The following is a 111,931-nucleotide window of genomic DNA, read 5'->3' as shown; positions in this document are numbered from 1 at the left end:
ACCGTGGGACAGGTGTGCTTCGAGGTCGGCGAGGCCAAGAACACCTACGGCACCGGCAACTTCCTGCTCCTCAACACCGGCCACGAGCTGGTGCGCTCGAAGAACGGCCTGCTCACCACCGTCTGCTACCAGTTCGGCGCCGACCGGCCGGTCTACGCGCTCGAAGGCTCGATCGCCGTGACCGGCTCGGCCGTGCAGTGGCTGCGCGACCAGCTCGGCATCATCTCCGGGGCGGCGGAGAGCGAGGCGCTGGCCCGGCAGGTCGACGACAACGGCGGTGTGTACTTCGTGCCCGCCTTCTCCGGCCTGTTCGCCCCGTACTGGCGCTCCGACGCCCGGGGCGCGATCGTCGGCCTGTCGCGCTTCAACACCAACGCCCACATCGCCCGGGCGACCCTGGAGGCGATCTGCTACCAGAGCCGCGACGTCGTCGAGGCGATGTGGCGGGACTCGGGCGTCGTTCTCGACGTGCTCCGGGTCGACGGCGGCGTCACGGCCAACGACCTGTGCATGCAGATCCAGGCGGACATCCTCGGCGTCCCCGTCTCCAAGCCGGTCGTGGCCGAGACCACGGCACTGGGCGCCGCCTACGCCGCGGGCCTGGCCGTCGGCTTCTGGAAGTCGACCGACGAGCTCAAGCAGAACTGGCAGGAGGACCGGCGCTGGCAGCCGGAGTGGTCCGACGAGCGGCGGACCGGCGGCTACGCCGGATGGAAGAAGGCGGTCGACCGTACGCTCGACTGGGTCGACCTGTCCTGAGGCCGGATCCGCCCGCCCCAAGGGCGGGCGGATCCGTGGTCATGTCTTCAAGGCCGCGCGTACGGGGCGCGGTTCCGTGGTCACGTCCTCAGGGCCGCGCGCGCACGGGCGGCCCGCACCGCGGCCGAGAGGGTGGCGACGTCGTAGGCGCCGTGGTGCCTGCGCCCGTTGACGAAGAACGTCGGCGTGCCCGACACGCCGCTCAGGTCGGCGGAGTCGATGTCCTCGGCGACCCGGGCGGCGCCGGCGTGGCCGCGGAGGCTGTCGCGGAACCGCTCGACGTCGAGGCCGAGCTCCCCGGCGTAGCCGATCAGATCGCGGACCCGGAGCTCGTCCTGGTGGTCGAGCAGCAGGTCGTGCATCTCCCAGAACGCCTCCTGCTCGGCGGCGGCCTCCGCGGCCTCCGCGGCGAGCTGGGCATGGGGATGCACGTCGTGCAGCGGCAGATGCCTCCAGACGTAGCGGACGTCGCCGAGGTCGGCGAGCAGCTCGCGGACGACCGGCTCCGCCTGGCCGCAGTAGGGGCACTCGAAGTCGCCGTACTCGACCACGGTCACCGGCGCGTCCCGGGGGCCGCGCACGTGGTCGCGGTCCGGGTCGACGGGCGCGGCGAGGTCGACGATGCTCTCGGCGGTGCCCAGCAGCGCCCGGATCCGCAGCCGCTTGGGGAGCAGCGCGGTCACGCGGTAGACGGCCCAGGTCATGAGGGGCGCGCAGAGCGCCGCGGTGAGGATGCCGAGCTTCGCCTCCTCCAACTGCGGGCCGTCGAAGGCGAGGGTGGCGATCAGCAGGGACACGGTGAAGCCGATGCCGGCGATCGTGCCGCCGGCCGCGACGGAGGCCCAGCCGACGGGCGGGCGGACGCGGCCGCGGCTCAGCCGGGTGACGAGCCACGAGGACCCGATGACGCCGACGGGCTTGCCCACGACGTAGGCCAGCAGGATGCCCAGCGTGATCGGGGAGGTGAGCGCCCGCGCCAGGAACTCGCCGCTGATCGTCACCCCCGCGTTCGAGAGAGCGAAGAGAGGCACGACCAGGTAGCTCACCCACGGGTGGTAGAGCTGCTGCAGCCGCTCGTTCGGCGAGATCGTCGAGGCGAGCCCCACGCTGGCCGAGCGGGCCAGCTCCGGTGTCGGCTGCTCGCGGAAGAGCCGGAAGAGGTCCGTCGCGCGGGCGAGATCGCCGCGCGCGGCCGGGGAGGCGTAGGTCAGCAGCCCCATGGCCAGGCCGATGACGATGGGCTCCACGCCGGACTTGAGGAGCGCCACCCACGCCGCCGCTCCGAGCAGCGCGTAGGGCAGGCCGCGGTGCACGCCGGCGGCGCGGACGAGCAGGATCACCGCGAAGATCCCGGCCGCGGCCAGCAGCGCCGGCGGCACGACCCGCTCGCTGTAGAAGATCGTGATGACCCCGAGCGCGACGAGGTCGTCGACGACGGTGACGGTGAGCAGGTAGGTGCGCAGCCGCGCCGGGAAGCGGGACCCGAAGAGCGCGAGCATGCCGAGCGCGAACGCGGTGTCCGTCGACATCGCCGCGCCCCATCCGTGCGCGGAGGGGCTGCCCGCGTTGACGGTGAGATAGATCGCGACGGGCACGGCCATCCCGCCGACGCCGGCGACGAGCGGCAGCACGAGCCGTCGCCGGTCGCGCAGCTCGCCCATGTCGAACTCGCGGCGCGCCTCAAGGCCGACGACGAAGAAGAAGAACGTCATCAGCCCGTTGTTGACCCACTGGCGCAGGTCCTGCGACACGCCCAGCCCGTCGAGGCGGATGGACAGCACCGCCCGCCAGACGGCCTCGTATGACGACGGGCCGACGTTCGCCCAGGTGAGAGCGGCCAGCGTCGCGGCGAGCAGGATCATGGCGCTGCCGGTCTCGGTCCGGAGGAACTCGCGCAGCGGCGTGCTGAGACCCTGCGCCCATGCGGTCCGCCCGGAGAACGGCGTGCCGGCCTCCCGTGGTTCGGTCATTCCTGACGGTATCTCCTGTCCGCCCGTCCCACCTGGATGCGGGCGCCGTGCCGTCCGCCCGTCCCGCCCGGATGCGGGCGCCGCGCCGTCCGCCCGTCCCGCCCGGATGCGGGCGCCGCGCCGTCCGCGCGCCCCGGTGCGGCTTCGGTGCGGCTTCCGTCCCCACCCGTCGCCGGGTCAGCGTCAGGCGCCGGAGCGGGCGTTCGGGATCCTTCGGGCCGAGGCGCTCAGCCGCACCATGCTCGTCGGGCTCGTCGAGCACGGACGGGATGGGTGAGTCCCGCCGAGAGTAATGACTTCTTTTCTCTTTACTAGTTTCAACCGCAACGCGTCCGGGGCTTTGCTGGAAACAACCGACCGTCACGAGTCTTTGTTGAATAAAAGTCCTCCGTGTGCCTTCCCTCACCACCTCCGGCACACCTCCGTCATCCGTAGATCTATGACGGCAGCCGCCTGAGACGCCTGCCGGGCTCCCCCTGAACAGCATTCAGGAGGTCGTTATGGCTCGCTCACGTATCGTCTTCTCCCTTTCGCTCGTCGCCGCCATCGCACTGGTGGCGCTGGTGCTGGGAGTGGTGGGAGGCCGGGCGACGAGCTCGGCCAGCCGGTCGACGGGGGGAGGAATGGCCGGGGCGGCGAGCGGCAAGAAGATCGACGTGATCATCAAGGCGAGTGACTCCTCGTTCTGGCAGACGATGATCGCCGGCGCGAAGCAGTCGGGCGGGGATTTCGGCCTCAAGGTGAGCACCTTCGGTCCCACGTCGGAGACGAACATCGACCAGCAGGTGCAGCTCGTTGAGAACTCCATCTCCCGGGGCGTCGACGGTCTCGTCATCGCGCCCAACTCCTCCAGCGCCCTGAACTCGGCGATCGAACGGGCGCGCAAGGCGGGCCTGAAGGTCATCACGGTGGACAGCCGCGTGACCACCGCTTCGGAGGGGTTCATCGGCACCGACAACCTCAAGGCCGGGATGCAGGCCGGCAAGCGCATGTGCGAGCTGCTCAAGGCCCAGAACAAGACGAGCGGCAGTGTCATGATCGAGTCCTCCGTGGCGGGCATCCAGTCACTGGTCGACCGGGACAGCGGCTTCAAGCAGGGCCTCGCGAACAACTGCCCGCAGGTCAAGGTGTCGCTGCAGCGCTACAACAACAACGACATCAACACCGCGGCGTCGCAGGTCAACGACGCGCTGACCGCCAACCGCGAGCTGGCGGGGGTCTTCGCCGACAACAACACCTCAGGGGTGGGCGCCGCCCGCGCGATCCAGGACAACAACGTGACCGCCACCGTCCCCGTCGTGGCGTTCGACTCCGACCCGCAGGAGAACGCCGCGCTCGCCGCCGGCACCATCGACGCGCTGGTGGTGCAGAACCCCTACTTCTTCGGATACCAGGGCGTCCTGGCGGCCGGGATGGCCGCGGCCGGCCGCGTCCCACCGCGTGACATCGACCCCGGGGCCGTCGTGGCGGACAAGCGGAACATGAACGACCCCGATGTGAAGCTGCTGCTCAACCCGCCGACGATGAAGGCGGAATGATGAAGGCGAAAGAACCCGTCGTCGAACTGCGCGACGTCTCCAAGGCATTCGGTCCCGTGCAGGCGCTCACCGACGTCTCGCTCCGCCTGATCCCCGGCCAGGTGAACTGCCTGGCCGGGGAGAACGGCGCGGGGAAGTCGACCCTGATCCGGGTGCTGACGGGTGCGCTGCGCCGTGACAGCGGCTCCTACGAGATCGACGGCCGGTCGGTCACCTCGCCGACCCCCGCGTCGGTGCGCGCGGCCGGTGTCCAGGCCGTCTACCAGGAGCTCAGCCTGCTCCCGCACCTGTCGGTCGCGGAGAACCTGTTCATGGGCCGCCTCCCCGCGCGCACCGGGGTCATCGCCACGGGCCGGCTGCGGGACCGCGCCAGGGAGGCGCTCGACGAGGTCGGCCTGACGGACCTCAGCCCGGACGCGATCGTGGAACGGCTCCCGGCGGCCACCCGCCAGCTCGTGGAGATCGCCAAGGTGCTGACCGCCGACTCCGTCAAGGTGGTCGTGTTCGACGAGCCGACCACGGCGCTCACCGAGGCGGAGTCGGCGCGGCTCCTCGAATACATCCTGCGGCTGCGCGAGCGCGGCATAGCGATGCTCTACGTGACCCACCGGCTGGAGGAGATGTTCGAGATCGGCGACTGGGTGACCGTCCTGCGGGACGGGAGCCTGTCCGAGGCGGGGCCGATCAGCGACTACGACGAGGACCGCCTGATCACCGCGATGGTCGGGCGGGAGATCAGCTCGCTCTATCCGGAGACCCACCGGCACGCCGGCACGCCCGCGCTGCGGGTCCGGGGACTGCGCCGCTTCCATGACTCGCCCAGCATCGACCTGGAGGTCGGAACCGGGGAGATCCTCGGCATCGGGGGCCTGCTGGGATCGGGGCGGAGCGAGCTGCTGCTGTCCATCTTCGGGGCCGACCCCATCGTGGCCGGTGAGCTGGAGGTCGCGGGCAGGCCGGTGAAACCGTCCGGGCCGCGCGCGATGATGAACGCCGGGGTGGGGCTGCTCACCGAGGACCGCAAGGTGCTGGGGCTGCTGCCCGAGCTGTCGATCCGGGAGAACGTCACCATCGCCAGCCTGCGCAGCGGCTCCCGGCACGGCCTGCTGCCCCCCCGGGAACAGGCCGAGGAGGCGGACCGGCTGCTCGACAGCCTGCGACTGCGGGCCGGTTCCTACGACCAGCCGGTCTCGACGCTGTCCGGCGGCAACCAGCAGAAGGTCCTGCTCGCCCGCTGGCTGCTCACCAAGCCGAAAGTGCTTATCTTCGACGAGCCGACCAAGGGCATCGATGTCGGCGCCAAGGGCGAGCTCTACACGGTCATCGGCGACCTGGCCGCCAAGGGGCTGGGGGTCATCGTGGTCTCGTCGTATCTCCCGGAGCTGCTCGGCCTCGCCGACCGCATCCTCGTGCTGCGCGACGGGCGGGTCGCGGGCGAGCTTCCCGGAACCGCCACCGAGGAGGACGTGCTCCGCCTGGCGAGCGGCGGCGGCAGAGCCGCCGAGCCGGTGCTCCAGGAGGAGATCCCAGCACCCAGAGAAGGGGGCCCGGCGTCCTCCGAAGGCGCGGGAGCCGCCATTCCGCCGACCCCAGACGACCCAGGAGAGGTGAGCCGAGATGCCTAAGCTGATCTGGCGCGAACCGATCGCCACCACCACGATCACCAGCCGGCAGCCGACCGGAGAGGAACTGGGGCCGGACGCCGTACCCAGGGCCAGGGAGCCGGAGCCCGAGCCGAAGGCCGAGGCCCCGCGCCGGGTCGTCACGCTGGGAGACATCGCGGGACGCGAGAGCGGCGGGCTCGTGGTGCTGCTCGTGGCGGTCGGCATCCTCACACTCGCCAGCGACGAGTTCCTCACCGGCAACAATCTGGCCAACCTCGCCCGGCAGGTCGCGATCTTCGGAATCATCGCGGTCGGCCAGCTCGTGGTCATCCTGACCGCCGGGATCGACCTGTCCGTCGGGTCGGTCCTCGGCCTGTCCGGCGCCTCCACCGCGCAGTTCCTGGTCGCCGGCATGCCGATCTGGCCGGCGTTCCTGCTCGGGGTCGCGATCGGCACCGTGCTCGGGATCGTCAACGGCCTGCTGGTGACCCGGGCCCTGCTGCCGCCCTTCATCGCGACCCTGGGCATGCTCGGCATCGCCCGGGGAATCGTCCTGGTCACCACCGACGCCCAGACGGTGCAGGGCCTGCCGTCCGGGTTCCAGGACATCGCCAACGGCACGATCCTCGGCATTCCCAACCTTCTCATCATCGCGGTCGTGGTCACGGGCGTGATGTGGTTCGTGCTCTCCCGGACGGTCTTCGGCCGCTACATCTACGCGGTCGGGTCGAATCCCGAGTCGGCCCGCCTCGCGGGCGTGCCCGTGCGCATGGTGACGACCTCGGTATACGCGATCTCGGGCCTGCTCGCCGGCCTCGGCGGGGTGCTGCTCGCCTCCCGGCTGGGAGCGGGCATCCCCACCGCCGGTACGGGCTTCGAGCTCAACGCGATCGCCGCCTGCGTCATCGGCGGCGCGAGCCTGTTCGGCGCGAAGGGCAGCGCGATCGGCGCCGCCACCGGGGCGCTGATCATGGGTGTCCTCAACAACGGAGGCAACCTTCTCGCGATCAACGCCTTCTACCTCCAGATCGCCATCGGCGTGCTCATCCTGGTCGCGGTCGGGTTCGACCAGCTGAACACCAGGAGGTCGGCGACGGCCGGCTGACCGCCGGGGGCGGTCAGCGGCCGAACGCCGGGAGGTCTGCCGCGACCAGTGCCCGAGCGGGGGCGTCTCCCTTACCGGGCCCGCCGGGACACGGGGGAGAGCGTCGGTCCGGAGCATCCGGATCGGCGCTCTGCTCATATGTCAGCGGGCGCCACCCGCCCAGGCTCTCCCCTCACCAGGTGACCGGGATGCGGGTGAACCCTCCGGTGAGGGAGGTCTCGCGCTCCACCAGCTCTCCGGCGGGCACGGCGAGCTCCAGGGTGGGGAAGCGCCGGAACAGGGTGCCGAACACCGACCGCAGCTCCACCCGGGCCAGGCTCGCCCCGATGCAGTAGCGGGCCGCGTAGCCGAAGGCGAGCTGCGGGTCGCCGAGAGGGCGGCCGATGTCGAACCGGTCGGGCTCGGGGAAGGTCCGCTCGTCGCGGTTGGCCGCCGTCGTGACGATGAGCACCGCCTCGCCGCGCCTGATCGTCACGCCGCCGATGCTCACGTCCTCGTGGGCGTACCGGGGCAGGCCGTGGTTGCCCGGCGCGGCCATCCGCAGGATCTCCTCCACCGCCGGGGCCGTCAGCGACGGGTCGGCGACCAGCGCGTCGCGCTGTGCCGGGTTGCCGAGCAGCAGCAGCACGCCGTAGTCGATCCGGTTGACCGTCGTCTCGTGGCCGGCGAACAGCAGTCCCGCGGCGAGCGTGGCGATCTCCTCGTCGGGCGCCTCCATGGTGGCCAGGTCGGAGAACACGTCGTCGGCCGGGTCCGCCCGCTTGTCGACCAGGATGGCGCGGGTGTAGTCGGCCAGCTCGGTCATCGCCGCCTCGGCGCGCCGCGGGTCGCTCAGATCCGTCATCGCCTCGGCCAGCTTCCTGAAGTGCCCGCGGTCGCCGTACGGCACGCCGAGCAGCTCGCAGATCACCAGCACCGGCAGCGGCACGGAGAACTCCTCCCGCAGGTCCGCCGGGCGCGGCAGCTCGGCCAGGTGGTCCAGCAGCTCGTCGACGAGCTGCTGGACGTGGGGCCCGAGGGCGCTCATCCGGCGGGCGGAGAAGGCCGGGGCGAGCATCCGGCGCATCCGCTCGTGCTCGGCCTTCTCCGTCTCGATGTCGCCGCGCGGACCACCGAGCAGCACCGAGCCGGAGATCCGGGCGGCCCGTTCCGGGTCGGGAGCCGACCGTCCGAGGCGCGGATCGGCGAAGGCCTGCCTGGCCTCCTCGTAGCCGGAGACCAGCCAGGCGAGGTCGCCCGCCTGGGTGCGGACCCGGGTCACCGGCCGGGCGGCCCGCAGTGCGCGGTACATCTCCGGAACCTGAAGCGGGTCGTCGCGGGTGAACGGCAGTCTCGGCAGGTCGTCGGCGTGACCGGTGTGGTCGGTGTTCTGGTCGTCCATGGCCGGGAAGCACCCCCAGGGCTCGACGGCAGGGCCACTGTCGAACGTGTCACCTGCGGGCGCGTTCGGCAAGACGGCCCCGGCGGTATGGCGGAAAAATCCGGCAGGCATGGGTCTGACCTGGTGGAACGCGCGGCCCGTGAGATCGCCGGGACCGGGTGGGGCGTCAACGGGCGGATCGACGTGCGGATCGACGCGCGCGACGAGACGGTGAGCGTCATCGCCCGGCCACCGGTCCGGCGACACCGTCGCCCTCCCGGCCTCCGGGCGTCATGTGAGCCTGTTGGGGCGCAAGGCTCCGGGCGCTGCGTGAGTCCGTTCGGGCGCGAGGCTACGGGCGGCCCGCGTGAGCCTGTTCGGATGCAAGGCTCCGGGCGCCGCGTGAGTCCGTTCGGGCACAATAGGGGGCATGTCCCGTCGTGTCCCCGCCGCCGGCTGCCTCTGCGGCCTGCCGGCCCCCTACCAGGACTGCTGTGCCCGCTTCCACCGGGGCGAGGGTTCGGCCTCCACCGCCGAGCTGCTCATGCGGTCCCGTTTCAGCGCGTTCGGCGTCGGCGACGAGGCATATCTGCTGCGCACCTGGCACCCCGCCGACCGCCCGGCCCGCGTCGAGCTCGACAAGAGGCTGCGCTGGGTCCGCCTGGAGATCCTGGAGACCGCCGACGGCAGCGTCTTCCACAACGAGGGGACGGTCCGGTTCCGCGCCCACTACCTTGATCGCGGACAACCCGGGCAGATGGAGGAGCACAGCCGTTTCGTCCGCCTCGACGGCCACTGGGTCTACGCGGGCGTCGTGTAGGACACGTGCCCGGCGGCGTCTGTCCGCGCCCCGCGCGCTCAGGCCCAGGCGAGCGCGCCGCGCCCCGCCCAGTAGGTCTCGGGGTCCTCGGCCAGCCCGGCGAGCCGCTCGTCGAGCTCCGTATCCCATCCCACCTCGGCCGCGCCCAGATTGCTGTGCAGCTGCTCGACCGAGACCGCGCCGCTCAGCACCACTCCGGCCCAGGGTTGTGCGAGCACGGCCGCGAGCGCGAGCGCGTCCGGTGTCACCCCCCGATCGCGCGCGGCCGCCGCCAGCGGGGCGGGCGCCGCGCGGGCGGTCAGCCGCCCGTTCGCCACCCCCTCCTTGACGATCACGCCCATCCCCGCCCCGTGCGCCCGGGAGAGGGCTCCGCCGGCCGAACGTTCGAGCAGGTTCCAGGTGGACTGCACCGTGTCGAACGTCCCGATCTCGACCGCCCGCGCGATCGTGTCCGCCTGGCGCGGGCCTGTCGTGCTGAGCCCGATCGCGACGCCCTCGGCCCGCAGCGCGCGCAGCCGGTCGAGCACGCCCTCGTCTTCGAGCACTCCGCTCTCCACCGTCGCCGAGTGGATCTGGTAGAGCGACAGGTGCTCGCCGAGCAGCTCGCGCGTCTGGTCGAGCTGGCGGCGGAGCCGCTCGGCCGACAGCTCCTTCACCTCGTGGTGCTCGGCGTCCATCCGCCAGCCGCCCACGTAGGCGTATCCCCATTTCGAGCCGGTCGTCGCCGCTCCCGGCGCGATCCCGCGCTCGCGCAGCCAGCCGGCGAGGAACTCCTCCGCGCGGCCGTACGAACGCGCCGTGTCGAAGTAGCGCACGCCCCTCGCCCACGCCGCGTCGAGCACGGCCCAGGTGCGCGCCCGCATCGCGGCGACGCCACGGTCGTCGCCGAGATCCTCCTCACGGCCGAGCGTGATGTAGGCGGGGCGGCCGAGCGCGGCCAGGCCGAGGCCGAGCCGTGTCACCGTCAGGTGGCTCCGGCCCAGCGGCCGTTGGACGAGTGCCTCCACTCCCACAACATAACCAACCGGCGAGGAGTCCCCCGTGCCGGCCGGGTCATGGCCCGGCCTTCCAGGAGAGGTACGGCCGGCGGAAGCCTTGACGGACCGTCCACCGGTTACCGTGAAAGGGGGCGGGGGCGCCCCCCGCCCGGACTCAGGGAGGTCGCGGTGTCGGAAGATCGTGAGGGCGTGCGGGCCCCCGAAGTGGTCCATGAGCCCGGCGACCAGGTCCACGAATACGTCGTCGAGCAGGTCAGAGACGTCACCCGCGGCGGAAAGATCGTGTTCGAGGCCTCAGGCGGAGGCGTGGACACCGGTCTGCGGCGGCTGATCCCGGTGACCTACGACATCGTCCTCGACCATCCGGAGGTCAGGGAGACCGGCGAGGACAAGTGAGCCGTACCACCCGGATCTCCTCTCCGGCCTGACCGCGTGCGGCGCGGTGCCGTGGTCGCGCCCTCACTCCGAGACGGCGACGTAGCGCCACTCGTCCAGCGGGGGCTGGGGTTCGGAGAGGTCGACGTCCACGCCGGGCAGGGCGCGCCGGACCCGCGCGGCCATGTCGTCGGTGAGGAAGTGGTGGTGCAGGTCGAGGTGGCGCAGGTGGGTGAGGGGCTGGCCGCTCAGCAGCGACTCGGCTCCGGTGTCCGTCAGCGCGCCCATGCTCAGGCTGAGCGCCTCCAGGCGGGCGACGACGGGCGCCGACGCCACCGCGGCGGCCACCTCGTCCTGGATCTCGCTGTCACGTAGCCCGAGCCGCCGCAGCGCGGGCAGGCCGCTGCCCGACAGGACGCCCTCCAGGTCGCCCACGGTGGCGTCGCCGCCGTACTGGGAGACGCCGAGCCACACCTCCAGATGCTCCAGGCCGGGCAGCTCCGACTCGCCGATCGCGCGGACGACGTGGCCGGGCAGTCCACCGGACTCGAAGCGCAGGACCTTGAGGGACGCATGCCGTACGGGCCGCAGCCGCAGGTCCTCGCTGCCGCGCACGTCCAGCCGCTCCAGGCGGGGGAATGCCTCCAGGATCGGGGTGACGTCGCCCTGCCGGATCCAGGAGATCTCCCAGTGCTCGGGCTCGACGAAGCCGAGGAACAGCGAGCGCAGCCGCGGCAGCCGGTGGGCGTTGGCGGCGAGCACGGCGGGGGCGTTGGGCGCGCCGCTCCCGGCGCTTCGCGACATGGCCATGGCCCGGATCCCCGGTGGCCGGCCGTCGCGACCGTGCGATGCTCCGTGGTACGGAGTACGATCACCGCCATGCCCAGGGGAACTTCAGAGGTCAGCGAGCCGATGTACTTCGTGCTCACCACCCTGCTCGACGGCCCGATGCACGGGCACGCCATCCTGAAGGGGGTCGGAGAACTGTCGGGAGGGCGGGTCCGGCCGTCCGTCGGCACCCTCTACGGCATCCTTGAGCGGCTCAGTGAGCGCGGGGTCATCGCCGTGGACAGGGAAGAGGTCGTCAACGGCCGCAGCCGGCGCTACTTCCGGATCACCGATGCCGGCCAGGCCGTCGTCCGCGCCGAGGCCAGGCGTATGCATGCGGCCGCCGCGCTGGTGATCAACAGAGCCACCTTCGCGGGATGACCCCGCTCGAACGGCGTTACCGCAGGCTGCTGCGCGCCTATCCGCACGACTATCGCAGCGCCTACGGCGACGAGCTTCTCGATGTCCTTCTGGAGAGCGCCGCGCCCCTGCGCACGGTCCCCGAGCCGCGGGAGGCGACGGGACTGGTCATCGGCGGCCTGCGCGAACGGCTGACCAGGGCGGGACGCGGATCCTCCTGGGCCAACGGCGTCCATCTCGGGGTGACGGCCCTGTGCGCGGCACAGCTCGCGGCTCTGCTGCCCTACGCGCCCGCCATCCCGCTGTGGACGTCGCTGTCCGCGCTGGCCCTGCTGGCCGTGCTACGCGGCAGAGTACGGCCGGCGCTGCCGCTGGTGCTGCTCACCGGCGCGAAAGCCGTGGCCGTCGCGAGCGGCGAGCCGCTGTTCGACCACCTGCTGCTGCCCGTCGAACCCGGCTTCCTGACGGACGCCCCGCTGTTCGCCCTGTCCGAGCCGCCGCCCGTGGCCACCGACTACGCGCTCGCGCTCGGCGGCCTGCTGGTCCTCGCCGTGTACGGCAGGCCGCTCACCCCGAGATCGTGGTGGTGGTGGGCGGTCGTGCCGCCCATGGCCTGGGCGGGGCCGGCGTGGATGGAGTCCGGGACCGTCTATCCGATCAGCTTGAGCAGGATGGCCGTCGAGCTGGCCCTGCTCGGCATGGCGCTCTGGGCGGGACGCCTGTCCCACGACCCGCGCTGGGCGCTCGGCGCGACGATCTACGTCACCGTCGCCTCGGCCCGCCTGTGGGACCACGCGGCCGACCTGACCAGGCAGCATCTGGCCTACTGGGGCCTGCTGGTCTTCCTGGCCGGTGCGACCGCGCTCGTGCCGTTCGGGCACTGGCGGCGGGCGTCGACCCCACGGCTCGATTGACGATACTTCGTTGAACGGAGTATGTTTCCGGGCATGCCAAAAAGATCGACTCTCGTGCTGTCCGCGCTCTCGCTCGCCGCACTGACGGGTTGCTCGGCCGCCGGCGGCAGTCAGTCCGCGCCGTCGAGCCCGCACGCCACCGCGTCGTACGCCGGTACGGACGTCAAACGGCAGATGGAGGCCGGGATCGCCGACTGCATGAAGAAGGGAGGGTTCACCTACGTCCCCTACCTCCCTCCGCCCGTGAAGCTCTCCGCCGCCGAGACGCAGGCGCTGAACGGCGACTACGAGGCCATGAAGGTCAGGCGGGCCAAGTACGGCTTCGAGATCTTCGCCGCCTTCGTCTATCCCAAGGAGTTCCAAGGCCCTGGAGACCCGAGGGGCAAGGTGCCCGCGGACCCCAACTGGGCGATCGCCGGAAAGCTCAACGAAGCGCAGGCCACGGCATACGTCAAGGTCAAGGAAGCGTGCTACGGCGAGGCCGTCGAAAAGACCACGGGCAAGGTCGTGACGTCCAAGCGCGACCACGGCAAGCAGATGGCCTTGAAGGTGAAACAGGTCAAGGCGGAGGAGCTCGACGGCGATCCCGGGCTCGTCCAGTCGGCCGTCGCCATGGCCGACTGCCTCAAAGCCAAGGGCTACCGTCTGACCGCCGCCAACCCGGTCGCCATGGAACGGCGCGGCCGCGACGAGTTCGACGCGAAGGTGGAGAAACTCGCCCGCCAAGACGACATACCCGACGAACAGGCAGGCGAGGGCATGTTCGTCCAGCCCGAGTTGGCGCCCGACAAGGCCAGGCCGTACCTCAACGAGGAGATCAAGGCCTCTCTCGACGACCTGGAGTGCGGCAAGGAGTTCTACCGCGCGTTCCTCCCCAGGCAGAACGAGCTCCTGAGAAGGATGCAGGAGGAGTTCGCCTGGCTCTGACGTGCCCTGGCCGCGTGCGGGGCCGTCGTGGCCCTCCTCACTCCGAAACGGCGACGTGGCGTCACCCGTCCGGCGGAGTCAGGGGCATGGCCTGGACCCTGCGGCGTGATCGCCTCGTTGTCCCTGATGACCGCGGGCGGTCTCGTCGGAAAGTCGTCCGTCACCCGACCACCGCCACATGGTGCCGGTCACCGTCGGTTCCCTCCCGGCCGGAGAGGCCGATCTCCACGGTGGACATCCTCGCCCGGGGGACTGCGTGGTCCCGTCCTGTCAGACCCGGGCGGCGGCGCCGGGACCGATCCGTCGACGGCTAGAAAAGCGCCGGGGTGGTGAGCGTGTCCGCCTGGTCGGACTCGCCGGGCCCGAAGAGCCGGATCGTCCCGTACTCGCCGTCGTACCCGGGCTCCCGGATCACCTCGCCGCGGCGCAGCCGGTCGACGGCCTCGGCGAGCGGCGGGGAGAGGGGCGCGATGTCACCGACCGGCACCTCCTCCAGGATCGCCAGTTCCGGTCCCAGGGCGGCGATGAGACCGTCGACCTCCGCGAGCACCTTCTTGCTCTGCGGCCCCACATCGAGGATCTCGCCCACGATCTCCGGGAGCGGGACGAGGTTGCGGAAACCGGCGGCGCCGTCCGGTCGTACACCCTCCTCGCGGTCGGCCAGCTCCTCGACCCGGCTCAGCACGCCCACTGTGAGCGACCTGCCGCACACCGGGCAGATCCCGCCGTGCTCGCGCGTCTGCTCCGGGGCCATCCGGACGTCGCACTTGCGGTGCCCGTCCAGGTGGTATCTCCCCTCCTCGGGGAAGAACTCGACCGTCCCCTCGTGCCCGGCGCCGGTCCGCAGCGCGCGCAGGACCGCGAAGTAGTCCAGGTCGACGTCGAACACCGTGCTCTCGCGGCCGACCCTGGGCGGCGAGTGCGCGTCGGAGTAGCTCACCATCCGGTAGCGGTCCAGGCCGGAGACCCGCCAGTTCATCGCGGGGTCGCTGGACAGCCCGGTCTCCAGCGCGAAGATGTGACCGGCCAGGTCGCCGTAGCACTCCTCGATCGTGTCGAACCCGGACTTGGAGCCGAACACGCCGAACCACGGCGTCCAGACGTGCGCCGGCACCAGGTAGGCGCCGTCGCCGCAGGCCAGGGTGATCTCCAGCAGCTCGCGGGAGTCCAGGCCGAGGACGGGCCGGCCGTCCGAGCTCAGGTCGCCGAACCGCGCCACGCCGCGGTTGAACGCCTGCGCCGCGTCGAACCCCGGCATATACACCAGGTGGTGGATCTTTCGGGTGCGCCCGCCGCGGCGGTAGACCGTGGAGACCTCCACCGACAGCATGAACCGCACCTCGGCGGCGGCCACACCGGGCGGCAGCCCGCGAGAGGCCGCTCCGTCCGGCTCCGCACGGAGCCGGAACAGCCCGGGCTCGGCCGGCACGAGGTCCTCACGGAGCCGCCCGAACCAGGCCGGATGCGTGAAATCTCCGGTGCCCATCATGGTGACGCCCTTGCGCCGCGCCCACCGGGCCAGATGCTCCAGGTCGCTGTCCTTGCTGCAGGCCCTGGAGTGTTTCGAGTGGATGTGCAGGTCGGCATGGAACCGCATCCATGTGATTGTGTCACGGACCGCCCTGGCCCCCTCGGAGCATTATCTGCATGGGCAGAGGACGAACATCCTGGCCGCCGTCGCAGAGGCACGCCACGGCCTCGTGTCCATGGCCCGGGGGCTATTTCTCACTCCTCGCCTTGGGGGCGGTGTTCCAGAGCCGTGCGAGGAACAGGGTGAGCGTGTCCGTGACGGAGTGGCCGAGCTCACTCGGATGGTCGAGTGCCCAGGTGTCGAGGGCTTCGAAGACACCGATGGTCGCCACGGTGATCAGTTCGGCGTTCGGGTACGGGTCGATCAGGTTGATGTGCAGGCCGTTCGCGACGAGCCTGTGGATCCAGGAGCTGCCGTCGCCGCCGGGATGAGGCCGCCCGGCGAGCACCGCCCGGTCATCGGGGTGGTCGCGCAGGTGCGCCATGAGCCGTGTGGTGCCTGCCGTCACCTGCTCCCACAGTTCGTCCTCGGTTTCCACGTCGATCCAGGGACCGAGCACGGTGAACATCCGGTCGGCCGCGTCGGTGACTACGGCGCCGAAGAGGTCGTCCTTGCCGTCGAAGTAATGGTAGGCGGAGGTCTTGGAGATGCCGGCTTCGGCGATGATCTGGTTGAACGACGCGGCGTTCTCGCCGTCGCGGGCGAAGTGGGCGCGAGCGACAGCGAGGATGGCGGCTCGTGTGCCGACCGGCAGTCGGTCAAAGCGGGGCAGCGGCATGGGTTTCCTAGAGGCTGTGCGTGAGTGGGGCGGCTGGGGGCCGGGTGGCAAGCGTGCGATTGACGCGGGCTGTCATGATCCAGTGTGCCGCCCACAGCAGGAGGGCGATTGCTCCGCCGACATACCCGGCCATCCCCGGGAAGAGCGACAGGATCTGGAACGCGCACCAGCCGTATCCGAGTGCCGCCCACCGCCGGATGAACCCGCTCGTCACCTGCTCGTCAGCGGCCAGCGAGGTGGAGACGGCGCGCACGATGAAGAAATCCTCGGTGAAGTTGTAGGGGATCGCGAACATCCACCAGACCGACGTGGGCGACGCGGTCCTGGCGTCGGGCCGCACGAGCGTCATCGTCCGCTGGAGGGCTCGGCAGTACAGCGCAACGAGCCCGAGGAAAACGGCAACGGCGATCAGTCCGCCGGGCATTCCCCACGCTTCGATCTCGCCCAGGATGCCGCGCCCCCACTCTGGTGCCCAGAGCGGATAGCTGAGGAGGATCGAAACCAGGATGGTGCCCGCGGTCTTGACGATGGCTCTCATGGCCGAAGTGTACTGATAGTACACACCGATGGTCCACCCGTGATCAGGAACGGTCGGGAGCAGGGGAGAGGGCCGGACCGCGGCTTTCCTGGAGCCAGTAGTAGGCGCCCTCAAGAGGGTCCGGCGGAATTGACGAAATTTTCACCGGATAGTGCGTCACGAACGCTGAAAGGGGTTGTTGGGTAGGTAAATCTCTTAGTGGGTGTTTTATCCCATGGGATAGTGAATCGCCCGATCCATTCGGTAGCCTGCGCGCCCGGCTTGTACGCTTTCGATGGATTCCGAAATGGCGGCCTTCGATGAACGGGCTGCTGAGTGCCGGTCTCATCCAGGAAAATCCTGTCTCATCCCAAGACGTGGCGCCCTGTCCTTACCTGCCGGTGAGGGATGCCATTCGGGGTCTGGGCGGCCGATGCGCCGCACGGTACGCCGGAGGCATGGCCGAGCGGCGCCCCTACCCCAGTGACTTGTCCGACGCCCGCTGGGCGCTCGTCGAGCCGGTGCTGAACGCCTGGCGCGCGACTACGAAGCCCTACCGGCCCGCTCCGAAGCCATGATCCACGTTGCCATGATCGACCTCATGACCCGCCAACTCACCCGCGAATCCACCCCAACCTGGCGAGGCGCCTGAAACACCAATCAGACAGAACCCCCGGGATCAAACACCCACTTAGAGAGGGCGAGATTGTCGGTTTTCATGGCCAGGCCCGGTTTCAGACAAAAGCTCCGCCAACCGCCACCTTAATCCTATACTCGGGGCAGCAACGCTTTCGGGTGACGGAGGCCCAGAGGTGAGCGACGGTTCTGATAAGCCGAAATTCGCTGCGGTCCTGGGGATCGCGGTGTCCGTGATCACCATCTTGGCGTTCTTCGGCGTCAAGAGTTTCGATGACATGTTGAACAACAAGGACTCTGCACGGTCCAAAGCTTGCGCCCTGGCAGTCGCTGCTCGCAATGTCCAGACGATCACTGTGACGCAAGAGGAGTGGCAAGTGAATGCCCGGGCATATGCCGATAGGCTGCTCACTGCTGCGGAGACAACCGATGATCCGGAGCTCCGCGGGAGCTTGCGCGAGTCGGTATACGCCCACCAGGACTGGGCGGCCGCGCTACAAAGAGAGCAGAACAGCCAAGCAGAGCTGGAGAGGCTGCATGAGGCTGAGCGAAAGTGGGCGGCACTCTGCAAGGTCTCCCCCCCGGAGTGACCAACACGGTCCACGCCGTCCGGAGGCGCTTCCGCTCGACCAACGATGCTCACGACCGGATGATCGTCATCACCGACGAGCAGGCCGGCGGCGGTCACTACGGCAGCGATCCGACCGAGCAGGTTCCGGCGCGGGTGCCGGTCTACGCATGGAACCTCGCGGGCCACAAGCACGGCCACGGTCCGTCCGGCATCAGCACCCGGCACACCTTCGGCGGCCTGTCCGAGGCGGTGACCCTCCCCTCGTACTGTGGAGATCTGGCCTAAGGGGAGGTCGGATCGTGGGAGAGACCAGACGTAGTTTCGATCCGGAGTTTCGTACGGGTGCGGTGGGCTGGACCGAGGATGCCGAGTGGGCCGCCCACGGGCAGGCCCGGTCCGTCACCGGGCCTGCCGTACCGCGGCTCAGCTGTTCGCGCGGATGGTCTTGTTGATCCAGTCGCTGTAGGCGGGCACGTTGGTGTAGAGGCCGGGTCCCTGCTCGCAGGAGGGGCTCTTGGCGCCGGGGCCGGAGGTGACGCCGATCAACTCCCGGCGGCCGCCGCGGCCGCGCTGGATCTGTGGGCCGCCGGAGTCGCCGTTGCAGGCCATGGCCTTGGGCTTCCGGCTGATTGTGCACAGGCGGGTGTCATCGGCGAAGCCGGGACCGCACTCGGAGACCGCGCCGCGACGGGTGTCGAGCTGGCGCAGTTTCTTGGCCATCTTCCAGTCAGCCGGGTTGGTGCTGAACTTGGTGATGCCGAAGCCGATGATCCGGGTCGGCGTGCCGGGCTTGCCCGCCTGATCGGCGATCGTGATGGGCTTGATGCTGACCGGGCGGTCCAGGCGGATCAGCGCGATGTCGTTCTTGTTCGGCGAGTGCTGGGCGTAGTCCGGGTGCAGGAACGCCTGCGCGATCTTGCGGACGGTTCCGCCGGACTTCCGTTCGTCGCTGCCGATGCGCACCGTCCCCTTCGGGATCGAGCCGATCTCCATGTCGAGGCAGTGCGCCGCGGTCACGACCCACTGCGAGCTGATCAGGGCCGCGCCGCAGTTGCCGTCCGTGAGGCCCATGAGCGGAGCCGTGGTCGGGATGGTCGCCATGAAGGGGTAGGACTCGGTGGGATCGGAGCCGTTGATGATTGCTCCGGCGCTCCCGGCGGTGACCGCGAGGCAGGCCGCGCCGGCCAATGCGACGACGGCGGAGCGGGAGACGATACGGCGGAACGAGGTGGTGCCAGACACGGGCGAAGCCCCTTCATTGGTCATTTATAACGTTATGAAGGTATATGTCCGGCTTTGTCGGGGTGATCATGCCAGCAGGTCGGCACGCGGTAGGGGTAACCCCACCCGACCAGGGCGGATGCGCCCCACGGTGCGCGATCCGCAGGGAGCCGGCCGCCCTCACAGCGTGCACCAACGGAGATGACGCCGATTGAGGGATACGGACTCGTCGGGCAGCCGGAGGCGGGGGGACTGACGACATCCCCGGAGAGACCATCGACGGCAGCGGAGCGGCCGGCCCCACCCACCTGGTCCTTCGCCGCTGCTTGAGACCCTTCTCCGGCGCTTAAGGGGCGTCGATGGCTTGGATGACCGGAATGGAGCTGTCGCTGCGGTTCATGGTAGATACCCTTGGTATGGAGTTCTTCTGCTATCACCGTGATCGTCCCGGCTCCGCGACCCTCCGCGACCAGTTGACGGAGGAGCACTGGTCCTACATGGACCGGTACGAGGCGGAGCTGATCGCCCGCGGCCCCACTTTGAGCCCCGACGGTGAGACGGCCACCGGCAGCGTGCACATCGTCGACCTGCCGGACCTCGCCACCGCGCGTGCGTTCGTCTTCGATGAGCCCAACTATCAGGCCGGTGTGTACCGGGACGTGGTGTTGCGCCGATGGCGCAACGTGCTGGGTCGCACCATGTGGGATTTCCCCGGCGGCCGAGAGGGCGGCAACCGGTATCTGGTGCTGGGCCTCGGCTCCGGGCCGGCTGCCGACCTTGTCCCGCCATCCGACCGGGACGAGCTGATCGCGTATGGGCCGTTGCTGTCCGACGACGGCACCACCTGGGTGGGTACGGCGCTGCTGGTCCGGGCGCCGGACCCGGATGCGGCACGCGCCGTCCTGACTCCGGACCGGTACGCCGACATCGAGGTCCACGACTGGGCGTTCGGCGGGCGGCGGTAACGAGCATGTGACCGGGTCGACGCCTATGGAGGGATAGGAGCGACTGCGGGCGACGGGGGCGGGGGAGGTGCAGACAGTGATCCTGTAGACCATGTACGGGAGCGCAGACGGCCGGTGCGATGCCGAACGGCACCCCGAAGCGGTTGGGTCGGACCGGTCGATGCGCGAGCGGCCGAAAGGCGTCGGCTGGTGGCTGAACACCGCAGAATCATGAGGCTGACCTGGTCCTACATGGAGATCGACAGCACTGAATGAGGACCGTCCATGAGCTTCTCCTCCAGGCGGACACCGCTTTCCACCTCGATCACGGCCAGGCATGCCGCGAGGACGTCCACCTCCGCCTCCGCCTCCTCACTGTCATAGGCACTTACGAGGAGGTCGGAGTAGGCACTCAGCGGGCCGAAGTGATCCGTCCAGTGAGTGAAGGGGATGTAGCCCGGCTCGGGATGCTCAAGGTATCCCTCGGCTTCTCCATAGCGGACGTACATGGTGGTGTTGCCCTCGATGTCGAAGGCCAGGTACCAATGCCGGAATCCGTTGCCGGCGAGCCGATCGGTCACCTGTTTGCGGTCACCGCCCGGGTTCATCCAGTCCAGAGTGACGACGCCGGAGCCGAACTGGTAGAAGGAGATGCCGCCGCTGCTGTGCGGCTCTCCGGGGCCTTGGAGCGCAGCGGGGTCGGATCCGACGCGACGCATGGCGTCCTCGACCGTGAGGACGCCGGAATCGGGGATCGTCACCGTGTACGCGAAGAAGTCGCCGAGGCGATCCAGTGTGTCGTCGTAGCGGGCGATGATCTCATCGAGCACGAGCCGATCAGCCTTTCTGGGGAGGCCGGAGTTCTCCGGATCGAGGACTGGCCTACGGGCGGCAAGGATGGTGAACAAGACCTTCTCCTCACCCGGAACTGTTTGATCTGGAGCGCCGGTCCGGGGCGCGGTGAGGATGCGGGTTATCCGGCGGCAAGGCGATCCGATCGCAGGCCGTGCTGGTCAAACGGCAGATCCGAACCGGAACGGCCGACAGGCCATGACGCCGCGCCCGCCCTTCTGGGCGGACGCGGCGGGGACGGGGCCGTCTAGGCGATGACACCGGTCCAGTAGGCAGTGGCCTGCCGTCGCGACGACGTTCCGGTATTTCGAGCGCACGGCCGTGCCGGTGCACCAGTGCGGCTGGAGGTCGCTGCCGATGAAGAACACCTTGCCCGAGGTCGTGGGCAGCTCCCCGTCCGGCGAGGCCGGCTCTTCCAGCGGCGGGATGGAAGCCGGCGGGCCGTCCGGGACGATGTCCGTGGACAGGCGTTCCCCGCCGACCGTGGTCCGCACTGCGTACGGCGTGGCGTTCTTCAGGTTGGCGGCCCCGTCGGCGAGCCAGAATCTCGCGACCTGCTGAGCCGCCGTCACAGTGGGAGCCAACGGGACCATCACCACGCTCGCGGCCTGTGCCGGCTCAGTGACGACAGTGGAACCCACCATGCTCAAACCGACACCTACCGCGATCAGTGCACGCCTCAAAGTTGATCTCCCGTCCAGTCATGGGGCGTCTTCACACCCCGTCAGCGTGGAGAACCGGCCGATCGACCCGGCCGGCGAACAGCAAGATCGTAACTTTGGCCGGGACCCTGGTCCTAGAGTTTTTAGATCACGTGTTCGATACAAGAGTGATCGATGGGCCATCCCTCCCTGGCTGCGGAGGCCGCGCACACCAGAGGGCCATGGGCGTGGGACCACCCCAGCGAGGAGCGTGGTCAAGGCCGTGACGATCGAAGGCGGCAACGAGTCGTCGCCCGATCACCGGTCACGCATGGCGCGGATCAGTATCGGCATCGCGACCAGCAAGGCGACCCCTCGCAGCACACCCGCGACGGGGTACGGCGCACGCAACCCGAACGTGTGCGCCACCAGTCCGCCGGCCAGTGCCCCGAGCGGGATCAGTCCCCAGCCGAGCATTTTGTAGACGCCGTTGACCCGGCCGAGCATCTCGGACGGCACGACCTGCTGCCGGAGGCTGACGGTCACGACGGTCCACAGCGTGATGACGAAGCCGTTGACGGCCAGCAGCGCGCCGAGCACGATCGCGTTCGGGCTCAGCCCGATCCCGACGAAGACGACGACGTTCGTGGCGAGCGCGGTGAGTAGTGCGCGAAGCGCGCCGGCCCTGTTGACGACGCGCGCACTGACCAGGCCGCCGAGCAGGCTGCCGATCGCGGCGGCGGCGAGCAGCAGGCCGTAACCGCGCGCGTCGAGGTGCAGCGTCTGGGTCGCCAGCAGGACGAGTGTGACGTTACCGAGGTGGCCGCAGAAGGTGTTGACACCGAGCAGGATCGCGAGGGTGCGCAGCAGCCGGTGCCGGACCAGTCGGCGCAGGCCGTCCGCGATCGCCGTACGCATCGGCGGGTGCTCGATCTGCCGGTGCCTGTGCCTGGGCAATGTCGCCAGCAGCGCGGCGGACAGGGCGAAGGAGCCGGCGTCCATCCCGAACGGCGACGCCACGGCGACCGCGAACAGCAGGCTGCCGATCGGTGGTCCCAGGAACTGGGAGCCGATCGTCGCGATCGTCTGCTGATGGCCGTTCGCCTTGTGCAGCAGGGGTTTGGCGACGAGATCGGGCAAGATCGCATGCGCCGCGCCGGCGAAGACGATCTCGCACGTCCCCAGCCCGAAGGCCATGACCGCGAGCACCGGGATGCCGATGTGGCCGAGTGCGGCAAGGATGGCGGTGACGCTGACGATCACTGCCTGGATCGCCTGTGAGCGCCACATCAGGCCGACGCGGTCGTGCCGGTCGACGAGCGCACCGGCGGGGAGCGACAGCAGCAGCCAGGGCAGGTACGTCGCCGCGGATACGACCGACACGAGCCGCGGGTCGCGCGTGATCGTGACGGCCAGCAGCGGGACAGCCGCGGCGAACGCCCCGTCACCGATGCTGTTGACGCCCGTCGCCCACCACAACCGCCAGTAGGCCGCAGACAAGCGGGGCTCGGCGTCGGTCCGCGTCATGTCCTGCTTCATGCCGGGATCCTCCGGCGCCGGGCGTCGCCGCGACAGCATTTAGCCCATTGCTACATGATCGATCCATGGCAGCACCTCGGGGTGCTGCGTGAGAGCGGGCTGGTCGCGCGCGAGCGATCCGGGCGCAACGTTCTGTATATGACGACCGCGCTCGGGGCGTCCCTGAGCGGGACAACTACCTAGTAGAGCTTGGTCGGTTTCGGACGCGACGGCGTCTCGGTCTCTTGAAGACGAGGCGGAAGAGATACAGAGCCCCAGATGGGACGGACGAGCCCGAATCGCCGCTCCACTCAAGGCCCTGCCGCCGGGCGACTCGCCGGATCGACCTCTACCTGACCGGGCACTACTAGGCGTTCAACCTCTGTAGCAACCGGACGAAGTCCCGGTACGGCAACCCGGCCTTGGCGCCGCTCCACATCTTCTGCGCGAGCACGCCCAGGCTGTGCTCGATGAGCTCGTACATCCTCTCCTCGGTGTAGTCCGCCCTGACCAGGTCGTTCCAGAGCGCCGGCATGGCGCCGAGCAGGCGGGGGTCGCCCGGGTCGAGGGATTGGCCGTCGGCGAAGACGTGCGGCTCCCAGTGGTCGTAGAGCCACTCGGCGTCGAGGCCGGCGCCGTGGTAGTAGTCGGCCTCGGGGACGATGTAGAGCAGGTCGTCATTGCTGTTGATCAGGGCGTAGGAGTCTTCGCGAGCCCCCTCGGGGCCGTAGAAGCCGTTGTTCCAGCTGTTGATCACTACGTCGGGATCGAATCCGGCGGTGTCCCCCGTCGGGGACAGGCGGGTGAACCCGCCCCACGCGCGGGGCTGCTTGCCGAGCGAACGCACATGCGCGGCCATGTCGTTGAAGAACTGCTTCCACAACGCCTTGCTCTGGTAGTACTCGTCGGCCCCGAAGTGCACAGCCGGTCCGCGGAACCAGGGCACGAACTCGGTGAACACGGCCTTGACCAGCTCGGTCGCGGCCGGGTTGGCCAGGTCGAGGTGGTCGGAGTTGCCGCCGTCGTGGCCCACGGAGGGGTCGAAGGAGATGAAGGCGCGCGAGTGGGCCGGGGCGTCGATCTCGGGGACGAGGGTGATCGCGTGGGCGGCGGCGAGCTCCTCGAAACCGTCCCAGTCGTCGCGGGAGTACGACTCCTCCGGCGCCAGGCCGGGGAAGGCGGGCGAGCGCAGCCGGAAGCCGTGCAGAGCCTCGCCCCAGTCGCCGTCCGGGGCTTTGATCTCATTGTCGTTGAGGTGGAGCTGCAGCTCGTTGAGCTTGTAGTGGCCCATCAGGCGGATGAGGCGGTGGATGAGCTCGGGGGTGACGTAGCGGCGGCCGACGTCGAGCATGTAGCCGCGGACCGGGTAGTCGGGCCAGTCGTGGGCCACGCCGCACGGGACCGCGCCGGTACGGAGGATCTGCACGAGGGTGCGGGTTCCGTAGAACAGGCCGCGGGCGGTGGACGCGGTGATCGTCACGCGGCCGGGCGTGGCTTCGATCCGGTAGCCCTCGGCTCTGCCGTCGGAGGGGATGATCTCCAGGACGACGTCTCCCGGCCCTTCGGTGGCGTGTCCGATGCCGAGCTCACCGGCGAGGCGGCTGCCGAGCCGCTCGTCGGCGCAGACGACCCGGGACTCGGGGCCGAGCCGGAACTCGCCGGTGCCGCCGGTCCATTCCTGCAGGGCCGGGACGACTTCGGGCCGCTCGTTCATGCACACTCCACGATCACATAGCCGCGATGCGGCACATCCGCATCGATAACGAAATATCCGGATTCTTCGCGTACAGGGACGGGCCGGGGCTCCTCCAGTGGCGCGAGCAGCGTCGCCTTCTCGGGGCGGACACCCGACACCACCGGACGGGCCGGGTCGGCGGAGCCGTTGACGATGGCCAGGCGGCGTCGCCCGTTCACCGTGGCGAACTGCGGCATAAGGTGGGGGCCGCCTGTGACCAGGGGAAAGTCACCACCGAGGAAGCTGATCGCGCGGTGTGCCAGCCGGCGCCCGTCGTCGCAGCGGCCGAGCCGTTCCGGCGCGCACGCGGCGAGCGTGACCACGCGCCCGCCGAGCTCGTTGACGAAGGCCACCCGCCCGTCGCCCCAGTGCTCCTGCCGCGGGGTGAGGATCCGCGTCCAGACCTCGGCCCCGCTCGCCGCGGCGAGCCTGGCCACCGCCTCCTGCACGTTGACGCTCAGCAGCTCGCCGCCGTCGGCGATCCGCTCCATGCTGTACGGGTGCCGCGACGGCGTGGACCGGTGGGCCGGCTCCTCCACCGTCACCCCGAGGAGCGAGCCGTAGCCCCGCTCGGTGAGGATCATCGCCGCGTGCCCGTCGAGCAGCACACCTCCGGACAGCAGGGTCTCCACCTCGGAGTCGGGCACGCCCCAGGCGATGGTGCCGAACACCGCGGTGACGGCGCCGGCGCCGGCCTGGATCGGCACGCCGTACGGCAGCAGGTAACGCGCCGCGCGCAGCGGGTCGGCGGCCAGCCCGCCGAACGTGCCGTCGCCCGGGATCCGCGCGGCCGTGTCAGGCCACCACGGGACCGTCACCCCGGTGGTCCGCAGGCCGGGGGACGCGGTGGCGTCGAGGGCGGCGCGTGAGCGGTCGAGCATGGTCCCGATCCGCGGGTAGCGAGCGGGCTCGCCGGTGACGAAGGGATGCACGTCGAGGAGCAGGCCGTCGGCCCCCGACAGGCGCGCGGTGACCATCTCCGACCAGGTCTGGGTGTCGGACTTGGTCCATTCGGTATGCGGCCAGTTCTCGATCTCGGGGGCGACCTCCACGGCTGCCGGGCGCAGTGGACGCTGCAGCTCCAGCATGGCGATCGAGTACGCCAGCGCCTCGCCCGGCTCGTCACGGTAGGCGGCGAAGTGCGGTCGATGCACCTCGATCCGGTCGAACAGCGCCGCCCAGTCCCGGCCCTCGACCGAGGCGATTCCGAGCCCTGAGCTCATCAGGCCGAGCTTGGCCCGTCCGGCGACCGCCTGCCGTACCCGGTCGAGCGCGTCGAGCTGGGCCTCGCGCCAGGTCCGTTGGAGCAGCGCCCGCCAGGGGTGCGGGGAACCCGGCGCGGTGATCGCGGCGACGAGCTCCTCGCGCTCCACCTGCCGGCCCGACAGCCGGGCGAAGCGCTCCAGCATCTCCGGCTCGAACCCGCCGCCCCAGGTGAGCGGGGAGTGATTGTGGAAGCGGAAGTCGTCCTCCAGCCAGAGCACGCGGAAGCCGAGCTCGGCGAAACGGCCGTAGTGATCGGCCAGCCACGTGCGCCAGACCGGGCAGGCGAAGGAGGCGGTGGCCGTGGAGACCTGGCCGGACGGGGAGACCATCGGGGCGAAACCGCGGTCCTGCATGCGGCCCCGGTCGGCATGACCGACGGTCACCCACGGGTTCAGGCCGGCACCGACGCCGTGCGCGTCGAGCACGCGCTTGACCGCGGCCACGTGCTCGAACCACAGGTCCTCCTCGGCGCCGGTCGGATGGCCGGAGTGCAGTTCCTCCGAGTTGTAGATCAGCACGACCTCGGGGATGCCGTGCTCGGCACAGTATCGGGCCAGCGGGGCGGCGTCCCTCCCGGGAAGCACCTGGTAGCGAAGGTGATATGTCATGACTCGTTGTGCAGCCAGCAGTTGGTCCAGCTACCGTCGGCGAACTCGGTGCGTGGCGGGAAGGACGTCTTGCACTGCTCCTTGGCGAAGGGGCAGCGCGGGTGGAAGCGGCAGCCGGGCGGCGGGTCCACCAGGCTCGGCGGCTCGCCCAGCTTCGCCGTCGCGGTGAACGCCGAGCTGCCGCCGGCCCGCTCCGGGTCGGGGGAGGAGTCGAGGAGCAGCTGGGTGTAGGGGTGCTTGGGCTCCTGGATCACCGACTCGGCAGGACCGCCTTCGACCATCTGCCCGGCGTACATGACATAGATGTCGTCGGACAGGTAGCGGGCGCTGGCGATGTCATGGGTGATGTACAGCAGCGCCAGGCCCTCCTCCTCACGCAGCCTGGCCAGCAGGTTGAGCACGTCGAGCCGGATGGAGACGTCGAGCATCGAGATCGGCTCGTCCCCCAGCAGCACCGAGGGCCGCACGGCCAGCGCGCGGGCGATGGCCACGCGCTGGCGCTGGCCGCCGGACAGCTCATGCGGCAGCTTGCGGGCGAAGTCGGCGGCCGGGGTCAGGTTCACCTTGGCCAGCAGCTCGTGCACGGCCGCGTCGTCGGCCGGGTGCCCGTGCAGTTTGAGCGCCCTGCGCACGTTGTGCTCGACCTTGCGCAGCGAGTTGAGCGAGGCGAAGGGGTCCTGGAAGACGAGCTGGACCTCACCGTAGAAATCCTTGTCCGGGCCGCTCACCACCTCGCCGCGCAGCCGGATCTCGCCCGAGGTGACGGGGTAGAACTGGGCGAGCAGCCGGGCCAGCGTGGTCTTGCCGCTGCCGCTCTCGCCGACGAGGGCGGCGATGCGGCCGCGGTAGAGGCGCAGCGTCACGTTCTCCAGCGCGCGCACGGTCTGCCGACCGGTGTCGAAGTGCTTGGTCACGTCCTCCGCGGCCAGGACCGGGGTCTCCTCAGGCACGGGCCGTCCTCTCTCGGTCATGCAGGTGGCAGGCCGCCAGGGCGTCGCCCACCGCGAGCAGCTCCGGACGCCGCTCGGTGCAGTCGGCGAAGCGGCGCGGGCAGCGTGGCTCGAACGCGCAGCCGGTGGGCAGGTTGCGCAGGTCGGGCGGGGTTCCGGGGATGCCGTTCAGCCTGGTGACAGGTGCGTGCAGCGGTGGGAAGGAGTCGCGCAGGCCCTTGGTGTAGGGGTGCTTGGGCGCCCGGTAGATCTCCGCGGCCTCGCCCAGCTCCACGATCCGCCCGCCGTACATGATGGCGATCCGGTCGGCGAGCTCGACCAGCAGCGACAGGTCGTGGGTGACGAACACGACGGAGAAACCGAGCCGCTCGCGCAGCTCCAGGATCTGGGCGAGGATCTGCCGCTGCATGACGACGTCGACGGCGGTGGTCGGCTCGTCCATGACGACCAGCTCGGGGTCGCAGGCCAGGGCCAGCGCGATCATGGCGCGCTGGCGCATGCCGCCGGACATCTCGTGCGGGTAGGAGCGGGCGCGGTCGGGCGAGATGCCGACCATCTCCAGCAACTCGGCGGTGCGTTCCTCGGTGTTCTTGTACCCGTGCGCCCTCAGCACGTCGGCGAACTGGGCGCTCAGCCGGGCGACCGGGTTGAGCGCGTCCATGGCGCTCTGCAGCACCACGGCCATGCTGCGCCAGCGCAGCCTGCGCAGCTCCCTGTCGGTCCGGCTCGCGATGTCGACCGGCTCGCCCTCGCGCGGGTGCAGCCACACCTGCCCGCCGGTGATCGCCGCCGGCGGGCGCAGCAGCCGGATGAGCGCCATGATGAGCGTGGACTTGCCGCAGCCCGACTCGCCCGCCACGCCCAGGATCTCGCCGCGCCGCAGCTGGAAGCTCACGTCGTTGACGGCCCGTACGGCTCCCTTGGCTGTGATGTAGTCGACGTTGAGCCCTTTGACGTCCAGGATCATGCGAGCGCCTTTCTCATCGCCTTGATGTCGGCCGTGCGCAGGCGGGGGTTCATGACCTCGTCGATGCCGAAGTTGACCAGGCCGGTCGCGGTGCCCAGCAGCGCGATGCACAGACCCGGCGGGACGAACCACCACCACATGCCGTTGAGCAGGGCCACCTGCCTGGCCTGGTCGATGACGGTGCCCCAGCTGATGGTGTCGGCCGAGGAGACGCCCAGGAAGGCCAGACCGGCTTCGGCCAGGACCGCGCCCAGCACCAGGTGCAGGAACATCGCGGAGATCCAGCCGGCCAGGTGCGGCAGCACCTCGACGAAGATCATTCGTGGCTTGCTCTCACCGATCATGCGCATCGCCATGACGAAGTCGCGTCCGCGCAGGGAGAGCGTCTGCGCCCGCAGCGTGCGGGCGCCGGCCGCCCAGCCGAACAGGCCGATGATCAGCGCGATCGTGACGGGCCCGGTGTCCTGCACGTAGCCCGCGACGATCAGGGTGAGCGGGAGCACGGGCAGGACCAGGAACATGTTGGTCACGAAGGACAGCACCGCGTCGACCTTGCCGCCGAAGAAGCCGGCGGTGACGCCGACCACGACCGCGAGGATCACGCCGATGACGCCGGCCACCGAGCCGACCACCATCGAGTTGCGCGTCCCGGCGATCATCTGGGCGAGCACGTCGGTGCCCTGGCTGGTGGTGCCGAGCAGGTGGCCGGCGCCGGGCGGCTCGCTGATCGCGTTGTAATCGATCTTCCAGGGCCCGATGCCCATCAGGTCGTTGAGCCACGGCCCGATGATCGCGATCACCGAGAAGAAGACGATGATGCCGATGCCGATGCGGACCTTCATCGGCCTGCCTCTCTCGTACGCGGGTCGATCATCACATAGACGGAGTCGGCCACGAAGTTGGCCAGCAGCACGGTGAGCGTCGTCAGCAGGAAGACGCCCTGCATCAGCGGGTAGTCACGCTTGCTGACCGCGTCGTAGAGCAGGTAGCCGATGCCGGGATAGGAGAAGACGATCTCGGTCAGCAGCGCGCCGCCGAGCACGCCGCCGATCGCCATGGCGAAGCCGGTGACGCTGGGCAGCAGGGCGTTGCGCGCGGCGTACCTGAACATGACGCGCCCGGCGGACAGCCCCTTGGCCCTGCCGAGCAGGACGTAGTCCTCGCTGACGGTGGTGATCATCATGTTGCGCATGCCGAGCAGCCAGCCGCCGAAGGCGGAGAAGACGATCGTCGTGGCGGGCATCACCATGTACTGCAGGACGCTGCCCAGGAAGCCCGGCCTGCCGTACAGGTCGGGGTCGTACCCGCCGCCCAGCGGGAACCAGCCGAGCACCAGGCCGAAGACGTACAGGGCGATCAGGGCCACCCAGAAGTACGGCACGGCGGTCAGGAACGTCGACAGGGGCGACAGGAACCCGTCGAGCCGTCCGCCCGGCTTCCACCCGGCGGCGATCCCCAGGCCGGTCCCGAGCACGAAGGCCACCACCGTGGTGGCGCCGACCAGCATCAGCGTCCACGGCAGGCCGTCCGCGAGCAACTCGCCCACCGGGGTCGGGAAGCGGCTGACGGACAGGCCGAAGTCGAGGCGCGCGATGCTGACGAGATAGTCCCAGTACTGCTGGAGAAGGCCGGCGCGGGGGTCACCGAACAGCTTCTGGATCGCCGCCACGGCCTCGGGCGAGACGGACTCGCCCGACTGCCTCTGCAACTGCCTGACGATGACCGAACTGGGGTCCCCCGGCATGAGCCGGGGGATGAGGAAGTTCAGCGTGATCGCCGACCAGGAGGTGGCCAGGTAGAAGGCCACCCGCTTGGTCAGGAAACGCCACCTGCCCTGCTTCATCTACTTGCCCGCGGGCTTGAGACCCTTGAGGGTCATGACGATGTCAGGGCCGATGCCGCTGTGCGGGACGTGGTCGGTCTTGCCCGTCTCGGGCCAGCCCACCCACCGGGCCTGGTTCATTTCGACGAACCAGTCGGCGGTGAACATCGGGGAGAACGGCACCTGGTCCAGCACGACCTTCTGGAGCTGGTAGCCGGCCTCCTTCTGGGCGGCCGGGTCGCCGACGGTGTCGCGCAGCTTGTCGAGCAGCGGCGTGGTGGACGCGTCCTTCCAGCGGCTCTGGTTCTGGTACTGGGCGTCCTTGCCGATGGGCTTGTACTTGTCGGAGTCGAGCTGGTCGGCGAAGACGGAGTACAGGCCGTTGGAGTTGCCGGTCCAGTAGAGGGCCATGTCGTAGTCGCCCTCGTTGAGCTGCGGGTCGTAGTTCTCCTCGGGGATGGCCATGACCTTCACGTCCAGGCCCAGGTTGGACTTCCACTGGTCCTGCATGCCCTTGCCATAGGCCATCCAGTTGGCGTACTCCTGCACGACCTTGATGCTCAGCGGGTAGGTCTTGCCGTCCTTGGCGAGCCGGCCGCCCTCGACGGTCCAGCCGCCGTCGGCCAGGGCCTTCTTGGCGCCTTCGACGTCGAGGGCCTGCGGCTTGCACTCCGGAGCCATGAACTCGGCGTACACCTGCGGCTCCAGGCCACAGGCGTTGGCCGGCTCCTGGCCGGTGGGGGCGAGCTTGAGCACGCTGGAACGCTCCACGCTCATGGCCAGCGCCTTGCGCACGTTGACGTCGGAGAAGGGCTCCTTGGCCAGGTTGAACAGCAGCGACTCCTCCCCGCCGGTGTGGAACGTCTTGTAGACGTTGGCCTTCGGGTTCCGGGCCATGTATTCCTGCTCGGCGTTCGGCCAGGAAATGGTGGCGTAGTCGATATCACCCTTGAGCAGGCGCGCCTTGGTCTGGTCGTCACCACCGGTCGCGACGATCTTGATCGTCTTCATCGGGAACCGGCCGCCCCAGTAGTCCGCGCGCGTCTCCAAGGTGAACTGCTGCGGGGTGAACTGGGTGAGCTTGCCCACGCCTGTGCCGACCGGGTCGGGGTTCGTCCAGGTCTTGAGGTCCTTGTCCTTCCAGATGTGCTCGGGGACGATCCGGGGCGCGAAGCCGGTGACGCCGAGCGCGAAGCGGTAGAAGTCGAGCTGCGCGGGCTTCTTCCACTTGACGACCACGGTGTGATCGTCGGTCGCCTCGGCCGAGACGTAGGTCTGGCCGCCGGTGTTCAGCTCGGGGTGCTCCAGCGAGATGTTCAGCGTGAAGGCGACGTCCTTGCTGGTCATCGGCGTGCCGTCGGAGAACTTCACATCGGTGCGGAGCTTGAGGGTGACGGTCTTGTCGCCGTCGCTCCACTCCCAGGACTCGGCCAGCCACGGTTCCAGCCGGCCGCCCTTGAGGACGTTGCGGCGCACCAGCGGCTCATAGATGAGGCTGATCTGCGGGGCGATGTCGGTGGAGGGGGAGTAGATGTTGAAGTTGCGGGAGTACGTGGTGGCGTTGTTGATGCGCAGGCTGATCGAGTCCGACGTGCCGCCGGCAGCGTTGGTGGCGCTCTCCTGAGCCCCGCCCGAGGTGCCCGGCGAGCACGCGGTCAGCAGCAACGCCAGCCCCAGCGCGCCGGCTGTGGCGGAGAATCTAACCTTTTTCATGGGGGATGGGCCTTTCAGATGCGGGTTTGGCCGCCGTCGAAGTAGGCGACCAGTTCCGGGTCCAGGGATGGCACTTCGTACGGTGTGCCGCCGTTCCGTAGCGAGAGGGTGGCCATGTAGCCGGCGGCGACGCTCATCCGGGCGGCCACGGGGGAGGTGTCGGTCTGCCCGCCCTCCCGCACGAACCGGCAGAACTCCGCGATGATGTGGTGGTCGGCGCCGCCGTGTGTGCCGAGCGCCTCGGGCACCTTGTACGCGATGTCGCAGTCGTCGCGGTAGGCTGTCGGGCCGGTGTTCCAGACCTTGACCGTGTCGCCGGGCCGGTCGCCGAAGTTCTCCAGCCTGCCCTCGGTCCCGATCACGGTGTAGTTGCGGAAGTAGTCCGGCGAGAAGTGGCACTGCTGGTAAGCAGCGATGACTCCGTTGTCCAGGCGCATGTTCATGACGCTGAGGTCCTCGACGTCAATGCGGTGGTTGAGGTCGCGCCGCCGGGTGGGCGGCCAGTCGAACTCGCGCAGCCAGCCCTCGGGTCGGGGCGTGCCCGGCGCGCGCCTGGGCAGGTCGCCGTAGACCATGAGGTCGCCGAAGGCGTTGACCCGCTCGGTGTAGCCGCCGGCCAGCCAGTGCACCACGTCCAGGTCGTGTGCGGCCTTCTGCAGGAGCAGTCCGGTGGTGCGCTCGCGCTCGGCGTGCCAGTCCTTGAAGTAGTAGTCGCCTCCGTAGGAGACGAAATGGCGGACCCAGATGGTCTTCGGTTCGCCGATGACGCCCTTCTGGATGATCTCGCGCATCAGCCGGACGACGCCCATGTGCCGCATGTTGTGGCCGACGTACAGGCGGGTGCCGGTGTCGTGGGCGGCGCGCAGGATGGTGTCGCAGCCCTCGATCGTGATGTGCATGGGCTTTTCGAGGTAGACGGCCTTGCCCGCGCTCAGGCAGTCGACGGCCATCGCCTCGTGGGTGTCGTCGGGCGTGACGACGAGGATGGCGTCGATGTCGTCCCGGTCGAGCAGTTCCCTGTAGTCCTGGCAGGTCACCGGGTCGTCGAACGAGTCGACGTGCCGTTTGACGGCCTCAGGGTCGGTGTCGCAGATCGCCGCCACCACCGACCCCATGCCCGGCCGGTGTGCCGCCTTGGCCAGGCTGGCGCGCAGGCCGAGGCCGAGGACACCGATACGTAGGTCTTCCACAGAGCCCCCCTTCTGGCGAGTGAGAGGAGGCTAGCGCGGCAATTATGAAAATAACTAGCTTAATGAAGGAGGATCTGCACGAAGATGCACGGTTGAGGCGAGCGTGTGACGCTTTCGTGATGATTTTTATTCAGGAACCTTTCCTAAAGAGGGTGGTCTCCGCGTGGTTGAGCGCGGCCTTGACCGCCCCGACCACGATCGACTCCGCGCCGAACCGGGAGGCCAGGACCCGCGGCGGATAGACGCAGACCCGGTCGAGATACCGCTGGATCGGCTCCACCAGTAACTCGCCGCCGGGCGCGAGCGAGCCGCCGATCACCACCATCTCGGGATCCAGCGGGTTGACGACGGTCGCCAGGCCCTCAGCCAGGGTCGTGGCGAAATCCTCGACCGCCTTCGCGGCACGCTCCTCCCCCTCCCGCGCCCGGGCGAAGGCGAACTCCGCGGCCTGGGCGGGCGAACGCAACTCCCCCGGCTCGACGGACATGGCGTACTCGGTGACGTGGCCGAAGGCCAGCCACAGGCCCTTCGCCGGCTCGCCGATCTCGCCCGAGGCGGAATGCGCCCCCCGGTAGGGCGTGCCCCCGATGAGCAGCCCGAGCGAGAGCCGGTTGCCGGTGAACAGGTAGACCACGTCGCTGCACCCTTCCGCGACGCCGCGCCAGTGCTCGGCCAGCACCGCCAGACGCATGTCGTTCTCGACCAGCACCGGCACCGAAAGCCGCGCCGACAGTTCGGCCTGCAGCGGCACCCCGGCCCAGTTGGGCAGCACGTTGCTCTTGACCACCCGCCCCTGTCCGTCGACCACGCCCGTGGTCCCCACCGCGACGGCGGCCAGGTCGCGTATCTCGACGCCGGCCTCGGCCGCGCACTGTCCCACCAGCCGGGCGATCTCGTCGATGCGCTCGCCCGGCGTCATCTCCTGGAAGACGGCGACCCGCCGGGTAGCGATGATCGTGCCACCCAGGTCGGCGGTCATGGCGTGCAACCGGTAGGCGCCCACACTGAGCCCGACCACCTTGCGCGCCGAGGTGCGGAAGCGGAAGCGCTTGGCGGGCCGGCCACGCCGGCCGCCGCCGTACTCCTCCGTGTACTCCTCGACCCAGCCCTCCACCAGCAGTTCCTCCACGATCGCCTCGACCGTGGGACGCGAGACACGCGCCGCGCGGGCGAGCTCCGCCAGCGTGGCCACGTCCGTGTTGCGGAGGATCCCTAGGATCGCGGCGCTGTTGAGGCGCCGGAGAAGTGAGGCGTCGCCGCTCTGCTGATGCATCGGCACATCGTACTTAATAAGCCACCTTGCAAAAAGCGACCCGGCGTGCGCCGAAACACGGGCAGAGCCGCCGGTCGACCGCGCCACCGGCAGCCGGCCGTGGCCGTCGCGGTGCGGCTGTCCGTGGGGCGGGCGGCCGCACCTGACGGCTCCGTCCGCCCCTTCGTCCTCGGCCGCCCTCAGCCGAGGTCGGGTTCCGCGTGGAGTTCGAGCACCGAGCCCACCCGATCGAGCTCCAGGTGCACGATCTCGTTCCCGCCCGCCCGCAGCAGCGGGGCGGGAACGTAGAGCGTGCGCTGCGGCCCTCTGTCCCAGTAGCGGCCCAGCAGGACTCCGTTGACCCAGACGTAGCCCTTGCCCCAGCCCGGCAGCATCAGGAACGTATCCGCGGGCTCGGTCACCTCCAGCACCGTGCGGAAGAACGCCGGCGCCTCGTCCACCGTCCCCTGTTCGAAGGCCAGTGCCGACACGTCCTCCAACGGGATCGCGCGGGCCCCGTATCCGTGCAGGTACTGCTGGTGGTGGAGGATCCCGCCGAGGAGCCCCTTGCGCTCGCCGAGCAGCGGCCCGTAGTTGGTCCGCCCCATCGACTCCACCAGCACCTCGACCACGGCGGACCCGCCCGCCACCGGCCCGGGAAGGACTTCCGCGTCCCGCTCCACCACACCGGCCGGCCGCCCGTCGACGAACACATGCGCGCGGTCGCGCACCTCGCGCAGCGTCAGCGGGTAGGGCTCACGCGGCCCCGGCACGGTGGTCCGGTAGAGCACGAGCCCGTGCTCCAGCCCCAGTTCCTCGAAGGTCGGCGGCACCGGTGCGACCACCTCCGGCCGCGCCAGGACGTCCAAGGCCCGCCGGAGCGGGACGGACCCCTCCGGGCGGAGCGTCGCGGGCGGCAGCACGGCCGGTACGGCGGGCACCTCGGGCAGTTCCTCGTTGTAGGCGGAGAGCACCTCGCGGAAGCGCCAGAACTTCTCCGTCGGCGCGCCGCGCTCGTCGATCGGGGCGTCGTAGTCGTAGGAGGTCACGGTGGGCCGCCAGCCCCCGTCGGCCTGCGCTCCGTCGCGGTTGGCGCCCGCCCGGGTGCCGGGGTTGCTGCCGCCATGCGCCATGTAGAGGTTGACCGACGCCCCCGCGGCCAGGATCCGCTCCAGGGTGTCGGCCGCGTCATGGGGGTCACGGACGACGTGCTCGTGCCCCCAGTGGTCGAACCAGCCGCACCAGAACTCCATGCAGAACAGCGGGTCGTCCGGGCGATGGGCGCGCAGCGTGGCGAATGCCTGCTCGGGCTCGGAGCCGAAGTTCACCGTGGCCAGCACACCGTCGACCGTTCCGCCGGTCAGGTAGTGGTCGGCCGGTCCGTCGGAGGTGAACAGCGGCACCTCGATGCCCCGCCTGACCAGCCCGTCCGCCAGATGCCGCAGGTAGGCGTGGTCGCTGCCGTAGGAGCCGTACTCGTTCTCCACCTGCACCATGATCACGTTCCCGCCGCGGGTGACCTGCCGCTCGGTCACCTGGGGCAGGATCCAGTCGAGGTAGCGGTCGACGTGGGCCAGGTACTCGGGGTCGCTGGTACGCAGGTGGCCGGTCAGCCAGACGGGCAGCCCGCCGTTGTCCCACTCCGCGCAGATGTAGGGCCCCGGCCGCACGATCGCCAGGAGCCCTTCGGTCGCCGCCGCGTCCAGGAACGCTCCCAGCTCATCCACCCTGCGGAAGTCTCCCGGCCAGGGCTCGTGCAGGTTCCACGGCACGTACGTCTCGACGGTGTTGAGCCCCATCGCGCGCAGCATGGCCAGCCGGTGCCCCCACTGTTCCCGGTGCACTCGAAAGTAGTGCAGGGCGCCGGACAGCACCCTGAACGGGGTGCCGTCCAGCTGGAATGAGCCGTCATCGACGGAGAAGACACGCACGAAAACACTCCTTTGAGGAGTCGGGGCATGGGAGCAGGGTGAAGGGGTGACGCGGTGGGGGACGGCCCTCGACCAGCGCGGCGTCGCCGTGCCGGCCGTCGACGCCGATGGTCAGGCGGTGTCTCCGCGGCAGGGTGGGGAGGCCCCGACCGGCGCTCGACTCGGGGGGCAACCTGCCGGCGGACAGGAGCAAGTTCCGGAACAGGGTACACGTGATCGTTACGTCGCTCCGGGCCCGGAACCTACTGGCTGGAACCGGCCGCGCGCGTCGCCGACCGCACGATCTCCTCCAGGTGCTCGCTGTGCGCGCCGCGCCAGTAGATCTGGCCGCACTCCGGGCAGCGGCCGTAGGCGTCGTAGGTGCGCCGGGTCCCGGCCTCCAGCAGGCGTTCGACCTCGTGCTTGCCGACGGGCACCAGCTCCCCGTTGCAGGCCGTGCAGCGGGTCCACGGCCGTAGCGGCGGCGCGAATCGTTCCAGCAGGTCATGGAGCTGGTCGTGCGGGTTGCTGCCCCGGACGTAGGCGCCGAGCCAGAGCGCCCGGCGGCGCAGCAGCCCGCGGTCGCGGGTCAGCAGCACGCGGCGTTCCGCGTTCGCCTGGACGACCAGCGAGGGGTCGTCCATGTCGTTGTGGTAGGCCGTGTCCAGGCCCAGCAGCCGGAGCCGTCGCGCCAGGGTGCCGAGATGGACGTCGAGCAGGAACCGGGGGGCGAGCCGTCCCGGTTCGAGGGGCACCCGCTGGGGGCGGGGCACGGCGTGGACGTGGACCACGTCACCGGCGGCGGGCTGGTAGGACGGGCCGACCTCCGCGCCGTCGACGGTCATGGGCCCCACCTCCGGCAGCGGGATGCCGAGCGACTCCACGACGTGCCCCAGCGTCGACGTCCCGTCGGGCGCCACCCGCTGCCACTCGCGCCGGCGGCTCGCGGGCAGGAACAGCAGCAGCTCGGCGGTGATACGCAGATGTATGTCACGTTCGACCACGCTGTCAGCATGCCATCCTGGCGGCGTTCCGTGCGGCCCGTGCGCCGTGGTCGGCGCGGTGACCTGACCCGGGGGCGCGCGCGGGTCGCTCCGGGGGACACCGAGATGGCGGCGCCCGCGCGGGCCGGAGAGGCGCCTGCCGACCCGGAGAGACGACTATTGACATCGCCGGAACAGGCGAAGAGACTCACCCGAAACCATACTCACGGTCCGGGTGTGCGGACCGGCTTGCTGTAAACGTTTACAGCACTATCAAGGAGTGACCCGATGGCCGTTTCGCGATGGCGCGGGCTCGGTGTTCTGGCAGCTCTGGCGCTTGTCGCCGTGCTGGCCGTACCCGGTCAGGCGCAGGTCGGCAAGGACCGGGCCGGCACGATCACCACGGGCTCGGCGCACTCCGCCGCGCTCGGCGAATCCATCGCGTACAACGTCTACCTGCCGCACGGCTATGACCGGGGCGCGGGGCGTTACCCGGTGCTCTACCTGCTCCACGGCAGGGGAGACACGATGCAGGCGTGGACCCAGGTCAAGGACACGCTGGACCGGCTGATCCAGGACAAGCGGATCCCCGGCCTCATCGCGGTCATGCCGGACGCGCCCTGGAGCGGAGGCGGCAGCTGGTACGTGGATTCGCGCTACACCGGCACCGACGCGCCCGGCCGGCCGGTGGAGACCGCGTTGACCCGCGACCTGGTGAACCACGTCGACTCCGCCTACCGCACCGCGCCGATCCGCGACGCGCGGATGGTCGGCGGCTACTCCATGGGCGGCTACGGCGCGCTGCGCTTCACCCTGGCCCACCCGGACCTCTTCGGCAGCGCGCTCGTCCTCAGCCCCGCCGTCTACACGCCGCTGCCGCCGGCGGACTCGTCGGCCCGCGAGTACGGCGCGTTCGGCCTCGGCGACCAGAAGTTCGCCGACGAGGTGTACCGCGAGCTCAACTACCCGGACCTGCTGCCCGGCATGGATCCCGAGCTGCCCGTGCGGCTGTTCGTCGCGGTGGGCGACGACGAGTACGCCAACCCGGACCCCGCCGACGCCCGCCACGACCTCGACTTCGAATCCGAGGCGCTCTACAACACCGTACGGCGGGCACCGGGCGTCTCGGCGGAGATGCGCATCCTGGACGGCGGCCACGACTGGAGCGTCTGGGGGCCCGCGTTCGAACAGGGCATGGCGAACCTCGGCCCCATGCTGAGTGTGGTCCCGCCGACCGGGCTGCCCGCGCCGCTGTACGGCACCGCCGGCACCGACTGGGCGGGTGGTGTGGCGGCACATGCCGACGGCTCGGTCACGCTGGGACTCGCCGCCGGTGGCCCGGTGAACGGCCGGCCGTACGCGGGCAAGCTGGACGCGGTCCTGATCCGCCGGAACCCGGACGGCACCCCGCGGTGGACGAGACAGCTCGGCACCGCCGCCGACGAGCGCCTGTACGGCGTCGCCGCCCTGCCCGACGGAGGCGTGCTGGCCGCCGGCTACACCAGGGGCGACCTGGACGGCCGCCATCCCGGCAACACCACCGACGACGCCTTCGTGGTGCGGCTGGACGCGAGCGGCGAGGTCCGGTGGCTGACCCAGTTCGGCGCGGCCGGCGCGGCGGATCGCGCCTACGGGCTCACCGCCACCGCGGACGGCGGAGGCTACCTGGTCGGCTACACCAAGGGCGCGCTCGCCGGCACGAACAGCGGCGACAAGGACGCCTTCCTGGCCCGGATCGGGGCGGACGGGCAGCTCGGCTGGACACGCCAGCTCGGCGGCGCCGGCGAGGACAAGGCCTACGGCGTGGCCGCCGACGCCACCGGTGTCTTCGTGGCCGGCAGCGCCACGGCGGGGCTGCCCGGCGCGCCGGCGCTCGGCGGGCTGGACGGCTGGATCGCCGGATACGGCACGGACGGCACCTCGCGGTGGGTGTCGGCCGCGGGCGGCGACGGCGACGACCGGCTCGGCGCGGTGACGGTGACCACCGACGGGCTCGCGGTGGCCACCGGAGAGAGCGGCGGCGACCTCCTGGCCGTGGCGTACACCTCCGCAGGCAGGCAGAAATGGAGCAGGACCGTCGCCACCCCGGCCCCGGACGCGGGAGCCGGCGTGGTCGCGCTGCCCGGCGGCGCCGTCGAGGTGATCGGATACACCCGTGGCCGGATCGGTGTGGCGGCGGGCGGCGCCGACGTGCTGGCCGTGCGCCTGTCGGGCACGGGAAGGCAGCAGGCGGCCGCCCAGTTCGGCACGGCCCGCGACGACGGCGTCGACCCGTTCGCCGAGCCGAACCTCTACGCGACGCCGACTCCGGCCGGGGACGTGCTGGTGACCGGGCTGACCTACGGGACTCCCGGCGGCGGCACCGCGCCCGGCAACGGCGACGTGTTCCTGGCCACCGTCGACCCCACCGGATGAGGCGCGCGGGCGGGCCCGGCCACGGCCCGCCCGCGCCGTACGGCTATCGCCCGGCCTCGTGCGCGCTGACCAGCTGCTTGGGCGCCGTCAGGCACCACGCCTCGGTGACCAGCTCGAACAGCTCCTCCGGGTCGATCTTCTCCAGGCGCACCACGACCCAGCCGAACCGGCCCGCGGTGAACTGGACCTCGAACACCTCCGGACGCTCGGCCACCAGCGCGATCTGCTCCTCGATCGTCGCCTTGAGCCCCACGGTCCGCGTCTTCTCCCACAGGTAACCGAAACCCTTACCGCGCACCTTCAGCGAGATCCAGTCGCCGCCCTCGCTCTGCCCGACCTCGGGCAGCCTGTCCAGCATCTCCAGGAACTCGTCAACGCTCACACCCATGGCCCACATGTATCAGAGCCCTCCGACATTTCGCCAAAGATAGAGGCAGGCGGAGGCGTGGAGCGGGAGCATCACGATTTTCGATGCTCAGGTCGTAAAGCGTTCACGGTTCTTGGGGCCGTGCCCACTGATCGTCAGCATTCGTTCACACACGCATGCCGAACGACCAGGAGACATCAATGGGGACAGGCAACTCGCGGCGCAGGCTGGCCCTCGCCGCCTGCGCGCTGAGCGGTTCGCTGGTGGCCGGTGCCACCACCTTCGGCGCCGCCTCCGCCGAATCCGCCACGTCGGCCGCGTCCGTGTCCGCGGCGCAGGAGACCACGCTGCGGGTGAAGATGTCGGGCTCGGGCGTCGACACGCTCAACCCGTTCCTCGCCTTCTTCAACGGCGCCCTGGACATCTTCGGCTCGATCTACCCCACGCTGAACTCGCTGGACGAGAACGGCAGGCCGGGCCCGTACCTGGCCGAGTCGTGGACGCCGTCGGAGGACAAGCTCACCTGGACCTTCAAGCTCAGGGACGGCCTGAAGTGGAGCGACGGCAAGCCGATCACGGCTGAGGACGCCGCCTGGACCCTCAACCTGATCATGACCGACACGGTCGCGGGCACCGCCAACGGCTCGCTGGTCGGCAACTTCGAGTCGGTCACCGCGCCCGACCCCGCGACGCTGGTCATCAAGACCAAGGCACCGCAGGCCAACGTCGTCTACGTGAGCATCCCGATCAGCGGCATCCCGATCGTGCCGAAGCACGTCTGGGAGCCGCGGGCCAAGAACCTCAAGGACGCCAAGAACGACACCTTCCCCGTCGTCGGCTACGGCCCGTGGACGCTCACGGACTACAAGCCCGAGCAGTACGCGAAGTTCGACGCCAACAAGGACTTCGTCCTCGGCAGGCCCGGCTTCGACCACATGATCCAGCAGAGCTTCAAGTCGACCGACGCCGCCGTCGCCGCGCTGCGCAGCGGCCAGCTGGACTACATCAACGCCGTGAACCCGACCCAGTTCAAGGCCCTGCGGGCGGACAAGAGCCTGCTGACCGCCCAGGAGGTCGGCAACGGCTGGACCGGTGTCGAGGTCAACCACAACGCCCGCACCCGCACCGGCAAGAAGATCGGCACCGGCCACCCCGCGCTCGGCGACCCGGTGCTGCGCCGCGCGATCTCGCTGGCCACCGACAGGAAGACGCTGGTCACCAAGGTGCTCGACGGCATGGGCGTGGTCGGCTCCGGCTACCTGCCCCCGGCCTGGCCGCAGTGGAGCTGGAAGCCGGCCGCGGGTCAGGAGACGCCGTTCGACCTCGCCCAGGCCGGCAAGATCCTCGACGACGCCGGCTACACCAAGGGCGCCGACGGCGTCCGCGTCGACCCCAAGAGCGGCAGGCCGCTGGAGCTGCGCCTCGGCATCCACTCCGACGACACGATCGACGCGGGCATCTCCACCTACCTCAAGGGCTGGCTGGAGACGATCGGGATCAAGCTCAAGATCCAGACGCTGAGCATGAGCGCGCTCAACAGCGACCTGGCCAAGGGCGACTGGGACCTGCTGATGGACGGCTGGACCACCGGCCCCGACCCGACCTACCTGCTCGGCATCCAGACCTGCGCCACGCTGCCCAAGGACGACGGCACCGGCGGCAACACCGACGCCTTCTTCTGCGACGAGGCCTACGACGAGCTGTTCAAGAAGCAGCTCACCACGTTCGACCAGGACGAGCGGGCCAAGGTCGTCGCCGAGATGCAGGACATCCTGTACAAGGCCGACGTGGACCAGATCCACTTCTACGCCAACACCCTCGACGTCGCCCGCACCGACACCGTGACCGGCCTGATCACCGGGCAGCCGGACGCGCAGGGCATGTACCCGGCGCAGACCGCGTTCTGGAGCTACCTCAAGGCCGCGCCGCCCGCCGCCAAGCCGGCCGCCGCCTCGGCCGGGGAGGACAGCGGCGGCGGCCGGCTGTGGATCGGCGCGGGCGTCCTGCTCCTCGCGCTCGTCGGCGGCGGCATCGTGCTCAGGCGACGCTCGGGCGCGGGCGACCGTGAGTAGCCTCACCGCCGCGGGCCCGGCCAAGGTCAAGGGGCAGGGGGTCAAGCGGTCGGGCTTCCTGCCCTACCTGGGCTCGAAGCTGGCCGCTGCCCTGGTCAGCTTCTTCGTCACACTGGTCATCGGCTTCGTGATCTTCAGCCTGATGCCGGCCGACCCGGTCCGCACCCTGACCAGGGGCCGCCCCACGAGCGAGGCCCAGCTCGCCCAGATCCGGGTCCAGCTCGGCCTGGACGACCCGATCTGGGAGCGGTTCCTCACCTTCGTCGGCAACACGCTCAAGGGCGAGCTCGGCTACTCCTGGCAGTTCCAGCAGTCGGTCTCGTCGCTGGTGGCCGACCGGCTCGGGCCGACCCTGCTCCTCATGGGCACGGCCGCGGTCCTGTCGATCGCGCTCGGCCTGTGGCTGGGCATCCGCAGCGGCTGGCGGCACGGCAGCCTGTTCGACCGGATCGCCTCCAGCGCCTCCCTCACGCTGTGGTCGGTGCCGACGTTCTGGCTCGGCATGATCCTGCTGGTCACCTTCAGTGTGGGCGTCGGCCCGATCCCGAGCCTGCTCCCCGCGGGCGGGATGAGCGACCCCTCGCTGCCGCAGGAGGGCTGGACCCACGTCGTCGACGTGGCCAGGCACCTCGTACTGCCCTGCCTGACCATGGTGCTGGTGGTCTTCGCCCAGTACGTCACGGTGATGCGCACCTCGATCATCGACGAGATGGGCAGCCCCTACCTGCTGACCGCCAGGGCCAAGGGCCTGACCGACGACGCCGTACGGCGGCGCCACGCGGTGCCGAACGCGCTGCTGCCCTCGGTCACGATGATCTTCATGCATCTCGGCGTGCTGGTCAGCGGGGCGATCACGGTCGAGGCCGTCTACTCCTGGCCCGGCCTCGGCTACCTGACCTACGAGGCGCTCAAGATCCCCGACCTGCCCCTGCTCCAGGGCACCTTCATCGTCTTCAGCGCGAGTGTGATCATCATGAACCTCCTGGCGGACGTGGTCTACCGCTTCCTCGACCCGAGAGTGCGAGCCCAATGAAACGCCTTCCCCCGGACGGTGTCCGGTGACCGCCGCCACGCACGCCCCGGCCGCGGTCGAGGTCCCACGCCACCACGCGTTCGGCCGGTTCTGCCGCGCCTACGCCAAGCGGCCCGCCGGCCTGGCCGGACTCGGACTGCTCGTCGCCTTCGGCGTGCTGGCCCTGGCCTCGCCGCTGTTCATCGGCGACGACCAGCTCAACGTGATCAAGGTGGACGGTCCGCAGCTCTCCCCTCCCGTCGACGGCTACCCGCTCGGCACCGACCAGGCGGGCCGATCGGTCCTGCTGCTGGTCATCTGGGGCGCACGTGAGTCGCTCAGCATCGGCATCATCGCCACCGCGCTCACCGTGGTCCTCGGCAGCGCGGTCGGCCTGCTGGCCGGGCACTACCAGGGCCGGGTCGGCCAGGGCCTGATGCACGTGACCGACTGGTTCATCGCGCTGCCCAGCCTGCCGCTGGCCATCTCGCTGTCGGCCGTGCTCGGCCAGGGCGCGGCGTCGATCACGATCGCCATCGCGGTCACCTCGTGGACCGCGACCGCCCGCCTCGTGCGGGCCCAGACGCTCGCCGTCGAGGCGAGACCCTTCATCGAGCGGGCCAGGGCGCTGGGCGCGGGCAACACCCAGATCATGATCAGGCACGTGCTGCCCAACGTCATGCCGCTGATCCTGGTCTCCAGCACGCTCACCGTCGCCTCGGCGATCCTGTCGGAGGCCACGCTGACCTTCCTCGGCCTCGGTGACCCGACCAGCGTGACCTGGGGTTCGATGCTCCAGGCGGCGTTCGCGGGTGGCGCGGTCACCGCGGGCGCGTGGTGGTACCTGATACCGCCGGGCATCGCGATCCTCATCGTCGTGCTCGGCTTCACGCTCGTCGGCCGCGCCGTCGAGCACGTGCTCAACCCGAGGATGGTGGGCCGATGACGGCGAGGGACCGGACCCGGGAGCCGGAGACGCCGGTGGCGGCGAGCGGGCAGGACCCGGCATCGGAGACGCCCGTGGCGGCGAGCGGGCAGGGCCGGACGCCGGAGGGGCGGTCCGGGACTCCGATGCTCGACGTGCGCGACCTGCGGGTGACCTACCGCAACGGCGAGCGCGCCGTGCCCGCCGTACGCGGGGTGAGCTTCACCCTCGACCGCGGCCAGACCCTCGGCGTCGCGGGGGAGTCGGGCTCGGGCAAGTCCACGATGGCACTCGGCCTGCTGCGGCTGCTGGCCCCCTCCGCCCAGGTGAGCGGCGAGGTGCTGTTCGAGGGGGAGGACCTGCTGACCACCAGGTGGGCGCGGCTGCGCGCGGTGCGCTGGTCGGCGGCCTCCGTGGTGTTCCAGGGCGCGATGAGCGCGCTCAACCCGGTGCGCACGATCGGCGAGCAGATCTGCGAGCCCATCCTGCTGCACGAGAAGGTCGGGCAGCGGGCGGCACGCAGGCGGGCGGCCGAGCTGCTCGACAGCGTCGGCGTGCCGTCGCGGCGCTCGGGCTCCTACCCGCACGAGTTCTCCGGCGGCCAGCGCCAGCGCATCATGATCGCGATGTCGCTGGCCTGCCGGCCCGACCTGATCATCGCCGACGAGCCGACCACCGCGCTCGACGTCATGGTCCAGGCGCAGGTGCTGGAGCTGCTCGGCGAGCTGGTACGCGAGTCGGGCATCGGCGTCATCATGATCAGCCACGACCTGTCGGTGCTGTCGCACATGTGCGAGCGGCTGGCCGTCATGTACGCGGGGCGGATCGCCGAGATCGGCCCGTCCAGGCAGCTCATCGCCGAGCCGCGGCACCCGTACACGCGGGCGCTCGGCCGGGCCTTCCCGACGATCGGCGACCCGGCCTCACGGCTCGCGCCCGCCGGGCTGCCCGGCGACCCGCCCACGCCGCCCGAGCTGGCCAGGCTCAGCGAGGGCAGGGGCTGCGCCTTCGAGCCGCGCTGCTCCGAGGCCGTGGCGGCCTGCCGTACCGAGACCGTGGAGCTGTGGCCGAGCGGTCCGCGGCGCGAGGCCGCGTGCCTGCGCGTGCTGGAAGGGAGCGGGACGTGAAACCCGTGCTGGAAGTCCGCGACCTGATGGTCACCTACCCGCCGCGCAGGGGCGCCGCGCCCGCGCGCGCCGTCGACGGGGTGAACCTGCAGGTACGGCGGGGCGAGATCGTCGCGCTCGTCGGCGAGTCGGGGTGCGGCAAGTCCACGCTGGCCAGAGCCCTGGTCGGGCTGGTCAAGCCGACCGGCGGCCAGGTGCTGGGCGACGGCGAGCCCCTCGGATACTCCGCCGCCGCGCTGAAGGCCTACCGCCGCCACACCCAGCTCGTCCTGCAGGACCCGGGCGGCGCGCTCAACCCCAGGCAGAACGTCTTCGACGCCGTCGCCGAGGGGCCCCGGCTGCACGGCCTGACCGATCGGCTCGGCGAACGGGTGCACGCCGCGCTGGCCAGAGCCGGGCTACGGCCGCCCGAGGAGTTCGCGGGGCGCTTCCCGCACGAGATGTCCGGCGGCCAGCAGCAGCGCGTCGTCATCGCGGGGGCGCTCGCGCTCGACCCCTCGGTCATCGTCGCCGACGAGCCGGTGGCCTCGCTCGACGCCTCCGTCAGGGGGGAGATCCTCAAACTGATCCTGGAACTGCGCGACTCGCTCGGCCTGTCCGCGCTGGTCGTCAGCCACGACCTCGGCCTGGCCTGGAACATCGCGGACAGGGTCGCGGTCATGTACCTCGGCAGGATCGTCGAGACCGGCACGGTCGAAGAGGTCCTGCTACGTCCCAAACACCCTTACACCAGGGCGCTGCTGTCGGTGCTGCCCGACTCGGGCGAGCGGCCCGTGCTGCTCACCGGCGAGCCGCCGGACCCGGCCGCCGTCCCCGGCGGCTGCCGCTTCCACCCCCGATGCCCGCTCAGGGCGGCCGAGCAGGACACACTGTGCGACAGCCGCGACCTGCCCGTCCTGACCGGCGATCCGTCGAGGTCCAGCCTCGCCGCCTGCCACCTTGTCCACTGAACCCGTCCACCGAAGGAGACCTCCGATGACCGCTTTCCTCCGTCCGCCCGCCCTGCGCCCCGGCGCCCGCGTCGCCGTCATCGCCGCGAGCAGCCCGCCCAACCAGGCCAACCTGGACCGAGGTCTGGCGGCGATGGAGGAGAGCGGCCTCAAGCCCGAGGTGTTCGCCTCCTCGCGGGCCGGCGGGACCGAGTACGACTACCTGGCGGGCGACGACCTCCTGCGGGCGGGCGACCTGACCAGGGCGCTCGGCGACCCGGCCTTCGACGCGGTCTTCTGCGCCGGCGGCGGGTACGGCATGCAGCGCACGCTGGAGCTGGTCGACTGGTCGAAGATCGACGCGTCCAGGCCGAAGGTCGTGGTGGGCTACTCCGACGTGACCGCGCTGCTGGAGGCGATCGCGGTCAAGCTCGGCTGGGCGTCGCTGTTCGGGCCGATGGTCGCCTGCGACGGCTTCTACCAGGGGCCGGGGGAGTACGACTTCGACGAGCTGATGAAGCTGCTGTTCCACCCGGAGACGGTGACCGAGCTGGTCTTCCCCGACGCCAGGACCGTCGTCCCCGGCGTCGCGGAGGGCCACACGCTGGGCGGCACGGCCACGCTGCTGGCCGCCTCGATCGGCACCGACACCTCGCTGCCCGCCCGAGGGGCGATCCTCTTCCTTGAGGACGTGGACGAGGAGCTGTTCCGGATGGACCGCTACATCACCCAGCTCCGCCGGGCCACCTACAGCGACGGCGTGGCCGGGATCCTGCTCGGCACGTTCACCAACTGCGGCGAGCCGCGCGACGTGGAGCGCATGCTGGTGGAGCGGCTGAGCGACCTCGGAGTGCCGGTCCTGGCCGGAGCGGACATCGGGCACGGCATCTCGATGCAGACCTACCCGATCGGGGTCAGGGCCCAGCTCGACACCGAGGCGGGCAGGTTGCGCCTCCTGGAGCCGGCGCTCACGCCTGACCCGGCGCTCACGCCTGACCCGGCGCTCACGCCTGACCCGGCGCTCACGCCTGACCCGGCGCTCACGCCTGACTCGGTGCTCATGCCCTGACCCGGCGCTCACGCCTGACTCGGTGCTCATGCCCTGAGCCGGCGCTCATGGCCTGAGCCGCGTTCCCGGAGCCGGAATCAGGGGTCATCCCGAACGGAAAGGGATGACCCCGCCGGTCGCCACCGTCCTCGGCGACCGATTCCGCAGGTGACGACCGCGTCAAGAACCTCCACAAGTCAGCTACAAGAGCTTCCCAAGCCCTCTCGGAAACATTGGTCATCAGCCAGCCGAGACAGTCCGGATCAGTGCGATACCGGAGGGGGAGTTGAGATGGCGACAGTCGTCAGTGGCGGGGCCGGGGCGTTGCCCGCCACGGCCTCGGAGGGGGATGAGCCCGGGGAGCGGGTCCTGGTGATCCTGAACCCGGGGGCCGGGAGCGAGCGCCTGGAGAAGGAGCTCACCGGCCGTGGCCGGCGGGTGCGGGTGGCCGGAGTGCCGGCCGGTGACCTCGCCGCCTGCGTCGAGGGGATCACGGACTTCCTGGCGGCGCCGGACAGTCCGGACCGCGCCGTGCTGCTCGGTTACGGTGCGGCCGGACCGGCGGCGATCGAGGTCGCGGACCGTCATCCGGAGCGGGTGGCCGCGGTGGTGGTCGTGGGTTCGCCGGGCGAGGAGGGCCTGCCCCTCGGAGACTCCGCCCCGGAGCTGCTCTGCCCGGTCCTGGTGCTCTCCGCGGACCCGGAGGCGGCGGTCCCGGTGCTCGTCCCCTTCCTGGACGAGCTGGACCGGCAGGCGGGCGAGGCGGGCGCTCAGGTGAAGGCCCCGGCCCGGCTCCCGGCGCTCACCCCGGCGATCTTCAACGATCCCGGCGCGCTCCGGCAGTGGCGGGAGCTGGGTCCGGTCCACCGGATCAACGCGGCCGGCGTGGCGACGTCCTGGGTTCTGACCGGACACGAGGCGACCACCACGGCTCTCGCCGATCCGGGACTGGCCGGGAACGTGGAGATCACGGCGGGGTTCCGGCTCCAGTCGGCCGATCCGGCCCTGGCGCACCGGGGCGAACTGGACCTGATCACGATCGAGGGCCGGGAACACGCCCGGCTGCGCCGGCTGATCGAGCGGCACCTCACCCCGGAACGGGTGGCGGCGCTGCGCCCGCGCATCCAGCGGGAGACCGACGCGCTGCTGGACGCGATCCCCTCCGGCGAGGTGGTCGACCTCCTCCAGAGGTTCGCCTACCCCCTGCCGGTCGCCGTCCTGTGCGAGCTGTTCGGCGTGCCGGAGCAGGACCGGGGCTACATACACGAATGGATTCTGGAGAGGCTGGTCTCCCCGCCGCCCAAGGCGCACAGCGACATCGACGACTACCTGCGCGCCCTGATCGCGGACCGGAGGGACCGGCCCTCGGACGACCTGCTCGGCTGGGTCGTCGAAGCCGAGGGAGACGGCCTGTCCGAAGAGGCCGAGGAGGACCTCGTCTCGGCGGCCAGGTTCCTGATGGTGAACGGCCACCGGGCGCCGACCACCGTGCTGGCGAGCGGGGTCGCCGCCCTGCTACGGCGGGAGCAGTGGAAACGGCTCGCGGACGACCCCACGCTGATCGTCACCGCGGTCGAGGAACTGCTGCGGATCGTCACGCCGTTCCCCGTGGGCATCCCCCGTCATGTGGCGGCTCCGATCGAGGTGGAGGGCACGCCGATCCCGGAGGGAGACCTCCTGACCGCGTCACTCGTGGCGGCCAACCGGGATCCGTCGTTCTTCACCGATCCGGACCTGCTGGACATCGGGCGGACGGACAACCCCCACCTCGCCTTCGGTCACGGCCACCACCACTGCCTGGGGGCGGAGCTGGCCAGGGCCCAGCTGCGGATCGCCATCGGCACGCTCGCCCGGCGCTTCCCGGACATGGAGCTCGCCCGTGACTCCCGGAGCCTGCACTACCGGCAGAGCAGCGTGCGCTACCTCCTCGGACTGCCGATCGTCCTCGAACCGGACCGGAGCGTCCCCGATGCCCGGCGCCCGCCGGACGGAGCGTGATGTCAGGAAACACGATCTCGTCCGAATGATCCCCCTCACGCTCTCAGCATCCAGGAGTCCGATCCGATGAAAGAGACACTTCCCCAGTTGGTGGCCTACTGCCAGGCCGACCCGCTGTTCTTCGAGCCGGTCTGGCGCATACCGGACGACGACCACCGCTTCCCCACGGCACGCCGGCCACTCCCGAGCGGGTGGCGCGTCGGCGAGAGCGAGCTGTGGGTCGTGCTGCTCCCGCCCGACGCCGCGCTCCCGGAGCAGGGGTGGAAGATCCACGTCTCGGCGACCGACGCCGACGCCGCCACCGTCTGCGATCTCGTGGTGGACTTCTGCGTCAACCGGAACATCGCCGTCAAGTTCCTCCGGAGCAAGATGGCGATGCGGCTGCTCAACAACAAGTACGCCGATCGGGGGAGCAGCGGCAAGCTGATCACGCTGTACCCGGCCGACGAGGAACAGCTGACCGAGGTGCTGCCGGAGCTGGCCGCCATCCTGCGGGACTTCACCGGCCCGTACATCCTCAGCGACCTCCGCTACGAGGACTCACCGGTCTACGTGCGGTACGGCGGGTTCCAGCCGATGACCTACACGAAATCCGACGGCAGCCTGGGGTACGCGATCCGTACGCCCGACGGGCGGCTGGTGCCGGACAAGCGGACTCCGGCGTTCACCGTACCGGAATGGGTCGCCATCCCCGAGGTGCTGCGCGCGTCGGTCGCCAAGCACGGGTCGGGCGCCGAGGGGGAGTTCCCCTACCAGATCGAACGGGCGCTGCACTTCTCCAACGGCGGCGGGGTGTACCTCGCCCGCGACGGGGAGTCCGGAGGGTACGTGGTGCTGCTGGAGGCCCGTCCGCACGCGGGCCTGGACACGGGCGGCGTCGACGCGGTCGCCAGGCTGGCACACGAGCGCGACATCCTGGAGCGGCTGAGCGACCTCGACTGCGTCCCCCGCCTGCTCGACTACCGGGTGATCTGGGAACACCACTTCCTGGTCGAGGAGTACATCGAGGGCAAGACCCTGATGGACGAGGTGTTCGAGCGCTACCCGCTGGTCAGCCCCGACCCGACCGCCGAATCGCTGGCCTCGTACACCCGGTGGGCGACCGATGTCCTGGCCAAGGTCGACCACGCGCTCATGTCCGTCCACGCGAAGGGGGTGCGGTTCGCCGACCTGCACCCCGAGAACATCATCGTCCGCCCGGACGGCCGCGTCGTACTGATCGACTTCGAGATCGCGTCCGACCTGACGGACCCGCGCCCCCCGGGCCTCGCCGCCGCGGGATTCGCCGCACCGAGGGATCTGTCCGGCCGCGAGGCCGACAACTACGTCCTGAACTGCCTGCGGCAGTGGGTGTTCCTGCCGATCAGCCCCCTGCAGGAGCGGGACCCGGTCAAGCTCTCCAGCCTCACCGACGTCGTCACCGAGCACTTCCCGCTGCCGCCGGCGTTCGGACCGCGGTTGGTCCGGCAGTTCAGCGCGGTCAGGGGACCTCTCGGCGAGGACGTCGCGGCCCGGATGTTCACCGCCGGCGACCCCGGCTGGCCGGCCATCCGCGACTCGATCGTGGCGGGGATCGACGCGAGCGCGACGCCCGACCGCAGGGACCGGCTCTTCCCGGGAGACCCGCAGCAGTTCGCGACCGGCGGGTTCACCGTGGCCAACGGCGCGGCCGGCGTGCTCTGGGCGTTGCGGCAGGCCGGCGCCGCCGTACCGGCCGACTACGTGGACTGGCTCGTCGCGGCCGCGCGGCGGGCCCCCGACCCGCGCCCCGGCCTCCTGAACGGGTTGCACGGCGTGGCGGCGACGCTGGAGTCGCTCGGGCGCCGTGACGACGCCCTCGACATACTCGACCGGGCCCGGAAACTGCATGACGGCCTCGCGGTACCCGGACTGCACGGCGGGCTGGCCGGAGCGGGCCTCAACCTCCTGCACTTCTCCGAGCTCACCGGAGACGAAGGGCTGCTCACCGAAGCCCTGGACATCGGTGAGCGGCTGGCCGCGGAACTCGGCGACGGCGACTCGGGGATGTTCACGCCGCAGGGCCGCGTCGGCCTTGAGCACGGCCTGACCGGGGTCGCGTCCTACTTCCTGCGGCTGCACGACACCACCGGGGAGATCCGTCACCTCGACCTGGCCCGGCTGGCGCTGCGGCGCGAGATCGACCGGGGCCAGGTGCTGCCGGACGGCGGTTTCTGCCTGCTGGAGAGCAACCGCTACCTCGCCTATCTCGGCACCGGCAGCGGCGGTCTGGCACTGGTGCTGTCGCAGTATCTGGGCCGGCGTGCCGAGCCGGGTTTCGCGGACGTCATCGACGGCGTCCGCCGCGCCTGCCGGGCACCGTTCGTCCGTCACCCGTCCCTCTTCATGGGACGGGCGGGCACCATCGCGACCTTCCACCTACTGGGCAGGCCGGAAGACCGGCCCGTGCTCCGTGAGCACGTGCGCCGGCTCGGCTGGCACGCCCTCCTCTACCAAGGCCACCTGGCCTTCCCCGGCAACCAACTCATGCGGCTGTCCATGGACCTGGAAACGGGTTCGGCCGGAGTTCTCGTTGCCCTCAGCGTCGCGTTCAACCAGAGCGCGTCGGTTATCCCCGTCCTCGATCTGCGGTCCCCCGCATTCGAGGCGACCGAAAGGAAACAAGAAAATGGCTCAGATTCTCCAGCTCCAGACGCTCAACGCCGCTGAGGGCAAGGCGCACCCGTGCTCCAGCCTGGTCACCTCCTACAACGGCACGGCCTGCTACGTCTGCGTCTGATGACTCCGGCGCCGGGGGGCGGTGACGCCTCCCGGCGCTGATCACCCGGGCCGTCTCGCCCGCGCTCGCCGCCCGGAACCGGCCGCCTTCTGAGAGGTGGCCGGGACCGGGCGGCGGGCGCACCGGCGCCCCCGTAGTTCTCCCCCTCAAACATCCTTGCGAGGAACCCCGTGGACACGCAGCGCCATCAGCCCGACGCCCCGGCGGCGGTGGCCGTGGCAGCCGAGCCTCGCGTCTCCGGACCCGGACGGCTGCCCCCTCACGACGGCGGAGCCCCCGCGCCGGTCCCCGCGCCGTCCGGCCCGCCACCCACCTGGCGCGTGCTGCTGGGCTACATGCGCCCGTCCTGGCGCTGGCTCGCCCTCGGCGGGCTGTTGAACCTGGTGTCCGGGGCGATCGGGCTGGCGCTGCCGCTCGCGGCCAAGCAGCTGGTCGACGACCTCGGCGCGGACCGGCCGCTGACCGACGTGCTGCTGCTGATGGGCGTCCTCGTCGTGGTGACCGCGGGGGTCGGGCCTCTGGGCGAGTACGTGCTGCGCCGTACCGGCGAGTCGATCGTGCTCACCGCCCGCCGCCGCCTGGTCTCCCATCTCCTGCGGCTGCGGATGTCCGCCGTCGACCAGGTCGAGCCCGGTGACCTGATGTCCCGCGTCACCTCCGACACCACCCTGCTGCGCCAGGTCACCACCGACTCGCTCGTCGGCACGGTCACCGGAGGCCTCACCATCCTCGCGACCATGACGATGATGGGCGTGCTCGACCCGGTGCTGCTGGCGGTCACGCTCGGCGTGCTGCTCCTCGCCGGGACGGTCGTCCGGGTGGTCATGCCGCGGGTGAGCCGGGCGAGCAGGGACATCCAGAAGTCGGTGGGAGCGATGGGCGCCGCCCTGGAGCGGATACTCGGGGCGCTGCGCACCGTGAAGGCCTCCGGCGCCGAGCACCGCGAGGAGGCGGCCGTCCACCGGGCCGCCGAGGAGTCGTGGCAGGCCAGCGTGCGTGCCGCCAAGTGGCTGGCGGTCGCCGGGCACACCGCCGAGCTCGCCCTGCAGCTGGCCTTCTTCACCGTCCTCGCCGCGGGCGGGGCCCGGGTGGCCGCCGGGCTGATCGACGTGGGGACGCTGATCGCGTTCCTGATGTACGTGTTCACCCTGGTGCCGTCCCTTCAGGGACTCGTCGGCGCGGCCGGCCAGTACCAGATCGGGGCCGCGGCGGTCGCCCGCATCCAGGAGGCCGAGCGGCTGCCGTCCGAGCCGCAGAGGCCGGCCGCCGTGCTCCCCGTTCCCGGCGCGGCACCCGCCGAACTGCGGTTCCGCGACGTGCGCTTCCGCTACGCCCCCGACCTGCCGCCCGTCCATCGCGGGGTGACCTTCACCGTCCCGGCACGGGGCATGACCGCTTTCGTCGGCCCCTCCGGCGCGGGCAAGACCACCATCTTCTCCCTCATCGAGCGGTTCTACGAGCCGACCGCGGGGAGCGTCCTGCTCGACGGCCGCGACCTCGGCGACTGGGACCTCCCGGAGCTGCGGTCCGCGATCGGCTACGTCGAGCAGGACGCCCCCGTCCTGTCGGGCTCCCTCCGCGACAACCTCCTGCTCGGCGCCCCCGACGCCACCGACCGGGAGGTCCGGCGGGTGCTGCGCACCGCCCGCCTCGACGACCTGGTGGCGCGGCTGCCCAAGGGCCTGGACACCCTGGTCGGCCACCGGGGCACCAAGCTCTCCGGCGGCGAGCGCCAGCGCGTGGCCATCGCCCGCGCGCTCCTGCGCCGCCCGCGTCTGCTGCTGCTGGACGAGGCCACCTCGCAGCTCGACGCCGTCAACGAGGCGGCGCTGCGGGACACGGTCGCCGAGGCGGCCCGGACGACGACGGTGCTGGTCGTGGCGCACCGGCTGTCCACGGTCACCCTGGCCGACCGGATCGTCGTCATGGACGCGGGCACGGTCCGGGCCGTCGGCACCCACGACGAACTGGTCGTCGCGGACCCGCTCTACGCCGAGCTCGCCGCCACCCAGTTCCTCACCGCCACCGGCTGACGCGCCGGGTGGGCACAGCTGGCTGTGCCCACCCGGCGACCTCACCCATCCGTCCGTCGCAAGGACTCACCCGGAGTCCCTCACATCCGCGGAGCCGGCCCCGGCCCTGCCCCACGTCAGGAGCGCCGCCATGAAAATACCCGATCGCCCGCTTGAGGTCGTCTGGGACATCACGTACGCGTGCCCGCTGCGGTGTTCCCACTGTTACTCGGAATCCGGGCGCCGGCCGTCACGTCAACTGGACCACGGCCAGATGCTGCGCGCCGCCGACGCCGTCATCGCGATGAGGCCGTACGGCGTGTGCATAGCCGGTGGTGAGCCCCTCCTGGTGAAGGGCGTCTTCGAGGTCATCGACCGGATCTCCGCGGCGGGGATAGAGGTCTCGCTCTTCACGGGCGGCTGGTCACTGCGCCCCGAGATGATCGACGACATCGTGCGGGGCTCCTTCAAGGTGAACGTGAGCGTCGACGGGGCCACCGCGGAGGTGCACGACCGGATCCGCGGCCGGCGCGGATCGTTCGACCGGGCGATGAACGCGCTGGCGCTCCTGGACACGGCCGCCGGGGAGCGGCGCCTGTCCGGGGGGAGCCCCCTGGGCCTGGGGATCGACTGCGTCGTGGTCAGCAGCAACTTCCACCAGATCGAAGACCTCTGCACCGCCGTCGCGCCCAGGTTCCCGGAACTGGAGTCCATCGCGTTCGGGGCGGTGATACCGGAGGGACTCGCCAGCCGCGAGGGGTTCGCCGCGCACGAACTGCTCTCCGACTTCCAGGTCGAGCTGCTGGGAAGTCCCGAGTACGGAGAACGCCTGCGCTCCCTGGCGCCGCCGTCGGTGAACGTGGCCACGACGGACAACCTGGCACTGCAGATGCACCCCGACCGCATCCGCGGCGGGTCGTTCTTCCCCGTCCTGCAGATCGAGCCGGACGGGGCCGCGCGGGCGATGGCCGCCTACGAGGGAACGGTCGGCAACGTGCTGACGGACTCCCCGCAGGAGCTGTGGCGGCGGGCCGTCGAACGCTGGCACGACCCGTTCGTGGTCGAGACGCTCGCGCCCGTGCGCACGATGGCGCAGTGGGCGGAGGCGACCCGGAAGATCGACTATCACTTCGGGTCCGAGGCCGATCGCGCGCGCATCGACCGCCGGCCGGAATTCGTCTGAGGCAGGTGTCACCGGCCGTGCCGCGGGAGGGGGCGGTCCGCTTGACCTCCTGCGGCGCGGCCCGCCGCTGGCAGTTTTCTTCAGGTTTAAAAGTAATTCTGGCGAAATATGCCACAAGATCTGGACGAGTGGCTTTACCTGGGTGACAATCCGTTCGTCAATTGAAGATCATGGAGACGCCGGGCGGGCATTGACCCGCGCGTTGTCCCAGCTCGGCAACGGCGAGGGCTGATGCGCTTAGCTCATGGGTTGGTCGTGGCGATGTTGGCGGGCGCGGTCGTGGCAGCGCCTGCCGATCACTTGGACGCCGTTGCCGGTGTGCGGCAACAGAGCACGGACGCCGTCACGCGACAGCGGAGCGCGGAACCCACGGAGAAGTCCGCTCTCACTCTCGCCCGCCGGACGAGGCAGCCGGTCGAGGTGGACGCGATGCGCACGGAGACGCGCCAGGTCTTCGCCCGGCCGGACGGCACCTTCGTGCTGGAACAGCACGCGCGTCCGGTGCGCGTGCGTCAGGCGGGCCGATGGGTGGCCGCGGACGCGACGCTCCGGCTCCGGCCCGACGGCACGATCGCCCCTGTCGCGACGGCGGTCGACCTGACGTTCTCGGGCGGCGGGAGCGCGCCGCTCGCCCGGATGGCGCGCGGCGGCAAGGCGCTGGAGCTGGGGTGGCCGGGCGAGCTGCCGGAGCCGGCGCTGAGCGGTGACACCGCGACCTACCCCGAGGTGCTGCCGGGAGTGGATCTCCAGGTGAAGGCGGACGTCGACGGTTTCTCCCACCTCCTCGTGGTCAAGACGCGGGCGGCGGCCGGGAACAGGGCCCTGACCGAGCTGGGCTTCCCGCTGTCGACCAGCGGGCTGTCGATGAGGTCCACGAAGGGCGGCAACCTCGAAGCGGTCGACGGGAACGGCGGAACGATCTTCACGGCCTCGCCGCCGATGATGTGGGACTCCTCGGGGGCCTCGACCGCGCGCACACTGGCCGCGGGGGAGGGCTCCCCCGCGGACGCCCGCCACGAGGTGATGGGCCTCGAACTCACCGGCAGGAAAATGGTGCTCAGGCCGGACCGGGACATGATCGAGGATCCGAGGACCAGGTTCCCCGTCTACCTCGATCCGTTCTTCTCGGCGGCCCGCGGCGCGTGGACGTCCGTCTGGAGCAACAATCCCAGCTCCAACTTCCTGAACGCCAACGACGTCGCCAGGGCGGGACACGTCCCCGGGCAGACCAACAGGTCGTTCTTCCAGATGAACACCGGCACGGCCATCCACGGCAAGCAGATCATCAAGGCGACGCTGCGGACGTATGAGACGTGGTCCTACTCGTGCAGCGCGCGGAAGGTCGAAGCCTGGTCGACCAATCCGATCAGCAAGAGCACCACCTGGAACAAGCAGCCCACCTGGGTCAAACTCCTCGACACCGTTAACGTCGCGAAGGGCTGGGGACCGGCCTGCCTGCCCGGCGGTGTCGAGTTCGACGTCACCAGCCAGGCCGTGGACGCCGCGGCGAAGAACTGGCCCAACATGACCATCGGGCTCAGGGCCACGAGCGAGACGGACAACTACAGCTGGAAGAAGTTCAAGAACAACCCCAGCCTGGTGATCGAGTACAACTCGCTGCCCGCCGCGCCCGTCGCCGCCGACGCCTGGTCGGACCCGGGCGGCGGCTGCGTCGCCGGCGAGGGGCGGCCGACCGTCGGCAGCGCCACGCCGAAGCTGTGGGCCAAGCTGCGCGACGCCGACAACTCGGTCAAGGGCCGGTTCGAGTGGTGGAACGCCGCCGGCACGAAGGTGGGCGAGCGTCTCACCGAGCTGCAGGGAACGGGCAGCGCCTTCTACGCGGTCGTCCCGGAGGGCGCCTTCGGCGACGGCTCCGTGATCCGCTGGCGGGTCCGCGGGGAGGACGGCAGGGCCGGCAGCGCGTGGAGCCCCTGGTGCGAGGTGACCGTCGACGCCACCGCCCCCGGCAGGGAACCGGGGGTGACCTCGCCGGAGTACGCCGAGAACGGCTGGAACGACGGCGTCGGCCGGGCCGGCTCCTTCACCTTCACCGCCAACGGCGTCACCGACGTCGCCGGCTACGTCTACGGGCTGGACACCGCGCCCAAGACGGAGGTGGCGGCCGGCCCGCAGGACGGATCGGCGACGGTCCGGATCACCCCCCGCCACGACGGCCCCAACGTGCTCTCGGTGCGCAGCAGGGACCGCGCGGGACACCAGAGCCCGATCCGCACCTACATGTTCAACGTCAACGCGGGCACGGGCCCGGACGGGCACTGGACCCTGGACGAGGGGCAGGGCACCGTGGCCGCCGACCGCGCGGGCGCCCACCAGGCCACCCTGTCCGCCCCGGCCGCCTGGACCACCGGCAGGACCGGCCTGGGCCTGCGGCTCGACGGCACGGGCGGCCACGCGCAGACCACCGGTCCCGTCGTGTCCACCCTGCGCAACTTCACGGCCGCCGCCTGGGTGCGGCTGACCGGCGCCAACGCCACCGCGACCGCGGTCAGCCAGGACGGCGGGCGGACCGGCGGCTTCTCCCTGCAGTACTCCAAGGCCGACAACCGCTGGGCGCTGAGCCGTACCGGCGCGGACGCCGACGGAGCGCCGGGCGTGCGCGCGCTGTCGGAGGCCGCGCCGAGGCTCGGCGAGTGGACTCACCTCACCGGCGTCCACGACGCGGCCGCGGGGACGTTGTCCCTGTACGTCAACGGACGCCTGGAGTCGACGGTCCCGTTCACCCAGCCGTGGGACGCGACCGGGCCCCTGGCGATCGGCAGGGGGAAGGCCGGCGGAGTGGCGGCGGAGTTCTGGCCGGGCGACATCGACGACGTCCGCGTCCACGGCCGGGCGATGTTCGGCGACGAGGTCGCCGACCTGGTGAACAGCGCCGCGACGCTGGTCGGGCACTGGAAACTGGACGAGGGATCCGGTGCCTCCGCCGCCGACTCCTCCGGACGGGCGTCGGCGGCGACGCTGGGCGGCGGCGCGTCCTGGAGCGAAGGCTGGCTGGACGGCGCGCTCGCGCTCGACGGCACGGGCGGCCACGCGCAGACCGCCGCTCCCGCGGTCAACACCAGAGCCGGATTCACCGTCGCCGCCTGGACCCAGCTCGACTACCTGCCCACCCGCGACGCGGCCGCCGTCTCCCAGGCCGGGAACAGGGCCAGTGGCTTCCAGCTCGGCTATGACAAGGAACAGGGGCGGTGGGTCCTCAGCATGGCCGCCGCCGACACCGACACCGCCGCGCTGGTGCGGACCCGGTCCGACGCCGTCCCCGCGCCGCTGGAGTGGGCCCATGTGGCCGGGGTCTACGACCCGCTCCAGGGCGAGCTGCGGATCTACGTCAACGGCCGGTTGTCGGACAGCACCGTCACCGACCACGTGAGCGCGTGGAACGCGATCGGCCCCCTGCAACTGGGCCGTGCCAAGAACGCGGGTGCCTTCGCCGGCTACTGGCCGGGGACCGTCGACGACGTCCGCACCTATGACGGTGTGCTGAGCGCCGAGCAGATCTCCCAGCTGGCCGCCCAGTAGACCCCTCCCTTCCCGTCACCCCCTGTCCAGTCACCTCCCGTTCGACTCGTCGGTCCAGTCACCTCCCGGTCCGACCCGGCCAACCAGTCCCTCCGTTCGACTCGTCGATCCAGTTACCCCCCGGTCCAACTCGTCCAACCAGTCACCCCCCGTTCGACTCGTCCACAGATTGGGTGAAGTCAATGGATCTGCCATCTGAGGTAGCCCCTCCGGACTCCTACTGGAATCGTTTACTGAAACCCGTGCGCAGGTCGCCGTGGCCCCGGCGGCTGGCGGCCGCGCTGGCCGTCGTCGTCGTGGCGCCGCTGGTGCACGCGGCGCCCGCGAGTGCCGCACCGCGCTCCGCCCCGGCCGTTCAGAAGGAGACCCCCGTCCGCGGGCAGCGGGTCCCCGTGCTGCCCCAGCCGGCCGACCCGGCGCAGAAACAGGCGTGGCGAACGCCGCCGAGCACCGCCTGGCCGAAACCGCAGGCGGTCGAACTGGACGCGACCGGCGACGCGCAGGCGCGGTCCCTGACAACCGGCTTCCCCGTACGGCTCGCCGCGCCGAAGGCGGCGGCGAAGGCGTCCACTCCCGAGCGGGTCCGCGTCGAACTGCTCGACACCGCGCGGACGGGGCTGCTCGGCCTCGCGATGCGGGTGTCGCCGGGGCAGGGGGTGGCGGCGAAGTCCGGCAAGACGCGGCTGGAGATCGACTACTCCGGGTTCCGCCACGCCTTCGGCGGCGACTACGGCGCCAGGCTGCGGATGGTGCGGTTGGAGGAGTGCGCCCTGAGCGCCGCCGCGGCCGGGACCGCCTGTCCGCGGCCGGAGCCGGTGCCCGGCGACAACGACACGGAGACGGGTACGCTGACCGCCGACGTCGACCTGCCCGCGCTGTACGCGGTGACGGCCGCGGCGGCGGGTCCGTCGGGCGACCACGCGGCCACCTCGCTCGCCCCCTCGGCCGACTGGAGCGTCGGCTCCCAGTCGGGCGACTTCGGCTGGAGCTACGAACTGCGGGCGCCACCGGCGCTGGGCGGCGACGAGCCGGAGATGTCGATCTCCTACTCCTCGCAGAGCGTGGACGGCCGCACCGCCTCCACCAACAACCAGCCGTCCTGGGTGGGTGAGGGTTTCGAGCTGAGCCCGGGTGGCTACATCGAGCGCCGCTACAAGTCGTGCATGCTCGACGGCAAGAAGACCGGCGACCTGTGCTGGGACCAGGAGAACGCGACGCTGGCCCTCGGCGGCTCGGCCGTCGAACTGGTCAAGGACGCCACGACCAAGCAGTGGCGGCCCAGGCGCGACGACGGGACCCGCGTCGAGTATCTGAAGGGGGCCGTCAACGGCGACAACGACGGCGAGTACTGGCGCGTCACCACCGCCGACGGCACCCAGTACACCTTCGGGCTCAACCGCCTGCCCGGATGGGTGTCGGGCAAGCCGGAGACGAAGTCCACCTGGACGACGCCGGTGTTCGGCAACAACAGCGGCGAGCCCTGCTACGCGAGCGACAAGGCGGCGGCCTGGTGCCAGCAGGCGTACCGGTGGAACCTCGACTTCGCCGTCGACACGCACGGCAACGCCACCACCTACTGGTACGAGGTCGAGAAGAACTACTACGGGCGGAACATGAAGCCCGAGCTGGGCACGGAGTACGCGCGCGGCGGATACCTCAGGCGGATCGACTACGGCTACCTGCGGGGCGAGCTGTTCACCAGGTCGCCCGCGGCCCAGGTCGTCTTCGACGTCGCCGAACGGTGCGTCCCCGGCGGTACGGTCACCTGCGCCGCCGACCAGCTCAAGAAGGAGACGGCGAGTCACTGGCCCGATGTCCCCTTCGACCAGATCTGCGGATCGGGGGAGAAGTGCACCAACCGGCTGTCGCCGACGTTCTTCTCCCGCAAGCGCCTGGCGAAGGTCACCACCCAGGTGGTGAACACCGACACGGCCAAGTGCTCCGGCAAGCCGTACTGCGCCGTCGACTCCTGGACGCTGACGCAGTCGTTCCCGGCGCCGGGTGACGGGCTCAGCCCCGCGCTCTGGCTGGCGTCCCTCCAGCAGAGCGGTCACGTGGGCGGCACGATCACGCTACCGAAGATCACGTTCACCGGCGTCCAGCTCCCCAACAGGGTGGACACGGACGAGGGCCGAGCGCCGCTCGTCAAGTGGCGGGTCCAGGCGGTGAACAACGAGAGCGGCGGGGACCTGCGGGTCAACTACGCCCCCGCCGACTGCAAGCCGGGAGACGTGCCGGCCGCCGACCGCAACACCCGGCTCTGCTTCCCGCAACGATGGGCGCCGGAGAACGAGAGCGAGGTCACCGACTGGTTCCACAAGTACGTCGTGAAGCAGACCGTCGAGGTGGACCGGGTCGCCGGGTCGCCGTGGGTGGTCACCGACTACGAGTACCTCGACGGAGCCGCCTGGCGTTACGCCGACAACATCCTGGTGAAGCCCGAGCACCGCACCTGGGCGGACTGGCGCGGGTTCGGCAGGGTACGCGTCCGCCAGGGAGACGGGCAGGACGGCAAGCGCACGCTCACCGAGTTCAGGTACTTCCGCGGCATGGACGGCGACCGCCTGGCCGACGGCTCCAAGCGCAGCGCGCAGGTCGTGGACTCCGAGGGCGGCAAGCTGGACGACCACGACCAGCTTGCCGGTTTCCAGCGGGAGGAGATCCTCTACGACGGCGACGGCGGAGCGATCCTGACCGCGTCGGCGGAGGAACCGTGGTCGCTGAAGACCGCCGAGTCGACCCAGGGCGGCGTCACCAAGGCCGCGTACATCGTCGAGGACAGGTCGATGGTCACCCGCACGGCCCTGGAAGACGGGAAGTGGCGGCGGACCGGAGAGACCCGCTCCTACGACGAGCAGGGCCTGCTCACCCAGGTGGACGAGCAGAACGACCTGGCGACCGCCGAGGACGACCAGTGCACGCGCTACACCTACGCCCGCAACGGGACTGCCTGGATGCTGGACTACACCAGCAGGATCCAGAAGGTCGCCGCGGGGTGCGGCACCGCCGTGGCCAAGCTGGCAGCCGATGACGTGATCTCCGACGAGCGGGTGCAGTACGACGGCGGGCCGTACGGCCAGGGGCCGGTCAAGGGCGACATCACCACGATCCAGGAGGTCGCCTCCGGAGACGGCGCGACCGTCACCAACTCCATCCTGACCTACGACTCCTACGGGCGCACGACCAGCGAGACCGACGCGGTCGGCACCAAGGTCACCACCACCTACACGCCGGCCTCCGGCGCCCCGGCGACCGAGATCAAGGAGACCAACCCCCTCGGGCACGAGGAACGCACCTTCCTCGAACCGGCCTGGGGGGAGCCGGTGGCCGAGATCGACGCCAACAACCGGCGCACCGACATGGAGTACGACGCGCTGGGCCGCCTCGTCAAGGTGTGGCAGGGCGACCGGAGCAGGGCGGCAGGCCAGTCGCCCAGCACCGAGTACTCCTACCTGACGCGTACCGACGGCCCCAACGTCGTCACCACCAAGACCCTGCGGGCCGACGGCGGCTACACCACCAGCCACGAGCTCTACGACGGCCTGCTGCGCAGCCGGCAGACCCAGGAGCCCGCGCCGCGCGACGACCAGACGCAGGACCCCGCGCTGCGCGACGGGCGCACGATCACCGACACCTTCTACAACTCGCTCGGCGAGGTGTCCAAGAGCAACGGCGGCTACTTCAGCCCCGGCGAGCCGTCCACCGACCTGCTCGGAGTGGCGGACGCGGACGTGCCCAGCCAGATCGGCTACGTCTACGACGGGGTCGGCGAGGTGAACGCCCAGACCTTCCGGGTCAAGGGCGTGGAGAAGTGGCGGGCCACGGCCGCGCAGCGGGGCGAGCGGGTGCACATCACGCCTCCCCCCGGCGGCGCAGCCGTCACCCGCATCGGCGACGCCGAGGACCGGCTCGTCGAGCTGCGGCAGTACAGGGGCGCCACGCCGACCGGCGAGTACGACTCGACCAAGTACACCTACGACAAAGCGGGCCGGCTGGCCAGCGTGACCGACCCCGCCGGCAACGTGTGGCGGCACACCTACGACATGCGCGGCCGGGAGATCAGGACCGAGGACCCCGACAAGGGCGTCACCACGTTCACCTACAACGACGCCGACGAGATGCTCACCTCCACCGACGCCCGCGGCAAGACCCTCGCGTACGTCTACGACGCGCTGGGCCGCAAGCTGGAGACCCACGAGGGCTCCAAGGACGGCCCGCTACTCGCGGAGTGGAAGTACGACGCGCTGGCCAAGGGGCATCTGAACGCCAGTATCCGCCACCTCGGCGGCGAGGCGTACAAGGCCGAGATCAACGCGATCGACGCCGAGTACCGCGCCCTGCGGCAGACCGTCACCGTCCCGGCGCGGGAGGGCAAGCTGGCCGGATCGTACGTGCTCAACACCCGCTACACCCTCGACGACCAGGTCCAGTCGGTCAGCTTCCCGGCCGCGGGCGGGCTGGCCGAGGAGTCGGTCGTCTACTCCTACGACGGGCTGAGCCAGCCGACCAAGGTCACCGGCCTGTCGCCGTACGTCACGGCCGCCCGTTACTCCAAGCTCGGCGAGACCCTGCAGTACGAGCTGAGCACGGGGGGCAGGAAGAGCTGGCTGACCTACACCCGTGACGAGAGCACCCAGCGGCTGACCCGGACGCGGCTGGACCGCGACACCGCCACGGCGACCGACCTGGATCTCAACTACACCTACGACCCCGTCGGCAACATCACCAAGATCATCGACAGTGCGGGCGGCCAGTCGAGGGACACCCAGTGCTTCACCTACGACCATCTGCGCCGCCTGACCTCGGCGTGGACGGCCACCGACGACTGCGCGAGCGGCTCCCCGCAGTCGGACAGGATCGGCGGTGTGGCGTCGTACGCGACCAGCTACGCCTACGACGTCACAGGAAACCGGATCAAGGAGACCCGGCACGCGTTCGGCGGACGCTCGGAGTCCGTCCGCACGTCCACCTACCCCAAGGCCGGCGAGAAACGGCCGCACGCCCTCCAGTCGGTGGGGACGGACACGTTCGCCTACGACGAGGCGGGGAACACCACCAGGCGCAAGGTCGGAACCGCCGACCAGACCCTGGTCTGGGACGCCGAGGGCAACCTGGAGTCGGTGGCCGAGGCGGGCAGGACCACCTCGTTCGTGTACGACGCCGACGGCGACCGGCTGCTCCGCAAGACGCCGACGGACGCGACGCTCTACATCGACGACATGGAGCTGCGGCTCGACAAGGCCAAGGACGTCGTCGAGTGCACCCGCTACTACACCGTCAACGGCGAGCCGGTGGCGGTGCGCACGCCCGACAACCAGGTCTACTTCCTGGCCTCCGACCACCAGGGCACGGCTCAGGCCGCCGTCAACGCCGGTAACGGCGACCTGGCGGTACGGAGGATGACGCCGTTCGGCGAGGATCGCGGCTCCCCGCCGCCGTGGTGGCCGGGCCAGCGCGGATTCGTCGGAGGCGTCAAGGATCAGACGATCGGGCTCGTCCAGCTCGGGGCCCGCGAGTACGACCCCGGGAACGGGCGGTTCCTGTCCGTCGACCCCGTCATCGACGAGGAGGATCCGCAGCAGCTCAACGCCTACGCCTACGCCAACAACAGCCCCGTCAGCATGAGCGACCCCGACGGGCAGCTCGTCTGGTTCGTCGTCGGGATCGCGGCCAGGATCGCGGCGCGGGCGCTGCTCAGGAAGCTCGCCCAGCAGGCGGCCAGGCGGGCCGCCATCCGCCTGGCCAGGCAGCGGGCCATCGCCCTGGCCAAGAAGAAAGCCGCCGAAGCCGCTAAGAGGAGGGCCCTCGCGGCGGCCAGGAAGAAAGCCGCGGAGGCGGCCAAGAGGAAGGCGAAGGAGCTCGCCAAGAGGAAGAAGGCGGAGGCGGCCAAGAAGAAGGCGGAGGAGATGCGTAAGAAGGCCGCCGAAGCGGCGCGCAAGCGCAGGGCCGCGAAGGCCGCACGCCAGGCCAAGCAGGCCGCGAGGCGGACCAGGGCTCATGTGCGGAAGGTGACCGGCGGGCGGGTGACCAGGCTCCCGACCAGGGCCTCCCGTCCACGCCCCGCCAGCCGGCCGACCAGTCACCGGGCGGCCCAACGGCAGTCGCCTCCCAAGGCTGTCCGCTCGCCCGCCGTACGGCAGGGGCAGGTGTACGGCAACAACGGCGCGGCGCAGCCGACCCAGTCCGTCTCGGTGTTCCGCAACGGGAAGATGTATCCGGACGGAGCACCACCGCCGAACATGGTGCGGCCCTCGGGGTCGGGGCGGGGCATCAGGCAGGACTACAAGCCGCTGGAGCAGGAGCCCGGGGTGACGAGGCCGGGCGCCATCGCCGAGACCTCGACCCGGGCGGTCCGTTTCTTCGACCAGAGCGGGCTGGACGACTTCTTCGGCGGTCTCGGAGGGTTCTTCTGACCCGGTCCGGAAGCCGGTGAGCGGACCGGGCGAACGGTAGCGGGCCCTGGCGCACGGTGGTGCGCCGGGGCCCGCTTTCCCTGTCGCCGCGGCGACGTCGCCCGCGCGACAGCGTGCATGTCCGGGGGGCCGGCCGATGCCTCTCGGTGGTCTTTAACAGCATTTTCACCTAAATGCGACTATAGCGGTGAATATCAGTGCATATGTGTAGAAAGTCCCATTCCACTCGTGCGCTGCTGGAGGATTCAATGATCCGAAGGATTATCGTCCTGCTCGCCGTCGCAACCGTCACGCTGGGCGGCGCCGCCAGAGCCGTCGCCGCTCAGCCGGACCTCAACGAGCAGGACAAGAAGTTTCTGGTGCAGTTGCACCGGGTCGATCTGACCGCGATCCAGGCGGGAAATCTCGCCCAGCGGAGATCGACGGACCGGAGCATAACCGACCTCGGGAAGATACTGGTCGACGACCATACGAAGCTGGACGAGAGCGTGCGGCAGGTGGCCCAGAAGGCCGGAGTGCCGCTGCCCGAGGACCCGAACGCCAACCAGCGCCAGCAGCTCGCCGAGCTGTCGAGGCTGACCGGGCAGGTCTTCGACAACGTGTGGCTGGCTGCGATGATCACCGGCCACCGCCAGACCCTCGACCGCCTCGATCAGGAGCTGAGCGAAGGCTCCTCCCCTGAGGTGAAGAAGCTCGCCGAGGACGCCAGACCGGTGGTGCGGGAGCACCTGAACATGCTCCGGAAAGCCCGTGGCGGCCCCATGAGCCCCAGCCCCAGCCCGAGCCCCAGTGGCACCATGAGCCCCAGCCCGACCGGCACCATGAGCCCTGGCCAGGAGGGAACCATGAGTCCCGGCCAGGAGGGAACCACGAGCCCCGCTCCCAGCCCCGGTGGCACCGGCTAGTGACGGAGCGGAGGAGGCAGGCGGGTGGCGCGCCCGTGCGCGCCGCGCGTAGTTGATGATCTGCGGACGAGCTTTTTAAGGAGAAGCCCGATATACCGGAGGTCGACCCTCTTCACTCGGATGATCCATCCTATTTAGCCGCATATCGGATTGTCGGAAAGCTCGGCGAGGGCGGGAAGAGCACCGTCTACCTGGGGACGGGTCCGGAAGGGGAGCAGGTCGCCGTCAAGCTCGTTCACGCCGATCTGACCGGGAGCGAACGGTTCCTGCGCAAGGTCGAGGAACTGCGGCAGGTGTCCGCCTTCTGCACCGCGCAGGTCGTCGAGACCGGCCTGGCGGGCGACCGGCCGTACGTGGTCAGCGAATACATCGACGGCCCCACCCTGCGCAAGGCCGTCGCGAACGACGGTCCGCTGCGCGGCGCGGCGCTGTACCGGCTCGCCATCGGCACGATGACGGCCCTGGTCGCCATCCATCAGGCCGGGATCGTCCATCGCGACTTCAACCCGGGCAGCGTGCTGCTCGGCCCGGACGGGCCGAGAGTGATCGACTTCGGCATCGCCGAGGCGCTCGACGCCGGTGCCGCCGGCACCACGCGGTCGGTCGGCATGCCCGCCTACCTGACGCCGGAGCAGCTGGAGGGCGAGCCCGTGGGGCCGGCCGGGCGGATCGGTCAGCGACCTTGCAGCCCCTTGACGTTGTCGCCGAACGTCCAGCCCTTCGACCCGTCCCAGTTGATGGACCAGGTCATCAGGCCCTTGAGGTTGCCGCCGAAGCTGTTCCAGCTCTGGCTCACCAGGGAGGGCGCCATGTAGCCGCCTCCCGCTCCGGCCTGGGCGGGCAGGCCGGGGACCTGCTTGTCATAGGGGACCCTGATCGTGGTGCCCTGGATGACCAGCCCCTTGTCCAGGCAGGTGGTCTGAGCGGTGAATCCCTGCACCGTCCCCGCGGAGTAGGAGTCGCCGGAGCAGCCGTACATGCTGCCGTTGTAGTACTGCATGTTCAGCCACCAGAGGCGGCCGTTGTCGGCGTACTTCTTGATGATCGGCAGGTACGCGCCCCAGATCGAGCCGTAGGTGACGCTGCCGCCCGTGACGTACGCCGTCTCGGGGGCCATGGTCAGGCCGAAGTTGGCGGGCATCTGGGCGAGTACGCCGTCGATGATGCGGATGAGGTTGGCCTGGGACGCGGACAGCTGGTTGATGTTGCCGCTGCCGCTGAGGCCGGTCTCGATGTCGATGTCGATGCCGTCGAAGTTGTACTTCTTGAGGATCGGCACGATGGTCGCGACGAAGCGGTCGGCGACGGTGCTGGAGCTGAGATCGATGCCCGCGGTCGCTCCGCCGATGGACATCAGGATCGTCAGACCGGCGGCCTTGGCCTGGCACATCTCGGCCGGGGTGGCGACCTTGACGGTGGAGTCCATACCGTCTTCCCACAGGGCGGTGCCGTCGGAGCGGATCACTGGGAACGCCGCGTTGATCACGTTGTAGCCGTGGGCCTGGATGCGGGAGTCGGTGATCGGGATCCAGCCGAGCGGCGGGTGCACGCCGTTCGACGCGCCGTCCCAGTTCTCCCAGTACCCATGGAGGACCTTGCCCGTCGGCCTCGACTTCACCGCGCACGTCGTGCCTGGGGTCGGTGTGGGTGTCGGTGTCGGCGTTGGGGTCGGCGTAGGTGTCGGTGTCGGTGTCGGTGTCGGGGTCGGCGTAGGTGTCGGGGACGGGGACGGGGACGGGGACGGGGAGGCTCCGGGACCGTCGAAGCTCATGTCGTCGGCGTAGTAGGCGCCCTGGCCGTACCAGCCGTGCAGGTAGATCACTGCGGTGGTCTGGTTGGCCGCGGTGGTGAAGGGGACGGTGAGCTGCGTGTACGCCGTCGCCGACGAGGTCCAGGTGGACCCGCCGCCGTTCACGCCGAGGTATACGTAGTTGCCGCGGACCCAGGCGGTCAAGGTGTAGGCGGTGCTCGGCCGGACGGTCACGGACTGGCTGCACTGGGCGGTGTCGGAGGCACTGGCGGCGCCGGCGAGCGCCTTCGTGCCGGAGCGGACCGGCGAACTGACCACTGACCCCAGCCCGCCGGCGCAGGACCAGGGCGAGAGGGTTCCGGTCTCGAAGTCCGGATTCACCAGCAGGTTGGCCGCGTTGGCCGGCGTCTGGGCGACGAGGGCGCCCACGGCCGCCAGCAGTAACGACACTGCCAGCATCAGCAGACGCGATGTTCGGTTACGCATGAAGGTCTCCCGAACCAGGAGCGATCGGAGCCTCTGCGCCGATCGAGGGGGGTGAGGGTACGGGTGATGGCGCACTGGCAAGGCCGGTGGATTCTCCCGCCAGTGAGCTTCTGGATGAGTGCACGGATCCGCGTGGTTACATGGTCGGGACCAGCGGCGTCACTGTCAAGTTTCTTAACAAATAACTCTCCTGCCAGCGAGAACCCTCTCCGCTGGGAAACACCGCCCATGGATCGCAGGGGATCCGGGTCATCGGCCCGGATCGCGACGATTGACGGCGCCCGGTTCGGGATGGAACCGGCCGAGGCCCCCGCTCCGGTTGGCGGTTATCGGGAACTCTTCAGGAGACTCCGGGCTTCGGCCGTGGGGAGGATGTCAACCGGCCATGGCGCGACGGCAGCGGGCCAGTTCCGCGCGCAGGTCGCGCCGGAGCGCCCGGTCGAGGCTGGGCTGGTCGAGCGCGTGGGCGAAGTCGCGGGCGGCCTCGTCCCACCGCTTCAACCGCATCAGCGCCGTGCCCCGGTTGTAGCGGGGCACCGGCGCCGCCGACAGCGCCACCGCCCGGTCCAGGTCGGCCACGGCGGCGGCCACGTCGCCGCGTTCGAACCGGACGGCGGCCCGGTTCGTCCATGCCTCGACCAGCTCCGGATTCCGGTCCAGGGCCCGGGTGAGCAGCTCGTCGGCTTCGGCGAGGCTGCCACGCTCCGAGCGGATCAGCCCGAGGGTGCACAGCAGCGCGGGCTCCTGCGGGGCCAGCGCCAGCCCGGCCCGCGCGCCCGCCTCGGCCGCGTCGAGCGCGCCGCGCTCCACCTGCAGGTTGACCAGGGCGATCCGGGCGTCGAGGTGCCCGGGGTCGACGGCGAGCGCGCGCTCCAGGTCGTCACGCGCCCGTTCGAGGCGGCCCCGCTCCTGCTGAAGCGCGGCCCGGTTGTAGTACGCCTCGGGCAGGTGCGGTCCCAGGCGGATCGCGGTGCCGTAGTCCCTGATCGCGGCCTGGGACCGGCCCGCCGCACGGTGCAGGGCCGCCCGGTCCACGTAGTACTCACAGTTGCCGGGGTCGTGTGCGATCACGGTGTCGAGGTCGGCCAGGGCCTGTGCCGGATCGCCCAGGGCCAGGTGCACCTGCGCCCGGTTGTGGCGCAGCCGGGCCAGGTCCTGCGGGCGCTCGCCGGGGGTGAGCACCGCCGTCAGCCGGGCCAGCCCGTCGTCGATCAGCCGCAGCGCGCGGGCGGGCTCGCCCGCCTTGGCGTCCAGCAGCGCCAGCCCCTGTTCGTAGAAGACGGTGGACAGCACCCGCTGCCGTGGGTCGCTCAGTCCGGCGGCGAGGCGAAGCGCCTGCTCCAGCCAGTGCCGTGCCTGCGCCGGGTCCTGGCCGTCCGCCGACAGGTGCCTGGCGTACAGCATGGCGGTGGAGTACGCGGCCGACATGTTGATCTTCGGGTCATCGGTGGCGGCGCGCGCCTCGTGGTAGAGGTCGAGCGCTTCGGCGGCGCGGTCCAGCGCCGCCAGGGCGGTGGCCAGGCCGGTGGTGAACGCCCACCAGTGCCGCAGGTCGCCGTCCGGGGTCACCGCGGCGCGCCCGCGCCGGGCGATTCGGGCCGCGTGGTGGTAGAAGCCGCGGGCCAGGCTGTCGCCCAGGGCCGTCCGCGTCGCCTCCGGCGCCTGGTCGGCCGCCACCGGCCGGTGGGCGCCGCCGGCGCGCAGGTCCAGGCGCACCGGGGACGGCCCGATCCGGCGGACCAGCACGTCCAGCAGCTCGCGGGTGGTCTCGTCGGCATCGCCGACGTGGTCGAACCGCACCGTGACCGGGTGCCGGAGGGTGGCCGCCCAGGCCGCCACGAACTCCGCCGCGCCGTAGGCCAGGCAGGCGGTGCGCCGGGCGGGATGGAACCGGATCGGCTCCTCTTCGGCGGCCGGTCGTGCCGCGTGGTCGAGCCAGGGCGCGATGGCGTGCAGCTCGACCTTGTGGGGGGACGCCAGCCGGGGGCGCTCGGCGGCGATCCGGCCGAGGAAGGCGGCGACCCCGGCGTACGGCCCGTGGTCGCGGTGGCAGTCGTAGCCGTCCGGCTCGCCGGTCACGGCCGGGCCGATCGCCGCAGGGGCGGGCGCCCGGGAGCGCCCGCCATGTCGGCAGTTACCAGCACCACTCGAACCAGAGCCGGCGGGCGCCGGACAGCAGGCGCAGCGAGCTCTTGTGGCGTATGGGCATTTTCCTCATGGGCACCTCCGCGTGATCCACTTCAGGGCTGCCCAGAGCATAAACCGGCGCAACGGAAATATGAAGACTGCTCACAATCATCTTGGCGCGATCAGGCCTTGCCCGGCGTGGGCGGACGCGACGAGCAGGTGTCCGGCGACCTTCGTGTCACCGCGCGGAACCGTGGCGTGGCCTGCGGGATCCGAGGCTCCCGTGGTGGAGGTGCGCCCGATCGAGGTCCTTCACGCCTGGCGCCCGGGCCGCCGAGTGCTGCAGTTCTTGATCTTGACACGCGCTGGGCTGGATGTGGACGGACAGGGGCGACGGCTCCCGCGCGGCCGAGAGGGCTGAGAAAACAACTGAGCCACCGCTGCGTGAGCGATTTTCACGGCTCTTTTCCCGGGAGTCCACCAACAATGCCACTATTTCCTTTCCTGTCATTTTCCGCCCCCGTGGCGCCGTATTGAAATCTGCGGGGAAGTCCGTCCGGGATTCCGCCGGCGATACGAATCCGCAGGTCGAAGGCTTGCGGTGGCCGGCTGGGATGTGATGTCACCTTTCTCTAGTGGATACGGATAACCGCATTTGTGTAGTGATGCGATAGAAGTAACTTTTTGCCGCTGGCTGGGCGATTTCGCCTGGCGGCGCGATTAGTGTGAGTGATGTTCAGCGCCGCATCGGTGTATCCCGGGACCCGGAACCGACGCTCGTCATCCCCGTCAATCGGGGTTCGGTCCTCACCTCAGGGAGTGATCTCTGATGCTCAAACGTCTGCTCTTCGCCGTCGCGCTGGCGGCGTCCACGCTCATCGTCACCGGAACCGTCACCGGAACCGTCACCGGAACCGCGCAGGCCGCCGGGCCAGGCACCTGCGCGTCGGCCCAGCACGGCACCCTCACCTCCGCCAACCCCAACCCCAACCTGTGCAAGTGGAGAGATGACGGCTGCTACTACTGCTACGACTACCGGACGGCAAGGTGGGACCAGCAGTATTGCAACGGCGGCTCCGATGGTTAGCCGCCTCGGTGACTAGCCGTCGATGGTCAACGGCAGCCCGGCGAAGCACTGCCTCGCGGGGCTGCCCCGCGCCGCGGGGCGTCATGGAGGCCAACCTCGCCGGTTCCGGCTGAACGGGCACCGGACGGAACCGGCGGACGGCCGGGATCCTCGGCCGCGAAGGCATGGTCCGCGGGCATCGCGCCCCCTCGTAACCGGCGGACGGGAACGGTCAGCGGACGTCGACCGCGAGCGGGACTTCCAGCCGGGCGCGTAGCTCCTCGACGGAAGTGCCGAACGACTCGAGCACGCGGACGCCATCGGGGGCGATCTCGAATACGGCGTGGTCGGTGTAGACACGGCTGACACAGCCGACACCCGTGAGGGGGTAGGTGCAGGCGGGCACGAGTTTCGGGCTGCCGTTCCTCGCGAAGAGTGTCATCATCACGTAGACCCGCTTGGCGCCGATCGCCAGATCCATCGCGCCGCCGACGGCGGGGATCGAGCCGGGCGCGCCGGTGTCCCAGTTGGCGAGGTCACCGCTCGCCGAGACCTGGAAGGCGCCCAGGACGCACACGTCGAGGTGGCCGCCACGCATCATGGCGAAGGAGTCCGCGTGGTGGAAGTACGCGGCTCCGGGTAGCTCGGTGACGGGCACCTTGCCGGCATTGGTGAGTTCGGGGTCGACCTCGTCGCCGACGGCCGCGGGGCCCATGCCCAGCATGCCGTTCTCGGTGTGGAGGACGACGCCGATCTCGGCCGGAAGGTGGTCGGCGACCTTGGTGGGCTGACCGATGCCGAGGTTGACGAAACTGCCCGGCTCGATGTCCCGCGCGACCCGGGCCGCGAGCTGGTCGGGATTGAGTGGCATCAGCGGGCTCCCCGCACGGTGTAGTGACGCGGCTCGACCTGGACCACGCGGTCGACGTAGATGCTCGGGGTGACGACGACCTCCGGGTCGATCTGCCCGGCGTCCACGATCGACGAGACCTGGACGACGGTCGTCGTGGCGGCCGTGGCCATCACCGGGCCGAAGTTCCGAGCGGTCTTGCGGTAGACGAGGTTGCCCGTCGTGTCGGCGGTGTGAGCGGAGATCAGGGCGACGTCGCCCTTGATCGGGTACTCGAGGACGTAGTCGCGTCCGTCGATCGTGCGGGTCTCCTTGCCCTCGGCGAGCGGCGTGCCGACGCCCGTCGGGCAGTAGAACGCCCCGATGCCCGCCCCGGCCGCCCGCATCCGCTCGGCGAGGTTGCCCTGCGGGACGACCTCGAGCTCGATCTCCCCGCGGCGGTAGAGGTCGTCGAAGACGTAGGAGTCGACCTGCCGGGGGAAGGAGCACAGGACCTTCCGCACCTGGCCGGCCTTCAGCAGGGCGGCCAGCCCCACGTCGCCGTTGCCGGCGTTGTTGGACACGATGGTGAGGTCGCCTGCGCCGTGCCGGATCAAGGCGTCTATCAGGTCGAACGGCATGCCTGCGAATCCGAAGCCGCCCACCAGAACGGTGTCGCCGTCCTTGACGACGCGCACCGCCTCGTACGGCGATGCGAAGATCTGCGCTCTGCTCACGCTGCTCCTCCAATGACGTTCTCGAGGACCACGGCGAGCGCCTGGCCCACGCCGATGCAGATCGCGGCGACGCCGTACCGCTCGCCCCTCGCGACCAGCACCCTGGCGAGGGTACCGAGGATCCGGGCGCCCGAGGCGCCGAGCGCATGGCCGGCGCCAAGGCCGAGTGGGCACTCCACTGCACCACCACCCTGAACCGCACCCCCGGATGCCGGACGACCGGCACGGCTTCCTCCGGCCGGCAACACATCACGACACGCAGGGGATCGCACGCAGAGTAATTGATCAAGGACTGTCGGTCATGGCATGGTGCTTGAGTCCTGATCAACTCTCCTGGGGGTCAATCATGCTTGCTCGCCGCCTGCTGGCCGTCGCTGTCATCTCCGCCGCGGTGGGTGCGGTAACCACCCTGCCCGCCGCCGCCTCCACTCACCGGCCCGCCGGTCGCACCGCCCTGGCCTGGCCCTCGATGTGCGTCGACGTCAGCAACAACCGTGGCAACGGCACCCTGATGTACCAATGGCTGTGCGACAGCAACAACACCAACCAGAGGTTCGTCATCGACAACGGCCTCATCAAGGTGGAAGACACCGTCGGCAAGAGCCAGGTGATGTGTCTGGACTCCTCCAACGGCCGCGCCAACGGCACCCGGGTCTACCAGTGGCAGTGCCTGGGTAACGCCAACCAGCTCTGGGTCGTCCAGAGAGGCGCGATCGTCCTCAAGTCCACCCTCAACTCAGGCAGTCCCCTGTGCCTGGACGTCACCAACGGCCGCGGCAACGGCACCCAGGTGTACCTGTGGCAGTGCGACAGCAACAACACCAACCAGAAGTTCGTGATCAGCAACGGCCAGATCGCGATCAAGGACACCCTGTCCTGATCTCTGCTCTCGTCCGGCGCCTTCCCCGTATGTTCCGCGACCGCCGGCGTACGGCTGCGTTCGACTGCCTGCGGCCGCATGCGCCGTGCGGGCCGTACACATGCAAAAGACCAGGTCAGCAGCTAGATGGCCTGGTCCTGGCGGCGCGCCCTGCAGGATTCGGCCCTGTGACCGTCGGATTAGAGGATCGGTCCAGGGCGTGTCTCCTGGGTTGGGTGGTCAGTCGATCGGAGATGCCTGTCCGATCAGTACTCCAGCCGCATTCGTGACCTGTCATAGGGGGAGGCGGTGAGGGCGGGCGGGTTGGCGGGGGGCGTTTACGGCTGGAAGTACTCCGACATCAGGCGGCTGACCCATTCCGGCTGCTTGATGTTCACCGCGCGGAACTCCGCCATCGTCGGCTTCAGGTCAATGACCGGGGTGCCGGAGACCGCGTCGAGGCCCACCACCGTCAGTTCGCGGCCGTGGACGGATTCGATGGCGCAGCACGTCACCCCGATGCGGTTCGGTCTGCGGGGGCCGCGGCCGGCGAAGACACCAACGGGCGGGAGATCGGAGCGGCCGCGGTAGGGGCGGGGGTCGCGGTAGTCGTCGTGTTCGGGGAACTGGTCGAAGATGAAGAGGATCTCCACGTGGGAGAAGCCCTCCAGGCCCTGGAGGCACGCCTCGCCGAAGCGCTCGTCGATGGTGATCGTGCTGCGGACGGCACCCCAGTTGTCCGTGTGCTGGATGTCGGTCCGGTTGTTTCGGACTGTACCTATCGGTGTGATCTCGAAGCTTGCCATGGCAAGGTTCTATCGCTTCAGTCAGCGGTAGCTCGCCCGACATCCAGGACATGATCGACACTATGGCGAGCAGCAGGCGGGCAAGCCCGCAGGAGGCGTTCGAGGGCTTGACCTTCTGGAGCAACGGCTATGTCAAGGTCGCCCCTGCCGAAGGCTGACCTCGGGTCGCGCCGAACGCTCCTGAACCGCAACGGAGAATGCGACTGTCGAAGTAGCCCCGCGAGAGGGGAGCGCGCGGAGACATCGGGTGTGTGATCGAATACACCCTTGTGGATGATGTGGCGCTGGGGGCGCTCGCACAGCGGCTGGTAGAGATCCCCGGAGTGGTCGCGGCGGTACTCGGCGGTAGTCGGGCCCGTGGCACGCACCGCCCGGATTCGGACATCGATCTGGGACTGTACTACCGGGGTGATCTGGACGTGACGGCGCTGCGAGCGCTGGCCGTGCAGGAGGCCGGCGAACGGGCCGAGATGACCGCGCCGGGCGGCTGGGGACCATGGGTCAACGGCGGCGGCTGGCTGACCATCGGCGGCCGGCGGGTGGACTGGATCTACCGCGACCTTGACCGGGTTCACCGAATCTGGGCCGACTGCCGGGAAGGCCGCTACGAAGTCGGAGCCCAGGCCGGACATCCGTTGGGTTTTTACTCCCACTCCTATGCCGGCGAGGTGGCGCTGTGCCGGGTGCTGGCCGATCCCAGCGGGGAGCTTACCGACCTGCGGGAAAGTACCCGTACGTACCCTACGGCGCTGAGCGCTGCGCTGGTGGACGGGCTGTGGGAGGCGGACTTCTCCGTGAGCCTGGCGCGGTACGGGGCGGTTGGCACCGACCCTGCTTATGCGGCTGGCTGCCTGTTTCGCGCCATCGGCGTCGCCTGCCAGGCACTGCACGGTCACGCAGGCCAGTGGCTGATCAACGAGAAGGGCATGGTGGCCTCGGCCGACCGCCTGCCCATAGCTCCGCAGGACTTCGCCGCACGGGCACAGAGGCTGCTTGGCCACGTTGGCGAGTCAACGCAGCAGATCGAGCAGACCGTCGCCGACGCGGCCGTCCTGCTAGGGGAGATACAGACAGCCGTCGGCCGCTGACCGCAGGGTCACGTCCATGGACGTGACCTTGATCAGCGCCCCATCGGGCACGCGCCCACGCAACGGGCACGCAACCACGCAACAGGCATGCGCCCACGCAACGGGCGCGCGCCCACTGGCGACGGTTTTACCGGGCGTCGCCGTTTTTCCCGCCGGCCCCTTCCGGCCGCCGAAGCCGCTTCACCGCCCCCGCCTTTACCGGCGAGTCCTGTTCAAGAAGATCAGCAGGAGGCGTTCTGGACCGAGCCCGGCGGCTCGGCCACGATGAGGGCATGACGGAGAACGGATCAGCGCAGTCGCCGACGGCGGGCAGAGGAGCAGGCTTGCGTCTGAACTGGACGGCAGTGAGCGCTCTGGCGGCTGCGGTTGCCACCGTGGTCGCGCTGGTCGCCTACCTGATGCCGCCGGCCCCGCCTCCGCAGCCCCAGCCCGACGCGGTGGTCCCCACCCCGGCCCCGCAGTCATCGTCACCAGATCCGGTCATCCCCTGGCCCGCACCGCCGACCCCGAGTCCATCGCCTGAGTTCAGCACGCCCCAGCCGCCAATGCCAAGCCCCACGCAAGCGGTCCCGGTTCCCTCCGCACTGCTGTCAGCGGCCCGGCCCGGCGGCTGCGACGAGGCGGCGGCGGCGCTGACCGCATACCGCCGGAACACCGGGACCGCCCGCAGCAGCCAGGCAGCCGCGGCTCACCAGGCATACCTCGACCTGATGGGCGCAGGCCTCGACGCGCAAGGGGTAGTGGGGGCGAAGATCAGGCGGCTGGTCGCCGAATTCCAGGAACTGAACTTCCGCTTGACCGGCATGACCGGCGGCGATCCCAACCAGGTGATCGCGGATATCAATACAGACGTCGCGGAGCTCGAGAGGCTGTGCGGATCCAGCTGACCTGACGACACGTCACAGCCGGACTGGCGCGCGACGGCTGCGGAGCAGCGGGGGACACCGGGTCCACGCTGGAGCGCCGTTCCCGCGTGCTCATCGCCTCCGCCAGGGCGAACCCGAACCCTGGATCGTCGATCGCCCCCAAGCGTGTACGGTGGCCGGCCATGCAGCGGCGATCGTAAGGGCTCCATCGGAAATGCGACCGGGCAGGCTTCCCGATCATGGAGATGGGGGAGTCTGCCCAGTTCGTTGAAGCGCGCCCTGCAGGATTCGAACCTGCGACCGTCGGATTAGAAGTCCGATGCTCTATCCAGCTGAGCTAAGGGCGCTCCCGCCTAATTGTGCATGATCCGGGGAGTGTCCATGTATCGGATCCGCGTTCGTGTCGCGAGGATCACTCTACGAGGGCCGGTGGCCGGTCCCGTGGACAGGGGGCCGGGGCGTCTGCCGTGGGCCGGATGGCATCGCGTCCGCCCTGCCGGCCGGGGTGGTCAGGCGGTGGTCATCCTGGAAGAGGCATGGAAAAGGCCTGGAAGGGAGCTGGAAGCGGCCCCGCGGAGATCCCGGCGGAGTCCTGGGGAAGCCCCGGCGGAGTCCTGGGGGTCCCCCGGGGAAGTCTCCGGAAAATCGCTGTGACATCCGGCGTGGGCGGGTTTTACGGATGTGTCGGAGGGGGCCGGGATGCGGGCCGGAACATCCGAAAACAGGTCCTCCCGTCAGGCGGACCGGTCTAGGCTCGTATGTCATGTTCGCCGTCACGGTCCAAGAGGAGATCCCCCTGCTGGGCGGTGACGTGACCGACGGGGTGGTGCGGGTCGGTGACACCGTCCGCAGGCCCGTCCGCCCTTCCACCCGCTCCGTGCACGCGCTGCTGCGGCATCTGGAGAAGGCCGGGTTCGACGGCGCGCCCAGGGTGGTCGGCCTTGACGCGCAGGGCCGGGAGATCCTGACCTATGTCGACGGCGACTCGGCGGCCAGGCCGCTGGCCGACTACGCGACCACCGATGAGTCGCTGGCCGCCCTGGCGAAGCTGCTGCGGCGCTTCCATGACGCCTCGGCGAGTTTCGTCCCGCCGCCGCAGGCCGTCTGGGAGGCCGGCTCCAACGACGACGCGGTCCCCGAGGTGATCGGCCACTGCGACGTCAACCTCGACAACGTGATCTTCCGTGACGGGCTCCCCGCCGCGCTGATCGACTTCGACCTGGCCCGGCCCACGACCCGGCTGTTCGACGTGGTGACCACCCTGCGGCACTGGGCGCCGATCGCCGACCCCCTCGATCTGGACCCGCTCCAGCGCTCGCTGGAGGTCGGCCCGCGACTGCGCCTGTTCTGCGACGCGTACGGCCTGGCGCCGCGTGAGCGCCGTCGCCTCCTCGACCTCGCCAGGCTCCGCTTCGACCGCTCCTACCACGTCATGCGCACCAGGGCCGCCACCACGGGCGGCGGTTGGGCCCGCATGTGGGCGGGGGGCGCCGGGGCACGTATCCGCCGGGCCTGCGCCTGGCTTGAGACCAACCAGGACGAACTCCATGCCCATCTCATCTGACCGCTCCGCGTTCAAGCGGAACCGCCCCGCCTTCGGGCGGGACCACTCCACGCTCCAGCGGCACCGGCCTGCCCTTCAGCGTGATCGAGCGGTGTCCGGGCGGGACCGGGCGGCGTCCAGGCGGGCCGAGGCGCTGGGGATGCTCGCCGGGATCGCGCTCGACGCCGTGCTCGCCGACCCCCGGCGCGGGCATCCGGTGGCGCTGTTCGGGCGGGCCGCCGCGGCGCTGGAGAGGCGGGTGTACGGTGACGCCCGGCCCGACGGGGTCCTCTACACCGTTCTGTGCGTCGGTCCTGCGGCGCTGCTCGGGCTCGCCGTGACCCGCGTGGAGAACCCGGTGGCGCGGGGTGCGCTGAGCGCCGTGGCGACCTGGTCGGTGCTGGGCGGCACGACGCTCGGACGTGAGGGCGTGGCCATGGCGGAGCTCCTGGAGGCCGACGACCTCACCGGGGCGCGCAGGAGGCTGTCCCACCTGTGCGGGCGTGATCCGTCGCTGCTCCAGACGTCCGGGCTGGCCAGAGCCACCGTCGAGTCGATCGCGGAGAACACCTCCGACGCCGTGGTGGCGCCGCTGTTCTGGGGCGCGGTGGCCGGAGTCCCCGGGCTGCTGGCCTATCGGGCGATCAACACGCTGGACGCGATGGTCGGCCACCGCAGTTCCCGCTACGAACGTTTCGGCTGGGCCTCGGCCCGGCTCGACGATCTGGCCAACTTCGTCCCCGCCCGCATCACCGGAGTGCTCACCGCCCTCGGCGCCCCGCTGGCCGGCGGCTCGGTCCGCCGTGCGGCGGCCGTGCTGCGTAAGGACGGCCATCGCCATCCGAGTCCCAACGCGGGCCGGTGCGAGGCCGCCTTCGCCGGGGCGCTGGACGTCACGCTCGGCGGCATCAACGTCTACGGCGACCGCGTCGAGCACCGGCCCGAGATGGGCGACGGGCCCAAGCCGTCGGTCAAGGACATCCGCAGGTCCGTACGGCTGGCGCGGGCGGTGGGTCTCGCCGCCGCCGGCCTCGCCGTCCTCGCGGCGCTGCGGGGCCCGCGCCGGTAGCCGCCTGACCTGATCGGGCGGCCCGGCATGGCGCCGCCGCTTGCGGGCCGTGCGAGCGGTGCGGGGCTCAGATGGGTGGTGCGGGGTCCGGCCGGATGATCGCCTGACCTGATTGGGCGTCGCGGCATGGCGCGCGTCATGCTGGGCACCATGACTGTCGATCCATTCGAGGAGCTGCCCGTGGTCCTGGTCGGTCCTGACGGCCCTGACCCTGTCCTTTCCGGAACCGCGTCCGCCGGGCCGTCCGCCGCGCCGTGGCCGGTGGGCGGGTGAGGGGCTCCCTGCTGGTCGCCGGCACCACCTCCGACGCCGGTAAGAGCGTCGTCACCGCCGGGATCTGCCGCTGGCTGGCCCGGCAGGGCGTGAAGGTCGCGCCGTACAAGGCGCAGAACATGTCGCTCAACTCCTTCGTCACCGCCGACGGCGCCGAGATCGGCAGGGCCCAGGCGATGCAGGCCGCCGCGTGCGGCCTGGAGCCCAGCGCGGACATGAACCCGATCCTGCTCAAGCCGGGCAGCGACCGGCGCAGCCAGGTCGTGGTCATGGGCAGGCCGCTGGCCGAGGTCGACGCGATGGAGTACTGGGATGTCAAGGACCGGCTCCGCCAGGTCGCCGTGGACGCGCTGGAGCGGCTGCGCGACACCTACGACGTGGTGGTCTGCGAGGGCGCGGGCAGCCCGGCGGAGATCAACCTGCGCAGGGGCGACATCGCCAACATGGGTCTGGCCCGTGCCGCGAACCTGCCGGTCATCGTGGTCGGTGACATCGACCGGGGCGGGGTCTTCGCCTCGCTGTACGGGACGGTAGCCCTGCTGGAACCGGCCGATCAGGCGCTGATCGCCGGTTTCGTGATCAACAAGTTCCGGGGGGCGCGCGAGCTCCTCGAACCCGGCCTCGACATGATCAGGGGTCTGACCGGCCGCGAGGTATACGGCGTGCTGCCCTGGCTGGACGGCCTGTGGCTGGACGTCGAGGACTCCCTCGCCCTGGACAACCGGCCGGCGATCGGCGCGCGCACGCCGTACGGCAGGCAGACCCTGCGGGTCGCGGTGGTCAGGCTGCCGCGCATCTCCAACTTCACCGACGTCGACGCCCTGGTCTCCGAGCCCGGTGTGGTGGTCCGCTTCGTGACCTCCCCGGCCGAGCTGGACGACGCCGACCTGGTGGTGCTGCCGGGATCCCGCGCTACGGTCTCCGACCTGGCCTGGCTGCGCGCCACCGGTCTGGCCGACGCCCTGCGCGGCCGGGTCGTGCTGGGCATCTGCGGCGGCTACCAGATGCTCGCCCGGACCATCCACGACGGCGTCGAGTCCGGAGCAGGCAGGGTCGAGGGGCTCGGGCTGCTGCCCGCGACGGTGGAGTTCGCCGCCGAGAAGACGCTGGGCCGCCCGGTCGGTGAAGCGTACGGCTGCCGCGTCGCGGCCTACGAGATCCATCACGGCGTCGTGACGGCGGAGGGCGGCGACCCCTTCCTGGACGGCTGCCGGGCCGGCTCGGTCTGGGGTACCACCTGGCACGGAGCCCTGGAGAACGACGACTTCCGCCGGGCCTTCCTCGCCGACGTGGCGGCCGTCTCCGGCCGTGACTTCACCCCCGCCCCGGACGTCTCCTTCGCCGCGTTGCGTGAGGAGCGGCTGGACGCCCTCGGCGACCTGATCGAACATCATGTGGACACCGCGGCCCTGCTGCGGCTTCTGGAAGACGGCTCGCCGCGGGGCCTGCCCCTCCTGCCTCCCGGTGGGACTCCGCGCGACACACCGGATTTCTCGCACAATAGAAGCATGGGAGGTGAGAGATGACCCGGGTGGTGTTGATCCTCTTCGTCATGGCCGTGATCGCCGCGGTGGTCCTCGGCGCCGCGCTGATGTTCCGCGCGTCCAGGGCGCGCAAGCCCGTCCTGGAGGAACCTCGCGAGATCCTGAAACGCCGCTACGCGGCCGGTGAGATCGACGAGGACGAATACCTCCGCCGCATGTCCGGACTCTCCCAGGACTGGTAGCAGGACTGGTGGAAGGTCACGGCGGCCTCCTGGCGGGAGAGGCTGCTCGACCGCGCGGGACACCGGCCTGCTCCACCCGGCGGTGAGGATTCGGCGCCTGTGGTCAGGTTCCGGCGGGAGCGGGGCGGTTCTCGGCGATCCAGGCGTCGATCTTCTCCCAGTGGTCGAAGAGCCAGCGGATCTGGCTCTCGCGGTCACGCGGGACGTCGGCGGACCGTACCCGCCACCACCGGGCCTTGATCTCGGCGCGGACGGGAAGCCTGCGCCAGAGGTCGCCGAGGGTGATCAGATCGTCGAGACCGGTGTGGGCGACGAAGATCACGTCAGCGGTGGGGCAGGCCTCGATGGCGGCTATGGCCCCGTTGGGGCGGGGGGCGAGGAGGTGCTCCAGGCGGCGAGCGCGGGAGGCCTCTTCCGCCAGGCCTTTCTCCTCCAGCCGGAGTATGGCGCGCCAGCGGCGTCTGGGGGTGAAGTTGCCGCCCTCGGGGAAGATCACGAGGGCGTCGTCGGCGTCCATGCCGGCGGCCAGGCGGCGGATCTCGGTGAGGACGCCGCTCTCGGCGACCTTGCGGGGGACGAAGGCGTTGGGGAGACGGTTGATCACCACGTCCAGGGACGGGTCGAACTGGAGGGCCGCCTTCATCACGATCCTCGGGCGCCTGCCGTACAGGGTGAGAAGGTGGTGGATGAGGAGGAACGAGTCGCCGGGGCCCGCGTGGCGGGACAGGACGATGACCGGGCGGGTCAGGCGGCGGGAGAGCTCGCCGGGGGTCTGCGGCGGCTCGTCGACCTCGACGCTCAGGCGGAAGATCCGTACGGCGGCGCCGTACACCCGCGACAGGAACCACCGGATCAGGGCGTAGTGCCGCTCCTGGTGCTCGTCGCGGTGGAGCCGCCCGCCGAACCCGCCGGCCACCCAGAGTCCCAGGCAGGCGACCAGCGCCATCGACTCCAGGGTCAGCCACGCCACCGCGAACCAGACCAGCCGGGTGCCGCGCCGCTGCGGGGGCGGCAGGCGCAGGGAGGCCGCCGCCACCACCAGCAGCCAGATCGGAAGCGTGACCACCGCGACCACGGTGAGCACGATGAGGAGGGGCGCGAGGATCAGGCGGCGGAGGAAGCGGGGAGGGAGCACGGCGGTCTCCTGCCTGGAAGGGGCCCTGCACGGCCTGGCTCAGGTGGGCGAGTGCTGAGCCAGGTATCGGGACGAGGCCCGGTAGGCGCGTTCGATGTACCCAGATATACGTGACGAATCCCGGTAACGCAGCTGGGACAGATCCACTCCGGGGCGGGCGTCGCCGCCGGCGGGCATGACATGGACCTCGATGCCGTCGGGGAGGGCGGCCATCTCCTCGGCGAAGCGGTGACGGCGGGCGATCTCGAAGGCGACCAGGCCGACCTCCCACGGGCGGCGCGGGGCGACCAGGGGCCGTTCGATCCGGCCGACGTGCAGGACGTACACGCGGCGGGCGCCGAGGGCGACCGCACGGCCGACGGGGATGCTGTGAACCAGGCCGCCGTCGAGGAAGTGGCCGTCGCCGATGCGGACGGGAGGCAGCAGGCCGGGGACGGCGCAGGAGGCGATCACCGCGTCGACCACAGGACCTTCGGTGAACCAGTGGGCGGAGGCGTGTTCGACGGAGGCGGCCACGCACTGGAACGGCACCGCGAGGTCCTCGATCCGGGAGACCGGGAGCATCTCGGCCAGCAGGTGGCGCAGCGGGCCGGAGGAGTGCAGGTGGGTGCCGGTCCTGGCGAGGGTGGAGATCCGCGTCATCCAGGACCCGGCGAAGGCCGTGCGGACCACGTCGGACTGCCACAGCCCGGTCAGGCCGGCGACCGCGTCGCCGGGGGAGGCCGCCAGCATGACGCCGTTCAGCGCGCCCACGGACGTGCCGATGATCACGTCCGGCTTGACGCCCGCCTCGTCCAGCGCCCGCAGCATGCCCACCTCATGGGCGCCGAGCACGCCTCCGCCCCCGAGCACGAAGGCCGTGTCCACATTCATAGCTTCACGATAGACCGGCGTTCACGGCCTCGCGGCGGGCCGGCGCCGGGCTTCGGAGCCGCCGGGGACTCCGGCGGGGGCTCCGGCGGGGGCTCCGGATCCGGCGGCGGCCGCGGAGGAGGGGTCCGGATCCGGGCAACGAACGAGGGGCCAACTGTCGGAGTCCGGTCATGGCCGGGGGCCGGGCCGGACCGTCACCATCAGGGGCATGACAGCGGTAGTGCGGACCGAGGGACTCACCAAGTTCTACGGCGACCGCCGGGGCCTTGAGGATCTCGACCTTGAGATCCGTCCTGGCGAGGTGTTCGGGTATCTCGGCCCGAACGGTGCGGGAAAGACGACCACGATCCGGTTGATCCTCGACGTGATCCGGCCCACCAGAGGCCGGGTGACCGTACTCGGCACGGACCCCCGCGACGCGAGGGTGCGCGGCCGGATCGGCTACCTGCCCGGAGAGCTGGCCCTGGAGGGCAGGGAGAGGGCGAGGGACTACCTGGCCTTCCTGGGGGGCGTGCGCGGCGGCGTGTCCAGGGAACGGATCGGCGCCCTGGCCGAGCGGCTGGAGGCCGACCTGTCGGCGCCCATGGGCAGGCTCTCCAAGGGCAACAAGCAGAAGGTGGGATTGATCCAGGCATTCATGCACGAACCAGAGTTCCTGATCCTGGACGAGCCGACCAGTGGCCTGGACCCGCTGGTGCAGCAGGAGTTCCTGGCGATGGTCCGGGAGGTCCGTGCCTCGGGACGGACCGTGCTGATGTCCTCGCACGTGCTGGCCGAGGTGGAGAACGTCTCCGACCGGGTGGGGATCGTCCGGGCCGGACGGCTGGTGACGGTGGAGGACATCGCCGCGTTGCGGGAGAAGGCGGTGCGGCTGGTGGAGTTCCACTTCGACGCGCCGGTGCCCCGCGAGGCGTTCGAGGGCCTCGCGGGCGTGCGGGATCTGCGGGTGGAGGGCGCGAGCGTCCGCTGTACGATCGACGGCCGTCCCGACGCGCTGGTGAAGGCGGCGGCGCGGTTCACCATGGTGCACATGGTCTGCGCCGAGCCCGATCTTGAGGAGATCTTCCTCACCTACTACAGCGAGGAGGGGGAACACCATGCCGGTGCTGGTGTCTAAGAGCCTGCGGGACTACCGCAGGTCACTGGCCGGCTGGACGGTCGGCATCACCGCGTTCTTCGCGCTGTACCTGTCGTTCTACCCCAGCATCACCAAGGACCCCGAGCTGTACGGCCGGGCCGCGCTGGCCAAGTTCCCCGGGGCCATGCGCGACCTGATGGGCGGCCTGGAGGACTTCACCAGCGGCATCGGCTACCTGCACAGCCTCGTCTACCAGCTGTTCGGGCCGATGCTGTTCGTCGTCTGCGCCGCGATCCTCGGCAACCGGGCGCTCGCCCAGCCGGAGGAGTCCGGCACGCTGGAGCTGACCGTCACGCTGCCGGTCGACCGTAGGCGGCTGGTCTTCGAGCGTTTCGCCGCCCTCGCCCTCGGCCTGCTGGGGCTGGCGGTGGTGACGTTCCTCGCGGTGTGGGTGCTGTCGTCCGCCGTCGACATGAACGTGGCGTTCGACCGGATCCTCGCCGGGCACACCGGGATCCTCCTGCTCAGCCTGCTCTTCGGCACGCTGGCCCTCGCCGTGGGTGCCGCCACGGGACGCAGGGGGATCGCCATGGCCGTGGTGGGGGTGGTCGCGGTGGGCGGCTACGTCGTCGAGAGCATGGGCAGGAACGTGGACGCGATCGCCTGGCTCAGGTGGATCTCGCCGTTCCACTACTACCTCGACGGCAGGCCGCTGTACCAGGGCTTCCCCACCGGTGATTACCTGGTCCTCGCGGGAGCGACGGTGGTGCTGCTTGTGACCGCGATCCTCGCCTTCGATCGGCGCGACGTAGGAGTCTGATGGACGAGGTCCCGGGGGTGCCCGCCGACCTGCTCGGCGGGCACCCCCGTGTTCTGACGGCCGCCGCCGCGACCGGGCGGCTGCCCGACCGCGACACGCTGGACGGCTACCGGGCGGCGGGCGTGCGGGCCGCCGAGTCGGGCGTGCCGCTGCGCGCACTCGTCGAGACCGCCCTGCTCATGGCCGAATCCGTGGTCCCGGTCCCGCTCCCCGCCCTCAGACGGACGATCTCGGCCCTGATGGAGGGCTACGAGAACGCCCAGCGCCTGGCTCTGCGCCAGGAGGAGGCGGCGCGCCGGGAGTTCGTGGACGACCTGCTCCAGGGGCGGGCCGACCGGCTCGCCGAGCGGGCCGAGCACTTCGGCCTCCGGCTGGCCGAGACCTACGTGGTCGCGGTCGCCCGCCCCGCGGGACCGGTGGGCGACGGCCCGGCGGGCGGCGCCGCGGGGACCGGCGGGGTGACGGCGGTCAAGGACGGCGACGGGCCGACCCGGCGGATCGAGGAGGCGCTGGTCGCCCGGTTCGGCTCGCACAACGTGCTGATCGCGGTACGCGGCGGTGGGCTGGTGTGCGTCGCCCCCGGTAGTCTCGCCGTCGCGACGGGGGAGTTCACCCACCACGTGCGGCAGATGTTCGCGCCCGGCTGGCGGGTCGGGCTGGGACGGCCGCACCGGGGGCCGGGCGGGGTGGTCACCTCCTACCGGGAGGCCGCCAACGCCATCGAGCTCGGTGACCGGCTGGGCCTGCGGGCCTCCGTGCTCAAGGCCTCGGACCTGCTGGTCTTCCCGGTGCTCCTGCGGGACAGGGCGGCTATCGAGGACCTGGTGACGACCGTGCTCAGTCCGCTGCTGGATGCGAGGGGCGGTCCGGAGTCGCTGCTCGGCACACTGGAGGCCGTCTTCGCCTCCCAGGGAAACCAGACCGCCGCCGCGCGCAGGCTCGGTGTCAGCACCCGGGCGGTGACCTACCGGCTGGAGCGGATCCGCCGCCTCACCGGGTTCTCGCCCGACGACCCCACCCAGCGGTTCACGCTGGAGACCGCGGTGCTGGGCGCCCGGCTGCTGGACTGGCCGGCGCATCCGCTGCGCTGATCGCCCGCCGCCCCGGTCCTGCCGGGTGCCGGGGGAGGGGCCCGGTCCTGCCGGGTGTCGGCGGAGGGGGCCGGTCATGCCGGGTGGAGGGCCGCGGGCCGGTCGGATGCCTCCTCCGCGGCGGCCACCGAGCGGGCGGAGACGACGCGGGAGAGGAGGACGACCGCGACGACCCACAGCACGAAGACCGCGACCCAGCTCGCGGCCCGGATCGGGGAGAACACCGGAGCCACGAGCTACCACCTGCGCCATCTTGAACGGCACGGGTTCTTGAAGCGCTCCCCACGGGTGAATCCGGGGGATTCCAGCCATCCCAACCGTGCGGCTTTGCGCACGGTCGCGACGCTGTTGCTTGGCGGTTCACCTTCCGGCCCCGTTTACCCGAGTTTCCACGCCCCAGCCCACGATCCCGTTCCGGGTGACATGGGCTCCGCCCTCCCGGCGGTGAGTAACGGCCAAAGCCGCGAGCTTGGCTATCGCTCACGTGTTCGACCGCGACCGACTGTACCAGCGCGTGGTGCGCCGCCGCAGCCGGTTCCGGTCAAGGCACGCGCAGGCGCTGGAGCGCCTTCCCACGCCGGGCTTACCCCCACGGCTGAAGCCAGGGGTCCGCGCCCGGCATCTCCGATCGAGGACATGCCCGAGCGGGGCAAGGGCAAGGAGCGCTGGTGGCGCACCCGGGGCTTCTCCCTCGACGGCGACCGGTTCCGCCGCGACCCCGAGACCGCGGAGGCCGCCGAGTTCCTCCTCGCGGAGATGGTCCGCCAGCGCGGCGCCGAGCTCGCCCGGTGGCTGGAGGAGTCACGGACCTCCCCACGGCCGTGGATCACGGCCGGCGTCAACTCCCGCGTGGCGTTGCGCCTGACCAGGGAAGAGCTCGCCGACCTCGTGCGCGACGTCACCCAGGTCCTGGACGCCTGCTACGACAGGGTCCGGGAACGGGACGAGGAGGTTCCGGACACCGCGCGCGTCATCGTCCACTTCGACGCCTTCCCCGTCGGGCTCGGGGAGCGGGAGAAGCCGGATTGACCCTCCGGCTCAGGGGATGAGCAGGAGCTTGCCCGTGGTCCGGCGCGCCTCCAGGTCCTCGTGGGCGCGGGCGGCCTCGGCCAGGGGATAGCGGTGCGAGATGTGCACCTTGAGCTGTCCCGAGGCGATCCAGTTGAAGAGGTCGGAGGCCCGCCAGACCAGTTCGTCGCGGTCGGCGACGTAGTGGGCGAGGGTGGGGCGGGTCAGGAAGAGGGAGCCGTGCTGGTGGAGGGTCTGCGGGTCGACGGGCGCGACCGGGCCGCTGGCCTGGCCGTACAGGGCCATCATGCCGCGCGGGCGCAGCGAGGCGATGCTGCCGTCGAAGGTGGCCGCGCCCACGCCGTCGTAGACCACGTGCACGCCGGAGCCGGTCAGCTCGCGGACCGCCTCGGAGAAGCCGGCGTAGCGGAGCACCTCGTCGGCGCCCGCCTGACGGGCCAGCTTCTCCTTCTCCTCGGTGGAGACCGTGCCGATCACCCGGGCGCCGCGCAGCTTGGCGATCTGGGTGAGCAGCAGCCCCATGCCCCCGGCCGCGGCGTGCACCAGCACATCGTCACCGGGTTTCACCTCGTAGGTGGAGTGGGTCAGGTAGTGCGCGGTCATCCCCTGGAGCATCACGGCCGCGGCCAGGTCGGCCGTGACACCGTCGGGTACGGAGAGCAGGCGGGAGGCGGGCACCACGGTCCTCTCCGCGTAGCTGCCCATCACGCCGGCCCAGGCCACGGTGTCGCCGACGGAGAGATCCCGCACGTCCTCGCCGACCGCGGCGACGGTGCCCGCGCCCTCGTTGCCGGGGACGAAGGGCAGCGACAGCGGGTAGCGGCCCATCCGCTGGTAGACGTCGATGAAGTTCACGCCGGCGGCCGCGATGTCGACCAGCACGTCGCCGGGGTTCAGCTCGGGATCCGGGTGGTCGGTGTAGGTGAGAACCTCGGGGCCGCCGGTGGCGGAGACGACAATGGCGAGCATCGTGCTGGACTCCTTCAGCTCATTCGAGTGCTTCGATCCTCCCCAACCTCGCCTCGATCACTCGTTGTTCCCGTTCAGGGCGCGCCGGAGGCCCCGTTCTCCAGAGTGCCGTGCATGGTGAAGTTGTCGAAGGAGGTCAGGAGCCTGGCCTCGCTGTTCTCGCCGACCCGGGCGATCAGGCCGACCTCGCCGGGAGGCAGCGGGCCGGCGTCCAGAACGCTCTGGACCTTCTCGCCGTTGACCCACATGGTGAGCTGCACACCCTGCGGGCCGCCCGAGCACTCGGCCTGGAGGCGGACGGGCTGCCCCTTGGGCAGATCGACCTGGAAGGCCTTGGTGAGCTCGCCTCCGGCGCTCTTCACGCTCTTGCGGATGCGGGCGTTGCCCGTGGTGTCGAGCAGGAACTCGTAGCGGGTCGCCTCGTAGGTGTCCTCGCCCCGGCAGAACAGGCCGTACTCGCCCCGGCCGCTGCTGCCGTCGCGGATCCCGACGTCGACGCCGAGCAGCAGGCGGGCGGGCAGGAGCGGTGTGGGGGTGGCCGTGGGGTTGGGGGTGGCGGGCGGGGCGGTCGCGAAGGGGACGGGCGCCTTCTCCCGCAGCACGGAGTCGTCGCCGTCCACGTCGAGGGCGTAGTAGCCCTCGGGGGCGTAGCCGTGGTCGTTGTCGCCGTCGTAGGTACCGCCGCTCCAGCCGCTCCCGCTCTGGGTGAAGTCGTTCTGGTAGAGCAGGGTGAGGTTCTCCGGCGGGCCGCCGGAGGTGAGCGCGAGATAGAGGCCGGCCCCGCCGCCCACCGCGACCAGGGCCGCCACCGCCGCTCCGGCGATCAGTTTCTTCCTCCGCGCGCGCTGTCCGGCGGGCACGGTCGCGAGGGTGTGTCCGGAACCGTCGTGGGCGGGGCCGCCGTGCCCGGGGCCGTTCTGCCCGGGGCCGCTGTGCTGCCCCGGCGGTACGGTTCCCGTCCACTGGGCGGTCCCCTGAACCGTGGGCGGGCTCTGCTGCCAGGCCGTCTGGACCGAGTGGGCGGTCTGCTCGGGAGCGGCGGAGCGGCCGACGAGGTGGTCGAGCACCTGCTGGGAGGTGGGCCGGTTCCGGGGGTCCTTGGCGATCGCGTAGGTCACCAGCTCGCGCAGCGCGGGGTCCATGCCCTCCAGGGAGGGTTCGGTGTTCAGCACCTGGTAGAGCACGGCGGGCAGCGCCTCCCCGCCGAACGGCGCGTGGCCGCTTGAGGCGAAGGCCACCAGGCAGCCCCAGGAGAACACGTCGCACGCGGGGGAGACCGGCTCGCCGCGCAGCACCTCGGGCGCCATGTAGCGGGGCGTGCCGATGATCTCGCCGGTGCCGGTGATCCCGCTGAGGGTGTCCAGCGCGCGGGCGATGCCGAAGTCGATCACGCGGGGGCCGACCGGGGAGAGCAGCACGTTGGACGGTTTGAGGTCGCGGTGCACGACCCCGGCGCCGTGGATGGCGGTGAGCGCGGTCGCCACGCCGACCGCCAGCGCGTCGAGGCTGGAACCGCGGAGCGGTCCCCCCGAGTGGACGGCCTCCTCCAGGTTCGGGCCGGACACGTATTCGGTGACGACGTAGAGCTGGTCGCCGTCCAGCGCGGCCTCGATCACCGCGGCGGTGCAGAACCGGCGGACCCGCTGGGCCGCGTCGGCCTCCCGGCGGAAACGCATCCTGAACTGCTCGTGCTGGCTGTACTCCGGGTTGATCACCTTGATGGCGACCCGGTGCCCCTCGGGGGACTCGCCGAGGTAGACGGTGCCCATCCCGCCTCGGCCCAGCCGGCTGAGCAAGCGGTATCGCCCGATCTGTATGGGATCACCCGGAGTGAGGTTGTTCACCGTCATACCTAACCGCATATACCGTCACATGAAGTGGCTCAGCTTATCCAGATCTTCCCGGCTGTCAGCAGCCGCAACAGTGCCAGATCCACTTTCTCCAGGCTGTCCACCGCCGGCACGCCGTACGGCGCCGGCACGTCGCCCGGCACCGCGACCACCCGGCATCCCGCGGCGCGGGCGGCGGCGAGACCGGTGGGACTGTCCTCCACGGCCACGCACTCGGCGGGGTCCACGCCCAGCGCCGCGGCGGCCCTCAGGTAGGGGTCGGGCAGCGGTTTGCCGCGCTCCGTGTCCTCGGCCGCCACGACCTGACGGAAGCGTTCCGCCCCGACCGTGCGGAGCACCATGTCCACGATCCGCCGGGGTGAGGCGCTGACCAGGGCCACCGGCACACCCGCCGCGCCCAGGTCGTCCAGCAGCCGGATCGCGCCGGGCAGCAGGGTCACCCCGCCCGCGATCCGCTCGGCGAAGGCATCGGTGAGCCGCGCGCCGACGGCCTCGGCGGACGCCTCGTCCGGTCGCGCGGGGAACTCCCCGGGGAGCGCCCGGCCGGGGTGGGCGGCCATCCCGTCCGCGGGGACCGGGCAGGGGTGAGGGGGTATCCCGTCCGAGGAGGCCCGGCCGGGATGGGCGGTCATCACGTCCGAGGAGGCCCGGTCCCGCCGCGCGAGGCTCCGCCGCAGGAGATGGGCGGCGGCGTGCTCGACGGGCCGGCCGAGCAGGTGGGCGGCGTCGGTCCCGGCCAGCTCCAGGCCGAGCTCCGCCGCCACCGCCGCGCACGCCTCCCACCACAGCCCCTCGGTGTCCACGAGCGTGCCGTCCATGTCGAACAGGACGGCGCGCAGCTCAGCTGACACCGGCGGGATCCTCCAGCTCGGCGGGGGTGCGGCCGCCGCCGGCCGTGGCGCGCTCGGCGACCAGGACGGGCCGTCGCACAAGGCTGAAGGCCACCCGGGTGCCCGGGGCCAGCCGTGCCGCGTCGTGGCCGGGTACGTCGCTGAGGACCTCCAGCTCGCCCAGCCGCACCCGCAGCCGCGCCGACGAACCGCGGAACGACGACGCCACGACCAGCGCCCGGCCCTCCGGATCGGGCGTGACGAGCACGGCCTCCGGCCGGACCAGCACATCCACGTCGGGTGAGGTGGGCAGCGGGCCGTCCACCTCGAGCAGCTGGCCCAGGACCGTGACCCCGTCCCCGGACAGGCGGCCGGGGATGTGGTTCATCGTGCCGACGAACTCGGCCGCGAACGGCGTGGCCGGCCGGTCGTAGACGTCGGCGGGGGGCCCGCACTGCTCCAGCCGCCCGTCGCGGAGCACCGCGACCCGGTCGGCGACCGACAGCGCCTCCTCCTGGTCGTGGGTCACGAAGATCGTGGTGATGCCGAGGTCGAGCTGGAGCCGCCGGATCTCCTCCCGCAGCGTGACGCGGACCTTGGCGTCCAGCGCGGACAGCGGTTCGTCCAGCAGCAGCACGCGGGGCTCCAGGGCCAGTGCCCTGGCCAGTGCGACGCGCTGCTGCTGGCCGCCGGAGAGCTCGTGCGGATAGCGCTCGGCGTGCGCGGGGAGGCCGACCAGCTCCAGCAGTTCCGCCGCCCGCGCGTGCCGCCGGGCGGCGGGCACCTTGCGGACCCGGAGTCCGAAGGCCACGTTGTCGCGGGCGTTGAGGTTGGGGAACAGGCTGTAGGACTGGAAGACCATGCCCGCGTCCCGGCGGTTGGCGGGCACCCGGGTGATGTCCTCGCCGTCCACCAGCACCGCCCCGGAGTCGGGGTGCTCGAAGCCGGCCACGCAGCGCAGGGCCGTCGTCTTGCCGCAGCCCGACGGCCCGAGCAGCGCCATCAGCTCGCCCTGCTCGACGGTGAGGTCCAGGCCGTCCAGGGCGACCGTGCGGCCGAACGTGCGGCGCAGCCCCCGGAGCTCGACGGTCATTGACGCTTCCTTCCCGCACCCGAGAGGGTGAGCAACAGCAGCCAGATGAGCAGCAGGCTGATAATCGACAGGGCCACCGACAGCTGCCCGTCGTTGCCGGAGACGGTCACGATCCAGACGGGGAACGTCTGGTAGCCGAGCAGGGCCGCGACGGTGTATTCGCCGAGCACCAGCGCGAGGGTGAGGAAGGAGGCGCTGGCGATGGCGGAGCGGACGTTGGGGACGATCACCCTCAGCAGCACGTGCGGCCACGAGGCGCCCAGGTTCCGCGCCGCCTCCACCAGGGTCCGCACGTCGATCACCCGTAGTCCGGCGTCCAGCGACCGGTAGGCGAACGGCAGCGTCAGCACCACGTAGGCCAGGACGAGCACGACCGGGAACCTCTCGTCCTGGACCGCGATCAGCGTGGCCCAGAACGGTGTGGCGGCCAGCGCCTCGGTGCCGCCGCGCAGCGCCGTGCCGATGCCCACCACATAGGTGATCGGCGGCACGACCAGCGGGAGCGTGGCGATCAGCTCCAGCGCGGGCCGCAGCCGCGGTGCGCCGAGCCGTACGGCGAGCATCGCGGGGAGCGTCAGCAGCAGCACCGTCACGATCGTGGCGGCGGCCAGCCCCAGGGAGAGCAGCAGGCTGGAGACGAAGCCGGGCGTGGACAGGATCCGCGTGTAGGCGCCGAGCGAGAGGCCCTTCCCCTCGGTGTGGACGGTGAACCAGAAGGAGACGGCCATCGGGACGAGGAAGTAGAGCGCCGCGACGCCCAGCACGATCCCCCGCCAGACACGCACCCGCCGCGGGCGGGGGCGGGAGGCGGCCGGGCCGGGGGCGACCTCGGGCACGGTGGCTATCGCAGCCATCGGGAGCTCCTCCTTTGCAGCGGCAGGTAGACCGCCATCACCAGGATCGCGATGACGATCATGTCGAGGCTGAGGGCGAGCGCGATGTTCTCGTGGCCGATCAGCACGTCGCCGGTGAGCGCGTCCGCGATCTGCAGGGTGACCAGCGGGACCGTGCTGCCGACCATCGCCTGGGCGGTGGCGTAGGCGGCGAACGCGCCGCCGAACAGCAGCACGACGCCGCCGAGCAGCGCGGGGGCCAGCACCGGGATGCCGACGTGCCGCCAGAACTGCCAGGCGGTGGCGCCGCTGTTCTGCGCCGCCTCCCGCCACTGCGGGCGCAGGCCGTCCAGGGCCGGGGTCATGACCAGCACCATCAGTGGCGCCGAGAAGTACATGTAGACCATCACCAGGCCCCAGAAGGTGTAGAGGCTCCAGCCGGACTCGCCCAGCCCGAAGATCTTGGTGACCACGCCGGAGTTGCCCAGCGTGGCGATCCAGACGAACGCCAGCGGCACGCCGCCGAAGTTGGCCAGCACTCCCGAGGCGGTCAGCACCGCCTCGCGCAGCGCCCGGAGCCGGGAGGTGACCACGGCCTGGGCCAGGAAGGTGCCCAGGACGGCGCCGAGCACCGCGACCAGCGCCGACAGCCGCACGCTGCTGAGGAGGGTGGCGAGGTAGTTGCCCCGCAGGCTCTCGGCCACGTTGGCGGCGCTGTAGGAGGAGAGCCCGCTCTGCGGGTCCCTGACGGTGAACGCGCCGAGCAGCAGCGCGACCGCGGGGATCCCGAACGCCAGCGCCACGAAGGCCAGCAGGGGCAGGGCGGCGAGCCACCCTGTGGAGCGGGTACGGCCGCCGCGCCGGGCGGCCGTACCCCCGTCGGTCGCCGTCATCGCTCGGCCGGGGAATCGGTCGTCGTCATCGGTCAGCCGGAGACGGCGGCGCCCCAGCCGCCGGCCAGGACTTCCTTGGCCTTGTTGACCTGGGCCTCGGTCGGGAAGGAGGGCTCGCCCTCGACCGGGGGCAGGTTGGCCTCCGCGTCCTTGTCGACCGAGCCGTCGGCCTTCATGGCGGGCAGCAGCACCGGGCGGGCGAAGCCGCCGAGGTAGAGGTTCTGGCCCTCGGTGCTGTAGAGGAACTCCTGCCAGAGGCGGGCGGCGGCCGGGTGCGGGGCGTCCTTGTTGATCGCCTGCGCGTAGAGCTGGAAGTATTTGCCGTCGGTCGGGATGACCGTCTTCCAGTCGAGGCCCTTCTCGGCCATCTTGGGGGCGTAGGCGGCGTTGTTGTAGTCCCAGTCGATGCTGATCTGGGTCTCGCCCTTCTCGATGGTGGCCGGAGTGGTCTCCACCGGGTTGAAGTTGCCGGTGTCCTTCAGCTTCTTGAAGAACTGCAGGCCGGGCTGGATGTCGTCGAAGGAGCCGCCGTTGGCCAGGGCCGCCGCGTACACGCCGGCGAACGCCGAGCCGGACTTGGTCGGGTTGCCGTTCAGCGCGACCTTGCCCTTGTATTCGGGTCTGAGCAGGTCGGCGAAGGTCTCCGGACACTTGGTGATCTTCTTGGCGTCGCAGCCGATCGAGACGTAGCCGCCGTAGTCGTTGAACCAGAGGCCGCTCGGCTCTTTCTGGTTGGCGGGGATCTTGTCCCACGTCTGGACCTTGTAGGGCGCGAACAGGCCCTCTGCGGCGCCGCTGATGGCGAAGGACTGGCCGACGTCGAGCACGTCGGGGGCGCGGTCCTGGCCCTTGCGGGTCTTCACCGCGTTGATCTCGTCGGCACTGGCGGCGTCGGGGGTCTCGCTCTCGATCTCGATGCCGTACTTCGCCTTGAAGGCTTCGATGATCTTTCCGTAGTTGGCCCAGTCGGGCGGCAGGGCGATGACGTGGAGCCTGCCTTCCCTCTTCGCGGCCTCGACGAGCTTGTCCAGCCCGCCGAAGTCGGCCGCTGAGGCGGCGGTCCGGGCGTCCACACCGGCCGCGGAGCCGCCGCCGGAGGCGGACGGCGCGGCGGTGGTCGGGGCCGCTCCGCATGCCGTGACGCCTGCGAGGAGAAGCGCGGCCAGGGCTGCGGAGCGGACTTGGGATGCGATCACGTTGTCTCCCAAAGGGGTGTCGCGCAATATGCAATGAAAGTAGGCGAACTTGTACAAACAAGCTAGACCTAGTAAGTCGGTAATCGGTTTCCGTCCGATGAACGCCCGAAGTACGTCGGGAGAATGCGAGAGCTGGGACTTCATGGGCGATTCATCCTTGTTTAGGGTGAAGGTGGGATGGCCGCCCGGTGCGCGCAGCGAGAGAGATCATGGCTGGGCGCCGGGCCGGGACGGAGGGGCGGGCTTGAGAGGCGAGGCGAGATCGCGGGACCGGCGGGTGCCCGGCCGAGGGACCGGGCGGGGGCGGACATGACGGCGCGCTACGCGGGGATCGCGGCGGAGCTGCGGGACGCGATCATGCGCGGCGAGTACGCCGTCGGCGCGCAGCTGCCCTCGGAGGCGGAGCTCGCCACCCGCTTCGCGGCCTCGCGCGGCACGGTCCGCCAGGCGGTGGCGGTGCTCGCCACCGAGGGACTGGTGGGCTCCCGGCAGGGGGCCCGGCGCATCGTGCTCGGCCGCGAGCGCAGCCAGAGCTTCGCCGAGCTGCACAGTTTCGCCCAGTGGGCGAGGGCGATGGGCTACCGGGTCAGCGGGCGGGTGCTGGAGCAGCGCCGCCGGGGCGCGGGCGTCACCGAGGCGGCCCGGCTGGCACTCCAGCCGGGCGAGCCGGTGCTGTCGGTGCTGCGGCTGCGCTCGCTCGAAGGCGAGCCGGTGCTGCTGGAGCGGACCGTCTACGCCGGGTGGATCGCTCCGGCCGTCGAGCGGATCGACCCCGAGTGCGAGTCGGTCACCCAGGCCCTCTACGAGGGTGTCGGCCTCGTCTTCGCCTACGGCGAGCACCTCATCGACGCGGTCGCGGCGGGGGTCGAGGACTCCCGGCTGCTGGCCGTACGGCGGGGCAGCCCGCTGCTGCGCCAGCGGCGGGTCACCACCACCCACGAGGGCCGCCCGGTCGAGTGGTCCGACGACCGCTACCGGGCGGGCAGCGTGACGTTCAGCATCCGCAACTCGGTGGACGCCAACCCCCTGGTGCGGCAGGTGGGGGACTTGCGCTCGGCACCGTGAGAACGTATGTTCGATAGCGTCGGCGTCCGGGCGGTCACTGCCGGGCGTGATGGGCCTGCGGTGCGGAGCCCTGCTCCGCGAGGATCCGCGGGACGGCCCGCGCCATGACCCGGCCCGTCCGCGCCGGTGGGCGCGGACGGGCGCCCGCGGTCTGGATCCGGGTGATCTGCCGGACGGTCGCCGCGCACAGCAGGGCGCAGAGCGCGACGACGGCCAGCTCGGCCGGGCCGAGGCCGGTCAGGTCGGTGTCGCCCACCGCGGTGAGCCGTGCCGACACCAGGGCGAGCACGGCCAGCCAGCTCAGCCACCAGGCGGCGAGCAGCGCCACCCAGCGGCCGTGACGGTCCGCCGGCGGCCGGGAGCCCCACCAGAGGCGGTAGACCAGCACCGGCGGGGCGACCAGGTTGACCCCCGGCACCGACCAGGCGGCCAGGACCGGCGCGGCCTGCGCCCCGGGGGAGGCGTTCCGGCGGGCCTGGACCAGCCAGGTCAGGTAGGCGGCGGCGGCCGCGACCGTGGTCGCGGTGACGAGCATGATCAGGATGGCGAAGACGGAGACCGCGCCGACGACGGCCTGCGCCCCGGGCGCGTGGGGGTCGCCGCCGAGTGCCGAGATCTCCCGGACCAGCCGCCGGCCCCGGGCCTGCTCGAACACCACCAGCGCGGCGGTGGCGGCCACCTGGGCGGTGAGGGTCACGTAAACAGCTGAAGCGGACTTGGTGTGTGGAGATGAGCTGGGGCGCATGTATGTCTCCCCCCGGCATGCGCTGAAGGACCTGCCCCTTTTCTATCCCGCGGGCCCCTCCGCTAATCAGCCTCCGGCGTCCTGCCGGTCAGCTCACCACGCCCGACTCCCACGCCCAGGCGGCGATCTCCACCCGGTTCCTGGCGCCGAGCTTCGCCTGGATGCTTCCCAGGTGCGTCTTGACCGTCGACAGCGAGACGAACAGCTCCGCGGCGACCTCCTGGTTGGTCCGCCCCCTGGCCACCAGACGGACGACGTCCAGCTCGCGCTCGGTGAGCGGCTCGGCGAGCGGGCGGGCGGCCCCGGCCCGGGGGTGGGCCAGGTGTTCGAGCAGGCGTACGGTCACCGACGGCGACACCAGGGCGTCCCCGGCCGCCGCGGCCCGGACCGCCTCGATCAGCAGCGTCGGCCCGCTGTCCTTGAGCAGGAACCCGGTCGCGCCCGCGCGGAGTGCTCCGTAGACGTATTCGTCCAGGTCGAAGGTGGTGACGATGACGACCCGCATCGGATCGGGCACCCCGGGCCCGGCCAGGATCCGGGTGGCCTCAAGACCGTCCAGCTTGGGCATCCGGATGTCGAGCAGGCACACGTCGGGCCGGAGCCTCCTCGCGTGCTCGACCGCCTCGGCGCCGTTCCCGGCGGTCGCCACGACCTCCATGTCCTCCTGGGCGTCCAGAATCATCTGGAAACCGGTCCGCACCAGCACCTGGTCGTCAGCGATGAGCACCCGAATTGTCACCTGATGGATTCTGCCAGCTCGGAATCCGGCATCGGACTTTCGGACGAGGCCCCCGCCGGTGAATCGGACGGTCGGCCGATCCCCCGGCAGGCTCCCGCGCGGGAGGGTCATCGGCATGAGTGTTGTTCTTGAAGGGACCGGCCTGGTCAAGCGGTTCGGCCCGGCTGTGGCGCTGGGCGGCGTCGGGTTGGCGGTCCACACCGGCGAGGCAGTGGCGATCATGGGACCGAGCGGGTCGGGCAAGTCGACCCTGTTGCACTGCCTCGCCGGGATCATGAAGCCGGACGCGGGTGAGGTCCACCTGCTCGGCCTGCGGATCGACGCGATGGGGGAGCGGCAGCGCAGCGCCCTGCGCCGCACCCGGTTCGGGTTCGTGTTCCAGTTCGGCCAGCTCCTGCCGGAGCTCCCGGCCGAGGAGAACGTCGCGCTGCCTCTCATGCTCGGCGGCGTCTCCCGGGCCGACGCCGTACGGCAGGCCCGCGAGTGGTTCGGCCCGCTCGGGCTCGGCGGCATGGAGGGCCGCCGCCCCGGCGAGCTCTCCGGCGGTCAGGCGCAGCGGGTGGCGATCGCCCGCGCGCTGGTCACCCGGCCCGCGGTGATCTTCGCCGACGAGCCGACCGGCGCGCTCGACCAGAGCACCGGCCACGACACGATGCGCCTGCTGGTGGAGGCCACCAAACACAACGGAGCCTCGCTGGTGGTCGTCACCCACGACCACCAGGTGGCCCGGTGGTGCGACCGCGTGGTCGAGGTCCGCGACGGCCAGATCATCCCCGGCCGGCACGGCGCGCGGCCGCCCGCCGGGCACGGCGCCCATCCCTCCGCCGGGCACGGCGCCCATCCCTCCGCCGGTCACGGCGCCCATCCCTCCGCCGGTCACGGCGCCCACCCCTCCTCCGGGCACGACCCGCGGCACCCGGTCCCCGGCCAGGGCGTCACGCGGGAGCCGGCGACCCAGATCCTTCCCGGGGTGAGCGGATGACCGGGCTGATGGCTCTGACCTGGCGGCTGCTGCGCGGCGGCGGACGCCGTGGCCTGCTGGGCGCGGGGCTGACCGTGGCGGCGGTGGCGGTCTCCACCGCGCTGCTGCTCTTCGCGGTGTCGGTCAACATCGCCTTCCAGGGCCGGGCCGACCGGGAGGCGTGGCGCAACCCGGTCGCGGCGACCGGGAAGGCCACGGCGATCGAGACCGTGCGCAGAGACTACGTGCGTGACCGGCAGATCACCGTCGTGGACCTGGCGGCGCTGGAGCCGGGGGCGGCCCCGCCGCCCGGCCTGGCGCGCTTCCCCGCGCCGGGAGAGGTCTGGTTCTCCCCTGCGCTGGCCGAGCTCGCCCGGGAGCTCCCGGCCGACCAGCTCGCCGGCCGCTTCCCCCGGAAGACCGCCGGAACGGTCGGCGACGAGGCGCTGGTCCACCCCGGCGAGCTCGTCGCGGTCCGCGGGCAGAGATCCGACGCCCCGGTGATGACGGCGGAGCCGGCGGACGGTCCGCGTGCCGGTGCCGGGCCCATGAAGATCTCCGGCTTCACCGGGGAGGCGACGGGCGACGCCGAGGCGTACAAGGCGCTGGGACTGATCGCCAGCGTGCTCATGGTCGTGCCGCTGCTGGTGTTCGGCGGCGCGGCGGCCAGGCTCACCGTGGCCCGCCGGGACCAGCGCCTGGCCGCGCTCCGGCTGGTGGGCGCGACCCCCGGCCAGGTGGTCACGATGACCGTCGCGGAGGCGGTGATCACCGCGTTCGGCGGCGCGGTGATCGGCGCGGCGCTGTACGGCCTGGGCATCCCGCTGTTCACCGGGATCGAGATCGCGGGCGGCCCCTGGTTCCTGTCCGACATGTGGCCCGGCGTGCTCGCCGTGCTCGCGGTGCTGCTGGCCGTACCGCTGCTCGTGGGCCTGTCGGCGGTCGTCGGCCTGCGCCGGATCGTGGTCAGCCCGCTCGGCGTCGCCAAGCGGGAGACGCCTCCGGCGATGCGCTTCGTCCGGGTCGTCGCGCTGCTGGCGAGCCTCGCGATGGTGCCCGTGTTGAGGGGGGACAGCGCCATCGTGATAGCCGTCGTCGTCATCGGCCTCCCCTTCCTGGCCATCAACCTGGCCGGCCCATGGGTGGTCGGCATGCTGGGCCGGATCGTCTCGCGCTCCGCCCGGCGCCCCGCCCGGCTGCTGGCCGGACGCCGCCTGGTGGACGACCCCAAGGCCGCCTGGCGGACCGTGAGCGGCGTCGCCATGACCGGGTTCGTCGCCGGGTTCATCGGCCTGCTCAGCCCGGGAAGCGGCCTGCTCGGCGACGCGGACGCCGTCGACCTGCGGCTGTCGGTCCCCTCCTCCCAGGTGGCCGAGGTCACCGCCGGGGCCCGCGAGCGGCTGTCGGCGGCGGGCGTCCCCGCCACGATCGAAGCCGGCGGCACCGGCGCGACCAGAGTGCTCACCGCCTCACTCGGCAAGCGCGACGCCGGGTCGGTGGACCGGGCGCGCACCGCCCTCGACGGCCTGGTCCCGGGGCGCGGCGCCACCTCGGCCGCCGACGAGGACCGCTCCAGCGCCCAGATCCTGGAGGACATCGGCACCGGCACGGTGACCGTGCTCGCGGTCTCCTTCCTGGTCGCGATCGCCAGCGCCGGGATCACCGCGGCCTCCTCCATCCTGGACCGCAGGCAGACCTACGCCCTGCTCCGCCTGGCGGGCACCCCGCTGGAGGTGCTGAACGGGGCGCGCCGCGCCGAGACGCTCATCCCGCTGACGGTCATGGGCGGCGGCTCCATCCTGGTCGGCATGTTCTGCGCCGCCCCGTTCGCCATCTCCGCGATGAACGTCGCCGGCGTGGTCACCCTGCTCGTCTGCGTGGCGCTCGGTTTCGCCGGGGTGATCGGGGCCGGAGCGGCCAGCGCACCGCTCCTGCGCTCGGTCACCGCCAACCCCGCGCCCCGCCCGGACTAGCCATTCCTATTTAATCGGTAGGGAAACTTGCAAATGCGGAGCCGGGTCGTTACCGTCGGGAGGACGGGGACCCCGGCTGCCGAAGGAGTCGCGGGGCCGGACCCGCGCGGCGGGCGCAGACCTTCCGGCCGGGTGTCCCCGCAGGCGGAGCCGGCCCCGGGCGGAGCCGGTCCGTGAGCGGGGTCAGCCCAGGACGAGGTCGCGGACCGTCCTCAGCGAGGTCTCGTCGCGGGGCCCCATGACCAGCAGGCTGGTGACCGGGCTCTTGCGCCACAGTTCGAGGCGCTCGCGGATCCGTTCCACCGGGCCGACCAGGGAGATGCCGTCGGCCAGGTCGTCCGGGATCGCGTTGAACGCCTCGTCCCTGCGCCCGGCCAGATAGAGCGCCTGGATCTCCTCGGCGGCCTCGGCGTAGCCCATCCTGCCGATGATGTCGGCGTGGAAGTTGCGGCTCTTGGCGCCCATGCCGCCGATGTAGAGGGTCAGCATCATCTTCACGCCGTCCAGACCCGCCCGGACGTCGTCGGTGATCAGCGTCATGACCATGGCGGCGATGTCGAAGTCCGGCCCCGTCCCGGCCAGTGAGGGGCCGTACATCTGCTCGATCTTCTCCGGGAAGACGAACAGCGGCAGCCAGCCGTCGGCGATCTCTCCGGCGAGCGCCACGTTCCGGGGACCTTCGGCGCCCAGATAGAGCGGGATCTCCGCGCGCAGCGGATGGGTGATCAGCTTCAGCGGCTTGCCGATGCCCGCCCCGCCCGGGTAGGGGAGCGGGTAGTGCTCGCCGTCGCCGGTCACCGGCTCCTCGCGGCGCCAGATCTTGCGCATGATCTCCACATACTCGCGGGTGCGGGCCAGCGGCTTGGGGAACGGCCTGCCGTACCAGCCCTCGACCACCTGCGGGCCGGAGGCGCCGATGCCCAGAAGCAGCCGCCCGCCGGTCAGATGGTCCAGCGTCATCGCGGTCATCGCGGTCGCGGCCGGGGTCCTGGCCGAGATCTGCGCCACGGAGGTGCCCAGCTTGATGCGGGATGTCCGCGCGCCGTACCAGGCCAGAGGGGTGAAGGCGTCGCTACCGTAGGCCTCGGCGGTCCATACCGACCCGTAGCCCAGCCGTTCCGCGGTCTGAACGATCTCGGTGGCGTCGTCGGCGTTCCGCTGCCAGTAACCGAGGTTCAGGCCAAGTTTCAGATCGGTGCTCATGAGGGCCTCCGTCCGGATATGCGCACCGCAATTAGAACACGTTCTAGCTTGGCCGGTCGAGAGTAAGGTGTCGATATTCACCCGTCCGGGAAACGTGAACATGTGCTTGATGCTGTCCGCAAGGCTCTGTGCCTGATCTTGCTGTCCCTCCTCTGCGCCTCGGGAGTCACTCCCGCCACGGCGCAGGCCGCCGGCCGGCCGAACATCGTGTTGATCCTCGTCGACGACCTGGACGACGGGAGTCTGCAGAAATTTCCGAATATCTGGAATCAACTCGTCGGGGCCGGCACCAGTTTCGATCGATTCTTCGTGACGAACTCCTGGTGCTGTCCGTCGCGTTCGTCGATTCTGCGTTCCCAGTACGTCCACAGCCACGGCGTTCTGACCAACACGGCGCCCGAAGGCGGTTTCACGAAGTTCCATGATTCCGATTTGGAGCGCTCCACACTCGGCACATGGATGAAATCGGCCGGCTATCGCACCGGACTGATGGGCAAATACCTCAACCACTATCCCGACGGCGCCACCGAACCCACGTACGTGCCGCCGGGCTGGGACGAGTGGGCCGTGCCGGTGCGCAAGCTCTACGAGGAGTACGGCTACACGCTCAACGAGAACGGCGTGCTGACGGCCCACGGCTCCGCGCCGGAGGACTACCTGACCGACGTGCTCAGCCAGAAGGCCGGGGCGTTCGTCTCCCAGAGCCCCGATCCGTTCTTCCTGTACCTCGCCCCGATCGCCCCGCACAACCCGGCCAACCACGCGCCCCGGTACGCCAACGCCTTCGCCGACGCCGTCGCCCCCCGGACCCCGTCCTTCGACCAGGCGGACGTGAGCGCCGAGCCCCACTGGCTGAGCTCGCGCCCCAGGTTCAGCGCCAAGGCGATCGAGAAGATCGACGAGCGCTACCGCCGCAGGCTCCGGGCCATGCTCGGTGTGGACGACATGGTCGGCGCGCTGGTCAAGACTCTGAGAGAGACCGGCAAACTAGACAATACGTACATATTTTTCGCATCTGATAACGGGTTCCACCTGGGGCAGCACCGGCTCGCCCAGGGCAAGACGACCCCGTTCGACGAGTCGATCAAGGTGCCCCTGGTGGTCCGCGGGCCGGGAGTCCGGCCCGGTGGCGTCAACGGCGAGATGTCGGCCAACGTGGACCTCGCCCCGACCTTCGCCGAGCTCGCCGGGGCCCAGCTCCCCGACTTCGCCGAGGGCCGGTCCCTGGTCCCGCTCCTGCGCGGTCGGACGCCCTCCCCGTGGCGGCAGAACGTCCTGCTCGAGTTCTACCGGCCGACCAGCGAGAAATCGGCCCGCCAGACCCCGGTCCCCGCCTACCAGGGCATGCGGACCGCCCAGAACACCTTCGTCCGCTACTCGACCGGCGAATACCAGCTCTACGACCTCGCCAGGGATCCGTACCAGCTCCACAACCTCGCCGCCAAGGTCGCGCCCGCGGTGATCGCCCAGTTCAACCAGCAGCTCGACGCCCTGGCGGCCTGCTCCGGCGCCACCTGCCGGGCGGCCGACTCCGTCCGGCCGCCCCCGTTCGTGGGGCCACCCTCACCCGTCGGCCCGACCTCGGTCCTCACTCCGAGCCTGGTCCTCACCCCGGCCTCGGTCATCGGCGCCCGGAGGCCCTGAGGTGACCGGGGTGCGGAAGATGTCCGGATAGGCGCGTCGCAGATGCGTCTCCACGGCGGCCGACGCCTCCGAGGGGTTCCCGGAGACGATGGCCTGACGGATCAGGTGATGGTCGGTCATGAGGCCGCCCGTGTCGCCGAGGCGTTCGACCGCCTCGATGGCGTAGCGGCGGACCGAGTCGCGCAGGGAGCGCATCATGGCGGCGATCAGGCGATTTCCCGAGGCCTCCGCGATGGCGACGTGGAAGGCGGTGTCGTGCTCGACGAAATCCTCGGCCGTGGTGGCCTGATCCATCCGCTCCAGCGCGTCGCTCAGGGCCGACAGGTCGGCTCCGTGGCCGGCGGCGCGCGCGGCGGACCACTGCTCGATCATCAGCCGGGCGTCGATGACCTCCTCAAGCGACAGGCTCGCCAGCCCGAGGTGGAGCCGGAGCAGGTCGGTCAGCGCTCCGGCGGGCCGTGCGGTGAGCACGGCCCCCGCATCGGGGCCCCGGCCGACCTGGGAGGACACCACCCCCAGTGTCTCCAGCACGCGCATCGCCTCGCGCACCGACGAGCGGCTGACCTGGAGCTGCTCGGCGAGCTGGCGCTCGCCCGGCAGGCGGTCGCCGACCGTGAGGCCGTCGCCCGCGATGCGCTCCTCGATCCGGGCGATCACGTCCTCGAACGCCCGGGTGCGCCGGACGGGCTGCCATCCGCTCAAGGGCCCTCCTCTTGTGACTCGATATGGTCAGACCATACTGTGGTCAGACCATAGAACGGAAGGAGTGCCGTGCGCGTCGCCCTGTTCATCACCTGTGTGAACGACACCCTGTTCCCCGGCACCGGGCAGGCGGTCGTGACGTTGCTGCGCCGCCTCGGATGTGACGTCGAGTTCCCCCGGGCGCAGACCTGCTGCGGCCAGATGCACGTCAACACCGGATACCCCGAGGAGGGGACGCGGCTGGCACGGCATTTCGTGGACGTCTTCGCCGGATACGACGCGGTCGTCGCGCCGTCGGGATCGTGCGCCGCGATGGTCCGCGAGCAGTACCCCCGGCTGGCCCGCGTCACGACCGCCTCCTTCGCCGGCGAGGTCGCCGAGATGGTGCCGAAGGTTTATGACCTCTCCGAGTTCCTGGTCGACGTCCTCGGCGTCACCGACGTCGGCGCCTACTTCCCGCACCGGGTGACCTACCACCCGACCTGCCACTCCCTGCGCGGACTCCACCTGGGCGACCGCCCCACCCGCCTGCTGGAGCAGGTCAGGGGGCTGGAGCTGGTCCCCCTGCCCGGAGCCGAGGAGTGCTGCGGCTTCGGCGGCACCTTCGCGGTGAAGAACCCGGCCATCTCCGCGGCCATGTGCGGCGACAAGGTGCGCAACGTCACGAGCACCGGTGCCGAGGTGCTCTGCGCCGCGGACAACTCCTGCCTGATGCACATCGGAGGCACGCTCAACCGCCAGCGCGCCGGTGTCCGGATCATGCATCTCGCCGAGATCCTCGCCACCACGGAGGCCACCCGATGACCGGCACCACACGACCGCCGGTTCTTCCCGGCGACCGGACTTCTCGCCCCCACGCGACTCGCCCTCACGTGACTGGCTCCCACGCGACTGGCTCCCACGCGACTCGCCCGCACACGACTGGCTCCCACGCGACTCGCCCGCACACGACACCGGCACTCGGGGGAGGGGCCACGCGATGAGCGGAGGCAACACGTTCCTCGGCATGCCCGCGTTCCCCCGGAACGCCGCGGCGGCCGTACAGGACTCGCAGCTCAGGTTCAACCTGCGCAAGGCCACGCACACGATCCGCGGCAAGCGGGCCTCGGTGGTGGCCGAGCTGCCCGACTGGACGGAGCTCCGAGCCGCGGGCAAGGAGATCAAGGACCACACCCTGCGCAACCTGGAGCGCTACCTGCTCCAGATGGAGGAGGCGGTCACGGCGGCCGGCGGCCACGTCCACTGGGCGGCCGACGCCGAGGAGGCCAACCGGATCGTCGCCGACCTCGTCAAGGCCACCGGCGAGACCAGCGTGGTCAAGGTCAAGTCGATGGCCACCCAGGAGATCGGCCTCAACGAGGCACTCCAGGCCGAGGGCATCACCGCCTACGAGACCGACCTGGCCGAGCTGATCGTGCAGCTCGGCGACGACTGGCCCTCGCACATCCTGGTCCCGGCGATCCACCGCAACCGCTCGGAGATCCGCGAGATCTTCCACGACAAGATGGCCGACTGGGGCCGCGCGGCGCCCGAGGGGCTGACCGACGAGCCCCGCGACCTCGCCGATGCCGCCCGGCTCCACCTGCGGGAACGCTTCCTGTCCACCAAGGTCGCCGTCTCCGGGGCCAACTTCATGATCGCTGAGACCGGCACGCTGGTGGTGCTGGAGTCCGAGGGCAACGGCCGGATGTGCCTGACCCTGCCGGAGACGCTGATCAGCGTGGTCGGCATCGAGAAGCTGCTGCCGAGCTGGCGGGACCTGGAGGTCTTCCTCCAACTGCTGCCCAGGAGCTCCACCGGCGAGCGGATGAACCCTTACACCTCCACCTGGACCGGCGCGGTCGAGGGGCAGGAGTTCCACCTGGTCCTGCTCGACAACGGCCGCACCCAGGTCCTCGCCGACGAGGTCGGGCGCCAGGCGCTGCGCTGCATCCGCTGCTCGGCCTGCCTGAACGTCTGCCCGGTCTACGAGCGGGCGGGCGGTCACGCCTACGGTTCGGTCTACCCCGGCCCGATCGGCGCCATCCTCACCCCGCAGCTCCGCGGTATGGGATCCGCGCTGGACGCCTCCCTGCCCTACGCCTCCACGCTCTGCGGCGCCTGCTTCGAAGCCTGCCCGGTGGCGATCGACATCCCAGAGGTCCTGGTCCACCTGCGCGGAAAGGCCCGCCATCCGCGGACCGAACGTCTGGGCATGCGCGCCGCCGGATGGGTGTTCAACCGCCCGGCGCGGCTGGCCCGCGCCCAGCGCCTCGGCGGACGCTTGCGCAGGTTCGTCCCCGAACGCCTGCCCGGCCCGCTGTCCGCCTGGACCGACACCCGCGACATCCCCGACATCCCCGCCGAGTCCTTCCGTGACTGGTGGAACCGTACCGACGGAGGCGCCCGATGAGCGGCACAGCGGCCGAGCGAGCCCCCCGGGCGGGTGTGTCCGCGAGCGGCAGGGAGCGGATCCTGTCGAGGATCCGCGCGGCCGTGGCCGGGGCGCCGGACGTCGAGATCACCCGCGCCTACCGCACGTCGTCGGACCCGGCCGGGGCGGTGGAGCTGTTCGCCGAGCGCGTGGCCGACTACCGGGCCGTCGTCCACGTGGTGGAGGCGGGGGAGGTGGCCGGGGCGATCGCGGCGACGCTGGACCGCCGGGCGCCTGCCCGCCTGGTCGTTCCCGACGGGCTGCCGGAGGAGTGGGCGCGGGCCGTGAGATCGGCCGTCGAGGCGAGAGCCGCGGACGCCGGAGCGGAGCCCGGTCCTGGAGCGGCCGCGATCGTGCGGGACGAGCCCGTGCTGAGCGCGGCGGAGCTGGATGCCGCCGACGGGGTGATCACGGGGTGCGCGCTGGGGATCGCCGAGACCGGCACCATCGTGCTGGACGCCGGCCCCGGGCAGGGACGGCGGGCGCTGACCCTGGTGCCGGACTACCACCTGTGCGTGGTGCGGGCCGATCAGATCGTCGCGGGCGTGCCCGAGGCCGTCGGAAGGCTCGACCCGGCACGGCCCCTGACCTGGATCAGCGGCCCCTCGGCAACCAGTGACATCGAGTTGAACCGGGTCGAAGGCGTTCACGGACCCCGCACGCTGGAGGTCGTGATCGTCCGCTGATCTCCGGCTCCGCCCGTCTCTCCTGCCCGCCCGGCCCGCCTGCACGCATGGGGCCCGCCGTACCGGGCTCCCTCGCCGCTCCCGGACGGGCGGGCGTGCGGATGCTCCGGTGGGGCGGGTGGGGCAGGGCTTGCGGAGGCGTGCTCCTCTGGGGTGAGCTGTGAACCACCCATCCCCGTGGTAGGGAGAGCGCGTGACCGGGTTAGCGCCTGATCTGTCCGTCACGACCGAACGGCTCACGCTCCGTCCCTTCGCCCCGTCCGACGCCGGCCGGATCCGCGCGGTGATCGCGGCGCGGCACGCCTTCCTCCCGCCGGGCGCGCCCGGTCATCCGTCCGGGATCTCGCAGTGGCTCACCCACGGCGTGCACGAGCTGCACCGCTCCGGCCAGGGCGTCCACCTGGCGATGGACGCCGACGGGCTGGTCGTGGGCGCGATCAGCGTGTTCAAGACGCTGTGGGGCGCCGGAACCGCCGAGGTCGGGTACGGCGTCCATCCGATGCACCGGGGACGTGGCTACGCTCCCGAAGCCGTGCGCGGACTGGTCCGCCGGCTGTTCGAGAGCACCACGCTCCGCCGGATCGAGCTCCGCGCCAACCTCGACAACACCGCCTCCCTGCGGGTGGCGGAGAAGGCCGGGTTCGTCCGGGAGGGTGTGCTGCGCGCCGCGGAGCTGGAGGACGACGGCCCGCACGACATCGTGGTGTTCGGCCTGCTCAGAACCGACCTGTCCTGACCCGCGCCGACTTCATGCCGACATGTCATTACCTGTTCCCTGCCGTCCCTGTTAAGAGTGGGAGCGGTGAATGTAATGGATCATGCCGCCCCGCCGCTCCCGTACCCGCCTCCCGCGTACTCCGGCCCACTTTGCTGATCCGTTACCTGTCCATGTCGTGGCGTTATCGGATATCCTCGCGAGTCGCTGTTGCGTATCCCCAGGTCAAGGTCATTGGAGTCCTGTTTCTATGAAGCCGCCGCTGCTGCTCATCGGGCAGGGCTCACACGATGACAACGGATCTGCTGAATTCGGCAGGTTCGTCCATCGGCTCCGCTGCCGTTTGGACCAGACGGCGGCGGCGGTGTCCGGCGGATACATCTCCAAGGCGAGGCCACGGCTCAGCGACTCGATCGCCTCGCTGGTCGCCCACGGGCACCACCGCATGGTGGCGCTCCCGCTGAGCCTCACCGGGGACACGCGGGTCGGCGTCGACATCCCCGCGGCGATGGCCCGCGAGCAGGAGCGGCATCCCATGCTCACCTGTGACTACGGCCGCCCCCTGGGTTCCGACCCCCGCGTCCTGGCGCTGCTCGCCGAGCGCCTGGCCGACGCCGCGGCCGAGGTCGCCAGCCTCCGCCTGGTCCCCGCCGCCGCCGGGCCGTTCGACGACGAGCCCGAGCGCATCGAGATCGGCGAGACCGCCGTGGTCCTGGTCGGCGACGGATCCACCAGCCCCGCCTCCAACGCCGACGTGCACCGGGTCTCCCGCCTGTTCTGGGAGACCCACGCCCACGAGTACATGACCGTGGAGACCGCCTTCGTCTCCCTCACCCCGCCCGGCGTCCCCGGCGGCATCGAGCGCTGCCGCCGTCTCGGCGCCAAGCGCGTGATCGTCGTGCCCTACCTGCTGTTCGCCGGCGGCGTGCTGGACCGCGTCTGGGCCCAGGCCATGGCCTACGCCGCGGGCCACCCGGATCTCGACGTCCGCTGCGCCGACGTCATCGGCGACTGCGAGGGCCTGGCCGACGTGGTCATCGAACGCTACGAAGAGGCGCTCAGCGGCATCGCCTGGTGATCCTCCCGGCAGACCCCGTTTCCGGGAGACACTAGACGGTATGACCATCCTTGAGCAGACCGTCGCCGCGATCCGGCCCGCAGACCCGGCGGCCCTCGCCGCGGCGCGGGCCCACCAGGACAGCCTGACCAAGCCCCGGGGCGCTCTGGGCGTGCTGGAGGAGGTGGCCGTACGGCTCGCGGGGGCCGCGGCCGTCAGCCCGCCGCCGCTCCCGGCCCCGGCGGCTCTGGCGATCTTCGCGGCCGACCACGGCGTCCACGCCCAGGGCGTGACCCCGTGGCCGCAGGAGGTCACCGTGCAGATGGTCGGCAACTTCCTCGCGGGCGGCGCGGTCGCCAACGCCTTCGCGGCCCAGGTCGGCGCCTCGGTGACCGTCGTGGACGTCGGCGTGGCCGCCGACCTGCCCCCCGCCCCCGGCCTGACCGTCAGCAAGGTCGCGTACGGCACGGCCGACCTGTCCGTCGGGCCGGCGATGACCGCCGAACAGGTGGTCGCGGCGCTGGAGGCCGGGATCGCGGTGGCCCGCGAGCTGGTGGATCAGGGCGCCCGCTGCCTGGTCACCGGGGACATGGGTATCGCCAACACCACCGCCTCGGCCGCCCTGATCTGCGCGTTCACCGGCAAGGACGCGGCCGCCGTCACCGGCAGGGGCACCGGGGTCGACGACGAGACCCTGGCCCGCAAGGTCGAGGTGGTCCGGCAGGCCCTGCGGGTCAACGGCCTGCCGGGTGGGCGGGAGAGCGGGCCGGCGGCCGGCCCGGCGAGCGGGCGGGAAGGCGCGGGCGGCCTGCCGGTCGGCGCGGGCAGTTTCTCGGGTGGTCTTTCGGGTGGTCTTTCGGAAGGGACGGAGGGCACGCCGGAGGACGGTCGTGCGGTGCCGCCGCTGGAGGTCCTGGCGGCGGTCGGCGGGCTGGAGCACGCGGCGATCGCCGGATTCGTCCTGGGCGGGGCGGCTCTCGGGGTGCCGGTCATCCTGGACGGCGTCATCGCGGGGTCGGCCGCGCTGGCGGCGGCCGCGCTGGCCCCCGCCGTGGTGGACCACTGCGTGGCCGGACACCGTTCGGCCGAGCCCGGTCACGCCGCCGCGCTCGATCATCTCGGCCTGCGCCCCCTGGTCGAGCTGGAACTCCGGCTCGGGGAGGGCAGCGGCGGCCTGCTCGCGCACCCGCTCGTCTGCGCGGCTGTCAGGGTGATGCACGAGGTGGCGACGTTCGATTCCGCCGGAGTCACCGACAAGGAGGCCTGACCTGCGAAAGGCTCGGGCCCCGCTGCCGAATCATGGTCAGCGTCTTCTTTACCCTGTTAACACGGGGGCAGCAAACGGCGGGCCATTAGCCGGTAGGTTTACCTCTTAACACGCTACTCCGCAATTCATCGCGAACGGGAGATCTGTCACCATGTCGCCCTACCTGCTCGGTTTGCGCCTTTCCGGGCGGCGGGTGCTCGTCGTGGGCGGAGGGCGCGTCGCCCAGCGACGGGTCCCGGCGCTGCTTGACGCGGGTGCCCTGGTCACCATCGTCTCGACGAGTGTCACGCATGCCCTCGACGATCTCATCGCGACCGGCCGCGTGATCTGGGAGGCCAGGCCGTACCAGGTCGGTGACGTGGACGGGGCCTGGCTGGTCCAGGCCTGCACCGACGACCGCGCGGTCAACACCGCGGTGGCGGCCGAGGCCGAGGCCAAACGGATCTGGTGCGTGCGCGCGGACGACAAGGACGCCTCGGCGGCCTGGACCCCCGCCAGCGGGCGGGTGGACGAGATCAGCGTGGCGGTCACCGCCGGCGGCGACCCCCGGCGGGCGGCCGGGATCAGGGACGCCGTCGTCGGAGCGCTCCGCGACGGCACGGTCGACGCCCGGCGCAACCGCACCAAGCCGGTCGGCGTCGCCCTGGTCGGCGGCGGCCCCGGCGATCCCGGCCTGATCACCGTCCGCGGGCGGCAGCTGCTCGCCCAGGCCGACGTGGTCATCGCCGACCGCCTCGCCCCGCAGGCCCTGCTCGACGAGCTCTCCCCGGACGTCGAGCTGATCGACGCCGCGAAGATCCCCTACGGCCGCTACATGGCCCAGGAGAAGATCAACGAGCTGCTGATCGAGCACGCGAAGCAGGGCAAGTTCGTGGTGCGGCTCAAGGGAGGCGACCCGTTCGTCTTCGGCCGGGGCGGTGAGGAGATGCTCGCCTGCGCCCGCGAGGGTATCCCGGTCATCGTCGTCCCCGGGATCACCAGCCCGGTCGCGGTGCCCGCCGCGGCCAACGTGCCGGTGACACACCGCGGCGTGAGCCAGGAGTTCCACGTGATCTCCGTGCACGTCCCGCCCGGTGACGCCCGATCCACCGTCGACTGGCCGAATCTGGCGAGATCCGGCGGAACCCTGGTGCTCATGATGGCCGTCGAACGGATCGGAACGATTGCCGAAACCCTCATCCACGACGGACGTTCGCCAGAAACTCCCGTAATGGTGGTACAGGACGGTACTCTTCCCACCCAACGCGCTCTTTACGCCACGCTCTCCACCGTGGCGGAGCGCGTGACCGCGGCTGGGATTCGGCCACCTGCGATCGTGATCGTCGGCGATGTCGTGAAGGTCGGCCAGGAGGTCGAGATGGTTCGAGCGGAGCGGGTACCGTGAAATCGGCTGCCAACAAGCCCACTCATCCGAGCGAGCGCGACCACGGCCTCGCCGGCACCCCTCAGCAGCCGTCCGGCGGAGCCTCGCCGGACGACGCCGAGTCCCCCGGCGAGCAGACGGTCACCTTCAGCGCCATCCGCCCCGACGATGACGCGACGTCCATCCGTGCCTCCGCCTCCCACCCGCCGGCCACCGCCTCCCGGCCACCGGCCACCGGCGAGGAGCGGACCGCCGCCACCGCCCCGGCTCCGGACGACCCGCTCGCCGCGTTCCGCGCTGCGGCGGCCGCCGCTGAGGCCACCATCGCGTCCCTGACCGGTGATGGGTCCGCGCCTTCCCGGGCGGGTGGTGGGTCTGTTCCGTCTCCGGGTGGTGAGGCCGTCTCTCCTCGGGTGGGTGGTGGGTCTGTTCCCTCTTCGGATGGTGGGTCCGTCCCTCTTCGGGCGGGTGATGTGTCCGCTCCGGGGCGTGGTGTGTCCGCTCCGGGTGATGGTGGGTTCGCGCCTCGTGGGCGGGGTGGGGCTTCTTCGTCGCCGGGTGGTGGTGTGGCCGGTCCTTCTCGTGGGGGCGACGGTCCGGCCGTGGGCGGTGCCGGTTC

At 70.9% G+C, this 111,931-nt stretch carries 92 protein-coding genes, 1 tRNA gene and 2 pseudogenes; 50 read left to right on the top strand and 45 right to left on the bottom strand.

The window, feature by feature from the left end:
• The coding region (locus BM085_RS24515; RefSeq protein WP_245789636.1) for an FGGY-family carbohydrate kinase at positions 1–759 on the top strand (759 nt) is incomplete at its 5' end.
• An 80-nt stretch (positions 760–839) separates the two neighbouring features.
• Here the strand turns inward: BM085_RS24515 and nhaA are convergent.
• On the bottom strand, positions 840–2,729 hold the full coding sequence (gene nhaA / locus BM085_RS24510; protein ID WP_093889268.1) for a Na+/H+ antiporter NhaA: 1,890 nt from the start codon (positions 2,727–2,729) through the stop codon (positions 840–842).
• Between the two features lie 500 nt (positions 2,730–3,229).
• Between nhaA and BM085_RS24505 the strand changes: the two genes are divergently transcribed.
• The 3 genes from BM085_RS24505 to BM085_RS24495 are packed head-to-tail and all read left to right on the top strand — an operon-like array spanning position 3,230 to position 6,976.
• On the top strand, positions 3,230–4,267 hold the full coding sequence (locus BM085_RS24505) for an ABC transporter substrate-binding protein (RefSeq protein ID WP_093889267.1): 1,038 nt from the start codon (positions 3,230–3,232) through the stop codon (positions 4,265–4,267).
• On the top strand, positions 4,267–5,892 hold the full coding sequence (locus BM085_RS24500) for a sugar ABC transporter ATP-binding protein (protein WP_093889277.1): 1,626 nt from the start codon (positions 4,267–4,269) through the stop codon (positions 5,890–5,892). Before BM085_RS24505 ends, BM085_RS24500 begins: the two co-directional genes overlap by 1 nt.
• Positions 5,885–6,976 (top strand): ABC transporter permease, encoded by a 1,092-nt coding sequence (locus tag BM085_RS24495; RefSeq protein WP_093889266.1) that lies wholly within the window; start codon positions 5,885–5,887, stop codon positions 6,974–6,976. Before BM085_RS24500 ends, BM085_RS24495 begins: the two co-directional genes overlap by 8 nt.
• A gap of 172 nt (positions 6,977–7,148) precedes the next feature.
• Here BM085_RS24495 and BM085_RS24490 read toward each other — a convergent pair whose 3' ends face one another.
• Positions 7,149–8,357 carry a cytochrome P450 gene (locus BM085_RS24490; RefSeq protein WP_093889265.1) on the bottom strand — a complete coding sequence of 403 codons (1,209 nt, stop codon included), beginning with the start codon at positions 8,355–8,357 and terminating at the stop codon, positions 7,149–7,151.
• Between the two features lie 409 nt (positions 8,358–8,766).
• Here BM085_RS24490 and BM085_RS24485 point away from each other — a divergent pair, with 409 nt between their 5' ends.
• Positions 8,767–9,156, top strand: coding sequence for a YchJ family protein (locus BM085_RS24485; protein ID WP_093889264.1), 390 nt, complete (start codon positions 8,767–8,769; stop codon positions 9,154–9,156).
• 38 nt (positions 9,157–9,194) lie between these two features.
• Here BM085_RS24485 and BM085_RS24480 read toward each other — a convergent pair whose 3' ends face one another.
• Complete coding sequence (locus BM085_RS24480) at positions 9,195–10,163, bottom strand: aldo/keto reductase (RefSeq protein WP_245789634.1); 969 nt, start codon at positions 10,161–10,163, stop codon at positions 9,195–9,197.
• Positions 10,164–10,322: 159 nt separating this feature from the next.
• On the opposite strand from BM085_RS24480, the gene BM085_RS24475 reads away from it, so the two are divergent.
• Positions 10,323–10,550 (top strand): hypothetical protein, encoded by a 228-nt coding sequence (locus tag BM085_RS24475; protein ID WP_093889262.1) that lies wholly within the window; start codon positions 10,323–10,325, stop codon positions 10,548–10,550.
• Between the two features lie 63 nt (positions 10,551–10,613).
• On the opposite strand, the gene BM085_RS24470 is transcribed toward BM085_RS24475, so the two are convergent.
• Positions 10,614–11,339 (bottom strand): STM4015 family protein, encoded by a 726-nt coding sequence (locus BM085_RS24470; RefSeq protein ID WP_093889261.1) that lies wholly within the window; start codon positions 11,337–11,339, stop codon positions 10,614–10,616.
• Between the two features lie 69 nt (positions 11,340–11,408).
• On the opposite strand from BM085_RS24470, the gene BM085_RS24465 reads away from it, so the two are divergent.
• Genes BM085_RS24465 through BM085_RS24455 form a run of 3 tightly spaced genes read left to right on the top strand, consistent with a single transcriptional unit; the run spans position 11,409 to position 13,558 of the window.
• Positions 11,409–11,738 carry a PadR family transcriptional regulator gene (locus tag BM085_RS24465; RefSeq protein WP_093889260.1) on the top strand — a complete coding sequence of 110 codons (330 nt, stop codon included), beginning with the start codon at positions 11,409–11,411 and terminating at the stop codon, positions 11,736–11,738.
• Positions 11,735–12,631, top strand: coding sequence for a hypothetical protein (locus BM085_RS24460; protein WP_093889259.1), 897 nt, complete (start codon positions 11,735–11,737; stop codon positions 12,629–12,631). Before BM085_RS24465 ends, BM085_RS24460 begins: the two co-directional genes overlap by 4 nt.
• A 33-nt stretch (positions 12,632–12,664) precedes the next feature.
• A complete protein-coding gene (locus BM085_RS24455; RefSeq protein ID WP_143121056.1) occupies positions 12,665–13,558 on the top strand; it encodes a hypothetical protein in 894 nt (297 codons plus the stop codon).
• 310 nt (positions 13,559–13,868) lie between these two features.
• Here BM085_RS24455 and BM085_RS24450 read toward each other — a convergent pair whose 3' ends face one another.
• The 3 genes from BM085_RS24450 to BM085_RS24440 all read right to left on the bottom strand — a co-directional run bounded on the left by BM085_RS24450 (position 13,869) and on the right by BM085_RS24440 (position 16,405).
• The gene (locus BM085_RS24450; protein WP_093889257.1) at positions 13,869–15,155 is read right to left on the bottom strand and encodes an endonuclease Q family protein; all 1,287 of its coding nucleotides are present in this window, start codon (positions 15,153–15,155) and stop codon (positions 13,869–13,871) included.
• A gap of 121 nt (positions 15,156–15,276) precedes the next feature.
• Positions 15,277–15,867: a TetR/AcrR family transcriptional regulator gene (locus BM085_RS24445; protein ID WP_093889256.1), complete on the bottom strand. Its 591-nt coding sequence runs from the start codon at positions 15,865–15,867 to the stop codon at positions 15,277–15,279.
• Positions 15,868–15,874: 7 nt separating this feature from the next.
• A complete protein-coding gene (locus BM085_RS24440; protein WP_245789632.1) occupies positions 15,875–16,405 on the bottom strand; it encodes a hypothetical protein in 531 nt (176 codons plus the stop codon).
• A 791-nt stretch (positions 16,406–17,196) separates the two neighbouring features.
• Here BM085_RS24440 and BM085_RS24430 point away from each other — a divergent pair.
• Both BM085_RS24430 and BM085_RS24425 read left to right on the top strand, forming a co-directional pair.
• On the top strand, positions 17,197–17,610 hold the full coding sequence (locus BM085_RS24430; RefSeq protein WP_093889253.1) for a hypothetical protein: 414 nt from the start codon (positions 17,197–17,199) through the stop codon (positions 17,608–17,610).
• Positions 17,607–17,876, top strand: a complete 270-nt coding sequence (locus BM085_RS24425; RefSeq protein ID WP_093889252.1) for a hypothetical protein — start codon at positions 17,607–17,609, stop codon at positions 17,874–17,876. The genes BM085_RS24430 and BM085_RS24425 overlap by 4 nt, the downstream gene beginning before the upstream one ends.
• A 138-nt stretch (positions 17,877–18,014) precedes the next feature.
• Here the strand turns inward: BM085_RS24425 and BM085_RS24420 are convergent, their stop codons facing one another.
• Complete coding sequence (locus tag BM085_RS24420; RefSeq protein WP_245789630.1) at positions 18,015–18,833, bottom strand: S1 family peptidase; 819 nt, start codon at positions 18,831–18,833, stop codon at positions 18,015–18,017.
• A gap of 338 nt (positions 18,834–19,171) precedes the next feature.
• Here BM085_RS24420 and BM085_RS24415 point away from each other — a divergent pair, with 338 nt between their 5' ends.
• The gene (locus tag BM085_RS24415) at positions 19,172–19,777 is read left to right on the top strand and encodes a YciI family protein (protein ID WP_245789628.1); all 606 of its coding nucleotides are present in this window, start codon (positions 19,172–19,174) and stop codon (positions 19,775–19,777) included.
• 227 nt (positions 19,778–20,004) lie between these two features.
• Here the strand turns inward: BM085_RS24415 and BM085_RS24410 are convergent, their stop codons facing one another.
• The 14 genes from BM085_RS24410 to BM085_RS24345 form a co-directional block, all read right to left on the bottom strand.
• A complete protein-coding gene (locus BM085_RS24410) occupies positions 20,005–20,664 on the bottom strand; it encodes a hypothetical protein (protein ID WP_143121055.1) in 660 nt (219 codons plus the stop codon).
• Positions 20,665–20,769: 105 nt separating this feature from the next.
• Complete coding sequence (locus tag BM085_RS24405) at positions 20,770–21,252, bottom strand: hypothetical protein (protein WP_143121054.1); 483 nt, start codon at positions 21,250–21,252, stop codon at positions 20,770–20,772.
• 315 nt (positions 21,253–21,567) lie between these two features.
• Entirely contained in the window at positions 21,568–22,788 is a 1,221-nt protein-coding gene (locus BM085_RS24400) for an MFS transporter (RefSeq protein ID WP_093889247.1), read from the bottom strand.
• A 346-nt stretch (positions 22,789–23,134) separates the two neighbouring features.
• The gene (locus BM085_RS24395; protein ID WP_093889246.1) at positions 23,135–24,481 is read right to left on the bottom strand and encodes a family 20 glycosylhydrolase; all 1,347 of its coding nucleotides are present in this window, start codon (positions 24,479–24,481) and stop codon (positions 23,135–23,137) included.
• Entirely contained in the window at positions 24,478–26,376 is a 1,899-nt protein-coding gene (locus BM085_RS24390; RefSeq protein ID WP_093889245.1) for a hypothetical protein, read from the bottom strand. The genes BM085_RS24395 and BM085_RS24390 overlap by 4 nt, the downstream gene beginning before the upstream one ends.
• Entirely contained in the window at positions 26,373–27,326 is a 954-nt protein-coding gene (locus BM085_RS24385; protein ID WP_093889244.1) for an ABC transporter ATP-binding protein, read from the bottom strand. Before BM085_RS24385 ends, BM085_RS24390 begins: the two co-directional genes overlap by 4 nt.
• Entirely contained in the window at positions 27,319–28,293 is a 975-nt protein-coding gene (locus tag BM085_RS24380) for an ABC transporter ATP-binding protein (protein ID WP_093889243.1), read from the bottom strand. Before BM085_RS24380 ends, BM085_RS24385 begins: the two co-directional genes overlap by 8 nt.
• A complete protein-coding gene (locus BM085_RS24375) occupies positions 28,290–29,135 on the bottom strand; it encodes an ABC transporter permease (protein ID WP_031169075.1) in 846 nt (281 codons plus the stop codon). Before BM085_RS24375 ends, BM085_RS24380 begins: the two co-directional genes overlap by 4 nt.
• Positions 29,132–30,136 carry an ABC transporter permease gene (locus BM085_RS24370; protein WP_093889242.1) on the bottom strand — a complete coding sequence of 335 codons (1,005 nt, stop codon included), beginning with the start codon at positions 30,134–30,136 and terminating at the stop codon, positions 29,132–29,134. Before BM085_RS24370 ends, BM085_RS24375 begins: the two co-directional genes overlap by 4 nt.
• A complete protein-coding gene (locus tag BM085_RS24365; RefSeq protein ID WP_093889241.1) occupies positions 30,137–31,828 on the bottom strand; it encodes an ABC transporter substrate-binding protein in 1,692 nt (563 codons plus the stop codon).
• A gap of 14 nt (positions 31,829–31,842) precedes the next feature.
• Positions 31,843–33,018 (bottom strand): Gfo/Idh/MocA family protein, encoded by a 1,176-nt coding sequence (locus BM085_RS24360; protein WP_093889240.1) that lies wholly within the window; start codon positions 33,016–33,018, stop codon positions 31,843–31,845.
• 130 nt (positions 33,019–33,148) lie between these two features.
• Positions 33,149–34,291: an ROK family protein gene (locus BM085_RS24355; RefSeq protein ID WP_093889239.1), complete on the bottom strand. Its 1,143-nt coding sequence runs from the start codon at positions 34,289–34,291 to the stop codon at positions 33,149–33,151.
• Positions 34,292–34,470: 179 nt separating this feature from the next.
• On the bottom strand, positions 34,471–36,201 hold the full coding sequence (locus BM085_RS24350; protein WP_093889238.1) for a glycoside hydrolase family 35 protein: 1,731 nt from the start codon (positions 36,199–36,201) through the stop codon (positions 34,471–34,473).
• Between the two features lie 242 nt (positions 36,202–36,443).
• On the bottom strand, positions 36,444–37,184 hold the full coding sequence (locus BM085_RS24345) for a Mut7-C RNAse domain-containing protein (protein ID WP_093889237.1): 741 nt from the start codon (positions 37,182–37,184) through the stop codon (positions 36,444–36,446).
• Between the two features lie 267 nt (positions 37,185–37,451).
• Here BM085_RS24345 and BM085_RS24340 point away from each other — a divergent pair, with 267 nt between their 5' ends.
• The gene (locus BM085_RS24340; RefSeq protein WP_093889236.1) at positions 37,452–39,578 is read left to right on the top strand and encodes an alpha/beta hydrolase; all 2,127 of its coding nucleotides are present in this window, start codon (positions 37,452–37,454) and stop codon (positions 39,576–39,578) included.
• Between the two features lie 43 nt (positions 39,579–39,621).
• Here BM085_RS24340 and BM085_RS24335 read toward each other — a convergent pair whose 3' ends face one another.
• Positions 39,622–39,966, bottom strand: a complete 345-nt coding sequence (locus BM085_RS24335) for an MmcQ/YjbR family DNA-binding protein (protein ID WP_093889235.1) — start codon at positions 39,964–39,966, stop codon at positions 39,622–39,624.
• Between the two features lie 179 nt (positions 39,967–40,145).
• Between BM085_RS24335 and BM085_RS24330 the strand changes: the two genes are divergently transcribed.
• The 14 genes and pseudogenes from BM085_RS24330 to BM085_RS24265 all read left to right on the top strand — a co-directional run.
• A complete protein-coding gene (locus tag BM085_RS24330; RefSeq protein ID WP_093889234.1) occupies positions 40,146–42,017 on the top strand; it encodes an ABC transporter substrate-binding protein in 1,872 nt (623 codons plus the stop codon).
• A complete protein-coding gene (locus BM085_RS24325; RefSeq protein WP_093889233.1) occupies positions 42,010–43,050 on the top strand; it encodes an ABC transporter permease in 1,041 nt (346 codons plus the stop codon). Before BM085_RS24330 ends, BM085_RS24325 begins: the two co-directional genes overlap by 8 nt.
• 25 nt (positions 43,051–43,075) lie before the next feature.
• A complete protein-coding gene (locus BM085_RS24320; protein ID WP_093889232.1) occupies positions 43,076–43,975 on the top strand; it encodes an ABC transporter permease in 900 nt (299 codons plus the stop codon).
• A gap of 125 nt (positions 43,976–44,100) precedes the next feature.
• Complete coding sequence (locus tag BM085_RS24315; RefSeq protein WP_245789643.1) at positions 44,101–45,081, top strand: ABC transporter ATP-binding protein; 981 nt, start codon at positions 44,101–44,103, stop codon at positions 45,079–45,081.
• Positions 45,078–46,031, top strand: coding sequence for an ABC transporter ATP-binding protein (locus tag BM085_RS24310; RefSeq protein ID WP_093889230.1), 954 nt, complete (start codon positions 45,078–45,080; stop codon positions 46,029–46,031). The genes BM085_RS24315 and BM085_RS24310 overlap by 4 nt, the downstream gene beginning before the upstream one ends.
• Before the next feature lie 25 nt (positions 46,032–46,056).
• Entirely contained in the window at positions 46,057–47,079 is a 1,023-nt protein-coding gene (locus BM085_RS24305; protein ID WP_245789627.1) for a S66 peptidase family protein, read from the top strand.
• A gap of 270 nt (positions 47,080–47,349) precedes the next feature.
• Entirely contained in the window at positions 47,350–49,056 is a 1,707-nt protein-coding gene (locus BM085_RS24300) for a cytochrome P450 family protein (RefSeq protein WP_143121052.1), read from the top strand.
• Positions 49,057–49,122: 66 nt separating this feature from the next.
• On the top strand, positions 49,123–51,744 hold the full coding sequence (lanKC, locus tag BM085_RS24295; RefSeq protein WP_093889228.1) for a class III lanthionine synthetase LanKC: 2,622 nt from the start codon (positions 49,123–49,125) through the stop codon (positions 51,742–51,744).
• 240 nt (positions 51,745–51,984) lie between these two features.
• Positions 51,985–53,847, top strand: coding sequence for an ABC transporter ATP-binding protein (locus BM085_RS24290; protein ID WP_218158814.1), 1,863 nt, complete (start codon positions 51,985–51,987; stop codon positions 53,845–53,847).
• A gap of 130 nt (positions 53,848–53,977) precedes the next feature.
• Complete coding sequence (locus BM085_RS24285) at positions 53,978–55,009, top strand: radical SAM protein (protein WP_093889227.1); 1,032 nt, start codon at positions 53,978–53,980, stop codon at positions 55,007–55,009.
• A gap of 429 nt (positions 55,010–55,438) precedes the next feature.
• The gene (locus BM085_RS24280; protein WP_245789625.1) at positions 55,439–58,546 is read left to right on the top strand and encodes a LamG-like jellyroll fold domain-containing protein; all 3,108 of its coding nucleotides are present in this window, start codon (positions 55,439–55,441) and stop codon (positions 58,544–58,546) included.
• A 242-nt stretch (positions 58,547–58,788) separates the two neighbouring features.
• Positions 58,789–64,959 (top strand): RHS repeat-associated core domain-containing protein, encoded by a 6,171-nt coding sequence (locus BM085_RS24275; protein ID WP_177245247.1) that lies wholly within the window; start codon positions 58,789–58,791, stop codon positions 64,957–64,959.
• A 248-nt stretch (positions 64,960–65,207) separates the two neighbouring features.
• Positions 65,208–65,864, top strand: a complete 657-nt coding sequence (locus tag BM085_RS24270) for a DUF4142 domain-containing protein (protein WP_177245246.1) — start codon at positions 65,208–65,210, stop codon at positions 65,862–65,864.
• A 92-nt stretch (positions 65,865–65,956) separates the two neighbouring features.
• A pseudogene (locus BM085_RS24265) lies at positions 65,957–66,511 on the top strand (serine/threonine-protein kinase); the annotation flags it as partial.
• A 26-nt stretch (positions 66,512–66,537) separates the two neighbouring features.
• On the opposite strand, the gene BM085_RS24260 reads toward BM085_RS24265, so the two are convergent.
• Positions 66,538–68,100: a glycosyl hydrolase family 18 protein gene (locus BM085_RS24260; RefSeq protein ID WP_093889223.1), complete on the bottom strand. Its 1,563-nt coding sequence runs from the start codon at positions 68,098–68,100 to the stop codon at positions 66,538–66,540.
• 375 nt (positions 68,101–68,475) lie between these two features.
• Positions 68,476–70,179 carry a tetratricopeptide repeat protein gene (locus BM085_RS46885; protein ID WP_093889222.1) on the bottom strand — a complete coding sequence of 568 codons (1,704 nt, stop codon included), beginning with the start codon at positions 70,177–70,179 and terminating at the stop codon, positions 68,476–68,478.
• Between the two features lie 877 nt (positions 70,180–71,056).
• On the opposite strand from BM085_RS46885, the gene BM085_RS24250 reads away from it, so the two are divergent.
• Positions 71,057–71,314 (top strand): hypothetical protein, encoded by a 258-nt coding sequence (locus BM085_RS24250; protein WP_093889221.1) that lies wholly within the window; start codon positions 71,057–71,059, stop codon positions 71,312–71,314.
• A 211-nt stretch (positions 71,315–71,525) separates the two neighbouring features.
• Here BM085_RS24250 and BM085_RS24245 read toward each other — a convergent pair whose 3' ends face one another.
• The 3 genes and pseudogenes from BM085_RS24245 to BM085_RS46095 all read right to left on the bottom strand — a co-directional run.
• Positions 71,526–72,164 carry a 3-oxoacid CoA-transferase subunit B gene (locus BM085_RS24245; RefSeq protein ID WP_093889220.1) on the bottom strand — a complete coding sequence of 213 codons (639 nt, stop codon included), beginning with the start codon at positions 72,162–72,164 and terminating at the stop codon, positions 71,526–71,528.
• A complete protein-coding gene (locus tag BM085_RS24240; protein ID WP_093889219.1) occupies positions 72,164–72,859 on the bottom strand; it encodes a 3-oxoacid CoA-transferase subunit A in 696 nt (231 codons plus the stop codon). The genes BM085_RS24245 and BM085_RS24240 overlap by 1 nt, the downstream gene beginning before the upstream one ends.
• Positions 72,856–73,020 (bottom strand): annotated as a pseudogene (locus BM085_RS46095) (3-oxoadipyl-CoA thiolase); the annotation flags it as partial. The gene BM085_RS24240 and the pseudogene BM085_RS46095, both read right to left, overlap by 4 nt.
• Positions 73,021–73,205: 185 nt before the next feature.
• Between BM085_RS46095 and BM085_RS24230 the strand changes: the two are divergent.
• A complete protein-coding gene (locus tag BM085_RS24230; protein WP_177245245.1) occupies positions 73,206–73,739 on the top strand; it encodes an RICIN domain-containing protein in 534 nt (177 codons plus the stop codon).
• 317 nt (positions 73,740–74,056) lie between these two features.
• Here the strand turns inward: BM085_RS24230 and BM085_RS24225 are convergent, their stop codons facing one another.
• Positions 74,057–74,524, bottom strand: coding sequence for an SAM-dependent methyltransferase (locus BM085_RS24225; RefSeq protein ID WP_093889217.1), 468 nt, complete (start codon positions 74,522–74,524; stop codon positions 74,057–74,059).
• Between the two features lie 251 nt (positions 74,525–74,775).
• Here BM085_RS24225 and BM085_RS24220 point away from each other — a divergent pair, with 251 nt between their 5' ends.
• A complete protein-coding gene (locus tag BM085_RS24220) occupies positions 74,776–75,612 on the top strand; it encodes a nucleotidyltransferase domain-containing protein (RefSeq protein ID WP_093889216.1) in 837 nt (278 codons plus the stop codon).
• A gap of 323 nt (positions 75,613–75,935) precedes the next feature.
• Positions 75,936–76,499, top strand: coding sequence for a hypothetical protein (locus BM085_RS43350; RefSeq protein WP_143121051.1), 564 nt, complete (start codon positions 75,936–75,938; stop codon positions 76,497–76,499).
• A gap of 252 nt (positions 76,500–76,751) precedes the next feature.
• Here BM085_RS43350 and BM085_RS24210 read toward each other — a convergent pair.
• Positions 76,752–76,825: transfer RNA gene (locus BM085_RS24210), tRNA-Arg, on the bottom strand.
• Positions 76,826–77,241: 416 nt separating this feature from the next.
• On the opposite strand from BM085_RS24210, the gene BM085_RS24205 reads away from it, so the two are divergent.
• The 4 genes from BM085_RS24205 to BM085_RS24190 all read left to right on the top strand — a co-directional run bounded on the left by BM085_RS24205 (position 77,242) and on the right by BM085_RS24190 (position 81,089).
• Complete coding sequence (locus BM085_RS24205) at positions 77,242–78,042, top strand: phosphotransferase enzyme family protein (protein ID WP_093889214.1); 801 nt, start codon at positions 77,242–77,244, stop codon at positions 78,040–78,042.
• Positions 78,026–79,090 (top strand): cobalamin biosynthesis protein, encoded by a 1,065-nt coding sequence (locus tag BM085_RS24200; RefSeq protein ID WP_093889213.1) that lies wholly within the window; start codon positions 78,026–78,028, stop codon positions 79,088–79,090. The genes BM085_RS24205 and BM085_RS24200 overlap by 17 nt, the downstream gene beginning before the upstream one ends.
• Before the next feature lie 269 nt (positions 79,091–79,359).
• Positions 79,360–80,889, top strand: coding sequence for a cobyric acid synthase (locus tag BM085_RS24195; protein WP_093889275.1), 1,530 nt, complete (start codon positions 79,360–79,362; stop codon positions 80,887–80,889).
• A complete protein-coding gene (locus BM085_RS24190) occupies positions 80,886–81,089 on the top strand; it encodes an SHOCT domain-containing protein (RefSeq protein WP_093889212.1) in 204 nt (67 codons plus the stop codon). Before BM085_RS24195 ends, BM085_RS24190 begins: the two co-directional genes overlap by 4 nt.
• Before the next feature lie 103 nt (positions 81,090–81,192).
• Here BM085_RS24190 and BM085_RS24185 read toward each other — a convergent pair whose 3' ends face one another.
• Positions 81,193–82,224, bottom strand: coding sequence for a 1-acyl-sn-glycerol-3-phosphate acyltransferase (locus tag BM085_RS24185; RefSeq protein ID WP_093889211.1), 1,032 nt, complete (start codon positions 82,222–82,224; stop codon positions 81,193–81,195).
• Positions 82,225–82,263: 39 nt separating this feature from the next.
• On the bottom strand, positions 82,264–83,097 hold the full coding sequence (locus BM085_RS24180; RefSeq protein WP_093889210.1) for a patatin-like phospholipase family protein: 834 nt from the start codon (positions 83,095–83,097) through the stop codon (positions 82,264–82,266).
• 208 nt (positions 83,098–83,305) lie between these two features.
• Between BM085_RS24180 and BM085_RS24175 the strand changes: the two genes are divergently transcribed.
• From BM085_RS24175 to BM085_RS24165, 3 genes are read left to right on the top strand one after another with little or no spacing between them, the layout of a single operon-like run.
• Complete coding sequence (locus BM085_RS24175; protein ID WP_093889209.1) at positions 83,306–84,214, top strand: ABC transporter ATP-binding protein; 909 nt, start codon at positions 83,306–83,308, stop codon at positions 84,212–84,214.
• Positions 84,195–84,995, top strand: a complete 801-nt coding sequence (locus BM085_RS24170; protein ID WP_093889208.1) for an ABC transporter permease subunit — start codon at positions 84,195–84,197, stop codon at positions 84,993–84,995. The genes BM085_RS24175 and BM085_RS24170 overlap by 20 nt, the downstream gene beginning before the upstream one ends.
• Positions 84,995–86,086 carry a PucR family transcriptional regulator gene (locus BM085_RS24165; protein WP_093889207.1) on the top strand — a complete coding sequence of 364 codons (1,092 nt, stop codon included), beginning with the start codon at positions 84,995–84,997 and terminating at the stop codon, positions 86,084–86,086. The genes BM085_RS24170 and BM085_RS24165 overlap by 1 nt, the downstream gene beginning before the upstream one ends.
• A 74-nt stretch (positions 86,087–86,160) precedes the next feature.
• Here the strand turns inward: BM085_RS24165 and BM085_RS44610 are convergent, their stop codons facing one another.
• Positions 86,161–86,319 (bottom strand): hypothetical protein, encoded by a 159-nt coding sequence (locus BM085_RS44610; RefSeq protein WP_177245244.1) that lies wholly within the window; start codon positions 86,317–86,319, stop codon positions 86,161–86,163.
• A 403-nt stretch (positions 86,320–86,722) separates the two neighbouring features.
• On the opposite strand from BM085_RS44610, the gene BM085_RS44605 reads away from it, so the two are divergent.
• Positions 86,723–87,115, top strand: coding sequence for a hypothetical protein (locus tag BM085_RS44605; protein ID WP_093889206.1), 393 nt, complete (start codon positions 86,723–86,725; stop codon positions 87,113–87,115).
• A gap of 9 nt (positions 87,116–87,124) precedes the next feature.
• Here the strand turns inward: BM085_RS44605 and BM085_RS24155 are convergent, their stop codons facing one another.
• From BM085_RS24155 to BM085_RS24125, 7 genes are all read right to left on the bottom strand, one after another.
• Positions 87,125–88,084 (bottom strand): quinone oxidoreductase family protein, encoded by a 960-nt coding sequence (locus tag BM085_RS24155; RefSeq protein WP_093889205.1) that lies wholly within the window; start codon positions 88,082–88,084, stop codon positions 87,125–87,127.
• Positions 88,085–88,158: 74 nt separating this feature from the next.
• Positions 88,159–89,934, bottom strand: coding sequence for a serine/threonine-protein kinase (locus BM085_RS24150; RefSeq protein WP_245789623.1), 1,776 nt, complete (start codon positions 89,932–89,934; stop codon positions 88,159–88,161).
• A 32-nt stretch (positions 89,935–89,966) separates the two neighbouring features.
• Complete coding sequence (locus BM085_RS24145; protein ID WP_093889203.1) at positions 89,967–90,785, bottom strand: HAD family hydrolase; 819 nt, start codon at positions 90,783–90,785, stop codon at positions 89,967–89,969.
• Positions 90,775–91,857: an ABC transporter ATP-binding protein gene (locus BM085_RS24140; protein WP_093889202.1), complete on the bottom strand. Its 1,083-nt coding sequence runs from the start codon at positions 91,855–91,857 to the stop codon at positions 90,775–90,777. The genes BM085_RS24145 and BM085_RS24140 overlap by 11 nt, the downstream gene beginning before the upstream one ends.
• Positions 91,854–92,711 (bottom strand): ABC transporter permease, encoded by an 858-nt coding sequence (locus tag BM085_RS24135; protein ID WP_093889201.1) that lies wholly within the window; start codon positions 92,709–92,711, stop codon positions 91,854–91,856. Before BM085_RS24135 ends, BM085_RS24140 begins: the two co-directional genes overlap by 4 nt.
• The gene (locus tag BM085_RS24130) at positions 92,699–93,583 is read right to left on the bottom strand and encodes an ABC transporter permease (protein WP_093889200.1); all 885 of its coding nucleotides are present in this window, start codon (positions 93,581–93,583) and stop codon (positions 92,699–92,701) included. The genes BM085_RS24135 and BM085_RS24130 overlap by 13 nt, the downstream gene beginning before the upstream one ends.
• 32 nt (positions 93,584–93,615) lie before the next feature.
• Entirely contained in the window at positions 93,616–94,779 is a 1,164-nt protein-coding gene (locus tag BM085_RS24125) for an ABC transporter substrate-binding protein (RefSeq protein ID WP_093889199.1), read from the bottom strand.
• 309 nt (positions 94,780–95,088) lie between these two features.
• Here BM085_RS24125 and BM085_RS24120 point away from each other — a divergent pair, with 309 nt between their 5' ends.
• A complete protein-coding gene (locus BM085_RS24120; protein WP_093889198.1) occupies positions 95,089–95,844 on the top strand; it encodes a GntR family transcriptional regulator in 756 nt (251 codons plus the stop codon).
• A 34-nt stretch (positions 95,845–95,878) separates the two neighbouring features.
• On the opposite strand, the gene BM085_RS24115 is transcribed toward BM085_RS24120, so the two are convergent.
• Both BM085_RS24115 and BM085_RS24110 read right to left on the bottom strand, forming a co-directional pair.
• The gene (locus BM085_RS24115; RefSeq protein ID WP_245789621.1) at positions 95,879–96,541 is read right to left on the bottom strand and encodes a DUF4328 domain-containing protein; all 663 of its coding nucleotides are present in this window, start codon (positions 96,539–96,541) and stop codon (positions 95,879–95,881) included.
• A gap of 136 nt (positions 96,542–96,677) precedes the next feature.
• Positions 96,678–97,328 (bottom strand): response regulator, encoded by a 651-nt coding sequence (locus BM085_RS24110; RefSeq protein ID WP_093889196.1) that lies wholly within the window; start codon positions 97,326–97,328, stop codon positions 96,678–96,680.
• 115 nt (positions 97,329–97,443) lie between these two features.
• Between BM085_RS24110 and BM085_RS24105 the strand changes: the two genes are divergently transcribed.
• Positions 97,444–98,310, top strand: coding sequence for an ABC transporter ATP-binding protein (locus BM085_RS24105; RefSeq protein WP_093889195.1), 867 nt, complete (start codon positions 97,444–97,446; stop codon positions 98,308–98,310).
• Positions 98,307–100,262: an FtsX-like permease family protein gene (locus tag BM085_RS24100; RefSeq protein WP_245789619.1), complete on the top strand. Its 1,956-nt coding sequence runs from the start codon at positions 98,307–98,309 to the stop codon at positions 100,260–100,262. Before BM085_RS24105 ends, BM085_RS24100 begins: the two co-directional genes overlap by 4 nt.
• 183 nt (positions 100,263–100,445) lie before the next feature.
• Here BM085_RS24100 and BM085_RS24095 read toward each other — a convergent pair whose 3' ends face one another.
• Entirely contained in the window at positions 100,446–101,465 is a 1,020-nt protein-coding gene (locus tag BM085_RS24095; protein WP_093889194.1) for an LLM class F420-dependent oxidoreductase, read from the bottom strand.
• A 102-nt stretch (positions 101,466–101,567) separates the two neighbouring features.
• On the opposite strand from BM085_RS24095, the gene BM085_RS24090 reads away from it, so the two are divergent.
• Positions 101,568–103,109 carry a sulfatase family protein gene (locus tag BM085_RS24090; RefSeq protein WP_093889193.1) on the top strand — a complete coding sequence of 514 codons (1,542 nt, stop codon included), beginning with the start codon at positions 101,568–101,570 and terminating at the stop codon, positions 103,107–103,109.
• Here the strand turns inward: BM085_RS24090 and BM085_RS24085 are convergent.
• Positions 103,029–103,811 carry a FadR/GntR family transcriptional regulator gene (locus BM085_RS24085; protein ID WP_093889192.1) on the bottom strand — a complete coding sequence of 261 codons (783 nt, stop codon included), beginning with the start codon at positions 103,809–103,811 and terminating at the stop codon, positions 103,029–103,031. The two genes, BM085_RS24090 and BM085_RS24085, sit on opposite strands and share 81 nt — an antisense overlap.
• A 69-nt stretch (positions 103,812–103,880) precedes the next feature.
• Between BM085_RS24085 and BM085_RS24080 the strand changes: the two genes are divergently transcribed.
• The 7 genes from BM085_RS24080 (at position 103,881) to cobA (ending at position 111,333) form a co-directional block, all read left to right on the top strand.
• Positions 103,881–104,615, top strand: coding sequence for a (Fe-S)-binding protein (locus BM085_RS24080; protein WP_093889191.1), 735 nt, complete (start codon positions 103,881–103,883; stop codon positions 104,613–104,615).
• A 175-nt stretch (positions 104,616–104,790) separates the two neighbouring features.
• Positions 104,791–106,203, top strand: a complete 1,413-nt coding sequence (locus tag BM085_RS24075; RefSeq protein ID WP_093889190.1) for a lactate utilization protein B — start codon at positions 104,791–104,793, stop codon at positions 106,201–106,203.
• Complete coding sequence (locus BM085_RS24070) at positions 106,200–106,910, top strand: LutC/YkgG family protein (RefSeq protein WP_093889189.1); 711 nt, start codon at positions 106,200–106,202, stop codon at positions 106,908–106,910. Before BM085_RS24075 ends, BM085_RS24070 begins: the two co-directional genes overlap by 4 nt.
• Positions 106,911–107,103: 193 nt before the next feature.
• Complete coding sequence (locus BM085_RS24065; protein WP_031166331.1) at positions 107,104–107,646, top strand: GNAT family N-acetyltransferase; 543 nt, start codon at positions 107,104–107,106, stop codon at positions 107,644–107,646.
• Between the two features lie 229 nt (positions 107,647–107,875).
• Positions 107,876–108,703, top strand: a complete 828-nt coding sequence (locus BM085_RS24060) for a sirohydrochlorin chelatase (RefSeq protein ID WP_093889188.1) — start codon at positions 107,876–107,878, stop codon at positions 108,701–108,703.
• Between the two features lie 40 nt (positions 108,704–108,743).
• On the top strand, positions 108,744–109,949 hold the full coding sequence (locus BM085_RS24055) for a nicotinate-nucleotide--dimethylbenzimidazole phosphoribosyltransferase (RefSeq protein WP_093889187.1): 1,206 nt from the start codon (positions 108,744–108,746) through the stop codon (positions 109,947–109,949).
• A 151-nt stretch (positions 109,950–110,100) separates the two neighbouring features.
• On the top strand, positions 110,101–111,333 hold the full coding sequence (gene cobA / locus BM085_RS24050; protein WP_093889186.1) for a uroporphyrinogen-III C-methyltransferase: 1,233 nt from the start codon (positions 110,101–110,103) through the stop codon (positions 111,331–111,333).
• A 61-nt stretch (positions 111,334–111,394) separates the two neighbouring features.
• On the opposite strand, the gene BM085_RS24045 is transcribed toward cobA, so the two are convergent.
• Positions 111,395–111,637, bottom strand: coding sequence for a hypothetical protein (locus BM085_RS24045; protein WP_093889185.1), 243 nt, complete (start codon positions 111,635–111,637; stop codon positions 111,395–111,397).
• Positions 111,638–111,931: the final 294 nt, after the last annotated feature.

The sequence above is a fragment of the Streptosporangium canum genome (assembly GCF_900113865.1).
Lineage (GTDB): Bacteria > Actinomycetota > Actinomycetes > Streptosporangiales > Streptosporangiaceae > Streptosporangium > Streptosporangium canum.
Note: the sequence above shows the minus strand (reverse complement) of the source record. Positions and strands in the feature narration are given on the sequence as shown.

What these genes read in the sequence shown, in the direction of transcription:
- BM085_RS24460 (WP_093889259.1), top strand. Translation starts at nt 11,735, where the DNA reads ATGACCCCGCTCGAACGGCGTTACCGCAGGCTGCTGCGCGCCTATCCG.
- BM085_RS24440 (WP_245789632.1), bottom strand. Translation starts at nt 16,405, where the DNA reads ATGAGAGCCATCGTCAAGACCGCGGGCACCATCCTGGTTTCGATCCTC.
- cobA (WP_093889186.1), top strand. Translation starts at nt 110,101, where the DNA reads ATGTCGCCCTACCTGCTCGGTTTGCGCCTTTCCGGGCGGCGGGTGCTC.
- BM085_RS24335 (WP_093889235.1), bottom strand. Translation starts at nt 39,966, where the DNA reads ATGGGTGTGAGCGTTGACGAGTTCCTGGAGATGCTGGACAGGCTGCCC.
- BM085_RS24305 (WP_245789627.1), top strand. Translation starts at nt 46,057, where the DNA reads ATGACCGCTTTCCTCCGTCCGCCCGCCCTGCGCCCCGGCGCCCGCGTC.
- BM085_RS24250 (WP_093889221.1), top strand. Translation starts at nt 71,057, where the DNA reads ATGCTCAAACGTCTGCTCTTCGCCGTCGCGCTGGCGGCGTCCACGCTC.
- BM085_RS24130 (WP_093889200.1), bottom strand. Translation starts at nt 93,583, where the DNA reads ATGACGGCGACCGACGGGGGTACGGCCGCCCGGCGCGGCGGCCGTACC.
- BM085_RS24270 (WP_177245246.1), top strand. Translation starts at nt 65,208, where the DNA reads ATGATCCGAAGGATTATCGTCCTGCTCGCCGTCGCAACCGTCACGCTG.
- BM085_RS24175 (WP_093889209.1), top strand. Translation starts at nt 83,306, where the DNA reads ATGACAGCGGTAGTGCGGACCGAGGGACTCACCAAGTTCTACGGCGAC.
- BM085_RS24485 (WP_093889264.1), top strand. Translation starts at nt 8,767, where the DNA reads ATGTCCCGTCGTGTCCCCGCCGCCGGCTGCCTCTGCGGCCTGCCGGCC.
- BM085_RS24100 (WP_245789619.1), top strand. Translation starts at nt 98,307, where the DNA reads ATGACCGGGCTGATGGCTCTGACCTGGCGGCTGCTGCGCGGCGGCGGA.
- BM085_RS24455 (WP_143121056.1), top strand. Translation starts at nt 12,665, where the DNA reads ATGCCAAAAAGATCGACTCTCGTGCTGTCCGCGCTCTCGCTCGCCGCA.
- BM085_RS24355 (WP_093889239.1), bottom strand. Translation starts at nt 34,291, where the DNA reads ATGCATCAGCAGAGCGGCGACGCCTCACTTCTCCGGCGCCTCAACAGC.
- BM085_RS44605 (WP_093889206.1), top strand. Translation starts at nt 86,723, where the DNA reads ATGCCCGAGCGGGGCAAGGGCAAGGAGCGCTGGTGGCGCACCCGGGGC.
- BM085_RS24055 (WP_093889187.1), top strand. Translation starts at nt 108,744, where the DNA reads ATGACCATCCTTGAGCAGACCGTCGCCGCGATCCGGCCCGCAGACCCG.
- BM085_RS24045 (WP_093889185.1), bottom strand. Translation starts at nt 111,637, where the DNA reads ATGGTGGCCTCAGCGGCGGCCGCCGCAGCGCGGAACGCGGCGAGCGGG.
- BM085_RS24280 (WP_245789625.1), top strand. Translation starts at nt 55,439, where the DNA reads ATGCGCACGGAGACGCGCCAGGTCTTCGCCCGGCCGGACGGCACCTTC.
- BM085_RS24245 (WP_093889220.1), bottom strand. Translation starts at nt 72,164, where the DNA reads ATGCCACTCAATCCCGACCAGCTCGCGGCCCGGGTCGCGCGGGACATC.
- BM085_RS24390 (WP_093889245.1), bottom strand. Translation starts at nt 26,376, where the DNA reads ATGACATATCACCTTCGCTACCAGGTGCTTCCCGGGAGGGACGCCGCC.
- BM085_RS24395 (WP_093889246.1), bottom strand. Translation starts at nt 24,481, where the DNA reads ATGAACGAGCGGCCCGAAGTCGTCCCGGCCCTGCAGGAATGGACCGGC.
- BM085_RS24300 (WP_143121052.1), top strand. Translation starts at nt 47,350, where the DNA reads ATGGCGACAGTCGTCAGTGGCGGGGCCGGGGCGTTGCCCGCCACGGCC.
- BM085_RS24150 (WP_245789623.1), bottom strand. Translation starts at nt 89,934, where the DNA reads ATGACGGTGAACAACCTCACTCCGGGTGATCCCATACAGATCGGGCGA.
- BM085_RS24140 (WP_093889202.1), bottom strand. Translation starts at nt 91,857, where the DNA reads ATGACCGTCGAGCTCCGGGGGCTGCGCCGCACGTTCGGCCGCACGGTC.
- nhaA (WP_093889268.1), bottom strand. Translation starts at nt 2,729, where the DNA reads ATGACCGAACCACGGGAGGCCGGCACGCCGTTCTCCGGGCGGACCGCA.
- BM085_RS24180 (WP_093889210.1), bottom strand. Translation starts at nt 83,097, where the DNA reads ATGAATGTGGACACGGCCTTCGTGCTCGGGGGCGGAGGCGTGCTCGGC.
- BM085_RS24500 (WP_093889277.1), top strand. Translation starts at nt 4,267, where the DNA reads ATGAAGGCGAAAGAACCCGTCGTCGAACTGCGCGACGTCTCCAAGGCA.
- BM085_RS24170 (WP_093889208.1), top strand. Translation starts at nt 84,195, where the DNA reads ATGCCGGTGCTGGTGTCTAAGAGCCTGCGGGACTACCGCAGGTCACTG.
- BM085_RS24470 (WP_093889261.1), bottom strand. Translation starts at nt 11,339, where the DNA reads ATGGCCATGTCGCGAAGCGCCGGGAGCGGCGCGCCCAACGCCCCCGCC.
- BM085_RS24225 (WP_093889217.1), bottom strand. Translation starts at nt 74,524, where the DNA reads ATGGCAAGCTTCGAGATCACACCGATAGGTACAGTCCGAAACAACCGG.
- BM085_RS24070 (WP_093889189.1), top strand. Translation starts at nt 106,200, where the DNA reads ATGAGCGGCACAGCGGCCGAGCGAGCCCCCCGGGCGGGTGTGTCCGCG.
- BM085_RS24075 (WP_093889190.1), top strand. Translation starts at nt 104,791, where the DNA reads ATGAGCGGAGGCAACACGTTCCTCGGCATGCCCGCGTTCCCCCGGAAC.
- BM085_RS24230 (WP_177245245.1), top strand. Translation starts at nt 73,206, where the DNA reads ATGCTTGCTCGCCGCCTGCTGGCCGTCGCTGTCATCTCCGCCGCGGTG.
- BM085_RS24285 (WP_093889227.1), top strand. Translation starts at nt 53,978, where the DNA reads ATGAAAATACCCGATCGCCCGCTTGAGGTCGTCTGGGACATCACGTAC.
- BM085_RS24445 (WP_093889256.1), bottom strand. Translation starts at nt 15,867, where the DNA reads ATGCCGCTGCCCCGCTTTGACCGACTGCCGGTCGGCACACGAGCCGCC.
- BM085_RS24105 (WP_093889195.1), top strand. Translation starts at nt 97,444, where the DNA reads ATGAGTGTTGTTCTTGAAGGGACCGGCCTGGTCAAGCGGTTCGGCCCG.
- BM085_RS24380 (WP_093889243.1), bottom strand. Translation starts at nt 28,293, where the DNA reads ATGATCCTGGACGTCAAAGGGCTCAACGTCGACTACATCACAGCCAAG.
- BM085_RS24135 (WP_093889201.1), bottom strand. Translation starts at nt 92,711, where the DNA reads ATGGCTGCGATAGCCACCGTGCCCGAGGTCGCCCCCGGCCCGGCCGCC.
- BM085_RS24370 (WP_093889242.1), bottom strand. Translation starts at nt 30,136, where the DNA reads ATGAAGCAGGGCAGGTGGCGTTTCCTGACCAAGCGGGTGGCCTTCTAC.
- BM085_RS24205 (WP_093889214.1), top strand. Translation starts at nt 77,242, where the DNA reads ATGTTCGCCGTCACGGTCCAAGAGGAGATCCCCCTGCTGGGCGGTGAC.
- BM085_RS24060 (WP_093889188.1), top strand. Translation starts at nt 107,876, where the DNA reads ATGAAGCCGCCGCTGCTGCTCATCGGGCAGGGCTCACACGATGACAAC.
- BM085_RS24155 (WP_093889205.1), bottom strand. Translation starts at nt 88,084, where the DNA reads ATGCTCGCCATTGTCGTCTCCGCCACCGGCGGCCCCGAGGTTCTCACC.
- BM085_RS24260 (WP_093889223.1), bottom strand. Translation starts at nt 68,100, where the DNA reads ATGCGTAACCGAACATCGCGTCTGCTGATGCTGGCAGTGTCGTTACTG.
- BM085_RS24415 (WP_245789628.1), top strand. Translation starts at nt 19,172, where the DNA reads ATGGCTTGGATGACCGGAATGGAGCTGTCGCTGCGGTTCATGGTAGAT.
- BM085_RS24340 (WP_093889236.1), top strand. Translation starts at nt 37,452, where the DNA reads ATGGCCGTTTCGCGATGGCGCGGGCTCGGTGTTCTGGCAGCTCTGGCG.
- BM085_RS24330 (WP_093889234.1), top strand. Translation starts at nt 40,146, where the DNA reads ATGGGGACAGGCAACTCGCGGCGCAGGCTGGCCCTCGCCGCCTGCGCG.
- BM085_RS24490 (WP_093889265.1), bottom strand. Translation starts at nt 8,357, where the DNA reads ATGGACGACCAGAACACCGACCACACCGGTCACGCCGACGACCTGCCG.
- BM085_RS24165 (WP_093889207.1), top strand. Translation starts at nt 84,995, where the DNA reads ATGGACGAGGTCCCGGGGGTGCCCGCCGACCTGCTCGGCGGGCACCCC.
- BM085_RS24495 (WP_093889266.1), top strand. Translation starts at nt 5,885, where the DNA reads ATGCCTAAGCTGATCTGGCGCGAACCGATCGCCACCACCACGATCACC.
- lanKC (WP_093889228.1), top strand. Translation starts at nt 49,123, where the DNA reads ATGAAAGAGACACTTCCCCAGTTGGTGGCCTACTGCCAGGCCGACCCG.
- BM085_RS24190 (WP_093889212.1), top strand. Translation starts at nt 80,886, where the DNA reads ATGACCCGGGTGGTGTTGATCCTCTTCGTCATGGCCGTGATCGCCGCG.
- BM085_RS24405 (WP_143121054.1), bottom strand. Translation starts at nt 21,252, where the DNA reads ATGGTGGGTTCCACTGTCGTCACTGAGCCGGCACAGGCCGCGAGCGTG.
- BM085_RS24505 (WP_093889267.1), top strand. Translation starts at nt 3,230, where the DNA reads ATGGCTCGCTCACGTATCGTCTTCTCCCTTTCGCTCGTCGCCGCCATC.
- BM085_RS24315 (WP_245789643.1), top strand. Translation starts at nt 44,101, where the DNA reads ATGCTCGACGTGCGCGACCTGCGGGTGACCTACCGCAACGGCGAGCGC.
- BM085_RS24400 (WP_093889247.1), bottom strand. Translation starts at nt 22,788, where the DNA reads ATGAAGCAGGACATGACGCGGACCGACGCCGAGCCCCGCTTGTCTGCG.
- BM085_RS24095 (WP_093889194.1), bottom strand. Translation starts at nt 101,465, where the DNA reads ATGAGCACCGATCTGAAACTTGGCCTGAACCTCGGTTACTGGCAGCGG.
- BM085_RS24450 (WP_093889257.1), bottom strand. Translation starts at nt 15,155, where the DNA reads ATGCGGTTCCATGCCGACCTGCACATCCACTCGAAACACTCCAGGGCC.
- BM085_RS24375 (WP_031169075.1), bottom strand. Translation starts at nt 29,135, where the DNA reads ATGAAGGTCCGCATCGGCATCGGCATCATCGTCTTCTTCTCGGTGATC.
- BM085_RS24120 (WP_093889198.1), top strand. Translation starts at nt 95,089, where the DNA reads ATGACGGCGCGCTACGCGGGGATCGCGGCGGAGCTGCGGGACGCGATC.
- BM085_RS24200 (WP_093889213.1), top strand. Translation starts at nt 78,026, where the DNA reads ATGCCCATCTCATCTGACCGCTCCGCGTTCAAGCGGAACCGCCCCGCC.
- BM085_RS24365 (WP_093889241.1), bottom strand. Translation starts at nt 31,828, where the DNA reads ATGAAAAAGGTTAGATTCTCCGCCACAGCCGGCGCGCTGGGGCTGGCG.
- BM085_RS24465 (WP_093889260.1), top strand. Translation starts at nt 11,409, where the DNA reads ATGCCCAGGGGAACTTCAGAGGTCAGCGAGCCGATGTACTTCGTGCTC.